General features: G+C 74.7%; 100 protein-coding genes, 2 tRNA genes and 2 pseudogenes (1 of these 104 only partly in view). 50 read left to right on the top strand and 54 right to left on the bottom strand.

Annotation, left to right across the window (positions count from 1 at the left end; translation table 11 throughout):
• On the top strand, positions 1-1,094 hold the 3' portion of the coding sequence (locus ACWCYY_RS28805) for a hypothetical protein (protein WP_449797693.1). The gene continues 685 nt to the left of window position 1, outside the view; the window shows 1,094 of its 1,779 coding nt (coding positions 686-1,779); its start codon lies beyond the left edge, outside the window; its stop codon occupies positions 1,092-1,094.
• Between the two features lie 138 nt (positions 1,095-1,232).
• Positions 1,233-1,907, top strand: coding sequence for a hypothetical protein (locus tag ACWCYY_RS28800; RefSeq protein WP_380150077.1), 675 nt, complete (start codon positions 1,233-1,235; stop codon positions 1,905-1,907).
• A 45-nt stretch (positions 1,908-1,952) separates the two neighbouring features.
• Here ACWCYY_RS28800 and ACWCYY_RS28795 read toward each other — a convergent pair whose 3' ends face one another.
• From ACWCYY_RS28795 to ACWCYY_RS28780, 4 genes are all read right to left on the bottom strand, one after another.
• The gene (locus ACWCYY_RS28795; protein ID WP_449797692.1) at positions 1,953-5,231 is read right to left on the bottom strand and encodes an error-prone DNA polymerase; all 3,279 of its coding nucleotides are present in this window, start codon (positions 5,229-5,231) and stop codon (positions 1,953-1,955) included.
• Positions 5,232-5,270: 39 nt separating this feature from the next.
• The gene (locus ACWCYY_RS28790) at positions 5,271-6,845 is read right to left on the bottom strand and encodes a DNA polymerase Y family protein (RefSeq protein ID WP_449797691.1); all 1,575 of its coding nucleotides are present in this window, start codon (positions 6,843-6,845) and stop codon (positions 5,271-5,273) included.
• Between the two features lies 1 nt (position 6,846).
• Complete coding sequence (locus ACWCYY_RS28785; protein WP_449797690.1) at positions 6,847-7,587, bottom strand: hypothetical protein; 741 nt, start codon at positions 7,585-7,587, stop codon at positions 6,847-6,849.
• Positions 7,588-7,730: 143 nt separating this feature from the next.
• Positions 7,731-8,354, bottom strand: coding sequence for a LysE/ArgO family amino acid transporter (locus ACWCYY_RS28780; RefSeq protein ID WP_380150081.1), 624 nt, complete (start codon positions 8,352-8,354; stop codon positions 7,731-7,733).
• 69 nt (positions 8,355-8,423) lie between these two features.
• Between ACWCYY_RS28780 and ACWCYY_RS28775 the strand changes: the two genes are divergently transcribed.
• The gene (locus tag ACWCYY_RS28775; RefSeq protein WP_380150082.1) at positions 8,424-9,320 is read left to right on the top strand and encodes a LysR family transcriptional regulator ArgP; all 897 of its coding nucleotides are present in this window, start codon (positions 8,424-8,426) and stop codon (positions 9,318-9,320) included.
• A gap of 33 nt (positions 9,321-9,353) precedes the next feature.
• Here ACWCYY_RS28775 and ACWCYY_RS28770 read toward each other — a convergent pair whose 3' ends face one another.
• Complete coding sequence (locus ACWCYY_RS28770) at positions 9,354-10,280, bottom strand: AraC family transcriptional regulator (protein ID WP_449797689.1); 927 nt, start codon at positions 10,278-10,280, stop codon at positions 9,354-9,356.
• Positions 10,281-10,405: 125 nt separating this feature from the next.
• Between ACWCYY_RS28770 and ACWCYY_RS28765 the strand changes: the two genes are divergently transcribed.
• Positions 10,406-10,906 carry an anthrone oxygenase family protein gene (locus ACWCYY_RS28765; RefSeq protein WP_449797688.1) on the top strand — a complete coding sequence of 167 codons (501 nt, stop codon included), beginning with the start codon at positions 10,406-10,408 and terminating at the stop codon, positions 10,904-10,906.
• Between the two features lie 31 nt (positions 10,907-10,937).
• On the opposite strand, the gene ACWCYY_RS28760 is transcribed toward ACWCYY_RS28765, so the two are convergent.
• The 5 genes from ACWCYY_RS28760 to ACWCYY_RS28740 form a co-directional block, all read right to left on the bottom strand.
• Positions 10,938-11,354: an SSI family serine proteinase inhibitor gene (locus ACWCYY_RS28760; protein WP_380150085.1), complete on the bottom strand. Its 417-nt coding sequence runs from the start codon at positions 11,352-11,354 to the stop codon at positions 10,938-10,940.
• Between the two features lie 153 nt (positions 11,355-11,507).
• Positions 11,508-11,951 carry a hypothetical protein gene (locus ACWCYY_RS28755; RefSeq protein ID WP_449797687.1) on the bottom strand — a complete coding sequence of 148 codons (444 nt, stop codon included), beginning with the start codon at positions 11,949-11,951 and terminating at the stop codon, positions 11,508-11,510.
• Between the two features lie 64 nt (positions 11,952-12,015).
• Positions 12,016-12,813, bottom strand: a complete 798-nt coding sequence (locus tag ACWCYY_RS28750) for a TIGR03084 family metal-binding protein (RefSeq protein WP_449797686.1) — start codon at positions 12,811-12,813, stop codon at positions 12,016-12,018.
• 234 nt (positions 12,814-13,047) lie between these two features.
• Positions 13,048-14,598 (bottom strand): AMP-binding protein, encoded by a 1,551-nt coding sequence (locus ACWCYY_RS28745; RefSeq protein WP_449797685.1) that lies wholly within the window; start codon positions 14,596-14,598, stop codon positions 13,048-13,050.
• A 112-nt stretch (positions 14,599-14,710) separates the two neighbouring features.
• Complete coding sequence (locus ACWCYY_RS28740) at positions 14,711-15,139, bottom strand: ester cyclase (protein ID WP_449797684.1); 429 nt, start codon at positions 15,137-15,139, stop codon at positions 14,711-14,713.
• Between the two features lie 185 nt (positions 15,140-15,324).
• On the opposite strand from ACWCYY_RS28740, the gene ACWCYY_RS28735 reads away from it, so the two are divergent.
• The 3 genes from ACWCYY_RS28735 to ACWCYY_RS28725 all read left to right on the top strand — a co-directional run bounded on the left by ACWCYY_RS28735 (position 15,325) and on the right by ACWCYY_RS28725 (position 18,468).
• Positions 15,325-16,743, top strand: coding sequence for an FAD-binding oxidoreductase (locus ACWCYY_RS28735; protein WP_449797683.1), 1,419 nt, complete (start codon positions 15,325-15,327; stop codon positions 16,741-16,743).
• Between the two features lie 11 nt (positions 16,744-16,754).
• On the top strand, positions 16,755-17,915 hold the full coding sequence (locus ACWCYY_RS28730; RefSeq protein WP_345289021.1) for an ADP-ribosylglycohydrolase family protein: 1,161 nt from the start codon (positions 16,755-16,757) through the stop codon (positions 17,913-17,915).
• 163 nt (positions 17,916-18,078) lie between these two features.
• Complete coding sequence (locus ACWCYY_RS28725) at positions 18,079-18,468, top strand: hypothetical protein (protein WP_345289020.1); 390 nt, start codon at positions 18,079-18,081, stop codon at positions 18,466-18,468.
• An 89-nt stretch (positions 18,469-18,557) separates the two neighbouring features.
• Here ACWCYY_RS28725 and ACWCYY_RS28720 read toward each other — a convergent pair whose 3' ends face one another.
• Positions 18,558-19,058 carry a VOC family protein gene (locus tag ACWCYY_RS28720; protein ID WP_345289019.1) on the bottom strand — a complete coding sequence of 167 codons (501 nt, stop codon included), beginning with the start codon at positions 19,056-19,058 and terminating at the stop codon, positions 18,558-18,560.
• Positions 19,059-19,155: 97 nt separating this feature from the next.
• On the opposite strand from ACWCYY_RS28720, the gene ACWCYY_RS28715 reads away from it, so the two are divergent.
• Positions 19,156-19,620 (top strand): MarR family winged helix-turn-helix transcriptional regulator, encoded by a 465-nt coding sequence (locus ACWCYY_RS28715; protein WP_345289018.1) that lies wholly within the window; start codon positions 19,156-19,158, stop codon positions 19,618-19,620.
• Between the two features lie 52 nt (positions 19,621-19,672).
• Positions 19,673-20,374 (top strand): hypothetical protein, encoded by a 702-nt coding sequence (locus ACWCYY_RS28710; protein ID WP_449797682.1) that lies wholly within the window; start codon positions 19,673-19,675, stop codon positions 20,372-20,374.
• A 196-nt stretch (positions 20,375-20,570) separates the two neighbouring features.
• On the opposite strand, the gene ACWCYY_RS28705 is transcribed toward ACWCYY_RS28710, so the two are convergent.
• Positions 20,571-21,659 carry a WD40/YVTN/BNR-like repeat-containing protein gene (locus tag ACWCYY_RS28705; protein WP_449797681.1) on the bottom strand — a complete coding sequence of 363 codons (1,089 nt, stop codon included), beginning with the start codon at positions 21,657-21,659 and terminating at the stop codon, positions 20,571-20,573.
• 138 nt (positions 21,660-21,797) lie between these two features.
• Here ACWCYY_RS28705 and ACWCYY_RS28700 point away from each other — a divergent pair, with 138 nt between their 5' ends.
• Positions 21,798-22,559: a pirin family protein gene (locus ACWCYY_RS28700; protein ID WP_449797680.1), complete on the top strand. Its 762-nt coding sequence runs from the start codon at positions 21,798-21,800 to the stop codon at positions 22,557-22,559.
• A 101-nt stretch (positions 22,560-22,660) separates the two neighbouring features.
• Here the strand turns inward: ACWCYY_RS28700 and ACWCYY_RS28695 are convergent, their stop codons facing one another.
• A complete protein-coding gene (locus ACWCYY_RS28695) occupies positions 22,661-24,097 on the bottom strand; it encodes a dihydrolipoyl dehydrogenase family protein (RefSeq protein ID WP_449797679.1) in 1,437 nt (478 codons plus the stop codon).
• A 142-nt stretch (positions 24,098-24,239) separates the two neighbouring features.
• On the opposite strand from ACWCYY_RS28695, the gene ACWCYY_RS28690 reads away from it, so the two are divergent.
• The 3 genes from ACWCYY_RS28690 (at position 24,240) to ACWCYY_RS28680 (ending at position 29,174) form a co-directional block, all read left to right on the top strand.
• Entirely contained in the window at positions 24,240-25,538 is a 1,299-nt protein-coding gene (locus tag ACWCYY_RS28690; protein WP_449797678.1) for a M48 family metallopeptidase, read from the top strand.
• Positions 25,539-25,644: 106 nt separating this feature from the next.
• On the top strand, positions 25,645-27,435 hold the full coding sequence (locus tag ACWCYY_RS28685) for an ABC transporter transmembrane domain-containing protein (protein ID WP_449797677.1): 1,791 nt from the start codon (positions 25,645-25,647) through the stop codon (positions 27,433-27,435).
• Positions 27,432-29,174: an ABC transporter ATP-binding protein gene (locus tag ACWCYY_RS28680; protein WP_345289011.1), complete on the top strand. Its 1,743-nt coding sequence runs from the start codon at positions 27,432-27,434 to the stop codon at positions 29,172-29,174. Before ACWCYY_RS28685 ends, ACWCYY_RS28680 begins: the two co-directional genes overlap by 4 nt.
• A gap of 60 nt (positions 29,175-29,234) precedes the next feature.
• Here ACWCYY_RS28680 and ACWCYY_RS28675 read toward each other — a convergent pair whose 3' ends face one another.
• From ACWCYY_RS28675 to ACWCYY_RS28665, 3 genes are all read right to left on the bottom strand, one after another.
• Positions 29,235-30,311 (bottom strand): hypothetical protein, encoded by a 1,077-nt coding sequence (locus tag ACWCYY_RS28675; protein WP_345289010.1) that lies wholly within the window; start codon positions 30,309-30,311, stop codon positions 29,235-29,237.
• Positions 30,308-31,234 carry an ABC transporter ATP-binding protein gene (locus tag ACWCYY_RS28670; protein ID WP_345289009.1) on the bottom strand — a complete coding sequence of 309 codons (927 nt, stop codon included), beginning with the start codon at positions 31,232-31,234 and terminating at the stop codon, positions 30,308-30,310. Before ACWCYY_RS28670 ends, ACWCYY_RS28675 begins: the two co-directional genes overlap by 4 nt.
• Before the next feature lie 72 nt (positions 31,235-31,306).
• A complete protein-coding gene (locus ACWCYY_RS28665) occupies positions 31,307-31,723 on the bottom strand; it encodes a GntR family transcriptional regulator (RefSeq protein WP_345289008.1) in 417 nt (138 codons plus the stop codon).
• 135 nt (positions 31,724-31,858) lie between these two features.
• Here ACWCYY_RS28665 and ACWCYY_RS28660 point away from each other — a divergent pair, with 135 nt between their 5' ends.
• Positions 31,859-33,307, top strand: coding sequence for a DUF2079 domain-containing protein (locus ACWCYY_RS28660; protein WP_449797676.1), 1,449 nt, complete (start codon positions 31,859-31,861; stop codon positions 33,305-33,307).
• Here the strand turns inward: ACWCYY_RS28660 and ACWCYY_RS28655 are convergent.
• The gene (locus tag ACWCYY_RS28655) at positions 33,285-34,781 is read right to left on the bottom strand and encodes an APC family permease (protein ID WP_449797675.1); all 1,497 of its coding nucleotides are present in this window, start codon (positions 34,779-34,781) and stop codon (positions 33,285-33,287) included. The two genes, ACWCYY_RS28660 and ACWCYY_RS28655, sit on opposite strands and share 23 nt — an antisense overlap.
• A 130-nt stretch (positions 34,782-34,911) precedes the next feature.
• Here ACWCYY_RS28655 and ACWCYY_RS28650 point away from each other — a divergent pair, with 130 nt between their 5' ends.
• Positions 34,912-35,529, top strand: coding sequence for a TetR/AcrR family transcriptional regulator C-terminal domain-containing protein (locus ACWCYY_RS28650; RefSeq protein ID WP_345289005.1), 618 nt, complete (start codon positions 34,912-34,914; stop codon positions 35,527-35,529).
• A 160-nt stretch (positions 35,530-35,689) separates the two neighbouring features.
• On the opposite strand, the pseudogene ACWCYY_RS28645 reads toward ACWCYY_RS28650, so the two are convergent.
• The 3 genes and pseudogenes from ACWCYY_RS28645 to ACWCYY_RS28635 form a co-directional block, all read right to left on the bottom strand.
• A pseudogene (locus tag ACWCYY_RS28645) lies at positions 35,690-36,082 on the bottom strand (thioredoxin family protein); the annotation flags it as partial.
• Between the two features lie 71 nt (positions 36,083-36,153).
• Positions 36,154-36,807: a hypothetical protein gene (locus tag ACWCYY_RS28640; protein WP_449797674.1), complete on the bottom strand. Its 654-nt coding sequence runs from the start codon at positions 36,805-36,807 to the stop codon at positions 36,154-36,156.
• A gap of 21 nt (positions 36,808-36,828) precedes the next feature.
• Positions 36,829-37,449, bottom strand: a complete 621-nt coding sequence (locus ACWCYY_RS28635) for a hypothetical protein (RefSeq protein ID WP_449797673.1) — start codon at positions 37,447-37,449, stop codon at positions 36,829-36,831.
• A gap of 356 nt (positions 37,450-37,805) precedes the next feature.
• On the opposite strand from ACWCYY_RS28635, the gene ACWCYY_RS28630 reads away from it, so the two are divergent.
• The 3 genes from ACWCYY_RS28630 to ACWCYY_RS28620 all read left to right on the top strand — a co-directional run bounded on the left by ACWCYY_RS28630 (position 37,806) and on the right by ACWCYY_RS28620 (position 42,285).
• Positions 37,806-39,263: a DUF4331 domain-containing protein gene (locus tag ACWCYY_RS28630; protein WP_449797672.1), complete on the top strand. Its 1,458-nt coding sequence runs from the start codon at positions 37,806-37,808 to the stop codon at positions 39,261-39,263.
• A complete protein-coding gene (locus ACWCYY_RS28625; protein ID WP_380150090.1) occupies positions 39,260-40,543 on the top strand; it encodes a tetratricopeptide repeat protein in 1,284 nt (427 codons plus the stop codon). The genes ACWCYY_RS28630 and ACWCYY_RS28625 overlap by 4 nt, the downstream gene beginning before the upstream one ends.
• Before the next feature lie 107 nt (positions 40,544-40,650).
• Positions 40,651-42,285 carry a nickel transporter gene (locus tag ACWCYY_RS28620; RefSeq protein ID WP_449797671.1) on the top strand — a complete coding sequence of 545 codons (1,635 nt, stop codon included), beginning with the start codon at positions 40,651-40,653 and terminating at the stop codon, positions 42,283-42,285.
• A gap of 15 nt (positions 42,286-42,300) precedes the next feature.
• Here the strand turns inward: ACWCYY_RS28620 and ACWCYY_RS28615 are convergent, their stop codons facing one another.
• From ACWCYY_RS28615 to ACWCYY_RS28605, 3 genes are all read right to left on the bottom strand, one after another.
• Positions 42,301-43,260: a DUF1990 family protein gene (locus ACWCYY_RS28615; protein ID WP_449797721.1), complete on the bottom strand. Its 960-nt coding sequence runs from the start codon at positions 43,258-43,260 to the stop codon at positions 42,301-42,303.
• A 136-nt stretch (positions 43,261-43,396) separates the two neighbouring features.
• Positions 43,397-44,221, bottom strand: a complete 825-nt coding sequence (locus ACWCYY_RS28610) for a YndJ family protein (protein ID WP_345288997.1) — start codon at positions 44,219-44,221, stop codon at positions 43,397-43,399.
• A 164-nt stretch (positions 44,222-44,385) separates the two neighbouring features.
• A complete protein-coding gene (locus ACWCYY_RS28605; protein WP_449797670.1) occupies positions 44,386-45,597 on the bottom strand; it encodes an NAD(P)/FAD-dependent oxidoreductase in 1,212 nt (403 codons plus the stop codon).
• Between the two features lie 147 nt (positions 45,598-45,744).
• On the opposite strand from ACWCYY_RS28605, the gene ACWCYY_RS28600 reads away from it, so the two are divergent.
• A complete protein-coding gene (locus tag ACWCYY_RS28600; protein WP_345288995.1) occupies positions 45,745-46,515 on the top strand; it encodes a VOC family protein in 771 nt (256 codons plus the stop codon).
• A gap of 45 nt (positions 46,516-46,560) precedes the next feature.
• Positions 46,561-47,910, top strand: coding sequence for a Fic family protein (locus ACWCYY_RS28595; RefSeq protein WP_449797669.1), 1,350 nt, complete (start codon positions 46,561-46,563; stop codon positions 47,908-47,910).
• Between the two features lie 22 nt (positions 47,911-47,932).
• Here ACWCYY_RS28595 and ACWCYY_RS28590 read toward each other — a convergent pair whose 3' ends face one another.
• Positions 47,933-48,700: an alpha/beta fold hydrolase gene (locus tag ACWCYY_RS28590; RefSeq protein ID WP_449797668.1), complete on the bottom strand. Its 768-nt coding sequence runs from the start codon at positions 48,698-48,700 to the stop codon at positions 47,933-47,935.
• 109 nt (positions 48,701-48,809) lie between these two features.
• Between ACWCYY_RS28590 and ACWCYY_RS28585 the strand changes: the two genes are divergently transcribed.
• Positions 48,810-49,349 carry a PadR family transcriptional regulator gene (locus ACWCYY_RS28585; protein ID WP_449797667.1) on the top strand — a complete coding sequence of 180 codons (540 nt, stop codon included), beginning with the start codon at positions 48,810-48,812 and terminating at the stop codon, positions 49,347-49,349.
• Here the strand turns inward: ACWCYY_RS28585 and ACWCYY_RS28580 are convergent.
• The 3 genes from ACWCYY_RS28580 to ACWCYY_RS28570 form a co-directional block, all read right to left on the bottom strand.
• Positions 49,346-49,804, bottom strand: a complete 459-nt coding sequence (locus ACWCYY_RS28580) for a TIGR03618 family F420-dependent PPOX class oxidoreductase (RefSeq protein WP_449797666.1) — start codon at positions 49,802-49,804, stop codon at positions 49,346-49,348. The genes ACWCYY_RS28585 and ACWCYY_RS28580 overlap by 4 nt on opposite strands.
• Before the next feature lie 55 nt (positions 49,805-49,859).
• The gene (locus ACWCYY_RS28575) at positions 49,860-50,675 is read right to left on the bottom strand and encodes a hypothetical protein (RefSeq protein WP_345288989.1); all 816 of its coding nucleotides are present in this window, start codon (positions 50,673-50,675) and stop codon (positions 49,860-49,862) included.
• A gap of 73 nt (positions 50,676-50,748) precedes the next feature.
• Complete coding sequence (locus ACWCYY_RS28570) at positions 50,749-51,372, bottom strand: TetR/AcrR family transcriptional regulator (RefSeq protein ID WP_380150092.1); 624 nt, start codon at positions 51,370-51,372, stop codon at positions 50,749-50,751.
• A 129-nt stretch (positions 51,373-51,501) separates the two neighbouring features.
• On the opposite strand from ACWCYY_RS28570, the gene ACWCYY_RS28565 reads away from it, so the two are divergent.
• From ACWCYY_RS28565 to ACWCYY_RS28550, 4 genes are all read left to right on the top strand, one after another.
• Positions 51,502-52,257: an SDR family oxidoreductase gene (locus tag ACWCYY_RS28565; protein ID WP_380150093.1), complete on the top strand. Its 756-nt coding sequence runs from the start codon at positions 51,502-51,504 to the stop codon at positions 52,255-52,257.
• On the top strand, positions 52,254-53,018 hold the full coding sequence (locus ACWCYY_RS28560) for an SDR family oxidoreductase (protein ID WP_449797665.1): 765 nt from the start codon (positions 52,254-52,256) through the stop codon (positions 53,016-53,018). Before ACWCYY_RS28565 ends, ACWCYY_RS28560 begins: the two co-directional genes overlap by 4 nt.
• A gap of 5 nt (positions 53,019-53,023) precedes the next feature.
• A complete protein-coding gene (locus ACWCYY_RS28555) occupies positions 53,024-53,989 on the top strand; it encodes an NADPH:quinone oxidoreductase family protein (RefSeq protein ID WP_449797720.1) in 966 nt (321 codons plus the stop codon).
• 76 nt (positions 53,990-54,065) lie between these two features.
• Entirely contained in the window at positions 54,066-55,355 is a 1,290-nt protein-coding gene (locus ACWCYY_RS28550; protein ID WP_449797664.1) for a phytase, read from the top strand.
• 7 nt (positions 55,356-55,362) lie between these two features.
• On the opposite strand, the gene ACWCYY_RS28545 is transcribed toward ACWCYY_RS28550, so the two are convergent.
• The 10 genes from ACWCYY_RS28545 to ACWCYY_RS28500 form a co-directional block, all read right to left on the bottom strand.
• Complete coding sequence (locus tag ACWCYY_RS28545) at positions 55,363-56,433, bottom strand: acyl-CoA dehydrogenase family protein (protein ID WP_449797663.1); 1,071 nt, start codon at positions 56,431-56,433, stop codon at positions 55,363-55,365.
• The gene (locus ACWCYY_RS28540; protein ID WP_345284431.1) at positions 56,430-57,599 is read right to left on the bottom strand and encodes an acyl-CoA dehydrogenase family protein; all 1,170 of its coding nucleotides are present in this window, start codon (positions 57,597-57,599) and stop codon (positions 56,430-56,432) included. The genes ACWCYY_RS28545 and ACWCYY_RS28540 overlap by 4 nt, the downstream gene beginning before the upstream one ends.
• Positions 57,600-57,601: 2 nt before the next feature.
• Positions 57,602-58,819 (bottom strand): acyl-CoA dehydrogenase family protein, encoded by a 1,218-nt coding sequence (locus ACWCYY_RS28535; RefSeq protein WP_449797662.1) that lies wholly within the window; start codon positions 58,817-58,819, stop codon positions 57,602-57,604.
• Positions 58,820-58,821: 2 nt separating this feature from the next.
• Entirely contained in the window at positions 58,822-59,850 is a 1,029-nt protein-coding gene (locus tag ACWCYY_RS28530) for a phosphotransferase family protein (RefSeq protein WP_449797661.1), read from the bottom strand.
• An 88-nt stretch (positions 59,851-59,938) separates the two neighbouring features.
• Entirely contained in the window at positions 59,939-60,325 is a 387-nt protein-coding gene (locus ACWCYY_RS28525; RefSeq protein ID WP_345284425.1) for a DoxX family protein, read from the bottom strand.
• Positions 60,326-60,489: 164 nt separating this feature from the next.
• Positions 60,490-61,947: a catalase gene (locus ACWCYY_RS28520; protein WP_345284423.1), complete on the bottom strand. Its 1,458-nt coding sequence runs from the start codon at positions 61,945-61,947 to the stop codon at positions 60,490-60,492.
• A 105-nt stretch (positions 61,948-62,052) separates the two neighbouring features.
• Positions 62,053-62,280 carry a hypothetical protein gene (locus tag ACWCYY_RS28515; protein ID WP_345284421.1) on the bottom strand — a complete coding sequence of 76 codons (228 nt, stop codon included), beginning with the start codon at positions 62,278-62,280 and terminating at the stop codon, positions 62,053-62,055.
• Positions 62,281-62,298: 18 nt separating this feature from the next.
• On the bottom strand, positions 62,299-62,823 hold the full coding sequence (locus ACWCYY_RS28510; RefSeq protein WP_449797660.1) for a DoxX family protein: 525 nt from the start codon (positions 62,821-62,823) through the stop codon (positions 62,299-62,301).
• A 125-nt stretch (positions 62,824-62,948) separates the two neighbouring features.
• Positions 62,949-63,920, bottom strand: a complete 972-nt coding sequence (gene ligD, locus ACWCYY_RS28505; RefSeq protein ID WP_449797659.1) for a non-homologous end-joining DNA ligase — start codon at positions 63,918-63,920, stop codon at positions 62,949-62,951.
• A 53-nt stretch (positions 63,921-63,973) separates the two neighbouring features.
• Positions 63,974-64,696 carry an SDR family oxidoreductase gene (locus ACWCYY_RS28500; protein WP_449797658.1) on the bottom strand — a complete coding sequence of 241 codons (723 nt, stop codon included), beginning with the start codon at positions 64,694-64,696 and terminating at the stop codon, positions 63,974-63,976.
• 104 nt (positions 64,697-64,800) lie between these two features.
• Here ACWCYY_RS28500 and ACWCYY_RS28495 point away from each other — a divergent pair, with 104 nt between their 5' ends.
• Positions 64,801-65,712: a LysR family transcriptional regulator gene (locus tag ACWCYY_RS28495; RefSeq protein WP_449797657.1), complete on the top strand. Its 912-nt coding sequence runs from the start codon at positions 64,801-64,803 to the stop codon at positions 65,710-65,712.
• Between the two features lie 10 nt (positions 65,713-65,722).
• Positions 65,723-66,691: a non-homologous end joining protein Ku gene (gene ku, locus ACWCYY_RS28490; RefSeq protein ID WP_449797656.1), complete on the top strand. Its 969-nt coding sequence runs from the start codon at positions 65,723-65,725 to the stop codon at positions 66,689-66,691.
• A gap of 7 nt (positions 66,692-66,698) precedes the next feature.
• Here the strand turns inward: ku and ACWCYY_RS28485 are convergent, their stop codons facing one another.
• A complete protein-coding gene (locus ACWCYY_RS28485) occupies positions 66,699-68,093 on the bottom strand; it encodes an aldehyde dehydrogenase family protein (protein ID WP_449797655.1) in 1,395 nt (464 codons plus the stop codon).
• A 37-nt stretch (positions 68,094-68,130) separates the two neighbouring features.
• Positions 68,131-68,442, bottom strand: coding sequence for a DUF6158 family protein (locus tag ACWCYY_RS28480; protein WP_380150099.1), 312 nt, complete (start codon positions 68,440-68,442; stop codon positions 68,131-68,133).
• A gap of 130 nt (positions 68,443-68,572) precedes the next feature.
• Between ACWCYY_RS28480 and ACWCYY_RS28475 the strand changes: the two genes are divergently transcribed.
• From ACWCYY_RS28475 to ACWCYY_RS28465, 3 genes are all read left to right on the top strand, one after another.
• On the top strand, positions 68,573-69,589 hold the full coding sequence (locus tag ACWCYY_RS28475) for a PHP domain-containing protein (protein WP_380150100.1): 1,017 nt from the start codon (positions 68,573-68,575) through the stop codon (positions 69,587-69,589).
• Complete coding sequence (gene ligD / locus ACWCYY_RS28470) at positions 69,582-70,475, top strand: non-homologous end-joining DNA ligase (RefSeq protein WP_449797654.1); 894 nt, start codon at positions 69,582-69,584, stop codon at positions 70,473-70,475. The genes ACWCYY_RS28475 and ligD (ACWCYY_RS28470) overlap by 8 nt, the downstream gene beginning before the upstream one ends.
• 95 nt (positions 70,476-70,570) lie before the next feature.
• Positions 70,571-71,251, top strand: coding sequence for a YoaK family protein (locus ACWCYY_RS28465; RefSeq protein ID WP_449797653.1), 681 nt, complete (start codon positions 70,571-70,573; stop codon positions 71,249-71,251).
• Here the strand turns inward: ACWCYY_RS28465 and ACWCYY_RS28460 are convergent.
• From ACWCYY_RS28460 to ACWCYY_RS28450, 3 genes are all read right to left on the bottom strand, one after another.
• Positions 71,230-71,829: a vitamin K epoxide reductase family protein gene (locus tag ACWCYY_RS28460; RefSeq protein WP_380150103.1), complete on the bottom strand. Its 600-nt coding sequence runs from the start codon at positions 71,827-71,829 to the stop codon at positions 71,230-71,232. The two genes, ACWCYY_RS28465 and ACWCYY_RS28460, sit on opposite strands and share 22 nt — an antisense overlap.
• Entirely contained in the window at positions 71,826-72,623 is a 798-nt protein-coding gene (locus ACWCYY_RS28455; protein WP_380150104.1) for a DsbA family protein, read from the bottom strand. Before ACWCYY_RS28455 ends, ACWCYY_RS28460 begins: the two co-directional genes overlap by 4 nt.
• A gap of 114 nt (positions 72,624-72,737) precedes the next feature.
• A complete protein-coding gene (locus ACWCYY_RS28450; RefSeq protein WP_380150105.1) occupies positions 72,738-73,385 on the bottom strand; it encodes a hypothetical protein in 648 nt (215 codons plus the stop codon).
• 133 nt (positions 73,386-73,518) lie between these two features.
• Between ACWCYY_RS28450 and ACWCYY_RS28445 the strand changes: the two genes are divergently transcribed.
• Together ACWCYY_RS28445 and ACWCYY_RS28440 are read left to right on the top strand one after the other, a co-directional pair.
• A complete protein-coding gene (locus tag ACWCYY_RS28445) occupies positions 73,519-74,511 on the top strand; it encodes an adenosine deaminase (protein WP_449797652.1) in 993 nt (330 codons plus the stop codon).
• 90 nt (positions 74,512-74,601) lie between these two features.
• Positions 74,602-74,672, top strand: a tRNA-Cys gene (locus ACWCYY_RS28440).
• Positions 74,673-74,743: 71 nt separating this feature from the next.
• Here the strand turns inward: ACWCYY_RS28440 and ACWCYY_RS28435 are convergent.
• The gene (locus ACWCYY_RS28435) at positions 74,744-74,983 is read right to left on the bottom strand and encodes a hypothetical protein (protein ID WP_345283174.1); all 240 of its coding nucleotides are present in this window, start codon (positions 74,981-74,983) and stop codon (positions 74,744-74,746) included.
• Positions 74,984-75,528: 545 nt separating this feature from the next.
• On the opposite strand from ACWCYY_RS28435, the gene fusA reads away from it, so the two are divergent.
• The gene (gene fusA, locus ACWCYY_RS28430; RefSeq protein ID WP_449797651.1) at positions 75,529-77,589 is read left to right on the top strand and encodes an elongation factor G; all 2,061 of its coding nucleotides are present in this window, start codon (positions 75,529-75,531) and stop codon (positions 77,587-77,589) included.
• A 165-nt stretch (positions 77,590-77,754) separates the two neighbouring features.
• Here the strand turns inward: fusA and ACWCYY_RS28425 are convergent, their stop codons facing one another.
• From ACWCYY_RS28425 to ACWCYY_RS28405, 5 genes are all read right to left on the bottom strand, one after another.
• Positions 77,755-79,434 (bottom strand): carboxylesterase family protein, encoded by a 1,680-nt coding sequence (locus tag ACWCYY_RS28425; protein ID WP_449797650.1) that lies wholly within the window; start codon positions 79,432-79,434, stop codon positions 77,755-77,757.
• 138 nt (positions 79,435-79,572) lie between these two features.
• A complete protein-coding gene (locus ACWCYY_RS28420) occupies positions 79,573-80,382 on the bottom strand; it encodes a DUF4389 domain-containing protein (RefSeq protein WP_449797649.1) in 810 nt (269 codons plus the stop codon).
• A gap of 138 nt (positions 80,383-80,520) precedes the next feature.
• On the bottom strand, positions 80,521-81,024 hold the full coding sequence (locus ACWCYY_RS28415) for a methylated-DNA--[protein]-cysteine S-methyltransferase (RefSeq protein ID WP_449797648.1): 504 nt from the start codon (positions 81,022-81,024) through the stop codon (positions 80,521-80,523).
• A gap of 85 nt (positions 81,025-81,109) precedes the next feature.
• Positions 81,110-81,691, bottom strand: coding sequence for a histidine kinase (locus ACWCYY_RS28410; RefSeq protein WP_449797647.1), 582 nt, complete (start codon positions 81,689-81,691; stop codon positions 81,110-81,112).
• An 81-nt stretch (positions 81,692-81,772) separates the two neighbouring features.
• Complete coding sequence (locus ACWCYY_RS28405; protein ID WP_449797646.1) at positions 81,773-82,264, bottom strand: hypothetical protein; 492 nt, start codon at positions 82,262-82,264, stop codon at positions 81,773-81,775.
• 211 nt (positions 82,265-82,475) lie between these two features.
• Between ACWCYY_RS28405 and ACWCYY_RS28400 the strand changes: the two genes are divergently transcribed.
• A complete protein-coding gene (locus ACWCYY_RS28400; protein WP_449797645.1) occupies positions 82,476-83,549 on the top strand; it encodes a PP2C family protein-serine/threonine phosphatase in 1,074 nt (357 codons plus the stop codon).
• A 120-nt stretch (positions 83,550-83,669) separates the two neighbouring features.
• Positions 83,670-84,953, top strand: a complete 1,284-nt coding sequence (locus ACWCYY_RS28395) for a glycosyltransferase family 39 protein (RefSeq protein ID WP_449797644.1) — start codon at positions 83,670-83,672, stop codon at positions 84,951-84,953.
• A gap of 46 nt (positions 84,954-84,999) precedes the next feature.
• On the opposite strand, the gene ACWCYY_RS28390 is transcribed toward ACWCYY_RS28395, so the two are convergent.
• Complete coding sequence (locus ACWCYY_RS28390; protein ID WP_449797643.1) at positions 85,000-86,610, bottom strand: CehA/McbA family metallohydrolase; 1,611 nt, start codon at positions 86,608-86,610, stop codon at positions 85,000-85,002.
• Positions 86,611-86,787: 177 nt separating this feature from the next.
• Here ACWCYY_RS28390 and ACWCYY_RS28385 point away from each other — a divergent pair, with 177 nt between their 5' ends.
• A complete protein-coding gene (locus ACWCYY_RS28385; protein ID WP_449797642.1) occupies positions 86,788-88,044 on the top strand; it encodes an SLC13 family permease in 1,257 nt (418 codons plus the stop codon).
• Between the two features lie 104 nt (positions 88,045-88,148).
• Here the strand turns inward: ACWCYY_RS28385 and ACWCYY_RS28380 are convergent, their stop codons facing one another.
• On the bottom strand, positions 88,149-88,805 hold the full coding sequence (locus tag ACWCYY_RS28380; protein ID WP_449797641.1) for a dienelactone hydrolase family protein: 657 nt from the start codon (positions 88,803-88,805) through the stop codon (positions 88,149-88,151).
• Positions 88,806-89,193: 388 nt separating this feature from the next.
• On the opposite strand from ACWCYY_RS28380, the gene ACWCYY_RS28375 reads away from it, so the two are divergent.
• Positions 89,194-90,915, top strand: coding sequence for a serine/threonine-protein kinase (locus tag ACWCYY_RS28375; protein WP_449797640.1), 1,722 nt, complete (start codon positions 89,194-89,196; stop codon positions 90,913-90,915).
• A 34-nt stretch (positions 90,916-90,949) separates the two neighbouring features.
• On the top strand, positions 90,950-91,933 hold the full coding sequence (locus ACWCYY_RS28370) for a hypothetical protein (RefSeq protein ID WP_449797639.1): 984 nt from the start codon (positions 90,950-90,952) through the stop codon (positions 91,931-91,933).
• A gap of 227 nt (positions 91,934-92,160) precedes the next feature.
• Here ACWCYY_RS28370 and ACWCYY_RS28365 read toward each other — a convergent pair whose 3' ends face one another.
• Positions 92,161-92,892, bottom strand: coding sequence for a WXG100-like domain-containing protein (locus ACWCYY_RS28365; RefSeq protein ID WP_449797638.1), 732 nt, complete (start codon positions 92,890-92,892; stop codon positions 92,161-92,163).
• 402 nt (positions 92,893-93,294) lie between these two features.
• On the opposite strand from ACWCYY_RS28365, the gene ACWCYY_RS28360 reads away from it, so the two are divergent.
• From ACWCYY_RS28360 to ACWCYY_RS28315, 10 genes are all read left to right on the top strand, one after another.
• Positions 93,295-95,199 (top strand): BTAD domain-containing putative transcriptional regulator, encoded by a 1,905-nt coding sequence (locus tag ACWCYY_RS28360; protein ID WP_449797637.1) that lies wholly within the window; start codon positions 93,295-93,297, stop codon positions 95,197-95,199.
• Positions 95,200-95,311: 112 nt separating this feature from the next.
• Complete coding sequence (locus ACWCYY_RS28355; protein ID WP_345283202.1) at positions 95,312-95,443, top strand: hypothetical protein; 132 nt, start codon at positions 95,312-95,314, stop codon at positions 95,441-95,443.
• A gap of 104 nt (positions 95,444-95,547) precedes the next feature.
• Entirely contained in the window at positions 95,548-96,765 is a 1,218-nt protein-coding gene (locus ACWCYY_RS28350; protein ID WP_449797636.1) for a glycosyltransferase, read from the top strand.
• 58 nt (positions 96,766-96,823) lie between these two features.
• Positions 96,824-97,774: a DUF6895 family protein gene (locus ACWCYY_RS28345; protein WP_449797635.1), complete on the top strand. Its 951-nt coding sequence runs from the start codon at positions 96,824-96,826 to the stop codon at positions 97,772-97,774.
• On the top strand, positions 97,771-98,955 hold the full coding sequence (locus ACWCYY_RS28340; protein ID WP_449797634.1) for a radical SAM protein: 1,185 nt from the start codon (positions 97,771-97,773) through the stop codon (positions 98,953-98,955). The genes ACWCYY_RS28345 and ACWCYY_RS28340 overlap by 4 nt, the downstream gene beginning before the upstream one ends.
• Positions 98,956-98,957: 2 nt before the next feature.
• Positions 98,958-99,965 carry a DUF6895 family protein gene (locus ACWCYY_RS28335; protein WP_380150110.1) on the top strand — a complete coding sequence of 336 codons (1,008 nt, stop codon included), beginning with the start codon at positions 98,958-98,960 and terminating at the stop codon, positions 99,963-99,965.
• Entirely contained in the window at positions 99,962-101,461 is a 1,500-nt protein-coding gene (locus ACWCYY_RS28330; RefSeq protein WP_449797633.1) for an MFS transporter, read from the top strand. The genes ACWCYY_RS28335 and ACWCYY_RS28330 overlap by 4 nt, the downstream gene beginning before the upstream one ends.
• Entirely contained in the window at positions 101,458-104,535 is a 3,078-nt protein-coding gene (locus tag ACWCYY_RS28325; protein ID WP_449797632.1) for an AAA family ATPase, read from the top strand. Before ACWCYY_RS28330 ends, ACWCYY_RS28325 begins: the two co-directional genes overlap by 4 nt.
• Positions 104,536-104,617: 82 nt before the next feature.
• Complete coding sequence (locus ACWCYY_RS28320; protein ID WP_345280809.1) at positions 104,618-105,520, top strand: S8 family serine peptidase; 903 nt, start codon at positions 104,618-104,620, stop codon at positions 105,518-105,520.
• Positions 105,492-106,103: a GAF domain-containing protein gene (locus ACWCYY_RS28315; protein ID WP_345280807.1), complete on the top strand. Its 612-nt coding sequence runs from the start codon at positions 105,492-105,494 to the stop codon at positions 106,101-106,103. Before ACWCYY_RS28320 ends, ACWCYY_RS28315 begins: the two co-directional genes overlap by 29 nt.
• 24 nt (positions 106,104-106,127) lie before the next feature.
• Here ACWCYY_RS28315 and ACWCYY_RS28310 read toward each other — a convergent pair whose 3' ends face one another.
• From ACWCYY_RS28310 to ACWCYY_RS28300, 3 genes are all read right to left on the bottom strand, one after another.
• Positions 106,128-108,770 carry a hypothetical protein gene (locus ACWCYY_RS28310; RefSeq protein ID WP_449797631.1) on the bottom strand — a complete coding sequence of 881 codons (2,643 nt, stop codon included), beginning with the start codon at positions 108,768-108,770 and terminating at the stop codon, positions 106,128-106,130.
• The gene (locus ACWCYY_RS28305) at positions 108,767-110,317 is read right to left on the bottom strand and encodes a hypothetical protein (protein ID WP_345280803.1); all 1,551 of its coding nucleotides are present in this window, start codon (positions 110,315-110,317) and stop codon (positions 108,767-108,769) included. The genes ACWCYY_RS28310 and ACWCYY_RS28305 overlap by 4 nt, the downstream gene beginning before the upstream one ends.
• Positions 110,318-110,556: 239 nt before the next feature.
• Positions 110,557-110,644, bottom strand: a tRNA-Leu gene (locus tag ACWCYY_RS28300).
• A gap of 162 nt (positions 110,645-110,806) precedes the next feature.
• Here ACWCYY_RS28300 and ACWCYY_RS28295 point away from each other — a divergent pair.
• Positions 110,807-111,499 carry an HdeD family acid-resistance protein gene (locus ACWCYY_RS28295; RefSeq protein ID WP_345280801.1) on the top strand — a complete coding sequence of 231 codons (693 nt, stop codon included), beginning with the start codon at positions 110,807-110,809 and terminating at the stop codon, positions 111,497-111,499.
• 229 nt (positions 111,500-111,728) lie between these two features.
• Positions 111,729-112,178: pseudogene (locus tag ACWCYY_RS28290) on the top strand (ATP-binding protein); the annotation flags it as partial.
• Positions 112,179-112,470 lie beyond the last annotated feature (292 nt).

Here is a 112,470-nt window from a genome sequence, read left to right as displayed (position 1 = left end):
CGCCCGTCCCGGTGCCCAAGCGCGGCAGCACGTACACGCTGATCGCCGGGACCAGCCTCAACGGCCAGCCGCAGCAAGGGTACTTCCTCACCACCACGGTCCACGCGCTGGTCCCGGAGTTCGAGAGCGGCACGCGCACCCCGTGGATCGAGGGCGGCAAGGACCGGGGCCGGACCGTCTTCACGGCGGACGGCATCCGGGTCGACGACCGCTCCGGCGGCCGGGGGACGGTGTCGGCCGGGACGGTCGAGGCGCGGGACGTGCGCACCGGGACGGTCAAGGGGCTCACGACCGAATCGGGGTGGATCCGCTTCCCGGACTCCGGGATCGAGGTCCTGCACGGCCCGGGGGAGGACCGGGGCGTGGTGACCGCCGAGCAGATCTCGGTGGACGGCGTCGACACCCGGTGGGTCGGTGACCGCACGGCCGGCCATGGCTGGACCAGCTTCCCCGACACCGGGATCAACGTCCACCGCGACGGCGGCCAGGAGTCGGGCGTCCTCAGCGGGGACCGGGTCGAGGTGAACGGGGTCGACACCAAGTGGGTCGGCGACCGCACGGCCGGCCACGGCTGGGTCGACTTCCCGGGCGCCGGGATCAACGTCCGCAAGGACGGCGGCCAGGAGTGGGGCGTGGTCGCCGCCGACAAGGCCGACCTCAACGGGGTCAACACCAAGTGGGTGCAGGGCCGCGACAAGGCGGACGGCTGGATCGAGTTCCCCCGCTCCGGGATCAACGTCCGGCGGGACGGCGGGCAGGACTGGGGCACGGTCTCGGCGGGCGTGGCCGACCTCAACGAGCTGAAGACCGACGGCGCCGCGGTGAAGGGCCTGCTCACCGTCGGCGGCGGCATGAAGCTCAGCCACGAGGGCGAGCGGCTGTTCACGACCCTCCCCGACCGGATCCTCTTCCACGGCATCAACGAGTTCAAGCAGTGGGTCACCTTCGAACGCGGCATCGGCGCCAACTCGGGCAAGGGCGGCCTCTCGCTCACCAAGGAGTACGGCGTCCTGATCCGCGGCTGCGACGTCCAACTCCAGCAGGGCCGGCTCTCCGTCTCCACCGGCGAACCGCCCCAGGTCCGCTTCCTCTGACGCTTCCGCTGACGGTGGGCCTTCCGGTGAGGCCGCGTCGGCCGGGGTGCGCGGGCTGCGGCTTTCGCCGTTCGGAGGTCGGCGGCAGGCCGGACAAGCCATAGTGGTGGCAGGGGAGTTGACGGAGGGGGAGTTCTCATGGTGGATCAGGCGTACGTGCAGGCCGGGGACGTGACCGAACCGGCGATCGCGACGCTGCGGGACCGGCTCTCGCAGGCGATCGACGACACGGTGGCGGCCACGGCCCTCGACCGTGCCAAGGTGTGGCTGCAGATGCCGGTCGACTCCACGTTCTTCAACGGGATGCTGGACAGCCTCTGCGGCGAGCGCGCCAAGGACCTGGGCGAGCGCCTGAGCCCGGGCATCGGGGGGCTGTACAACCCCGCCGACCTGGCGGTGGCGCCGGACATCGCGGCGAAGTGGGAGGCGATCGGCGGCATCCTGCACGCCGACCGCGCGGTGACCCTCAAGGGTCCGACCTGGCACGTGGGCGGGGCCAAGAGCGGGTTCCTCACCAAGGACCGCTCCGGGTTCCACGTGATCGTGCTGCTGGCCACCGGGCAGGAGCCGGGCGGCCGCCGCTTCGTCCTGGCGCTCGACCCGGACGTCAGCGCCACGGTGGAGACCCAGAAGGCCTGGATCCCCTGGGCCGTCGGCGGCACCGTCGGGAGGGTGTCGGTGTACTCGGACGCGAAGTGCACCCAGGTCCTCAAGGCCATGGTCCTCGGCGGCTCGCCGGACGGCTTCGGCCCGTTGGTCCGCAAGTACTACGTCAACCCGGCGGAGGCCTTCCCCCCGGTCAAGCACGCCTGACCGCGGCCGGTCGGTCGGCCGGCCGCAGCGGGCCCCGGCCCTCGTTCAGCGGAAGTCGCGGCTGCGCAGGCCGGTGACGGAGAGGACGAGGGGGGTGAGGCGGGTGGCGACGAGGTTGATCGCGCCGTCGCGGCGTTCGGCGGTGCCGTGGACGAGGAGGCCGGCGCAGCCGAGGGCGACCCGGCGTTGCTGTTCCCAGACGTGGGGTTGGACGACGACGTTGACCAGGCCGGTCTCGTCCTCGAGGGAGACGAAGAGGACTCCGCCGGCGGTGGGAGGGCGTTGGCGGTGGGTGACCAGGCCGCCGACGCTCACCAGGGTGCCGTGGGCGGCGTCCTCCTTGAAGGCGGTGGCGGTGAGGGCGCCGCAGCGGTCCAGGTGGGGGCGGGCGTGCTGGACGGGGTGGGTGGTGGCGGAGGCGCCGGTGGCCCAGAGGTCGGCGATGGTCTCCTCGATCGCGGTCATCTCCGGGACCCCGGACGGGGCGGTGAGGGCGGGGGTGGTGCCGGGGAGCATGTCGTCGGTGGTGCGGGCCAGCAGCCCGGCGGACCAGAGGGCCTGACGGCGGGTCGCCCCGAGGCCGGCGAAGGCGCCGGCGGTGGCGAGGGTTTCGAGGGCGGGGGTGGGCAGGGCGGTGCGGCGGGCGAAGTCCTCCAGGCCGGTGTAGGGCTGCCCGGCGGTGATGGCGGCGGCCTGCTCCTCGCCGAGGCCCCGGACGGAGGCGAGGCCGAGCCGGATGGCGGGGCGTTCGGAGCCGGGGACGGGTTCCAGGGTGGGGCCGGGGTGGGAGTGGTTGACGTCGGCGGGCAGCACGGTGACGCCGTGCCGGCGGGCGTCGGCGATCAGGCTGAGCGGGGAGTAGAAGCCCATCGGCTGGTTGGCCAGCAGGGCGCAGGTGAAGGCCTCGGGGAACTTGAGCTTGAGCCAGGCGCTGGCGTAGACGAGCAGGGCGAATGACGCGGCGTGGGACTCGGGGAAGCCGTAGCCGGAGAAGGCGTCGATCTTGGTGTACACGTCCTCGGCCACCTCGCGCGGGATGTCGTTCGCGGCCATCCCGGTGAGCAGGCGCTCGCGGAGTTCGGCGACCCGTTGGTGGGAGCGTTTGGAGCCCATCGCCTGGCGCAGCAGGTCGGCCTCGGCGGGGGTGAACCCGGCGCAGTCGATGGCCAGTTGCATCATCTGCTCCTGGAACAGCGGGACGCCCAGGGTCTTGGTGAGGGCCCGCTCCATCAGGGGGTGCGGGATGGTGGCGGGCTCGTGGCCGTTGCGGCGGCGGATGTAGGGGTGGACCGAGCCGCCCTGGATCGGGCCCGGGCGGATCAGGGCGACCTGGACGACCAGGTCGTAGAACTTCGACGGGCGCATCCTCGGCAGGGCGCCGGCCTGGGCGCGGGACTCGACCTGGAAGACGCCGACGGTGTCGGCACGGGTGAGCATCTCGTAGACGGCCTCGTCGTCCGGCGGGATGGTGGACAGGTCGTAGCGCAGGCCGTGGTGACGCTCGATCAGGTCGCAGGCGTCGTGCAGGGCGGAGAGCATGCCGAGGCCGAGCAGGTCGATCTTCACCAGCCCGGCCTCCGCGCAGCCGTCCTTGTCCCACTGGAGCACGGAGCGGCCGGGCATGGTGGCCCACTCGGTGGGGCAGGTCTCGGCGATCGGGGCGTGGGTGAGGACCATGCCGCCGGAGTGGATGCCGAGGTGGCGGGGCAGGCCGCGCAGCCCGGCGGCCAACTCCCGGACGTCGTCCGGCACTCCGGAGTCGGCCGGGGGCATCTCGTACCAGCCGGTCGCACCGGCGAAGCGGTCGAGGTCGCCGGTGGCGTAGCCGAGGGCGCGGGCGGCGTCGCGGACGGCCAGGCGGGGCTGGTAGCTGATCACGTTGGCGACCTGGGCGGCGTGGTCGCGGCCGTAGGTGTCGTAGACGTACTGGATGACCTCCTCGCGGCGGCGGTGCTCGATGTCCAGGTCGATGTCGGGCGGACCGTCCCGCTCGGGGGAGAGGAAGCGCTCGAAGAGCAGGCCGTAGTGGATCGGGTCCACGCTGGTGATCCCCAGGGCGTAGCAGACGGCGGAGTTGGCGGCCGAGCCCCGGCCCTGGCACCAGATGTCGGCCCGGTGGGCGAAGGCCACGATGTCGTGGACGATCAGGAAGTACCCGGCGAGCTCCAACTCCTCGATCACGTCCAGCTCGTGGGCGACCTGCCGGTGGGCCTCGGCGTTGTCGGGGGCGAAGCGGCGGGCGGTGGCTTCGAGGGTGAGGCGGCGCAGCCAGCTGATCTCGGTCCGGCCGTCCGGGACGGGGAAGCTGGGCATCTGCGGCTGGAGGTCCTTGAAGTCGAAGGCGAGTTCGCGGGCGAGCTCCACGGTGGTCCGCTGGACGCCGGGCCAGGGGGCCAGGCGGTGGGCCATCTCGGCGGGGGAGCGCAGGTGGGCGGTGCCGGCCGCCGCCAGGTAGGCCTCGGCCTCGGCCAGCGAGCGGCCCTGGCGCAGGGCGGCCAGGGCCTGGGCGAGCCGGCCCTGGGAGGGGGAGGCGTGGTGGGCGGCGGTGGTGGCCACCAGGGTCAGGCCGGTGCGGGCGGCGAGTTCGGCGAGGGCGTCGTTGCGTTCGTCGTCGCCGGGCAGGTGGTGGTCGGTCAGCTCGACGAAGACGTTCGCGGGGCCGAACCGCTCGGCGAGGAGGCGGAGTTCGCGTTCGGCGGCGTCCGTGCCCTCGGTCTCCAGGGCGCGGCGGACGGCGCCCTTGCGGCAGCCGGTCAGCACCGCCCAGTGGCCCTCGTGCGCCTCCGTCAGGTGCGTGCGGTCGTACCGGGGGCGGCGTTTGGCGCCACCGGCCAGGTGGGCGTCGCCGATCACCTTGGCGAGGCGGCGGTAGCCCTCCACGCCCCGGGCCAGGACCAGCAGGTGCTCGCCGTCCTGGTCGGCGACGCCGGTCGGGGGGAGCGCGGCGTCCAGGGTCAGCTCCGCCCCGAAGACGGTGGCGAGGCCGGTGCGGCGGGCCTCGACGGCGAAGGCGGGCGCGGCGTAGAGGCCGTCGTGGTCGGTGACCGCGAGCGCCTCGATGCCCAACCTGGCCGCCTCGTCGACCAGTTCGGCCGGGTCGCTGGCGCCGTCGAGGAAGCTGTAGGTGGTGTGGACGTGCAGCTCGGCCCAGCCCGCGTCGGCGGGGGCGGTCGTGGTCGTCGCGGCCGGCTCGGGCGGTCGCACCGGTTCGGTGCCGGCCCCGGTCCCGGGGAAGGGGACGACCGTGCGGTCCTGAGGGAGAGAGCCCCGCATGGCGCGCTCCAGGTCGCGCCAGGGAGTCTTCGGGTGGTTGGTGAAGCCCATGAGCTGTGTCCGGTCGTACGGGGGAGAGGTGATCGGGGGTCAGGCGTCGTAGTCGCCTTCGAGGCGCCAGCGGCCGCCGGTGACGGCGAGCAGTAAGGCCCGTCCGTCGGCGAGGGTGACCTGCATCCGGGCGGTGCGCCGGGCCTCGTCCGGCGTCCACCAGCGCTCCTGCTCCGGCCACGGCCCCGCCCAGCCGGTCACCTCCACCGCACCGGTGCGCAGCACCAGGCGGGCCGGGGCACTGCGGGCCTCGGCCCGGGCGGTCACCTCGACCTCCCGCCCCTCGGCGTCCAGCAGCCTGATCGGCACCGGGGCGGGCGGCACCTCGGTCGGCGAGGGTGCGGGCAGCCGGCCCGGCCAGGGGCCGTCCGCGCGGCGCTCCTGGTGGGCGTCGCCCCAGGGGGTGCGCACCACCCGGTCGGCGGGGGCGCGGCCGCCGCTCAGCTCGACGGTGACCGGTGCGGTGTGGCCGAGGATCGCCTGCACCCGGGCCACCGCCCGCTCGATCCGCTCGGTGGCCTCCTGGTCCCCGTCGGCCAGCGACAGCTGACGGCCCGGATCGCGCACCAGGCCGTCCGGGACCAGCCGCAGCGCCACCACTCCGCCGGACGCCTCGGCGAACACCTGCCGCTGCTGCCACGCCTGCAACTGCCACCGGACCCGCTCGGCCACCGCACCGACGGACAGCAGGCCCTCGTGCCGCCAGGCCCGGGACGCACCCGTCCCGTCGGCGCACTCGACCTCGATCTCGACCCGCCCGCAGGCCAGCCCCGCACCGGCCAGCCCGGCGTGCAGGCGCTCGGCCAGCGACCGGGCCGCGAACACCAAGGGCTCCACCACCGTGAACGGCTGCTCGAAGCGCTGCTCCACCGTCAGCTCCACCCCGGGCGGGCGGGCCACCACCGGCCGGGCCTCCAGGCCCCAGGCCAGCCGGTGCGCGGCCAGGCCGGCGCGGCCGAAGCGGTCCGCGACGCCACCGGCCGACAGGGCGGCGAACTGACCGATCGTCAGGATGCCGAGCCGCCCCAGCAGATCGGCCAGCTTCGGCTCCGCCAGCTCCGAGGCCGGGATCCCCGCCAGGAACCGGGCGCTCTCCCCGTCCGGCACGACCCGTCCGGCCCGGGCCGCCAGCTGCGCCGCGAACAGGCCGTCGGCGATCCCGATCCGGCACTCGTGGCCGACCGCCTCGACCGCGTCGACCACCTTCTCCGCCAGGGTCTCCTCGCCGCCGTGGTACCGGGCCGCACCGGCGGCCGGCAGCGCCAGCAGCCCGGGGCGGACCACCTCCAGCCGGGCGGCCAGCACGGCCACCGCGTCCGCCACCGGCTCGAACAGCGCGGCCTCCGCGTCGGCCCGCCGCTCGTGCACCGCCAGGCCGGCCACCAACGACCGGGCGGAGCGCACCTTCTGACCCTGTCGCACACCGCCGCGCCGGGCGGCGGCGGAGGCGGCCAGCACCCGGCCGCGCTCGGTCACGACGACCAGCAGGTCCGGCCCCGGCTCCGCACCGAGGACGGCGACGACCGGCCAGTCCGGCACCCAGACGGCCAACACCCGTGGGGGAGCGGCCTCGTGGAGGGGGGTCGGTGCTTCCGCTGCGGCCTTCCGGGGCATCTCAGACCACCGCCAGCGGGCCGTGCGCCGTGCCGGGCACCGTGCCGGGGGGTGTGCCGGGCGTGCGGTGGTGGGCGGTGGACTGGTGGGCGGCGCCGGGGTGGGCGGTACCGGAGTCGCCGGGGCGGACGGTCCGGATCGAGCCCTCGCGGTCCGGTAGCCAGAGTTGGTGCTGCCGTTCGCGCGCCGCGGCCCCGCGGCCACTGGCCTCCACCACCAGGCGGCGGGCCCGCAGACGGCCGCGGCCCTGGCCGACGCCCTCCCAGGAGCGGGCGGCCACCCGCAGCCGGACCCGGGCACCCGGCCACTCGCCGGACACCACCAGCGCGCAGCCACCGCGCCTGGCCACCGTGGTCAGCTGCTCCGCGACCCGGGGCTGCACCCGGCCGGACGGGCGCAGCAGCAGCACGCCGACGCCGTCGGCCAGCGCCGTCGCGACCCGGGCCCACTGGTCGCCGGCCTCTCCGACCACCACCAGGCGCGACAGGTCGACGCCGAGCTCGGCCGCCGCGAGCAGGCCGAGGCCCTCGATGCCGACCGCCGCGCACCAGGTGCCGGCGGTCGAGGCGGCGGCCGCCAGTGCCAGCAGCAGCGCGGTGCCGCCGCCGGTCACCGAGACCACCGCGCCGGGGCGCAGGCCGCGCTCCGGCAGCAGGCCCTCGAGCGCGGGCAGCACCGGGACCAGCTGCCCCGGACGGGACAGCTGGAGCCGGGGTGCCAGAGCGGCCAGGGATGCCTCCACAGCACCCACTGTCGAACAAACGAACGAAAAAGGGAAGCCGGGGTTCGACTTTCCCCGAATCGGTCACCCGTTCGATATGGTGCTATCACTGCAGGTCATGGAGGTGGCCTGATCGCCGTGGTGGATCGCCGTTGTTGATAGGCCTACGCCCCGGCGACCAGCATCCCGCCCATCGCCAGCATGGTCGCCGCGACCAGCCCGTCCAGCACTCGCCAGGCCTTCGGCCGGGACAGGGCGCCGCTCAGCAGGCGGGCGCCGAAGCCCAGGCCGGCGAACCAGCACAGGCTGGCCAGCGCCGCGCCGGTGCCGAAGGCCCAGCGCAGGTCGCCCCGGTCGGAGGCGAGCGAACCCAGCAGGAGGACGGTGTCGAGGTACACGTGCGGGTTCAGCCAGGTCAGTGCCAGGCAGGTCAGGACCGCGCGCCGGACGGACCTCGCGTCCGGTCCCCCGCCGGTGAGAGCGGCCGTCGGATCGGGGCGCAGTACCCGCCGGGCGGCCAGGAGGCCGTAGCAGAGCAGGAACGCCCCGCCCACCAGGCCCACCGCGCTCAGTGCTGCGGGCCAGGCCGCGACCACCGTGCCCACCCCCGTCACGCCGAGCGCGATCAGCACCGCGTCCGAGACGGCGCAGATGGCGACCACCGCGAGGACGGCCTGTCGACGGGCGCCTTGGCGCAGGACGAAGGCGTTCTGGGCTCCGATGGCCACGATGAGGGAGAGCCCGGTGCCGAAGCCGGCGGCTGCGGCGGTGATGGTGCTGGCGTTCATGGCTTCGACCGTATGGATCACGTAAGGATGAGTACAGCTAAAGATTCTTAGGTAACCTCAGCCGTGCTTATGAACGAGCTTCCCCTGGACCAGGTCCGGACCCTGCTCGCGGTGGTCGACGAGGGCACCTTCGACGCCGCGGCCGCCGTCCTGCACGTGACCCCCTCCGCCGTCAGCCAGCGCGTCAAGGCCCTGGAGCAGCGCACCGGGCGGGTCCTGCTCCTGCGCACCAAGCCGGTGCGGCTCACCGAGTCCGGCGAGGTGCTGGTCCGGTTCGCCCGCCAGGTGGCCCGCCTGGAGCGGGACGCCCGGGCCGACCTGGGCCTGGCGGCCGAGCAGGGGCCGGCCCGGGTCCCGATCGCGGTCAACGCCGACTCCCTCGCGACCTGGTTCCTGCCCGCGCTCACCAGGGTGCCGCAGGACCCGCCGATCTGCTTCGAGCTCCACCGGGAGGACGAGTCCCACACCACCGCCCTGCTGCGGGAGGGCCAGGTGATGGCCGCCGTCACCTCCTCGCCCGATCCGGTGGCCGGCTGCACCGTGCGGCGGCTCGGGCTGGCCCGCTACCTGGCCGTTGCCGCACCGGAGTTCACGGCCCGTCACCTCACCGGGGACCTGGCCGAGGACCTGCGCGAAGCCCCGACCGTGGTCTTCGACCGGCGCGACGAGCTCCAGGACGAGTTCGTCCGCTCCCTCACCGGGGGCCGGTCGGGCGCCGGGCGGACCCGCCACCTGGTGCCCGCCTCGGACGGGTTCCGGGACGCGGTGGCCGCCGGCTTCGGCTGGGGGCTGGTGCCCGAGTCGCAGGCCGAGCCGCTGCTGCGGGCCGGGCGGCTGGTGGAGCTGGCGCCCGCCCGGCCCATGGACGTTCCCCTGTACTGGCAGCAGTGGAAGCTGGATTCGCCCGCCCTGTCCACGGTCGCCGAGGTCGTCGTGAGGGCCGCTGCCGAGGCCCTGTTGGCCTGATCCACCTGCCGGCGGCAGGCCGGGCAGCAGGATTCAGGCCGTGCGGTGTTCGGTGGGGCTGATGCCGTGGACGCGCTTGAAGGCCGTGCTCAGGGCGAAGGGGGTGGAGTAGCCGACCTGGTGGGCGACGGCGGCGAGGGTGGTGGCGGGGTCGTGGAGGAGGTCGGCGGCCAGGGCGAGGCGGCGGGTGGTGAGGTAGGCCATCGGGGGTTCGCCGACCAGGTCGGTGAAGCGCCGGGCCAGGGCGGCGCGGGAGACGCCGACGGTGGTGGCCAGCTCGGCGACCGTCCAGGGGCGGGCCAGGTCGGAGTGGAGCAGGCGGAGGGCCCGGCCGACCACGGGGTCGGTGTGGGCGCGGTACCAGGGCGGGGCGTCCGAGTCGGGGCGGTCGAACCAGGCGCGCAGGGTGGTGATCAGCAGGAGGTCCAGCAGCCGGTCCAGGACGGCGTCCTGCCCGGGGCGGTCCAGGCCGATCTCCTCGCCGAGCAGGGCGGTCAGGGGTGAGTCCAGGGGGAGGGAGAGCAGCGGCGGGAGGGCGTCGAGCAGGCTGCGGCTGACCTCGCCGCGCAGCTGGTACGTGCCGCAGATCAGGACGGTGGGCCCGTCCGGGGCGTCGCCCCAGGTACGGACGCCCTGGTCGAGCTCGGCGCAGAGCGGCTCGCCGTCGAGGGTGGTGGAGGTCTGGTCGGGGTGGACCACCACGGTGGGCGCGGTGTCGGGGGAGTCGGCGACGGTGTACGGGGCCGGGCCGCGCGTCACCGCCACGTCGCCGGGGGCGAGTCGGACGGGGGCACCGCTCCCCGGGTCGGGGACCACCCAGGCGGTGCCGGTGATCGGGATCAGCAGGGTGAGCGGGGCCCGGTCCTCGATCCGGATCGACCAGGGCGGGGTGAACACGGAGCGGAGGAAGAAGGCGCCCCGGGCCCGGGGGCCGGCGAGCAGACCGGCGAGTGCGTCCATGGGCGCCGAGTGTAGACGCGTGCGTATGGACGGGAGTCGGACGACCATGGTGCCGGAGGGGCGGAGGCGGTTGACTGGTCATCAGAAAGACACGGTGGAACGCGAGATGTAGGGGGAAACGGAAGATGGCTTGGTTCAGAACCGCGGTGCTGCTGGCGGCTACGGTGACGATGGGGCTGAGTGCGGGGCTGTTCTTCTCCTACACCGTCTCGGTCATGCCGGGGCTGGCGAAGGCGGACGACCGGACCTTCGTGGAGACCATGCAGCGGATCAACGTGGCCATTCTGAACGGGTGGTTCATGACGGTCTTCATGGGGGCGTTGGTGCTGGCGCTGGCGGTGGTGGCGCTGCACCTGGGGGCCGGCCACCGGGGTCCGCTGCCCTGGCTGGTGGCGGCGGCGGTGCTGTACACCGTGCTGGTGGTGGTCACGGGCGCGGTCAACGTGCCGCTCAACGACCAGCTGGCGGCGGCCGGTTCGCTCGACCACATCCCGGACCTGGCCGCGGTACGGGAGAAGTTCGAGACGACCTGGGTGACGTGGAACACCGTGCGGACGGTGGCGGGCACGGCCGGGTTCGGCTGCCTGGTGACCGCGCTGGTGCTGGGCGGGCGCAGCGCGGGCTGAGTCTGCGGGGCGGGGCGGCGCGGGGGAGGGGTCAGAAGACGGGGGAGGTCGCGGCGCGCAGCTGGCAACGGTTGCCGAAGGTCCGCGACCACTTGACCGGGGACCCCTCCCAGACGCCTTCGGCGGTAGCGGCGACGGGGGAGTAGAGGGCCGTGCAGAGCGTGCCGACGGCTCCGCGCAGCCGGTCCGGATCGCCGCCCGCCGCCGCCAGTGCCGTGCAGGCGGCGTCGGGGGCGGGGTGGGTGCCGCTGGGGCTGGCGGAGCAGTCGAGCGTGGTGCGGTCCTCGGGGGTGGAGGAGACGGTGTCGCCCTCACTGACCGTCAGGACCAGGGTGGAGTTGGCCGGTTGCGGGGCGAGGGGGCGGGCTTCGGCGGGGATGACGGCCGGTGCGGAGCAGCAGGCGGCGGCCAGGGCGAGGGCGACGGGGAGCAGGCGGGGAGGGGTCATGGCGACCAGCCTGGCCACGGGCGCCCGGACGCGCCAAACCACTGTCCCCCACAGGGGTGAGGTCCGACTCGTTCGGGCGACCGGGGGTGCAGCGTGGGGCCTGACGCGTTCGGTTGACCCGGGGACCGCGCGGGGCTGCTGGGTGACGGGTTGTCAGCCGGCTCGGGACGGCGGGTCGGTGATGGCGGTGATCCGCAGGTCGGGGAGGTGGACGGTGAAGACGACCTCGCGGGAGCCGCCCTCGTACCAGGTCTCGGTGAGGGAGATCGTGCGGGATCCGGGCCGGCCGGCTGTCGGCGGGGCCTCGTGCAGGGACCAGCTGCGCGGGATGTTCCGCTCCCGGAAGACCGGGTCGGCTCCGCCGTGGGTGGCGGACCAGGTCTCCAACTCCGCGTTCAGCGGCGGGGAGAGCGTCCTGGCGCGGATCTCGTCCGGGTACTCCTCGATCTCGCCGAGGGCGGCGAGGCGGTACTCGGCGAAGAAGGAGTCCACCTCGCCGAGCGGCGTCCGGGGCGCGGACGCCGCCGTGGCGGGCGGGGTGGCGGCGAGCGGGAGGAGGAGGGCGGTGGCGGCGGCGAGTGCGAAGTATTTCCTCATGGCAAAGACTTCACCATGAATTGGTAAAACATGAAATCGCTCGCCGGAGTGAATTGACGGCCGGTCAGTTCTGCTGCGGTGCGGGCCGACCGGCCCCCGGGGTCCCGGCGAAGGCCTGGGCGATCGGCAGCCAGGCCTCGGCCACCGGCCCCGCCACCCGCAGGGCGAGCTCGTCGCGGTGGCGTCGTTGGGTGACCAGCAGACAGAAGTCCAGGGCCGGTCCGCGCACCGAGTCGGCGGCCTCGGCCGGGCCCCAGGTCCACGGTTCGCCGGAGGGCGCGGTCAGCTCCACCCGGACCGGTGCCTCCGGGGCGGGCAGGCCGTGCAGGACGAACGCGAAGCCCATGGTCCGCACCCCGAGGTGGGCCACGTGCCGCAGCCGGGCGGTCGGTTCCCGGACCACGCCGAGGGCGTCGGCCACGTCCTGGCCGTGTGCCCAGGTCTCCATCAGCCGGGCGGTGGCCATCGTGGGTGCCTTCATCGGCGGCCCGAACCAAGGGAGTTGACGCCCCGAGGCGGCGGCCTCCGCGAGCGCCTCGGCCAGCTCGGCCCGGCCGGCCCGCCAGCGGGCCAGCAGCTCGGCGGGCTCCTCGCCGACGCCTTCGGCCGCCCCGGCCTCCACCGGGTCGTCGCCGGTGGCCAGCAGGTCGGTGAAGCGGGCCTGGAACTCCTCGGCCCCCTCCCGGCAGGCCAGCAGCGACCACCGGTCGGTCCAGGCGAGGTGGGAGATCTGGTGCGCGACGGTCCACCCCTCGGCGGGGGTCGGGGTCGCGAAACCGGCGGCGTCCAGCGGGGCGACGAGGGCGTCCAGCGACTCGGTCTCGTCACGCAGGTCGTCCAACAGGGCGGTGGCATCGGCCACGGGATGGCTCCTCAACGACGGTCGGGGACGGAGGGGTTGGGCATGGCGGGGAGGGGGGATCGGCACGGCGGGTGAGGCGTACGCGCGAGGTGCACGAGGTCAGGCGTACGGGGTGAGGCGTACGGGGTGGGGACACAGGGGTTGGTGGGGCGGCGGCGCCGAGCCGTGCGCCCCGGCCGAGTCGGGAGGTGTCGGGAGCCGGGGCGTCGGTGGTGGGGCGTCCGCCGCCGGGGGTCAGTTGACCTGGCGGTCGCGGCCCTCCCAGTAGGGCTCGCGGAGCTTGAACTTCTGCAGCTTGCCGGTCGTGGTCCGGGCCAGTTCGGAGCGGAACTCCACCGAGGTCGGCGCCTTGTAGCCGGCCAGGCGCTCCTTGCAGTGGGCGATCAGCTCGGCGGACAGCTCCTCGTCCGGGGTGGCGGCGGACACGCCGTCCCGGCGGACCACCAGTGCCTTGACGGTCTCGCCCCACTTGGCGTCCGGCACGCCGATCACCGCGACCTCGGCCACCACCGGGTGGGCGTAGAGGCAGTCCTCCACCTCGATCGAGGAGACGTTCTCGCCGCCCGTGATGATGACGTCCTTCTTCCGGTCGGAGACGGTCAGGTACCCGTCCGTCAGAGTGCCGCCGTCGCCGCTGTGGAACCAGCCGTCCCGGATCGCCTCCGCCGTCTCGGCGGGCTGGTTCCAGTAGCCGGTCATCACGGTGTTGGAGCGGATCAGCACCTCGCCCTCCTCGTCCACCCGCAGCTCGGTGCCGATCGAGGCCGACCCCTGCCGCACCAGCCGTTCGGCCCGCTCCAGCGGCGGGAGCCCGTCCCACTCGGCCCGGCCGCGGTTGACGGTGGCGATCGGGGAGGTCTCGGTCAGGCCGTAGATCTGCATGAACTCCCAGCCGAGCTCCTCCTCCACCCGCTGCACCACGGAGGTGGGCGGCGGCGCCCCGGCGACGATCATCCGCACCCGGTCCCGGCCGGGCACCGGCCCGTCCCACTCGGCGGCGGCCGCCAGCACCGAGGCCACCACGGCGGGGGCGCCGCAGAGGAAGGTGACGCCGTGCCGGTCGATCCGGCGCAGGATCTCGGCGCCGTCCACCTTGCGCAGCACGACGTGCTGCGCGCCGAGGCCGGTGAGGGCGAACGGCATGCCCCAGCCGTTGGCGTGGAACATCGGCAGGGTGTGCAGGTAGACGTCGCGGTCACTGGCGCCGAAGTGCAGGCCCATCAGCACCGCGTTCAGCCAGAGGTTGCGGTGGGTGAGCTGAACGCCCTTGGGGCGGGCGGTGGTTCCGCTGGTGAAGTTGATCGTCGCGGTGTCCGACTCGGCGATCTCGTACCGCACCGGCTCGCGGTCGAAGTCGTACAGCTGGGCGTCGCTCTCCGCGCCCAGCACGAAGCGGTGCTTCACCGGGACGCCGGTCAGCGCCTCGTCCAGCTCGGGGTCGACCAACAGGGCACTGGCGCCGCTGTGTTCGACGATGTAGGCGACCTCCTCGGCCCGCAGCCGGAAGTTCACCGGGACCAGGATGCGGCCGTGGCCGCTCACCCCGTAGAGCGAGGTCATCAACCGGGCGGAGTTGTGGGAGACGATCGCCACCCGCTCGCCCGGCCCGATGCCCAGCCGGTCCAGCCCGGCCGCCTGGGCGCGGGCCAGCTCGGCCACCCGTCGGTACGTCAGGTCGCCCCAGGACTCGGCGGGTTGGAGGGGTTCGTCGACGATCCCGATCCGGTCGCCGTAGACCGTCTCGGCCCGCCGGAGGAAGTCCATCACGGTGAGTGGAGTCTGCATGGGGCACACTCTGCCGCGCGGGCCGCCGCACCGACAGGGGGCGTACCCCTTCCGGCCCACCGGCACCAGGGGGCCGCCCCGTCACTCCTGCCCGTACCGGGGGACGGACCCGTCACTCCTCGGGCACCAGCCCCAGCTGGCTCATGAACTCGAACTGGTCGAAGTAGAGCCGGTACTCGACGATCCGGCCGTCCCGCACGGTGGCCAGGTCGCAGCCGCGGATCCTGATCTCCCGCTGGGTGGGCGGCAGTTTCGAGCCGTCGGGCATCGTCAGCGGCCCGGTGTTACGGCCGGTGTAGTAGCCCTCGTCGATCGCGGTGTCACCGGCCTCGTACGTGGCGGTCGCTTCGAAGCGGGCGTCCGGGACCGACTCCGTCATGTCCCCGAAGTAGTCCACCAGGGCCTTGCGCCCCCGCAGTTCGGGCTGGTCCGGGGTCGACGCGACCACGTCCTCGGCGAGGCACTCGCCGAGCGCCTCCAGGTCGGGCGTACCGGTCACCGCGGCGGTCAGGCGGTCCATGAGCTCGCGAGCCTCGCCCATGGCGACCACCTCCTCGGTCAAGAGGGGAAGTGCCTCCCATTCTCCTCCCGGGACGGCCCCGGGTCGCGCCCCCGCGCGGTCCCCCGGTCGCGGTCCCGGGACGGCCGCCCCCGCTCCCGGGACGCCCCCCGGGGCCGGTGCCAGACTGGGAGGGCGGGGGCCGGACGGCGGCGAGGGAAGAGCCGATGGACACCAGCACGCAGGTGGACGTCAGGGAGCTGCGGCGCGGGTTCCGCGGCCGGCTGGTGCGGCCCGGGGATCCGGAGTACGAGGAGGGCCGCCGGATCTGGAACGGCTCGATCGACCGCCGCCCGGCCCTGATCGCCTACTGCGCCGACCCGGCGGACGTGGCCGCCGCGGTCCGCTGGGCCGCCGCCCGGCACGCCGACGGCGACGGCCTGCCGGTGGCGGTCCGCAGCGGCGGGCACAGCTTCTCCGGCCAGTCGCTCTGCGAGGGCGGCATCGTGATCGACCTCTCCGGGCTGCGCCGGATCACCGTGGACGAGCAGGCCGGTACCGTCCGCGCCCAGGCCGGGGCGCTGCTCGGAGAGCTGGACGCGGCCACCCAGCGGGTGGGGATGGCCGTCCCGTCCGGGATCGTCACCCACACCGGCCTGGCGGGGCTCACCCTCGGCGGCGGGATCGGCTGGCTGATGCGCAAGTACGGCCTGACGGTCGATCAGCTGCTCGGCGCCGAGCTGGTCACCGCCGGCGGCGAGCGGGTCCGGGCCGACGCCCGGGAGAACCCGGAGCTGTACTGGGGGCTGCGCGGGGGCGGAGGCAACTTCGGGGTGGTCACCGAGTTCGAGTACCGGATGCACCCGGTCGGGCCGGCCGTGCTGGCCGGGCCGCTGTTCTGGCCGGTGGCCGACTCGGCGCGGCTGCTGCGCTTCTACCGGGAGTGGATCGAGGAGGCCCCGGACGAGCTGACCACCGCCGTGGTGCACCGCACCGCGCCGCCGCTGCCCGGCGTACCGGCCGAGCTGGTCGGGCGGTTGGCCGTGGTGGTGATGTGCTGCTGGGCCGGTGACCCGGAGCGGGGCGAGAAGGTGCTGGGCCCGCTGCGCCGCTTCGGCCCGCCGGCCGCCGACCTGTGCCGCCCCAAGCCCTACCTGGAGCACCAGGCCTCGCTGGACCCGTCCTTCCCGGCCGGGCGCTGGTACTACTTCAAGTCCTGCGACGTGGCCCGGCTCTCCGACGAGGTGATCGAGGTGACGGCCGAGCACGCGGCGCGGATCGCCTCCCCGCTCACCAGCTTCCCGATCTTCCAACTCGGCGGCGCCATCGCCCGGGTGGGCGAGGACGAGACCGCCTTCAGCGGCCGCGGCGCCGGGCACACCTTCAACATCAACGCCACCTGCGCCGGCCCCGAGGGCTTCGAGGAGGAGCGGGCGTGGTCCCGCGGCCTGTGGCGGGCGCTCGCCCCGCACCACACCGGCGTGTACGTCAACTTCCTGATGGAGGAGGGCGAGCAGCGCGTCCGGCAGGCCTACGGCGAGGCGAAGTACCGGCGGTTGCGGGAGCTCAAGCGCGCCTGGGACCCGGGTAACCTGTTCCGGCTCAACCAGAACATCAGACCGGATCCGCCGGACACACCAGACTGAGGAGCCATCAGGTGCCGCACGCCTCCTGGGCCGAACTGACCGCGTACCGTTCCCGGCTGCGGGGCTGCCTGCTCGGCGGAGCGATCGGCGACGCGCTGGGCAACCCGGTGGAGTTCCGCTCCCTCGCGGAGATCCGGGCCTCGTACGGACCGGCCGGGATCACCGGCCCGGTGGCCGACCACGAGGGCGTGGTCGGGCGGATCACCGACGACACCCAGATGACGCTCTTCAGCGCCGAGGGCCGGTTGAACGGCTACCGCCGGGCCCGGGACCGCGGCATCACCGGCGCCGAGGGCGAACTGGTGCTGGACGCCTACCTCCGCTGGCTGGACACCCAGCAGCTCCCGGCCCCGCCCCCGGCCGAGGGGCTGCGGCACCGGAGCGGCGAACTGCGGCTGGAGCCCTGGCTCTACGCCCGCCGCGCCCCCGGCAACGCCTGCCTCTCCGGCCTGCGCAGCCCACAGGCCCCGCACCCGTACGCGAAGCTCACCGGCGCGCCCGGTCCGGTCAACCCGGACTCCAAGGGGTGCGGCACCGTGATGCGCTCGGCGCCGTTCGGCTTCACCCTGCAGGGCGCCGAGCACTCCTTCCAACTGGCCGCCAACTGTGCCCAGATCACCCACGGGCACCCCACCGGCTACTACGCGGCCGGGGCCTTCGCGGCGATCATCAGCCACCTGGTGGACGGGGAGTCGCCGCTGGGCGCGGTGCTGCGGACCCTGGAGCTGCTGCGGCGCCACCCCGGGCACGAGGAGACCTCCACCGCGCTGCGGCGGGCGGTCGACCTGGCGGAGGAGGGCGAGGCGAGCGCGGAGCAGCTGGAGCGGCTCGGCCAGGGCTGGGTGGCGGAGGAGGCGCTGGCCATCGGCGTCTACGCGGTGCTGGCCCGGACCCGCCCGCAGACCTACAGCTACGGCCACGGCCCCACCGTCTGCGACCCCTCCCCGGCCCGCACCCCGATCGAGGCCGCCCTCCTGCTCTCCGTCAACCACTCCGGCGACAGCGACTCCACCGGCTCCATCGCCGGCAACCTGCTCGGCGCCCACCACGGCGACGTCCGCCTGCCCCTCCACTGGCTGAAGCGGATCGAGGGCCGCGCGGTGATCGCCCAACTGGCCGACGACTTCGCCGCCGAGGTGCGTCCGGGCGAGGACCGCCCTTGGGAGCACTGAGCCCCGGCGCCGTGACGGCGGGCGGGTGGGGGAGCTCCGGCGCACTCGTGGGGGTGGAAGCGGAGGTGATCGCTCCGCCGGGCGGGTGACGGGGGCTCATGGGGCGGGCGGGGGGTGCCGATTCAGGTGGAGTCCCGTACCGACCTCGGAGGACTTCATCATCATGCGTACGACTCTTGCCAAGATCACCGCTGCCGCCGCCCTCTGCGGCTGTGCCCTCGTCATGGGCGCGGGCGTGGCCTCGGCCCACGACCACTGCCGCCACTCGCACGGTTCGCTGGCCGTCGGCGGCAACGCCGTGACCGTGGGCGACGGGTCCGCGCTGGCCGTCGGCGGTGACGTCGACGCCGCCGGTGACGCGGGCGCGGTCGGCGGCGACGCCACGGGCGGCGGCGAGGCCGGCGCGGTGGGCGGCGACGCCAAGGGCGGCGAGTTCGCGGGCGCCGTGGGCGGCGACGCCTGGGCGGAGGGCCCGGCCGCCGCGATCGGCGGCGACGCCGAGTCGCTCTGCGAGGACGCGTTCGCGGTCGGCGGCGACGCGCTGGGCTACTGAGCCCGGGCGCGTAGGGCCTCAGCACGGGCAGGGGCCCGGCCGGTGATCCGGCCGGGCCCCTGCGGCGCGTCACGGGCGCGGACGGTCCGTCAGGTGGCGGAGCCGGCCGCCGCGCCGGTCTTCAGGTCGGCGCCCCAGCGGGCCAGCTCGGCGTGCAGGTCGAGGGAGCGCATGCCGGCCCCGTCCTCGGCGGAGGGCCACTCCTCGCGCGGCACCCGCCACATCACCTCGAACTCGATGCCGTCCGGGTCCTTGGCGTAGAAGGACTTGGAGACCCCGTGGTCGGTGGCGCCGACGATCGAGCCGGTGGCGCTCAGCCTGGTGGCGATCTCCGCGAGCTCGCCGAGGGTGCCGACCTCCCAGGCCAGGTGGTACAGCCCGACGCTGCCCCGGCCGGGGGAGGGGGCCTGCTCACCGACGGCGAAGAGGCCGAGGTCGTGGTCGTTGAGGGTGTCCTCGGCGCTCAGGAAGGCGGCGCGGCCGGGGATCTCGACGTCGACCTTGAAGCCGAAGGCGTTGGTGTAGAAGGCGACCGAACGGGCCACGTCGCGGACGTAGAGGACGGCGTGGTTCAGGCGACGGACTGGCATGGCTGGCTCCTGCTCCGAGAATCTGGTTCAAATTTGAACCTGACATACGTCACGGTACACCTTGGTTCGAATTTGAACAACCGGTAGAATCGGCGGCATGGACGAGCCCAGATGGTTGGACGACGAGGAACAGGTGGCTTGGCGGGCGTTCGTGGTCGCCAGCAACCTGATCGAGCGCCGCCTGGAGCAGCAGCTCAAGGAGAGCGCGGGCCTGTCCCACACCCAGTACGAGATCCTCAGCCAGCTCTCCGAGGCCCCCGGCCGCTCGCTCCGGATGACCGACCTGGCCGACCGCCTGGTCACCTCCAAGAGCGGCCTCACCTACCAGATCACCCAGCTGGAGAAGGCCGGCCTGGTCGGCCGCCGCTCCTGCTCCAGCGACGTGCGCGGCGTCTTCGCCGAGCTCACCGAGTACGGCTGGCAGGTCCTGCGCGAGGTCGCCCCCGGCCACGTCGCCACCGTCCGCGAGGTGCTGATCGACGTCCTCACCCGGGAGCAGCTGGCCGTGCTGGCCGAGGGCCTGGGCACCGTCAGCGGACGCCTGCGCTCGGCCGATCGCTGACCCCCTGTCATACTCCCCCCGGCACGGGACGTCTCCAGGGGGGAGTGGCACGGTGTTGATGTGGTGGGTGCGCGGGCTCGGGCTGGCGGTGTACGCGTTGGTGCTCGCGGGGGCGGTCCTGGCGGTCGGGACGCCGGAGGGTCCGCCGGCGGCCGTCGGGGTGGCTCCGGCGGTGCTGGTGCTGCTCTGGCTGCGGCTGGCGGTGCTCCGGCGGTGGCGGGCCGAGAGCCGCGGCGACGCCCCGGCCCGGCGGCCGGTCCGGCTGACCAAGGGGCCCTCGTTCGACGAACTGACGGCCCGCCACCTGTCCCGGGCCCGGCGGCCCGTCCGACTGCACCCGGACGGGCCCGAGCTGGTGGACTTCGACCGCCCGGCCTGGGTCTGGCTGCGCTCGGTGGCGGTCTGGCTGCTGCTGGTGCCCGTCGGGGCGGCGCTGGCCGGGACGGACGCCACGGCGGTGGTCCGGTCGGACCAGGGGTGGACGCTGACGGACCGTGACCTGACCGCGGCCGGTGCCGGGCTCTTCCTGGTGCTCGCCGCGCTGCTGCCCGCGGCCCTGCCGGGCGGCGCGGACGGCCTGCACCGGGTCGCCTGGTCGACCGGGGCGCAGACGGTGCACACGCTGGTGGTCACGGTGGCGGTGCTGCTCGTCGCGGTGGGCGGAGCCGCCTCGGCGGTGGTGGTCTGCGCCGGGCTGCTCCTGCTCCACCTCGGGCTGGACGTCCGTGCCGCGCTGGTCCGTTCGGCGCGCTGATCCTCGCGGCGCGGGGCCCGGCGGTGCCGGCCGGTGGTTGCGGATGCCGGGTGGCAGGGCGTGCCTCGCTTCTCGACGGGGATGCGGAACCGGTCCGCCCGGGTCGTTCCGGTGCCGGTCCAGGTGGTCATCCGTGCGGGCCGGAGGGTCCGCGCGGAGGCGAGCCTGACGGGCCGTCACCCTCGCGGGCGCGAGCTCAGGGCAGCGTGACGGCGCGTACGCAGAGGACGTCCGGGAGGTGCTGGGCCAGCAGGCTCCAGCTCTCGCCCTCGTCGGCCGAGCCGTAGACCTCGCCGTTGCGGTTGCCGAAGTAGACGCCGGCGGGGGAGGCGTCGTCGGTGCACAGCGCGTCGCGCAGGACCACGCCGTAGTGGTCCTCGCCGGGGAGGCCGGTGGCCAGCGGCTGCCAGGTGGCGCCGGCGTCGGTGGTGCGGAAGACGCGGCAGCGGCGGTCCACCGGGAGGCGGGCGTAGTCGGCGTCGAGCGGGAAGAGGTAGGCGGTGCCGCCGTGGTGGGGGTGGGCGGCCAGGCCGAAGCCGAAGGTGGCGGGGAGGTCGGTGCCGATGTCCTGCCAGTGGCCGCCCGCGTCGTCGCTGCGGTAGACCCCGCCGTGGTTCTGCAGGTAGAGGCGGTCCGGGTCGGCCGGGTCGACGGCGACCTTGTGCACGCACTGGCCGAACTCGGGGTACTCGTCCGGCAGGAAGGTGGCCCGGATGCCGGTGTTGGAGGGCTGCCAGCTCTTGCCGCCGTCGGTGGTGCGGTAGACGCCGCCGGTGGAGACCGCGACGGTGACCGCGTCCGGGCTCCGACGGTCCGTCAGGATCGTGTGCAGGCCCTGGCCGCCGAAGCCGGCCGCCCACTCGGCGCGCTGCGGGTGGGCCCAGAGGTTCTCGTCCAGGGCGAAGCTCTCGCCGCCGTCGGTGGAGCGGAACAGCGCGGCCGGCTGGGTGCCCGCGTACACCACGCCGGGCGCCTCCGGGCCCGCCGGGTGGAGCTGCCAGACCCGCTCCAGCGAGGTGCCGGTGTGCTCGGGGAAGCGGACGGCGGGGGTGGTGGGCTCCTGCCAGGTGGCGCCGAGGTCGTCGGACCACCAGACGGACGGGCCCCAGTGGCTGCTGTCGGCGCCGGCCAGGATGCGCGGGCGCTCCGGGCGGCGGTCCACGGCCACCGAGTAGATCGCGTTCATGGGGAAGTGCGGGCCGGTGAAGTCCCACGTGCGGCGGTCGCGGCTGCGGCCCAGGAAGAGGCCCTTCTGCGTTCCGACGGCCAGCAGTGACTCGGTCATGGCGTACCACCTGGGGGAGAGGTCGTTGGCGGCGCCAGTCTGCTCCGGGCGGGGGGTGGTCGCACGTCAGCGCGCCGGGAATCGGGGAGGGTGGTCGATGGTTTATGATTCAACAAGTACCTGAGAGGAGCCGTACCGATGGCCACCACCACCGACGTCCGCCGCGCGGCCGACCGCTTCCACACCGAGGCGCGCTGGCTCGACTCCCGCCACTCCTTCTCCTTCTCCCGGCACTGGGACCCGGCCAACACCCACTTCGGTCTGCTGCTGGTCTCCAACGACGACGTGGTGGCCCCCGGCACCGGCTTCGACACCCACCCGCACCGGGACATGGAGATCGTCACCTGGGTGCTGGAGGGCGGCCTGGTGCACCAGGACTCCGAGGGGCACAACGGCGTCATCTACCCGGGCCTGGCCCAGCGGATGAGCGCGGGCGCCGGGATCCTGCACAGCGAGAAGAACGACTCCTGGACGCTCACCGGGCAGCCCGAGCACCAGGACCCGGTCCGCTTCGTCCAGATGTGGGTCATCCCGGACACCGCCGGGATCGCCCCCGGCTACGAGCAGCTGGACATCAACGACCAGCTGGCGCAGGGTGGTTGGACCGTCCTCGCGTCCGGGATGGGCAAGCACGCCGGGCAGCGCGCGATCGGCATCCGGCAGAAGCACGCCGCGCTGCACGTGGCCCGGCTGCGCCCGGCGGAGACCGTGGACACGGCGACCGCGCCGTTCGTCCACCTCTTCGTCGCCAAGGGCGAGGTCGCCCTGGAGGGCACCGGCCTGCTGCACGAGGGCGACGCCGCCCGGATCGCCGCCGCCGAGGGGCAGCGGATCACCGCCGGGGCGGCGGGCGCCGAGGTGCTGATGTGGGAGATGGACGCGGCGGTCAGCTTCTCCTGACGGGGGCCCGGGGGAGGCATGCGAAGCAGTCGGCATTGGTGGGTATGCGAAGGAACTGCCGCCGGGGGAGTGACAGGTCGTCAAATGGACTGGTAGGAAGGTCAGTCCGCGCTGTCGCGGAGCGCCTCCAGTAGCCGCAGCCAGACCTCGCTGACCGTCGGGTACGCCGGGACGGCGTGCCAGAGCCGGGCCACCGGCACCTCGCCGACCACCGCGACGGTGGCAGAGTGCAGCAGCTCCGCCACCCCGGGACCGACGAAGGTCGCGCCGACCAGCACGCCGCGGTCCAGGTCCACCACCAGCCGGGCCCGCCCCCGGTAGTCGTCCACGTAGAGCGAGGCGCCCGCGACGTGGCCCAGCTCGTGGTCGACCGCCCGGACCCGCAGCCCGGCCCGCTCCGCCTCGGCCAGGCTCAGGCCGACCGCCGCCGCCTCCGGCTCGGTGAAGACCACCTGCGGTGCCCCGGCGGTGTCCGCGCTGGCCGCGTGCGCGCCCCAGCGGGCGGTGTCCAGCGGCTCGCCGGCCGCCCGGGCGGCGATGGCCGCGCCGGTGATCCGGGCCTGGTACTTGCCCTGGTGGGTCAGCAGGGCCCGGTGGTTGACGTCCCCGGCCGCGTACAGCCAGCCCCCCGGCACTCCCTCGACCAGGCAGGTGTCGTCCACCGGCAGCCAGCGGCCCGGCTCCAGGCCGACGCTGGCCAGCCCGAGGTCGTCGGTGCGCGGCACCCGGCCGGTGGCGTACAGCACCTCGTCCGCCGCCACCGAGGAGCCGTCGGCCAGCGAGAGCGTCACCTCCCCGCCCTGCCGGGCCAGGCGCACCACCTCGGCACCGAGCCGGACGTCCACCCCGGCGGCCCGCAGGCCGTCCGCCACCAGCTCACCGGCGAACGGCTCCATCCGGTCCAGCAGTGTCCCGCCGCGCACCAGCAGGGTGACCCGGGAGCCGAGCGCCCGCCAGGCGGTGGCCATCTCCACCGCGACCACCCCGCCGCCGACCACCGCCAGCCGGCCCGGCACCTTGGCCGAGCTGGTCGCGTCCCGGCTGGTCCACGGATGGGCCTCGGCCAGCCCCGGCACCGGCGGCAGCGCGGCCCGCGAGCCGGTGCACACCGCCACCGCGTGACGGGCCGTCAGCACCCGTACCCCGTCCGGCGTCTCCACCTCCACCCGCCGCTCCCCGGCCAGCCGGCCGTGGCCCCGGACCAGGTCGATCCCGGTGTCGTGCAGCCAGGTCACCTGGCTGTCGTCGTGCCAGTGCCAGGTGAACTCGTCCCGCCGGGCCAGCACCGCCGCCGCGTCCAGCTCCCCGGTCACCGCCTCCCGCGCACCCGGCAGTGCCCGGGCGTGGGCCAGCGCGTGGGCCGGGCGCAGCAGCGCCTTGCTCGGCATGCAGGCCCAGTAGGAGCACTCGCCGCCGATCAGCTGACTCTCCACCAGCACCGTGCTCAGCCCCGCCGCCCTGGTCCGGTCGGCGAGGTTCTCCCCGGTCGGACCGCCCCCGAGGACCACCACGTCGTACTGCTCCGCCTCGCCGCTCATCCCTGCCCCGCTCTCTCCGTCGGCCCTCCGTACGGGCCCATCCTGCGGGGGGCCGGGCGGCCGGGCCAGCGCCGACGCCGGTGTGTCGCCGAGCGGGAAACCAGGGGCGGGCGCGGTGGGGGCTCTGGCATCATCTCCGTCCGTGCCGATAGCCACCACGTGCCCGAACTGCACGACCGAGCTCCCCGCCGACGACCGCTTCCCGGTCTGGTGCCACGCCTGCGAGTGGAACCTGGTGCCGCCCCGGCCGAAGCCCGACGGCTCGGCGAAGGAGCGTCGCAAGGCCGCCCGGAACCGGGCCCGGGAGGAGCGCCGCGAGCAGGTGGCGCGGCGGCGGGCGGAGCGGCTGTACCACGCGCTGGAGCGCGGTGACGGCCCGGGCGCCGACCGCAACTGGCTGATCGCCGCGGCCTTGGCGGGGGTGGTGCACCTGGTGACGGTCACCGTGGTCCTCGGCTCGCTCTGGCTGGTGGTGACCGGGACCCTGCCCATGCGGCTGGTGGGCTGCCTGGGCCTGCTGATCGGATTCCTGCTGCGCCCGAGGTTCGGCCGGATCAGGACGGACGACTCCTTCCTCACCCGCGCCCAGGCCCCGCAGCTGTACGCCCTGGCCGACCGGGTCGCCACGGCCGTCGGCGGCCGGCCGGTGGACCGCATCAGGGTCACCGGCAGCTTCAACGCCTCCTTCGGCCGGTTCGGCCTGCGCCGCCGCGGCGTGCTGGAGATCGGACTGCCGCTCTGGGCGGTGCTGTCCGCGCCGGAGCGGGTCGCCCTGCTCGGCCACGAGCTCGGCCACGACGTGAACGGGGACCACCGGCGCGGACTCTGGCTGCACTCGGCGGTGGCGGCCGTGCGCGAGTGGCACCTGCTGACCCTGGACGACGAGACGCCCGCGGAGGACGGCCTGGTCAACCTGGTCCAGGCCCTGCTGCTGGTGCCGAGGCTGCTGCTGCAGGTCCTGACGGAGCGTCTGCTGTTCCTGCTGGACCGGCTGACCAGCCGCTCCGGCCAGGGCGCCGAGTACCGGGCGGACCTGCTGGCCGCCACCGTCGCCTCGCCCGCCGCGGCCCGCGGGATGCTCGCCGCGCTGCTGCTCGAACCCACCGCCGAGGCCGCGGTGGTCCGTATCCGCAGCCGGTCGCGCCTGCGGACCTCCCGGCCCGGCCGGGACGGCGGCGAGGCGGTGGCCGAGCTCTGGACCGAGCTGGCCGGCCTGGCGGGCGGACTCACCCCGCGCGAGCGGGAGCGCCGACTGCGGCTGGGCGCCCACGAGTTCGCCGCGGTGGACTCGACCCACCCGCCGACCCACCTGCGGATCGCCCTGCTGGACCGCCCGGTCGAGCCGCGGCCGGTGGCCTTCGGCCGGATCGAGCAGGAGAAGGTGGAGGCCGAGCTCGCCCCGGCCCGCGCCCGGGTGGGCGAGCGGCTGCTGGACGGCTGAGCGGCGCGTCCGGTCCGGACGGTCCCGTCCCGCCGCAGGTCAGGCGTTGTGCTTTCGGTACGAAATTCGCGGGCCCGGCGGCCGGGTCGCTGGCTAGGGTGCCGTGGTGACGGTCAAGAGAACTGGTCCGGGGGAACCGGACGTGCGGGGTGCCGGGCGGTACCTCTGGTGGCTGGCGGCCAGCCAGCCGGGGCGAGTCGCGCTCGGCGCGGTGCTCAGTGCGGTGTGGCTGGGCGCGCTGACGATGATGCCCTACATCCTCTCCCGGGCCGTGGACGACGGCCTCAAGGCCGACGACTACCCGGCACTGGCCGGGTGGGCGGTGGCCTTCCTGGTCATCGGCGCGGTGAACGCGGTGATCGGGGCGTACCGCCACCGCACCATGACCAAGGTCCGGATGGACGCCACCTTCCGCACCACCCGCGTGGTGGTCCGTCAGGCCGTCCGGCTCGGTGGCGAGCTGCCCCGGCAGACCGCCACCGGCGAGGTGGTGACCATCGGCGTCTCCGACGTGCAGCGGATGAGCCAGACCCTCACCTTCAGCGGACCGGGCTTCGGCGCCGTGGTGGCCTACCTGCTGGTCGCGGGCCAGCTGCTGCGGATCTCGCCGGTGCTCGCCGCGCTGGTGCTGCTCGGCGTCCCCGCGCTGGCCGGGCTGATCGGTCCGATGCTCGCCCGGGTCCAGCGGGCCGAGGCCGGGTACCGGGAGCAGCAGGGCGAGGTGGCGGCCCGGTTCGAGGACCTGAGCGACGGCCTGCGGGTGCTCAACGGGCTCGGCGGCAAGGAGGAGTTCGCCGCCCGGTACGCCCGGGAGTCGCGCAAGCTGATGGCCGACGGCTTCAAGGTCGGCAGGGTGGCCAGCTGGATCGAGGCGCTCGGCAGCGGACTGCCGCTGCTCTTCCTCGGCGCGGTGACCTGGGTCGCCGCCCGGATGGCGGCCCAGGGCTCCATCACGATCGGCGAGCTGGTCGCCGTCTACGGCTACACGGCGGCCCTCACCGTGCCGGTCTACTTCCTGATCGAGGGCGGCCGCGACCTCACCCGCGGTCTGGTCGCGGCCGAGCGGACGGTCGGCTTCCTCCGGCTGGAGCCCCGCCCGGCCGGCCCGGCCGCCGCGGCCACCCCGGCCCCCGCCGGCCCCGCCCCGCTCCGGGACGGGCTCTCCGGCGTCGAACTCGTCCCCGGCGGGCTCACGGTGCTCGCCGCCCGGCGGCCCGCCGAGGCGCTGGAGGTGGCGGACCGGCTGGCGCTGTTCGCCGACCCCGGTGCGGAGGGCGGCCGTTGGGACGGCCGCCCGCTGGAGGAGTACGCGCTGCGCGAGGTGCGCGGCCGGATCGTGCTGGCGGAGAACGAGGCGGCGCTGTTCGCCGGGCCGCTGCGCGAGGTGCTCGGCGGGCGGCGGGAGCGGGCCGACCAGGAGCTGCTCGCCGCCCTGGAGGCGGCCTCGGCGCTGGACGTCCTGCGCGGGCTGCCCGGCGGCCTGGCCGCCCCGATCCGGACGGAGGGCCGTAACCTCTCCGGCGGCCAGCGTCAACGGCTGCGCCTGGCACGGGCGTTGCTCGCCGATCCGGAGGTGCTGATCGCGGTCGAGCCCAGCTCCGCCGTGGACACCCACACCGAGGCGGCGATGGCGGCCGGCCTGCGGGCCTTCCGGGCCGGGCGGACCACGCTGGTGGTCTCCACCTCGCCGCTGCTGCTCGACCTCGCCGACACCGTGCTGTACCTGGCCGACGGCCGGGTCGCCGCCGCCGGCACCCACCGCGAACTGCTGCGCCGGGCCCCGGAGTACCGGGCCCTGGTCTCCCGCGACGAGGAGGAGCCGCCCGCGGGCACCCGCGTCCCGCTGCCGACGGCCCGTACGTCCTCGCCCACCACCACCGAGGAGGCCGCCCGATGAGCACCGAACGAGCCCTTCCCGTGGCCACGCCCCGGGAGACCCGCCGGGCCGCCGCCGCGCTGCTGCGCCAGGACGGCCGGGCGCTCGGCGGCGTGACCGCGCTGAACGGCCTGGCCGCCCTGGCCGGCCTGGCCGGGCCCTGGCTGCTCGGCCTGATCGTCGACGCGGTGGTGAAGGGCCACGGCGCCGCCGCCGTGGACCGGCTGGCACTCGCCGTGGTGGTCTGCGGCGTGCTGCAGCTCCTGCTGACCCGTCAGGCGGTGCACCAGGGCTACCGGGTGGCCGAGCGGGCCGCCGCCCGGCTGCGCGAGCGCCTGGTCGAGCGGGTGCTGGCGCTGCCGCCGACCGTGGTGGAGCGGGTCGGCACCGGCGATCTGACGACCCGTGGCACCACCGACGTGGCCACCGTCGGCACCACCCTCAAGGACAGCGTCCCGGAGATGGCGGTGGGGGTCTTCCAGGGGCTGTTCATCCTGGTCGCGATCTTCCTGGTCGACCCGCTGCTCGGGGCGTGCAGCGTGCTCGCCCTCTCCGGCCTGTGGTTCGTCGCCCGCTGGTACCTGGCCCGGGCCCGGGACGCCTACCTGGCCGAGGGCGCCGCCAACTCGGAGGTCGCCGACGTGCTCGGCACCACCGCCGCCGGGGCCCGGACGGTCGAGGCGCTCGGCCTCCAGGAGCGCCGCACCGCCGCCATGGAGACCGCGATCGAGGTCTCCCGCACGGCCCGGCTGCGCACCCTGCTGCTGCGCAGCTTCCTCTTCCCGCTGGTCGACACCTCCTACGTGGCGCCGGTGACGGTGGTGCTGCTGGTCGGCGGCGCGCTGCACGCCAACGGTTCGGTGGAGCTCAGCGCGGTGGTGACCTGCACGCTCTACCTGCGGCGGCTGGTCGACCCGCTGGACACCGTGATGCTCCGGCTGGAGCAGCTGCAGAGCAGTGCCGCCTCCTTCGCCCGGGTGGAGGGCGTCGGCGCGGTGCCCGCCGAGGACGCGGGGACGGCCGGCACGGCCCGCCCGGCCGACCAGCGGATCGAGGTGAGCGCCGTCCGCTACGCCTACGAGGGCGGCCAGGACGTGCTGCACGGGGTCGACCTGACGGTCCGTCCGGGGGAGCGGCTGGCGGTGGTCGGCCCCTCCGGCTCGGGCAAGACCACGCTGAGCCGGCTGCTGGCCGGGATGGACCGGCCGAGCGGCGGCTCGGTGCTGGTCGGCGGCGTGCCGGTGGCCGACCTGGACCCGGAGCTGCTGCGCCGCGAGGTGGTGCTGGTCACCCAGGAGCACCACGTCTTCCTCGGCACGCTGCGGGACAACCTGCGGATCGCCGCGCCCGCCGCCGAGGACGGCGAGCTGGCCGAGGCGCTGGCGGCGGTCGGCTGGACGCACGGGCTGCCGGACGGCCTGGACACCGAGCTCGGCCCGACCGGTCACCGGCTCGACGGTGCCCAGGCCCAGCAGTTGGCGCTCGCCCGGGTGGTGCTGGCGGATCCGCACACCGTGATCCTGGACGAGGCCACCGCCCTGCTCGACCCGACGGCGGCCCGGGCCACCGAGCGGGCGCTGGCCGCGGTGCTCAAGGGCCGCACCGTGATCGCGGTGGCGCACCGGCTGCACACCGCGCACGACGCCGACCGGGTGGCCGTGATGGCGGACGGGCGGCTGACCGAGCTGGGCAGCCACGAGGAGCTGGTCGCCCGCGACGGGGCGTACGCGGCGCTCTGGCGCTCCTGGCAGCAGAAGTGAGACGACGTCAGGGGGCCGGGGCCCGAAGGTGCCCCGGCCCCCTGACGTTCCGCGCCGCGCTCAGTGCATCCGGCGCACCCGGAGGAAGCAGAGGCCGAGCAGCAGTGCGGTGACGGCCAGGCAGATCCCGGTCTGGGTCCAGAGCATCGGCCACTCGTGGGCCGGCGGGTGGAACAGCACGAAGGCCCGGTCGACGGTGGCCACGTGGGGCTCGCAGCCGGAGTCCTGGCAGAGCAGGCTGCCGTCCGGCAGGGCGTAGGGCGGCCAGTTGCCCTGGCCGGCGATGGTGATCCCGTCCGAGGTGCGGTAGCCGGTCGCCAGGATCTCGGAGTTCAGCGGGGACTCGGCGGGGAAGCCGTACCCGGTGACCAGGTCCCGGATGTCGGCGTTCTGCGGCATCAGCGCGAGCCGCACCGGAGCCTCCACCTCGACGGCGGGGGTGAACACGTCGCGCAGGTCGTCCACGGCCAGCCGCAGGCCGGCGGTGAGCACGGCGGTGACCGCCATCGCCGCCACCACCCGGCGCACCAGCAGGCCGGCCGTGACGCCGACCGCCAGCCCGACCAGGCAGAAGGCGATCGTGGACGGGCCCTCGGTGGAGCGGGCCATCCAGCCGAACCAGTGGTAGTACCCGGGCACCCCGAAGCGGCCCTCGACCACCGTCCTCCACCAGCTGGCGACACCCGCCAGCACGGCCGATCCGACCAGTGTCAGGGCGAACGGGGCGGCCAGCCGCCCGGCCAGCCAGCGGGAGCGGGAGACCGACTGGGTCCAGGCCAGTCGGTGGGTGCCGGACTCGAACTCGCGGGCCAGCAGCGGCGCCCCGGCGAACAGCCCGAGGGCGAACGGGAGCAGGAACAGCACCCAGCCGGTGCCGGAGACGGCCGGCGGCCACCACTCCGGGATGGCGCGCCGCAGGTCGGAGACGTCCGAGCACTCCGGTGGGTAGTAGACGTCGTTGCAGTTCCGGAGCCCGTTGGAGTCGATCCAGGCGCTGATCCGCCAGCCGAACAGGAGTACCCAGGTGCTGAAGGCGAGCAGGATGCCGCCGGCGGCCAGCAGGGTGGTCCGCTCCTGACGCAGGCTCAGCCAGGCGGTGCCGCGCAGCGAGGGACGGGGGAGGACGGCGGTGCTCAACGGACCGTCACCTCCTCGCGGACGGTCGGCGCGGCGGTGCCGGGGGCGCGCAGGTGGGCCAGCAGGAGTTCCTCCAGGGTGGGCTCGCCCAGGTCCCAGTCCGGGTCGACCGGGCCGGTGGGGCGGATCATCGCGGTGGCCTGACGGCCCGTCCGGCGGAGTTCGACGAGGTGGTGGGGGGCGAGGGCGGGCGGAGTGCCCTCGCCCTCGTGGGCGCCGACCACCTTGCGGTGGGCGGCGAGCAGCTCGTCCACCTCCCCGGCCAGCCGGACGCTGCCGTCGCGCAGCAGCAGCACGTGGTCGCAGACGCCGTCCAGTTCGGCCAGCACGTGCGAGGAGATCAGCACGGTGGTGCCGTGCTCGACGGCCTGGGCCAGCAGCAGGCCGGTCAGCTCGTGCCGGGCCACCGGGTCGACGTCGGCCAGGGGTTCGTCCAGCAGCAGCAGGTCGGGCCGCTTGCCGAGGGCCAGGGCCAGGGCGACCCGGGTGCGCTGGCCGCCGGAGAGCGAGCCGACCCGGGTGTTGGGTGCCAAGTCGCCCTGCTCCAGGACCAGTTCGGCGGCCTTCTGGTCCCAGGAGGGGTTGAGCTCGCGCCCCATCCGGAGGGTGTCGGCGACGGACAGCCGCGGGTAGAGCGGTCTGTCCTGGGCCAGCAGGGCGAACCGGCGGCGGCCCTCCGCCGTGCCCGGTGCGTGGCCGAAGACCTCGACGGTGCCGGTGGTGGGGGCGAGCAGTCCGGCGGCCAGCGCCATCAGGGTGGACTTGCCGGCGCCGTTCGGGCCGACCAGGGCGCTGATCCGGCCGGCCGGGAGGGTCAGCTCGCAGTCCCGAAGGGCCCAGCCGCGGCGGTATCTCAGCCCGAGTCCGCTTGTCCTCAACGCCGGTATTTCCTGCGGGAGTTGGACTTCGCTGGGGTGGTTCACCCGGGCTCCTCGGCCGTGCTGGCGCGTGCGCTGGTGGTCGGTGGGGGCGGTGGTCGGTGGGGATCTGTTCGGTCAGCTGCCGGTCGGCGCGGCGGGGCCGGGGTCGGGGCCGGCGAAGCCGGTGTCCAGTGCGGTGGTGACGACGGCCTCGACGTCCTCCCGGTCCAGCCCGGCCTCCCGGGCCCGGCGCACCCAGTCGGCCAGCTCCTCGTGCAGTGCGGAGGCGGCGACCGTCTCGGGCTTGGCCAGCGAGCGCCGGACGAAGGTGCCGACCCCTCGCCGGCTGTCGACCAGACCCTCCCGCTCCAGCTCGCGGTAGGCCTTGAGCACGGTGTTGGGGTTGATCGCCGTCGCCTCCACCACCTCGCGGGCGGTGGGGAGTTGGTCACCGGGGCGGAGCACGCCCAGTCTCAGGGCGCGCTTGGTCTGCTCCACGATCTGGAGATACGGGGAGAGACCGCTGTGCCGGTCGATGAGGTACTCGACCACGTGCTGACCTTCATTCCACTAGTTATCTAGGGAAATCCTGCCCAGTCGTGGGGGCAGGCGTCAAGTGCCGCTCTTGACAGGCCTGGACGCGCCGTGATCACCATTCCACTAGTTAACTAGTGGAATGGTGATCAGATGAACCTCACCCTGCTGGAGCGCCGGTCCGGCCGGACCGCGCCCCCGAAGCCCGAGGGGCGGCGCCGTACGGTGCCCGGCCCGAACGCGGTGGCGCTCGCCGTCACCTGCCTGTTCGCCGTGGTGTACGCGCTGCTCTCGATCACCCGGCACCGCCGGATGCTCAGCTCGGCCTTCGACCTGGGGATCTTCGAGCAGGCGGTGAGCGCCTACGCTCAGGGCCGGGCGCCGCTGGTCGAGCTCAAGGGCCCCGGCTACAACCTGCTGGGCGACCACTTCCACCCGGTGCTGGCCGCGCTGGCGCCCGCCTACCGGCTGGCCCCCGGCCCGATCACCCTGCTGCTGGCCCAGGCGGTGCTGATGGCGCTGGCCTGCCTGCCGCTCACCCGCTGGGCGTGCCGGGCGGCCGGCCGCCGGGCCGGCCTGCTGATCGGTCTGGCCTTCGGGAGTTCGTGGGGCATGGTCTCGGCGGTGGCCTTCGACTTCCACGAAATCGCCTTCGCGGTACCGCTGTTGGCCTTCACGGTCGAGGCGCTGGCGGCCCGGCGGTGGCGAGCGGCGGTGCTCTGGGCGCTGCCGCTGGTGCTGGTCAAGGAGGACCTCGGGCTGACCGTCGGCGCGGTCGGGGGCTACCTGCTGTGGCGCGGGGACCGCCGCGCCGTGCGCCGGGGCGGTCTGGCCCTGTTGGTGCTCGGCCCGGCGGCCACCGTGCTGGAGACGCTGGTGCTGCTGCCGATGGCCAACACGAACGGCGTCTTCGACTACTGGAACCAGGTGCCCGGAGCCGAGGGCTCGACCGGCCTCTCGCCGTTCCTGCTGTTCTGGCCGCCAGTGAAGTGGCTGCTGCTCTTCATGCTGGCCGCCCCGGTCGCCTTCGTCGCGGTGCGCTCGCCGCTGGTGCTGCTGGCCGCGCCCACCCTGGGCTGGCGGCTGCTGGGGGCCAACGAGCACTACTGGGAACCCTCGTACCACTACAGCGCGGTGCTGATGCCGGTGCTGTTCGGCGCCTTGGTCCACCGCCTCGGGCAGGCCGGCGGGTGGCGGCGGGGCCGGGCGCGGCGGTTGGTGCTGGGCTGGGTGGCCGCGTTCGCCGTGGTCGGGGCGGTGGTCTACCCGCTGCGCGATCTGGTCCTGCCCGGCGGCTGGACGCCGAACGCGCACGTCCGGACCGCGCACCGGCTGCTGGCCCAGGTGCCGGACGGCGCGACGGTGGCGGCCAGCAACCGGTTGAGCCCGCTGCTGGTCTCCCGGGCCACCGTCAGTCTGGCCTGCCAGGGCGGCCCGGAGGCGGCCGACCCGCCCCGGTGGGTCGTGATCGACCGCACCGACCCGACGGTGCAGAGCCCCTGCCCCGAGGCCCGCACCCTGGAGCGGCTGGCGGCGTACCGGGCCGCCGGCTACCTGACGGTGGCCGAGGAGGACGGCGTCATCGTGCTGTGGAGGCCGTGAGTTCGCCCTCGGCGGCGGTGAGTTGAACGCTCATCAGGCGCTGCGGCCGGCGCACCAGCAGGTAGCCGACCCCGGCCAGGGTGACCAGGCCGACGCCGAGCAGGGCGGCCCAGACCTGGTACCAGGGGGCGCCGGCCGGGGCCAGCACCGTGCGGGGCCAGCAGATGTTGACCACCTCGAAGCCGGTCCACAGCACCGCCAGCAGGTTGACCGGGGTGCCCCAGCGGCCGAGCGAGAAGGCCCCGGCCGGGCGCCAGGTGCCGCGCAGGCGGGCGGTGAGGGCGGTCAGGCAGAGCAGGAAGAACGGCAGGAAGGTGGCTGCGGTGCCGAAGGTGATCAGGCTGCCGATCGCGGTGGACTCCAGGCCGAGCGGCAGCGCGGCGGCGCTCACCAGGGTGGCCGCGACCAGGCCGCCGATCGGGGCCTGGTGGCGGTTCACCGTGCGGATCCGCCGGGAGAACGGGAAGACCCCGTCCCGGGCCAGCGAGTACAGGCCGCGGGCGGCTCCGCCCTGGGAGGCCATCAGGCAGGCGGCGAAGCTGACCAGCACCACCAGCACGAAGGGCTTGGCGGCCCAGCCGCCGAAGCCGGTCACCACGGCGGTGGTGACCGGGTCGAGGTCCTCGCCCCGTACCACCCGGGCCGGGTCGGGGTGGGCGAGCGCCACCGAGACGGCGTTCAGGATCACCACGGCGCCCACGCTCAGCAGGGCCCAGCGCATCGCGCGCGGAACCTGGCGGGCCGCGTCCTTGGTCTCCTCGGCGGTGGAGACGCAGGCGTCGAAGCCGATGAAGGCCCAGCCGCCGACCGCCACCACGGCCAGCAGGCCGGCGAGGCCGCCGGTGCCGGTGGTCACCGAGGCGCCGAGGTCGTCGGTCAGCAGGGCGAAGCCGTGCTCGCGGAAGAACAGCAGCAGGGCCAGCCCGACCAGCACCGAGGCCACCGTCTCGGCCGCGATCCCGGCGCTGACGAACCAGCGCAGCAGGTTGATCCCGTAGGCGTTGACCAGCAGGCAGGCCACGGTGAACGCGGCCGCGGTGAGCACGAGTTGGGGAGGGGTGGGCACCGCGTCGAAGAGCGCGAAGAACCAGGGCGCGGCCAGGTAGGCCACGGTGGTGTTGGCGAACATCACCGCGAACTGCCAGAGCCAGCCGCTCAGCCAGGCGAAGCCGGGCGAGGCCAGCCGGCGGGCCCACTGGTAGGCCCCGCCGGCCAGCGGCCACTGCGAGGCCAGCTCGGAGTAGACGCCCACCACCAGCAGCTGCCCGATCAGGCAGACCGGCAGGGCCCAGACCCAGGCCCCGCCGCGCAGGCTCATGCCCACCTGGGCCACCGCGTACAGGCCCACCACCGGGGAGACCACGGCGAAGCCCATCGCCACGTTGCCCAGCATGCCCAGGCTGCGGCGCAGCTCCTGGCGGTAGCCGAGCGCGGCCAGCCTCTCGCTGTCCGTGCCGGGGATGTCATCGGTCATCGGGAACCGCCTCGCCCTCGTAAAACTAACTTTGTTAGTCCGTGACCGTAGCCGCCCGCCGCGAGGGAGGGAAGGGGTGAGACCAGGCTGTAACGTGGCCGGTCGGACGAGGTGGAAGGGCGGGGCGGGCGTGGGCCGACCGAACAGGGCGCTGCTGAGCCGGGAGGCCATCGCGGCCGCCGCGCTGGCGGTGGTGGACGAGGGCGGGGCGGACGGCCTCACCATGCGGGCGCTGGCCGAGCGGCTCGGCGTCAAGGCGGCCTCGCTCTACAACCACGTCGCGGGGAAGGACGAACTGGTCGACGGACTGGCCGAGTTGGTCAACGCCGAGATCGACCTCGGGCCGCTCGCCGGGCCGGACTGGAAGGCCGGGGTGGCCGAGTACGCCCGCGGCTACCGGGCGGCCTTCCTGCGCCACCCGCACACCATCGCCCTGCTGGCCCGGCGCAGGGTCGGCGCCGAGCGCCAACTCCTCGGCTACGAGAGCCTGCTGTCCTGCCTGGGCCGGGCCGGCTTCGAGCCCGCCGACGCCGCCGAGGCGGCCGCCGCACTGGACTACCTGGTGCTCGGCTCCGCACTGGAGACCTTCACGGCCGGCTTCGCCCGCCCGGTGGAGGACTACCGGCCCGGCTACCCGTCACTGGCCGAGGCGCTCACCGCCTCGGCGGCCCGGGGGAGCGGACTGGACGACCGGGGCTTCGAGCTCGCGCTGCGGCTGCTGCTGGACGGCCTGGCCGCCCGGCTCTGAGGCGCCGCTCAGGGCCCCGGGCCCGGGTGCGGCCGAGGGCGTGGGCCCCGGACATGACGGTGGGCGGGCCCGGTCTCGTCCCCGGGCCCGCCCATGCTCCCGCCCACCGGTCACGACCGGTGCGCCCTCCGGCCCCGCGGGCGGGGCCGGAAGCCTGGTGTCAGGCCTGCGCGGCGGCCTGCTCGGCCGCGATCTTGGCGCGGACCTCGTCCATGTCCAGCTCGCGGGCCTTGCCGATCAGCTCCTCGAAGGCCTGCTCGGGCAGGGCGCCGGCCTGGGAGAAGATCATCACGCCTTCGCGGATGATCGCCAGGGTCGGGATCGACCGGATCTCGAACGCGGCCGCGAGCTCCTGCTGCGCCTCGGTGTCCACCTTGGCGAAGACCAGGTCGGAGTGGCGCTCGGCGGCCTTCTCGAAGACCGGCGCGAAGCGCAGGCAGGGGCCGCACCAGCCCGCCCAGAAGTCGATGAAGACGAAGGCCTTCCCGTCCGGGCCCTGTACCACCTCGTCGAAGTTCTCGGTGGTCAGTTCGACGGTGCTCATGTTCTGCTCCTGCCTCTCTCGTGGTCGCGTCCCGCACCGCCCTCAACAGGCCCTCGCCCCGGGCTATTCCGCCGCTCGGTCTACCTGGTCGGCACGTAGTCGAAGCGCGGGGTCAGCACGCCGAACAGCGAGTCCGGCTCCGGTCCGCTGCCGAAGTACGTCGCGGCCAGCCCGGCGGCGTCCTTGGAGAAGTGGAACGGCACCTGCTCCAGCTTGAAGCCGGTCAGGGTCGGGCGGCCGCCCGCGATGACCTCGGCCGGGGTGGTGTAGGCGACCATCACCTCCTCCAGCACCGACTTGCCGTCCGCCAGCACCCCGGCCGAGTAGCCCGGCTGCGGCATCACCCGGATCCAGGTCGGGAGCAGTGCGACCACGTGGCCGCTGCTCTCCTGGGTGAGGGTGATCCCGCCCGGGTAGAAGATCCGGCCCTTCTCGTCCAGGTGGTCCCCGGCGGTGGAGCCGATCGGCATGTCGAAGCCGAAGCCGTCCGGGTCGAGCACGAAGGGCGCGATGGCGCCCAGCTTGACCCCGGCGCCGGTCAGCCACGTCTTGGCGGCCTCGCTCACTCGGAGGTGGGCGCTGCCCCAGGGCGAGATGTACGGGCCGACGGCCCGCAGCTGCGGGGGTTGGCTCCCGGCGTCCTGGTGCACGGGCACCGACGCGCGCGCGGCGGCCGGGACGAGCGGAAGGGCCAGGGCCAGGGCGGCGGTGGCGAGTTTTCGGAAGAGGTTCACTGTCCGGGATCCGATCGGGTGTCAGGGCAGGTAGCGGAAGGTGCCGGAGAGGGTGCCGAAGGCGTCGCCGGCCTCGAAGGAGGTGCCGAGCGCCTCGTTCAGCGTCCCGGCGCCGACCTCGGTGAGGGTCAGCGGCACCCGGGCGGTACGGATCCCGCCCGGGGCCAGGCCCCAGCCCGGGCCGAAGGCGTCCCGCAGGGTGTAGGAACAGAACAGCTGCTCGGTCTCGGACTTGACGCCGTTCACCTCCAGGTAGGAGGAGAGGCCCCGGGTCGGCGCGAACCGCAGGTAGAACTCGTCCATGGTCCAACTGCCCCCGGACCGAGGGGAGCTGAGGTTCACTCCGCCCGGGTAGTAGACCCGGCCGAACTCCTCCAGGTCGATGTAGTCGCCGGAGGTCCAGCCGATGTCGCTCTTGATGCCGCTGTCCCCGGGCAGCGCGTGCACGGGGGCGATCGGGGTGATCGCCACCTCCTGCTCGGCCAGGGCGGCCTTGAACCCCGGTGCCCACTCGACCTGGGCCTCGCCCCAGGGCGAGACGTACGGGCCGGACGGCATCCCGGCGGCCCGGGCGGCTCCGGGAGCGACCGTCCAGCACATCAGAACGGCGAAGAGCACGGAGAGGAGTTGACGTACTTTCATATCGGATCCCCAGTCATGGGACGGCCCAACTCGCTTGCGGCGGCGGGCGGATGGCACCGCACGGCGGAACGGACCCGCACGGCGGATCGGCTCCGGACGCTACCCCGGCCCGGCCGGTCCGTCCGCATGCGGATGACTCTCCCGGGTGCGGTCCGGTCCGGAAATTGATCCGGCCGGGGGAATCGCGTGACTCTTTCGGGGGGCGACGGCTGCGTGAAGATCCACGGGGCGCCTAGGTTGGCCGTGGCCGCCGGACGGGACCCGTCCACGGTCGCCCTTCACGCGCCCAACGGCGGCTGAAGCCAGGCTGGTTGGGCTCGCCCCCGTTTCCCGTACCCGGACCCCTGGGAGCCACTGTGCCCGGACCTGACGGTCCCCGCCCCGGTCGGCGGACCTTCCTCGGCGCCGCCGCCGCCACGTTGACCGCGGCCGCACTCGGCGGTCCGCTGCTCGGCCGCAGCCTGGCGGGCGGGCACGTCGACGCGCCCGCCGTGACGGCCGACCCGCAGGCCAACGTCACCGACGTGTTCGCCTTCACCAGCCCGGACGACCACTCGACGGTCACCATCGCCGTCGACGTCCAGCCGGCCCAGCTGCCCGGGTCGTCCCTGCTCAACCACCCCTTCGCCACCCGGGCCCGGTACGAGGTGCACGTGGACCGGACCGGCGACGGCCGCCCGGACCTGACCTACCGGTGGACCTTCCGGAACGAGGACCGCCGGCTCCTCGGCAGCGGGCCGATCGCGCTCTCCCCGGTGCGCTCGCTCACCGACTCCTCGCTGCTCTTCCGCCAGCGCTACACGCTGGAACGGATCCGCCCCGGCCGCCCCGCCGAGGTGCTGCTCTCCGACGCGATCGCGGCGCCCACCCACACCGGCCTGGCGCTGATGCCCGACTACCGGGCACTGCGTACCGAGGCCACCCGCGCACTGCCGGGCGGCGGCCGGACGCTGGCCGGCCAGATCGCCGAGCCGTTCATCGCGGACACCCGGGTCTTCGGACTGTTCGTGCTGGGCACGGTGGGGCCGGTCCCCGGCGCCCTGCCCGCCGCCGGGCCGCTCTCCGCGCTCAACGTCGGCTCGCTGATCCTCCAGCTGCCCAAGCGCGAACTCGCCCTGAACGGCGACCCGGTGCGCAATCCGGTGATCGGCGTCTGGGCCACCGTCTCCCGGGAGGGGGCCGACCTCTCCCGCGACCTGCGCACCCAGGCGGCGAGCTACCGGCAGATCGGCCGGCTCGGCATGCCGCACGTCTGCTTCGCGCTCTGGGGCAGTGCCGCCTTCAACGCCGCTCCCGGCGGGCCGGAGGACCGCTTCAACACCCGTCCGGCCGAACTCGACCACCAGGACGCCGAGTTCGTCGCCGCCACGCTCGACCCGGCACCGCCCCGGCGGATCGAGGCGGCCCAGGGCTTCGCCGCCCCGGCCACCCCGCGCGAGGACATCAGGGCGCTCTTCCTCAGCGGCATCGGCGCGGCCAACGGCTCCCGCTTCGGCTTCGACCTCAACACCCACGCCCTGAACGCCGACGCCGACCCGGCCGCGATCACCCACGCCGAGGAGCTCCGGCTCAACCTCACCACCCCGGCCAGCGCCGAACCGCACCCCTACGGCGTGCTCGCCGGCGACCGCCAGGGCTACCCCAACGGCCGCCGGTTCAACGACGTCATCGACGTCCCGCTGCTGCGGATGCTGGAGGGCGAGCCCTCCGAGCGCTCCGCCGCCCACCTGCTGCCGCCGCCGAGCTTCGACGTCCAGCCCGCACCGGCCTCGGACGTCTTCCCGTACGTCAACCTCCCGCACGCGGGCCCGTGACGGGCCGTCAGTGGCTGGGCGGCGGGCTGCTCGTCCTGGCCTGCGCGGCGGGGCTGGTGGCGTTCTCGCCCGAGCGCGCGGTCCGGCCGATCGGTGTGGTCGGCCCGGTGGCGGTGCCCGTACCGCCGCCGCCCGACCGCCTGGCCGCCGCCCGGGAGGACGCCAGGCGGCGCCCCGAGGACGCGGCGGCCTGGGCCGAGGTCGGGCTCGCGGCCGTGGAGCAGGCCCGGACCTCCCTGGACGCCGGCGGGCTCGACCTGGCCGAACGGGCCCTGGCCCGATCGCTGGAGCTGAAGCCGGAGGCCAACTACGCCGCCGTGGTCGGCTCCGGCGCACTCGCCAACGCCCGGCACGAGTTCGGTGCCGCCCGGGAGCACGGGCTGCGGGCCACCGCGATGGCACCCGAGCGGGCGGCCGCGTACGCGGTGCTGGCCGACGCGGAGCTCGAACTCGGCGACTACCCGGCCGCCACCGCCGCCACCCAGCGCCTGCTGGACCTGGCCCCGACCGCCGCCGCCCTGGTCCGGGCCGCCCAGGACCTGCAGGCGCACGGCCGCCGGGCCGAGGCGCAGCTCGCGCTGGAACGGGCCCTGGAGGCGGCCGGGCCGGCCGGGGAACGGGCCTTCTGCGCCCGTCGGCTGGGTGATCTCGCCTGGGAGGACGGCCGGTTGACGGAGGCGGACGGCCGCTACCGGGAGGCCCTGGCCGCCCGCACCGATGACGCGGCCGCCGCCTTCGGGCTGGCCAGGACCGCTGCCGCCCAGGGGCGGACGGAGGAGGCGGCGCGGCGGCTGGCCGAACTGACCGCGCGGACACCGCTCCCGCAGTTCCTGCTGGAGCAGGCCGAACTCGCCCTCGCCACCGGCCACCGGGCCGACGCCGAAGGCCCGTTGGCCGCCCTCGCGGCGGAGGCCCGGCTGGCGGTCGGTCCGGCGGACCTGCACCTGGCGCGCTACCTGGCCGACCACGGTGACGCCGGCGAGGCCGTGCGGCAGCTCACCGAGGAGTGGGAACGGCGCCGCAGCGCCCCCGTCGCGGCCGAGCTGGCCTGGGCGCTGCACCGGACCGGGGACGACCGCGGTGCCCTCCAACACGCCCGGTCCGCAGCCGAGTCGGGGGACGAGCCGGTGCTCGCGGCCTACCACCGGGGCGTGATCGAACTCGCCCTCGGCCTGCCGGAGGGCAAGGAGACCCTGCGCACCGCGCTGGAGCGCAACCCGCGGTTCTCCGCCTACCACGCGGACCTGGCCCGCCGCCTGCTCGCCGAGGGGGAGCGATGAACGGAGTCAACGGCCTTGCGGGGCACAGTACTCGGGATCGCCGTAGCCGGGCGGCCGGGCTGATCCTGACGGTACTGCTGCCGGGGGTGGTGCTCCCGGGAACGGCGGTGGCGCACCCGCTGGGCAACTTCAGCGTCAACCGCTACGACGGCCTGCGACTGCGGCCCGACCGGATCCAGGACAGCCTGGTGCTCGACACCGCCGAGATCCCCACCGCCCAGGACCGGACCGCCGCCGACCGGGACCACGACGGTGCGGTGGACGCGGCCGAGGCGGCCGACCGCGCCGGGCAGCGGTGCGCCGAACTCGCGGGCGCGGTCCGGGCGGACATCGGCGGGCGCGAGGCGTCCTGGCGGGTGGAGGCGAGCAGCCTGGCGTACGGGCCGGGCGCCGCCGGTCTGCCGACCGCGCGGCTGAGCTGCGAACTCTCGGCCGACGCCGACCTCACCCGCCCGGTCCGGGTGACCTTCCACTCCGGGGCGGACGGCGCCCGCCCGGGCTGGAAGGAGATCACGGCGGTCGGCGAGGGCGTCGAACTCCGCGAGGGCAGCGTGCCCCGGCGGAGCGCCACCGACGGCCTGCGCAGCTACCCGGCCGACTCCGTCGAGCAGCCGCTGTCGGTGGTTGCCGTCGAGCTCGCGGCCGACGGTGCGTCAGCCGCACTGCCGCCGCCGCCGGCGATCGGCGGGTCGGCGGGCGACGGTGCGTCAGGGGATCCGGCCGACGGTGCGTCAGCGGCGCCACCCGCGGACGGGTCGGCGCCCGCGCCCGACGGGGCTCCGGCCGGGCGGCGGTCCGTCCCGGGGGCCCACCGCTCCGCCGAACGGCGGGCCGTCCCGGCCGGGGCCGTCGGCCTGCCACCGCTGGACGGGGTGGAGCGGCACCTTGCCGCCCTCACCACCACCCGCGACCTGACCGTCCCCGTCGGTCTGGCGGCCACCGCCCTCGCCCTGCTGCTGGGCGCCGGGCACGCCGCCCTCCCCGGCCACGCCAAACTCGCGGTCGCCGCCTGTCTGGCCCGCACCTCGGGGCGGCCCCGGCGGGGCGGCCTGCGGTCCGCCCTGGCGGTGGGGGCGACGGTGACGGCCACCCACACGGCGGGGGTGCTGGTGGTCGGCCTGCTGCTGACCGCGTCGACCACCCTGGTGGGCGAGCGTCTGCTGAGCGGCCTCGGACTGGCCGGCGGTGCCCTGGTCACCCTCATCGGTGCCGCCCTGCTGGTCTCGGCCGTCCGCGCGCTGCCCGCCGTCCGCACCCTCAGCCGCGGCCGCTCCGCCCTCGTGGCGGAGAAGGCCGCGGACGCCGGCCGTGACAGCGGGGCGGAGGACGGCCACGGGCATGAGCACGGGCGCGCACCGGACCACCGCGACCACGACGGGCACGGACACGAGCACGGCCACGGCCACCGGATCGGGAGGCTCCGCTTCCCCTCGCTGATCGGTGTCGGCCTGGCGGGCGGGCTGGTGCCCAGCCCCTCCGCCCTGGTGATCCTGCTCGGAGCGGTGGCGCTCGGCCGCACCTCCTTCGGCGTGCTGCTGGTGCTCGGGTACGGCCTCGGCATGGCGGTCGCGCTGGCCGCCGCCGGACTGCTCCTCTCGGGCGGCTCGACCCGGGTCGCCTCGCTCACCGCCCGGTACGTCCCGGCACTCGGCCGGTACTCCCGTCTCGGCGGACTGCTCACCGCCCTGGTGGTGCTGGCCGTCGGCCTCGGCCTGGTGCTGCGCGGCGCCTCCGGTCTGTAGGAGCCCGACGCCGCGTCAGGCGGCCGGGTCCACGCTGCGCCGGACGGCCCGGGCGTAGCGGCGGGCGGCCAGCTGCTGGAGCAGCGGCACCAGCGGTCCGCCGAGACGGGTGTACCAGCGGCCGGGGCGGCTGAAGGCGGTGACGGTCATCCGGACCGCGCCGTCCGGACCGAGCTCGACCACGAAGGACTCCTCGCCGGCCTCCGGATGGCCCGTCAGGGTGCCGTAGGCGAAGCCGATCCGGTCGGGTCCGTCGACCGACCAGAGCACCTCGGCCGGTGCGGTCACCGCGAGCGGCCCGAGCCCGATCCGGCAGACCACCCGCACCCCGGCCTCGGCCGGCGGCGTCCCGGGGGCGACGCCGATCCCCGCGCCCCGGTGCATCCGCCAGCTGGTGACGGTTTCCCCGGCGGCCTCCAGCACGTCCCGGCCGTACCCGATCACCTCCCGGTGGCGCAGGTGGCGGTACCCGGCGGGCAGCCGGTCGGAGGCGGCGAGGGCGCCGACGTCGGGGTAGTTGAAGGCCGGCCGGCGGGTGGCGGCGGTCGCGGCCCGCCGCACCACCCGGCCGCAGCCCCGCACGTACAGGCCCTGGAGCAGTCCGAGCAGCGGTCCGCCGAGGCGGGTGTACCAGCGGTCGGGGCGGCTGAAGGCGGTCACGGTGAGCCGGACGGCCCCGTCCTCGCCCATCTCGACCACGAAGGACTCCTCCCCGCTGGCCGGATGGCCCGTCAGGGTGCCGTAGGCGAAGCCGATGCGGTCGGGTTCGCGGACCGACCAGACCACCTCGGCGGGGGCCGAGACGGTGAGCGGCCCGAACCCGAGGCCGAGCGAGGCCCGCACGCCCGGGTCGGTCCGCTCGGCCTCGGCGTGGACCTTGGTGCCCATCCCGCGGTGCATCCGCCAGCTGGTCACCGTCTCCCCGGCGGCCTCCAGCGTCTCCCGGCCGTACCCGATCAGGACGCGGTGGCGCAGGTGGCGGTAGCCGGCCGGGAGGCGGTCGGGCGTCCGGGTGGCGCCGACCTCGGGGTAGCTGAAGGCGGTGGTGCGGCGGTGGTGCGGCGGTGGTCCGTGCCGTACTGGTCCGTGCCGTGCTGGTCCGTGCGGTGGTTCATCGCGCGAGCTCCTCGAGTCTGCGCCAGGCCAGCAGCGAGCAGAGCGCGAAGCCGAGCGCGTTGCCGAGGCCGTGGGTGGCGGCCATCCAGGTCAGGGTGGGGTGGATCAGTCCGGTGGCCTCGCCGAGCGCCCACCAGAGGGCGAGCAGCATGGTGACCACCAGGACGGCGGCGGAGCCGAGCAGCAGCCGGGCGGTGAGCCGGTCGGGGGCGCGTCGGCTGACGTCCCGCCAGGTGAGCAGGCCGGTCAGCCACATGCCGACGGTCAGCACCACGGCGCCGACCAGCTCGGCCCAGTCCCCGACGAAGTAGCCGCCGAGCACCAGCAGGGTGCCGAGCGGCACGCTCAGCGCCGCGGCCGCCGCAGGGCCGGGGCGGTCGGTGACGGTCCGTCCGACCAGCCCGGCCACCAGGGCGGCGGTGAAGCCGGCGAAGTGGAAGTGCGGCACGGTGAGCGCCAGGATGTCCAGGTCGAAGCCGAAGAGCTCGGTGCCGGAGCGCTCGGCGACCAGCGCGAGGCCGGCCACCGAGGGTGCGGCGAGGGCGGTGAGCGCGGCGAGCTCGGCCGGGGCCAGGGACCGGCGGCGGGCCAGCCGGGCGGGCGCCAGCAGGGCCAGCGCCACGGTGGCGGCGGCGTAGACCGAGGCCAGGGCGGTGGCGGTGGTGCCGCGCGGGAGCCAGAGCGCGACTGCTCCCGGCAGGGCGGCGAAGGGCCAGAGCCGGGCCAGGGCGGCACTGCCGGGGCCGCCGAGCAGGCCGAGGCCCAGGGGTACGACGGCCAGCATGCCGAGCATGACGATGAGGTTGACCAGGGCGGTCACGGCAGCTGCCCCCTCTCATTGAACGTGTTCAAAGCTGCTGCGCGGATGACTCTACGGCAACTCTGAACATGTTCAACAGCCACCCCCTCCCGGAACGAGGGGGTGGCTGCGGGGCCTGGCCGGGGCCCGGTCGGGGCCGGCCCGGGGCCGGGGTCGTGCCGGGGTCAGCGGCCGATCCGGTCCAGCGGGACGGCCGGATCGGCGAGCTGGTCCGGGTCCACCGTGCGGCCGGAGCGGACCAGGTCGCGGATCGGGTCGGTGACGTCCCAGACGTTGACGTTCATCCCGGCGAGCACCCGCCCGCCGGAGAGCCAGAAGGCGATGAACTCGCGCGAGCGCCGCTCGCCCCGGAAGACCACCCGGTCGAAGCCGCCCGGCTCCACGTAGCCGGTGTACTCCATGCCCAGGTCGTACTGGTCGGTGAAGAAGTACGGCACCCGGTCGTGCACCGCCTCCTGCCCGAGCATCGCCCGGGCGGCCACCCTCGGCTGGTGCAGCGCGTTGGCCCAGTGCTCGACCCGGACCGGCCGGTCGAAGAGCGGGTGGTAGGCGTTGGCCACGTCCCCCGCCGCGAACACGTCCGGCGCCGAGGTGGTCAGCTGCTGGTCGGTGCGGATCCCGTTGTCCACGTGCAGCCCCGCCGCCTCGGCCAGCCCGGTGTTCGGGACGATGCCGATGCCGACCACCACCGCGTCGGCCGGGACCAGTTCGCCGCCCTCCAGCCGCACGCCCTCGTCGGTCACCTCCGTCACCCGGACGCCGAAGCGCAGGTCCACCCCGTGCTCCCGGTGCAGGTCGGCGAAGACCTCGGCCGCCTCCCGGCCCAGCACCCGCAGCAGCGGCAGTTCGGCGGCCTCCAGCACCGTCACCTCCGCCCCCGCCTCCCGGGCGGCCGCGGCGGTCTCCAGGCCGATCCAGCCCGCGCCGATCACCACGATCCGGGCCCTCGGACGGATCGCCGCCCTGATCCGCTCGCTGTCCCCGACCGTCCGCAGGTAGTGCACCTGCTCGCCCTCGGCGCCGGGCACGGTCAGCCGTCGCGGCGAGGAGCCGGTGGTGAGCAGCAGCCGGGTGTACGGGACCAGCCCGCCGTCGTCCAGGCTGACGGTCCGTCCGCCCGGGTCGATCGCGGTCGCCGTCACCCCGAGCCGCAGGTCCACCCCCTGGTCGGCGTACCACTCCGCCGGATGGACGTAGATCTTCTCCCGGGAGGCCTTGCCCATCAGGTAGCCCTTGGACAGCGGCGGCCGCTCGTACGGCCGTTCCGTCTCGCTGCCGATCAGCGTCACCGGGCCGTCGTAGCCCTCCGCCCGCAGGGTCTCCACCGCCTTCGCCCCCGCCAGGCTCGCCCCCACCACGACGTAGCCCATCCGCATCGCCCGCTCCTCTCCTTGTCCGCGCCGCACCCCGCCATCACACCCCGGAGGACTGCCCGCCGCGCGTCGAACCACACGTCCCGTCCGGCGCTGTCGCCCCCCTCCCCCTAGGCTGTGGAGCGCCACGACCGGAAGGAAGGGCTCCGCATGAGCGAGCAGACCACCACCGTGCGCTGCGTCCCGGCCGCCCCCTGCTGGGTCAGCCTGATGGCGCGTGACCTGACGGTGGCCCAGGAGTTCTACGGGCCGCTGCTCGGCTGGTCCTTCGAGGACGGGCGGCACGGCTTCGGCCCGTACGTCCGGGCGGTGGTGGACGGTGTGGAGGTGGCCGGGCTCGGCACCACCGAGGGGGAGTGGCAGCCGCCCGTCGCCTGGACCACCTACTTCGGCACCGAGAGCGCGGACGAGACCGCCGGCCGGATCCGCGAGCGCGGCGGCACCGTCGCGGTCGGCCCGCTCCCCTTCGACGCCGGGCGGATGGCCCTCGCCTCCGACCTGACCGGTGCCGCCTTCGGCCTCTGGGAGGGCGACCTCGGCTGCACCACCTGGGTCCGCTCGCCCGGAGCCCCGGTCTGGATCGAACTGCGCACCGGCGACCCGTTCCAGGCCGCCCTGTTCTACGGCGAGGTCTTCCGCTGGGACGAGCGCGACCCCGCGCGCCTGGAGGTCCGCTACGAGCACGAGCGCGTCGTGCTGCGCGCCGACGGCCGCAGCGTCGCCGCCCTGCGCCGCGGCGAACTGACCGGCTCGCACTGGGAGGTCTACTTCTCCGTCGCCGACACCGACGCCGCCACCACCCGCGCCACCGCCCTCGGCGGCAGCGTGGTCGACGCCCCCGCCGACAGCCCGTACGGCCGCACCGCCCGGCTGCGCGACAGCGAGGGCGGCCTGTTCTCCGTCATCACCCCGGCGGCCTGAGGAAATCCGCTTGAGCCGGGGCGCGGTCCGGGCGAGGCTGGGCCGGTGATCCTCGAACTCTCCCCGTACCGGCTGACCTGGGACGAGGTCGACCCCGCCCGCCGGCCCTTCGACCGCGCGACCGCGGCCGAGGTGGTGCGCGGGCTCGGCCCGGCCGGACAGGTGCCGTGGATGCCGGACGCCCCGGGTGGGCCCGAGCACCGGGCACTGGTCCGCGAGCGCGGGGACTCCTGGGGTGACGCGATGTCACACGCGCTCGCCCGGCACTACGGCGACTGGGCGCTGGGCTGGCGCTGGGCCCGGGCCGAGGGGGACGTCGACGGCGGACCGGTCGGGAGCTGGTGCTGTCCGCCGCACTCGATCGGCACCCCGGAGCAGACCCTCGCGAAGGTCACGGAGGCCCTGTGCGAGTGGCGGGACTGGCTGGAGGAGCTGGCGGCGCACTTCGACGCGTACCCACTGGAGCTCGCCGAGGTGGAGGACCGGCGGGACCTCTGGGAGGACGCCTCCCGGCGGCTGATCGCGCGCGTCGCCGACCGCACCGGGGCGGACAGCGCGTGGTACGGCCACTGCCAGGTGGTGCTGGGCTGGTTCCTCGCCCGTTGGGGCGTGGCCTCCGGAACGGCGGTGCGACTGGTGAACGAGGCCGTCGGCGGCCGCTTCCACAGCTGGACCGCCCCGGAGTCCGAGGAGGCGGCCGAGGTCGCGGAGCGGCTGGCGGGCGCGCTCACGCCCGGTCTCGCCCGGCGGACCCCCGAGCCCGGGCGGGACCACCTCCGGGACTGGCTGACGGTCCGTGAGGAGGTGCCCTGGGACGAGGTCGGAGACCTGGGCCCCGGCTCCGTGGTGCCGTCGCGGGACGGTGCGGCGGAGGACGTCCGCGCCTTCGACCTGGCGATCGACCGGGCGCGCGGGGAGGGGATGCTGGCCGCCCTGGAGCAGGTCAGGGCCGACGCCGCGCGCGGGGCGGTGCTCGACTTCGAGCTGCTGAGCGGGTGGCAGCGGCACGTGCTGGGCGTCGAGCGGCCGCCGCCGTTCCGCACCCTTGCGGCCTTCGCCAAGGACGGCCGCGAGCGGTACGGCATCGGGCCGGACACCCGCGCGCGGCTGGACGCCTGCCTGGCCGGGAGCGCCGCCGGCGGGTTGCCGTTGGCCGCCAGGGCCGCGCGGGCCTACCTGGACGTCGCCTTCTTCCACCCGTTCGACGACGGCAACGCCCGGGCGGGCTTCCTGGCCCTGCTCTTCGTCCTCGCCCGGGAGGGGTCCGGCATCGACGCCGTCGGCGCGCTCCGCCGGGTCTCGTACCGGGCGGACTCGCCGCAGGACGCGGTGGAGTGCGCCCGGAGCGTGGCGAACGCCCTCTACTGGACCCGGGAGGCCGCAGCCGGCAGCTGACCGGCGGCTACCCGACCCCGCGTCAACTCCGGTTCAGGGCTTCGGAGACGGCGAGGGCGAAGCCCTCGGGATTGTCGAACATGATGGTGTGGCCGCAGTCCGGGACGGCCCGGACGGTGGTGCCGGTGGCGGTCAGTTCCGCCGCGCCGGCCGGGGCGCCGTCGGCCTCGGGGTGGAGGTAGGTGCGGGGGACGGTCAGGGCGGCCAGCTGTTCGCGCAGGGGCGGGGTGGTGCCCCGGGCGCGGTGGACGGCGGTGCGGTGCAGGGCGACGGGGCCGGCCAGGCGCATGGTGGCCCACCAGGTGGGGCCGACCCGTTCGGCGGTCCGGTGCCACCCTTCGGCGAGGAACTCCTCCTCGGTGTACTCGGTGATGCCGGTGGACCCGGGAGCGGGCACGGTCGGTGCCGGGTCCAGGACCGAGTCGACCAGCACCAGCTTCGAGACCAGGCGGGGGTGACGGGCCGCCAGCAGGACGGCGACCGCCCCGCCCAGGCTGTGCGCGATCACCTCGGCACCCTCCACCCCGGCGGCGGTGAGGGCGGTGGCCACCGCGTCGGCGTGCGACTCCAGGGTGTACGGGAAGTCGGCGGGCCGGTCGCTGATGCCGAAGCCGAGCAGGTCCAGCAGCAGGGACCGACGGCCCGTCAGCAGCGGGTGGGCGGCGGCCGCGGCGGAGTAGACGGGCGAGCTGGCGCCCAGGCCGTGCAGGTGGAGCCGGGCCGGCTCGGCGCCGGGCAGCTCGATCCAGCGGATCAGGTCGCCGTTCGGGGTCACGGGGGCTTGGCGCATGGCGGGGCTCCTGACGCGGGTGCGGTGAGCGGACGGCCCAGACCATACATCGGTGCCGAGGTATCACGGAAGCGATATATCCGGGCGCGCGGCATGGCAGCATGGGCGCATGCTGAAGCTCGCCATCCTCGGGTTCCTGTGCGACCGGCCGCTGCACGGCTACGAGCTGCGCCGCCACCTGGCCGCGCTCACCGGGCACGTCCGGCCGATCAGCGACGGCACCCTCTATCCGGCGATCAAGCGACTGGAGGCCGACGGCCTGCTGCGCCGCGAGACCGAACCGGGTGCGGCGGCCGCGCCCCGGCACACCCTCCACCTCACGCCGGCCGGGCAGCGCGCACTGCGCGAACTGCTGAGCGAGCCGGAGGAGTTGGACATCAGCGACGAGAACCGCTGGTTCACCGTGCTGGCCTTCCTGCGCCACCTGGAGAGCCCGGCCGAGCAGGCGGCGGTGCTCCGCCGCCGGCTCGCCTTCCTCGGCGAGCCGGCCAGCTTCTTCTACGAGGGCGCCCGCCCCCTCCGGGCGGAGGAGCTCACCGACCCGTTCCGGGCCGGCCTGCTGCGGATCGCCCGCGCCACCACCGAGGCCGAACTCGCCTGGCTGGAAGCGACGTTGAAGGACCTGGAGGCAGCGGACGACGAGGCCTAGACGTCCAGCGCGGTGCCGTAGAGACGGTTCACCTTCAGGCGGATGACCAGGCGGCGCTCGGCGACCAGCTCGGCCAGGAAGGCCTCCTCGTCCTCCGGGCCGGGGCGGGCGGCCGCCGGGATCATGGCGAGCAGCTCGCGGCCGACCGCGTCGCCCGGCTCGGTGGAGACCTCGGAGACCTCGGCCTCGCCCTCGGCCACCGCGAAGGACCAGACGTCGCCGCCCGTCACGTGCACGGCGGCTTGGGGGTTCGAGCGCAGGTGGGCGACCTTGACCCGGTCGGCGGTGGTGGAGAAGCGGATGATCCGGGCCTGCGGGTCCCAGCTGTAGACCATGGTGGTCAGGTGCGGGTGGCCGCTGCGCTTCACGGTGGAGAGGGTGCCGAACTGCTGCCGGGAGAGCAGCTCGGAGAGGGCGTCGTCGGACAGGGTGCGGGGCTTCGGCTTCTCGGTCATGCCGTGGCCAACCGAGCTGACGGTCCGACAATTTCCTCTGGTGGAAGAAAGATCGTCAGGCGTCCGCGCGGTGGGAGCCGGCCGGGCGGAAGAGGCGGTGCATGGCCTCGGGGAGCTGGTCGGCGGCGGTGACCGGGCGGTGGAACTCGAAGCGGGCGTCGAGGATGCGGGCACCGTCGATCATCCGGACCCGGAGGCCGAAGCGGTCCAGGGCGACCGGGCGGACGTCGAGGCCGACCGGGTGCCCGGTCCAGCCGGCCGGGCCGGCGGGGTGGTCGAGGGCCAGCGCGCCGAGCCGGGCGAGGTGGTCGGGGTGGGCGGCGGCCAGGTGCTGGAGCATGGCGGCCTCGTCGGCGGCGAGCGGGTCCGGTGCGGCCGCGCCGAGCCCGTCGAGCGGGACGCAGCACTCCGATCCCCAGAGGTCCTCGACCGAGAGGTGGTCGGGGGCGAGCCGGAGCAGGGCGTACCGGACTCCGGTGGGGCGCTGCGGGAAGAGGCCGTCGAGCACCTCGGGCGCGGCGGCGGTGAGCACGTCCAGGTGCCCGTGCGCGGTGGCGCGGCCGCGGATGCGGTGCGGCATCGCGACCGGTGCCACGTCCACCGCCTCGACCACGGCCGGGAGTTCGTCGCCCCGGGCGACCGAGGCGATCCGGCAGAGCGGGGAGTCCTGTTCGACCAGGAGGGCGAGCGAGCCGTCCGCCAGCACCGCGCAGCGGGCGGCGGGCGGGATGCCGGGGCGCTGGGCCAGGTCCATGCCGGGCACGTCGACGATCACCGAGGAGGCGAACTCCAGCAGGGTGCGGGCGCGTTCGGCCGGGGTGGGCGCGGTGGCGGGGCTTCCGGAGCTGGGCAGGGCAGGGCTGGCGGGCATCCGTCCTCCTGGGCAGGTAAGGCGAGCCTAACCTAAGTCGAGGGAGGGTGGAAGGAGCGGCTCCGGCGGGACGTCAGATCGCGGCCCCGAGCATCCGCAGCACCAGCACCCCGTACCGCCGGCCCAGCTCCTCCGGGGTCTCGCTGCTCCGCTCGGTGTACCAGCGCGAGACGTCGATGCCGAGCGAGGTCACCGCGCGGGCCGCCGTCCGCACATCCGGCACCTGGAAGGAACCTTCCGCCACCCCGGCCTCGATGATCCGCCGCACCGTCTCCTCGATCTGCCGCCGCAGCGCGGCGACCACCTCGAACTCCTCCTCCGGCAGCGCGTGCAGCTCGTGGTTGACGATCCGTCCGACCGTGTGGCCCCGGGCGTGCCAGCGAGTGAAGTCCTCGACCAGCTGCCGCATCTGCTCCACCGGGCCGCTGCCCTCGGCGGCCGCCCGCTCGACCAGGTCCAGGGTGGCCTGGTGGCCGGTGCGGCTGATCTCGGAGAGCAGTGCCGACTTGGAGGGGTAGTGGATGTAGAGGGCCGCCGGGCTCATCCCGGCGGCGGTGGCGATGTCCCGGGTGGTGGTGGCGTGGTAGCCGCGCCGGGCGAAGGACTCGACCGCCGCGAGCAGCAGCCGGCGGGCGGCCTCGGTCCGCTCGCCCGTACTGCCGGTGGGCCAGAGTTCGGCGGTCGCGTGGTCGTTCATGGTGGCCATCCTCGCAGACGGGTGCGGTCCGCCCCGGGGTCGGAGTGGTTGACAGTGTGACCCGTCGCCAACATGCTAAGCAAGCGCTTAGTCACTCCTGCGCGTCGCACCAGTGGAGAGGAATCGGCCATGGCGCCGTCGTTCAAGGACCGGGTGGCCGTGGTCACCGGAGCCAGCCGGGGCATCGGCCTCGGCATCGCCCGCGAGCTGGTCGAGCGCGGGGCCCGGGTCTGCATCACCGCCCGCAACCCCGAGCCGCTGGCCGAGGCGGTCCGCGAGCTGGGCGGCCCCGACCACGCGATCGCCGTGGCCGGCAAGTCCGACGACCCGGCCCACCAGGCCGAGGTGGTGGCCCGCACGACGGAGCAGTTCGGCCGCCTCGACCACCTGGTCAACAACACCGGCATCAACCCGGTGTTCGGCTCCCTGCTGGACGTCGACCAGGCCGCCGCCGCCAAGATCCTCGGCGTCAACGTGCTCGCCCCGCTGGCCTGGATCCGCCTCGCCCGCGACGCCTGGATGGGCGAGCACGGCGGCTCGGTGGTCAACGTGGCCTCCATCGCCGGCATCCGCGCCTCGCTCGGCATCGGCATGTACGGGGTCTCGAAGGCTGCCCTGATGCGCGTCACCACCGAGCTCGGCGCCGAACTCGGCCCGTCGATCCGGGTCAACGCCGTCGCGCCCGCCGTGGTCAAGACCCGCTTCGCCGAGGCCCTGTACGAGGGCCGCGAGGAGCAGGTGGCCGCGGCCTACCCGATGAAGCGGCTCGGCGTCCCGCAGGACGTGGCCGGCGCGGTCGCCTTCCTGCTCTCCGAGGACGCCGCCTGGATCACCGGCCAGACCCTGGTGGTGGACGGCGGCATCACCCTGGGCGGCGGCCTGTGACCCGCAGGCTGGGCGTGGTGGTCACCGGCGCCGGGCACGGCATCGGGGCCGCCATGGCCGAGGCCTTCGCGGCGGCGGGCGGGGCCCGCGTGGTGGTCAACGACCTCGACGCGGAGGCCGCTTCGGCCGTCGCCGAGCGGATCGGGGGCGTCGCGGTGCCGGGCGACGCGTCCCGCCCCGAGGAGCTGATCGCGGCCGCCCGCAAGGAGCTCGGCCACATCGACGTGTACTGCGCCAACGCGGGCGTCGCCCCGGTGGGCGGCGCCGACGCCGGGCCCGCCGCCTGGGAGAGCGCCTGGCAGGTCAACGTGCTGGCGCACGTCCGGGCCGCCGAACTCCTGCTCCCCGACTGGCTGGAGCGCGGCGCGGGCCGTTTCGTCGCCACCGTCTCCGCGGCCGGGCTGCTCACCAGCCTCGGTTCCGCCCCGTACTCCGTCAGCAAGCACGGCGCGCTGGCCTTCGCCGAGTGGCTCTCCGCCACCTACCGCCACCGGGGCGTGCGGGTGCACGCGGTCTGCCCGCAGGGCGTGCGGACCAGGATGCTGGAGGAGACCGGACGGGCCGGTCAACTGCTGCTGGCGGAGGAGGCGTTGGAGCCCTCCGTGGTCGCCGAGGAGGTGATGCGGGGGATCGCCGAGGAGCGGTTCCTGATCCTTCCGCACCCCGAGGTGGCCCGGTACTACCTGGCCAGGGCCGGGGACACCGACCGCTGGCTGGGCACGATGAACCGGATGCAGCAACGGCTGGAGGACGAGGCGTGAGCACGATGCGGGCGTGGCAGGTCGGGGAGCTGGGCGAGCCGGGGGCGGTGATGCGGCCGGCCGAGGTACCCCGACCCGAGGCGGGGGACGGGCAGGTGCTGGTCCGGGTGCGGGCCGCCGCGGTCAACTTCCCGGACGCGCTGATGGTCCGGGGCCACTACCAGGTGCGGCCGCCGCTGCCGTTCACCCCGGGGGTGGAGCTGTGCGGCGAGGTGGTCGGAGGCGCGCGGGCCGGGGAGCGGGTGATCGGCACCCCGCTGCTGCCCGCCGGGGCCTTCGCCGAGTACGCCCTGATGGACGCCCGGGGCGCCTTCGCGGCCCCGCCGGCGCTGGACGACGCGGAGGCCGCCGCGCTGCACATCGCCTACCAGACGGCCTGGTTCGCGCTGCACCGGCGGGCCGGGCTGCGGGCCGGCGAGACGCTGCTGGTGCACGCCGCGGCCGGAGGCGTCGGCAGCGCCGCCGTCCAGCTCGGCAAGGCGGCGGGCGCCACCGTGATCGCGGTCGTCGGCGGCCCCGAGAAGGCAGCCGTGGCACGGGAGTTGGGCGCCGACCTGGTGATCGACCGGCGCACCGAGGACTTCACCGCCGCGGTCAAGCAGGCCACCGCCGGCCGGGGCGCGGACGTGGTCTTCGACCCGGTCGGCGGCGACGCCTACACCGGCTCCACCCGCTGCATCGCCTTCGAGGGCCGCATCGTCGTCATCGGCTTCGCCAGCGGCACCATCCCCACCGCCGCCCTCAACCACGCCCTGGTCAAGAACTACTCGGTGCTCGGCCTCCACTGGGGCCTCTACGCCACCCACGACCCCGCCGCCGTCCACGCGGCCCACACCGAACTCACCGCCCTCGCCGCCAAGTCCGTCATCCGCCCCCTGGTCAGCGAACGCCTGCCGCTCGACGCGGCGGCCGACGCCGTCCAACGCGTCGCCGACGGCACCACCACCGGCCGGATCGCGATCCTGCCGTAGGGGTGCACGAGAGCTTCACCGGGACGTCGGCCGCCGCTCGCCCGCCGGCCGCCCGGGGGCGCAAGGGTGGCGGCCCATGACCACTCGTCAGGCCGTGCGGGCCGCCTCCCTCGTGCTCGGTACCCTCCTCGCCGTCTCCGTCCCGTTCCCCGCCGGGGCCGCCTCGCGGCTGCCGGAGGTGCATCCGAGGGCGGAGACGGCTCCGTTGTTCGACGACAAGGCGGGTGGGAAGGCCAACGCCGACGACCCGGCGATCTGGCGCAACGACGCCGATCCGGGGCGGAGCCTGGTGATCGCCACGGCGAAGCAGGGCGGGCTGCGGGTCTACGACCTGGAGGCGCGGCAGGTGCAGGCGCTGGCGGCGCCGGCCGGGCCGGGGGAGGAGGACGCGCCGGGGCGGTTCAACAACGTGGACCTGCTGAAGGGCGTCCGGATCGGCGGCGCCAAGGCCGACCTGGCCGTGGTGACGGACCGGGGCAACGACCGGTTGCGGGTCTACCGGATCGACCCGGACCGGCCCGGCGGTCCGCTGACCGACGTGACCGACCCCGGGGTGAGCCCGGTGTTCTCGGCGGACCAGGCGCAGATCAACGAGCAGGCCACCGCCTACGGCCTGGCCACCTGGACGGACCGACGCACCGGCCGCAGCTACGCGATCGCCAGCCAGCGGCACCGCACCCGCCTCGCCTTGCTGGAGCTCACCGCCACCCCGGCCGACACGGTGACCTACCGTCAGGTCCGCACCGTCGACCTCCCCGCCTCCTTCCGCCTCCCCGACGGCGGCACCTGGGCCCCGTGCGCCGAGCCCGGCGAACTCCCGCAGGTGGAGGGCATGGTGGTCGATCCGGAGAGCGGCACCCTGTACGCGGGGCAGGAGGACGTCGGGATCTGGCGCATCCCCGCCGACCTCTCCGGGCGGCCGGAACTGATGGACCGGGTCCGCGAGTACGGCGTGCCCGCCACCTACGACCCGGAGACCGAGGAGTGCGTCCCGGGTGCCGACCCGGGCTACGGCGGCAAGCACCTGACCGCCGACGTGGAGGGCCTGACCATCCTCGACCGGGGCCACGGCGGGGGCTACCTCCTCGCCTCCAGCCAGGGCGACGACACCTTCGTCGCCTACGACCGCGAGCGCGAGGAGCACAACGAGTTCGAGGGGGCCTTCCGGATCACCGCCGCGTCCGCCACCCTCGACGGCTCCGAGGTCTGCGACGGCGCGGCCGTGCTCAACGCCCCGCTCGGCCGCCGCTACCCGCACGGCCTGATGGTCGTCCAGGACGGCCAGGAGACCCCGGGCGACGGCGACCGCGAGGCCACCGGCTTCAAGTACGTCGACCTGCGCGACGTGCTGCGCGCGATCGACTGACGCACGGCTACGGTGCGGTGAGGCCGACCAGGTCCGCCAAGGTGCCCCGGTGGAACCCCGGGGTGCCGAGGGCGAGTTGGTCGGCCTTGGCACGCTTGAGGTAGAGGTGGGCCGGGTGCTCCCAGGTCATCCCGATGCCGCCGTGCAGCTGCACGCACTCCTCGGCGGCCCGGACGGCCAGCGCCCCGCAGTGCGACTGGGCGAGGGCCACCGCCACCGCCGTGTCCGGGCTGCCGGTGGCCAGGGCGTCCGCCGCGTACCGGGCGGCGGCCCGGCCCTGGACGATCTCCAGCCAGAGGTCGGCGAGGCGGTGCTTGAGCGCCTGGAAGGAGCCGACCGGCCGGCCGAACTGGTGACGCTCCTTCAGGTAGGCCACGGTGGTGGCCAGGCACCACTCGGCGATGCCGAGCTGCTCGGACGCCAGCAGGCCCGCCCCGGTCAGCAGGGCGGCGGCGGCCGGCTCCTGGCCGTCCGCCACCTTCCGGGCCGCCGCTCCGCTCAGCTCCACGTCGGCCAGTGGCCGGGTGAGGTCGAGCGAGGTCCGGGGGAGCACGGTGGCCTCGGCGCGGTCCACGGCCCAGAGCGCGCCGCCGGCCGGCACCAGCAGGACGTCGGCGGTCAGGGCGTCCGCCACCGAGGTGATCCGGCCCGAGAGCCGCTCCCCGGCGGCGAGTTGCGGCAGCGGGGCCCCGGGTGGGGTGGAGAACGGCACCGCGAGGGCGGCGGTCCGCTCCCCGGTGGCCAGCTGCGGCAGCAGCTCCCGGTCGTCGGCCGCCAGCAGCGCCGTCACCGCCAGCGCCGAGCTGCCGAAGTACGGCACCGGTGCCACCGATCGGCCCAACTCCTCCAGCACCACCGCTACTTCGCGCACCGAGGCGCCGGCGCCGCCGAGCACCTCGGGTGCCTGGAGCCCGGCCACCCCGAGGCCGTCGGCCAGGCCGCGCCAGAGCCGCGGGTCGTAGGGCTCGGTGGTCTCGACGCGGCCGAGCACAGCGGCGGGCGGGCAGTGGTCGGTCAGGAAGTCCCGGACGGCGGAGCGGAGTTCCTCCTCCACCTCGGAGTAGAGCAGATCGCTCATCGGCGCAGGTCCTTCCACGGCAGGTCCTTGTCGGTACGCGGCTCCGAGGGCAGGCCGAGCACCCGCTCGGCGATCACGTTGCGCAGGATCTCGGAGGAGCCGCCCTCGATCGAGTTCCCCTTGGCCCGCAGGTAGCGGTACCCGGCGTCACGGCCGGTGAAGTCGACCACCTCCGGGCGGGTCATCGCCCAGTCCTGGTAGACGAGCCCGTCCTCGCCGAGCAACTCCAGCTCCAGGCCGCTGAGTTCCTGGGCCAGCCGGGCGAAGGCCAGCTTCATCGCCGCGCCCTCCGGGCCGGGCTGCCCGGCCGCCAGCTGCTGGCGCAGCCGCTCACCGGTCAGCCGCAGCAGCTCCGCGTCCGCCCAGCCCTTGAGCAGCCGCTGGTGCAGTTCGTGGGTGCGCAGCCCGGGCCGCTCGCGCCAGGCCCCGGCCACGACGCCGATCATCCCGCCCTCGCGCGGGGTGGCCTGGCCGCCGATCGCCACCCGCTCGTTGTTGAGGGTGGTCTGGGCGATCCGCCAGCCCTCGCCCACCGCGCCGATCCGGTGTGCGTCGGGGATCCGCACCCCGGTCAGGAACACCTCGTTGAACTCGGCTTCCCCGGTGATCTGGCGCAGCGGCCGGACCTCCACCCCGGGGTCGGTCATGTCGCAGACGAAATAGGTGATCCCCTGGTGCTTGGGCAGGTCCGGGTCGGTGCGGGCGAGCAGGATGGCCCAGCGCGCGGCGTGCGCGATCGAGGTCCACACCTTCTGGCCGTCCACCACCCAGTGGTCGCCCTCGCGCACCGCCCGGGTGGCGAGCGAGGCGAGGTCGGAGCCGGCCCCGGGCTCGCTGAACAGCTGGCACCAGACCTCCTCGCCGGTCCAGAGCGGGCGCAGGAAGCGCCGCTTCTGCTCCTCGGTGCCGTGCCGCAGGACGGTCGGGGCGGCCATCCCGAGGCCGATGCCGATCCGGCGCGGATCGTTGTCCGGGGCTCCGGCGGCGGCCAACTCCTCGTCCACCGCCGCCTGTCCGGAGCGCGGCGCGCCGAGGCCGCCGAGCCCGGGCGGGAAGTGCACCCAGGCGAGGCCGGCGTCGAAGCGGGCCCGCAGGAAGGCGGTCCGTCCGGTTCCGGCGGGGTCGTGGGCGGCGAGGAACTCCCTCGTCCGTGCGCGCAGGTCCATGGTCAGCCCTCCTGGTGGCGCCGCAGCTCCCGGCGGGCCAGTGACCGCCGGTGCACCTCGTCCGGACCGTCGGCCAGCCGCAAGGTGCGGTTCCCCGCCCAGAGCTGGGCCAGCGGGGTGTCCTGGCTCACCCCGGCCGCGCCGTGCGCCTGGACGGCCTTGTCGAGCACCCACTCCGTCATGGCCGGGACGGCGATCTTGATGGCCTGGATCTCGGTGTGCGCGCCCCGGTTCCCGACGGTGTCCATCAGCCAGGCCGTCTTGAGCACCAGCAGGCGGGCCTGCTCGATCCGTACCCGGGACTCGGCGATCCACTCCTGGACCACCCCCTGGGCGGCCAGCGGCTTGCCGAAGGCGACGCGTTCGCTCACCCGTCGGCACATCAACTCCAGGGCCCGCTCGGCGATCCCGATCGCCCGCATGCAGTGGTGGATCCGTCCGGGGCCGAGCCGGGCCTGGGCGATGGCGAAGCCGGCGCCCTCCTCGCCGATCAGGTTGGCGGCCGGGACGCGGACGTCCTCGAACAGGATCTCGGCGTGCCCGCCGTGGTCCTCGTCCCGGTAGCCGAAGACCGTCATGCCCCGGCGGACCGTCACCCCGGGGGTGTCGCGCGGCACCAGGATCATGCTCTGCTGGCGGTGCGGGTCGGCCGTCGGATCGGTCTTGCCCATCACGATGAGGACCTTGCAGTCCGGGTTCATCGCCCCGGTGATGTACCACTTGCGGCCGTTGACCACGTACTCGTCGCCGCGGCGCTCGATGCTGGTGGTGATGTTGGTGGCGTCCGAGGAGGCCACCTCCGGCTCGGTCATCGCGAAGGCCGAGCGGATCTCGGCGTTCAGCAGCGGCTCCAGCCACTGCTTGCGCTGGGCCTCGTCGCCGAACTGGGCGAGCAGCTCCATGTTCCCGGTGTCCGGCGCGGCGCAGTTGAGCGCGGCGGGGGCCAGCAGGATCGAACGGCCCGTCAGCTCGGCCAGCGGGGCGTACTGGAGGTTGGTCAGCCCGGCGCCGTGCTCGCCCGGCAGGAAGAGGTTCCACAGACCGCGCGCCCGGGCCTCCTGCCGGAGCTCACGGATCACCGCCGGGACGGTCCACTCCGTCCGTTCCGGGTCGGCGAGTTGGGCGGCCAGCACCGGCTCCGCCGGGTACACCGCCTCGTCCAGGAAGGCGGTGAGCTGCCCGCGCAGCTGCTCGGTCCGGTCGTCGTAGGCGAAGTCCACGGTCAGTTCTCCTTGAGTGCGGTCAGGCCGAACTGCACGAACAGCGGCACCAGTTCGCCCACCCGGTCGAAGCCGGAGCCGACCGTGCGGCCCTGGGCGTGCCGGAAGTGGATGCCCTCCAGGACGACGGCGAGCTTGAACGAGGCGAAGCCGACGTACCAGCCGAGCGTCGAGACGTCCCGCCCCGATCCCTCGGCGTAGCGGCCGACGAGCTCCGCGGCGGCGGGGAAGCCGGGGGCCAGTGCGGCGCCGGGCAGGATGCCGTCGTACCGGCGGGCCAGCTCGGTGTACATCACCAGCAGGCCGAGGTCGGTGAGCGGGTCGCCGAGGGTGGACATCTCCCAGTCCAGCACGGCGGTGATCCGGTCGTCCGGGCCGACCAACACGTTGTCGAGGCGGTAGTCGCCGTGGACCAGCGCCGGGGCGGGGGAGCCGGGGAGGGTGTCGGTCAGACCGGCCCGCAGCTCGGCGATGCCCGGCACCTCGCGGCTCCGCGAGCTCTCCAACTGCCTTTCCCAGCGCCGCAGCTGACGTTCCAGGAAGCCCTCCGGCCGCCCGAAGTCCGCCAGGCCGACGGCCGCCGGGTCGACGGCGTGCAGGGCGACCAGGGTGTCGGCCAGGTGCAGCCCGAGCGCGTGCACCCGCTGCTCGCCGAGCGCCGCCAGCGCGTCGGCGTCCCGGTGCGGCGTCCCGGCCACGTGCTCCATCAGGTACCAGGGCGCCCCCAGCACCTCCGGGTCCTCCACCAGCAGCAGCGTCTCCGGCACCGGCACGGCGGTCGGTGCCAGCGCCGTCATCACCCGGTACTCCCGGCCCATGTCGTGGGCCGTCGCCAGCACGTGCCCGAGCGGCGGCCGCCGCAGCACCCAGGTCGAACTGCCGTCCCCCACGCGGTAGGTGAGGTTCGACCGACCGCCCTCGATCAGCTCCGCCCACAGCGGCCCGGCCACCAGCCCGGGCCGTTCGGCATCGAGGTGGGTCCGCAGCCGGGCGAGGTCCAGGCCGGGCGGATCGGGGAAGTCATCGCTCATGGGGCAGTCCTCACGGGTGGGTGACTAAGCGCTTGCTTAGCATTGCCGTGAGGTCTGCCCCTGTCAACGCCCCGCACGGGGCCCGGGCTCAGCCGGTGAAGGCCGCCGGGCCGAAGCGGCCCCAGGCCACGAAGGCGGCCAGCGCCAGGTAGGCCAGGTCCACGCCCACCAGCTTGATCTCCCCGCGCCGGTACCGGACCACCGCCGCGCCGGCCATCAGCAGCACCAGCCCGAGCGCGGCCAGCGGCGCCAGGACGGGTGCGACGCCCACCGCGGCGGGCAGCACCAGCCCGATCCCGGCCAGCGCCTCCAGGGCGCCGATCGCCTTCACCCCGCCCGCGCTGAAGTCCCCGACCCACTGCGAGCTGGGCCCGAACGCGGCGATCCGCGCCTTCGGCAGGACCAGCTTGAGGCCCCCGCCCGCGAGGTAGGCGACCGCGAGGAAGCCGGCGACGATCCACAGGGCGATGTTCATGGGGTGCTCCTCCGGGGCAGTGGCGGCGCTGTTCGCCGTTCCACCCCTGGGACGAGAGAGCCGCCCCCCCTGTGACACCGCCCGACGTGACCCCGGTCACACCGGCCCGCACGACGGCCGCCCCGGGAGGGCTCCCGGGGCGGCCGTGGGGCGGAGGGCGGGCGCTATCCGCCGTTGACCTTGGTGGCGATGCGGTCGCCGAGGTCCTTGTCGACGTTGCGCCAGTAGTCGAGGGCGCGGGCCAGGACCGGGGCGGAGACGCCGTTCAGGAGGTGGCCGCTGACGTTGGAGACCAGGCGGTCGCGGGCGGCGTCGTCGAGGACGGTGCGGACCAGGGTGCCGGCCTGGCCCCAGTCGTCGTCCTCGCGGTGCAGGGGGTAGGCCTCGCGGACCATCCGGCCGGCCACGTCCCAGCCGAGCGGGGAGCCCCAGAGTTCGGGCTGGGCCGCCGGGCCGCCGTAGGAGTTGGGGGCGTAGGGGACCTCGGCCCGGGAGGCCTCGAAGCGCATCGGGCCGTCCTTGGCGTAGGAGTGCACCGGCACGTGCGGCCGGTTGGGCGGCAGCTGCGCGTAGTTGGGGCCGATCCGGTACCGGTGGGTGTCCGGGTAGGAGAAGATCCGGCCGAGCAGCATCTTGTCCGGCGAGACGCCGATGCCGGGCACCAGGTTCGAGGGCTCGAAGGCGGCCTGCTCGATGTGCACGTGGTAGTTGTCGGGGTTGCGGTTGAGCGTCATCCGGCCGACCTCGATCAGCGGGTAGTCGCCGTGCGGCCAGACCTTGGTGAGGTCGAAGGGGTTGAACCGGTAGTCCCAGGCGTCCTCGAAGGGCATCACCTGGACGTGCAGCGTCCAGCTCGGGTGGTTGCCGTTCTTGACCGCGTCGTAGAGGTCGCGGATGTGGGCGTCCGGGTCCTGCCCGGCCAGCGCGTCCGCGTCCGACTGGGTGAGGAAGTCGATGCCCTGGTCGGTCTTGAAGTGGTACTTGACCCAGAAGCGCTCGCCGCCCGCGTTGACCCACTGGTAGGTGTGCGAGCCGTAGCCGTTCATCTGGCGCCAGGTCTTCGGGATGCCGCGGTCGCCCATCAGCCAGGTGACCTGGTGGGCGGTCTCGGGGTTGAGGGTCCAGAAGTCCCACTGCATGTCGTTGTCGCGCAGGTGGGTGTCGGGGCGGCGCTTCTGCGAGCGGATGAAGTCCTGGAACTTGATCGGGTCCCGGACGAAGAAGACCGGGGTGTTGTTGCCGACCAGGTCGTAGTTGCCCTGCTCGGTGTAGAACTTCACCGCGAAGCCGCGCGGGTCGCGCCAGCTGTCGGGGGTGCCGAGCTCGCCGGCCACCGTGGAGAAGCGGATCAGCAGCTCGGTCTTCTTGCCGGGCTGGAAGAGGTCCGCCTTGGTGAACTGGCTGACGTCGTTGGTGACTTGGAAGAAGCCGTAGGCCCCGCCGCCCTTGGCGTGCACCACCCGCTCGGGCACCCGTTCCCGGTTGAACTGGGCCATCTTCTCGATCAGGTAGTGGTCGTGCAGCAGGATCGGGCCCACCGGCCCGGCGGTCAGCGAATCCGAGTCGCTCTCGACCGGGACACCGGCGTTGTTGGTGGTGTACGGGACGTGTGCTTCGGACATGGGGTAGGGCCTCCTAGCGGTACGCGCGTACCTCTCGGCCGGCGGTCGGCCCGCGACGGCCGATACCCACTCGAACACCGACCGCGCCGTCCCACAACCGCAGCGCTACTCCTCGGGGGCCCACACCGCGCGTCCGCCGCCGAGCCACTCGACCAGCTCGGGGTCGTCCAGGTCCGGGTCGTCCACCCCGGCCCGGCGGATGAACTCCGCCACGTCGGCCTCGCCGGTGGCCTTGCCCACCAGGCGCCCGTAGATCTCCACCCGCCGGTAGGGGCGGGCTCCCTTGGTGGGGGCCCGCACCACCACCGGGGGGTGGAAGATGTCACGGCTCATGGTTCCAGTGTCGCGCGGTCAGTCGCGGACCAGCAGGACGACGCCGGCCGTGATCACGGCCAGGGCCAGTGCGGCGAGGCCGTACACCAGGCGGTGGCGGTTCAGGACGGGCACGAAGGAGTCGGCCGAGTAGCGGCCGGGGCCGGTCAGGGTGAGCGCGGTGAAGGCGGCGAGCAGCATGATCACGTACTCGGGGCCGTCGGGTGAGAAGAAGGAGCCCGTCCAGGTGACGGCGAGGGCGTTGAGCATGGTGCCGACCACGGCGGCGCCGGCCAGCGGGGTGAGCAGGCCGAGGGCCACGCCGAGGCCGCCGAGGGTCTCGGTCAGGGCGGCGACCACGGCCATCGCGTCGGGGGCGGGGTAGCCGACGGAGGCGAAGAACTGGGAGGTGGCGTCGAGGCCGCTGCCGCCGAACCAGCCGAACAGCTTCTGCAGGCCGTGGCCGGCCATGGTCAGGCCGAGGCCGAGGCGCAGCACGAGCAGGCCGAGGTCGTAGGCGGGCAGGGTGGCGCCGCCGGGGGGCGTGGGGGAGGTGGTCGTCATGACGGCAGGTCTCCGGTCTCGGGCGGCCTGGGCAAGGGGAAGCGCGGTTCGAATTTGAACCACTTGGGTGACCGTACCTGACATTTCCAATTTGAACAACGAGCGCGGACTTGCCTGATGAACTGTCAAGTCCCTTGGCCCTCGCGGAAGGACTCGCGGACCACCTCGTGCGCCTCCTTGTCCTCCCGCAGCCCGAGGAAGCGCGGGTGGCGCAGCCTTCCCTCCCTGGTCCAGCCGGTGAAGGCGCACTGGGCGACCAGGACCGGCTCCACCCAGTGCGGCCTCCGCTCCGGCACCGGGCCGTCGAACGGCGAGCCGGGCCGGACCAGGTCGTCCAGCCGGGCCCGCAGTCCGTGCAGCACGGCGGTGGAGAAGCCGGTGCCGACCTTGCCCGCGTACCGCAGCGGCCCGCCGCCCTCCGTCAGGTGGGTGCCGAGCAGCAGGGCACCGAAGCCCGCCCGGGAGCCGGCCGGGTCGGTGAAGCCGCCGATCACCAGCTCCTGGCCGGCGGTGCACTTGAGCTTCAGCCAGTCCGAGGAGCGGCGCTGCTGGTAGGCGCCGTCCGCGCGCTTGGCGATCAGGCCCTCCCAGCCCCGGGCGCAGGCCTCGGCCAGCGGCACCGGTCCGTCCGCCACCCGGTGCTCGGTGTAGCGCAGCGGGCCCTCGTACCGGAGGGCCCGGGCGAGGACCTGCTTGCGCTCGGAGAGCGGCAGGCGGGTGGTGTCGTACTGCTCCAGCTGGAGCAGGTCGAAGAGGTGGTACGTGACCGCCACGCCGGTGGCCAGGGCGCGGCGCGGATCGCGCAGCTGCATGCGCTGCTGGAGCCGTTCGAAGCTGGTCGCGCCGTGCTCGTCGAAGGCGACGATCTCGCCGTCCAGCACGAAGCGCTGCACCGGCTGCGCGGCCAGGGCCTCGGTCAACTCGGGGAATCCGGGCGCCAGTTGCTTGCCCGTGCGGGACTCCAGCCGGACGGTCGGGCCGTCCCGGTAGGCCAGCGCCCGGATGCCGTCGAGCTTGCGCTCCAGCAGCCAGCCCGGGCCGAACTCCCGGCGCTCGCTGGAGCTCGCCAGCATCGGCGAGAAGCGGAGCAGTGTCACCCCTCCAGGGTGGCACCGGGAGGGGGACCGGGCCCGGGGTCCGCGGCGGGGGCTCAGGCCAGGCGGCCGCCGCCGTCGACGTGCAGGACGGTGCCGGTGACGTACGGGTTCCCGATCGCGTACAGCACCGCCCGGACCAGGTCGGCGGGGGCGCCGACCCGGCGGGCCGGGTTCTTCGCGGCCACGCCGGCCAGGAAGGCGTCCTTGCGCTCGGCCAGGCCGTCCCAGGCGCCGGAGTCGACGATGCCCGGGGAGACGGCGTTGACCCGGACGGGTGCCAGCTCCACCGCGAGGGCCTCGACCAGGAAGGCCAGGGCGCCGTTGGTGGTGGCCATCACCACCCGCTCGGGGGCGGGGCGCCAGGCGGCCACGCCGGAGAAGAAGGTGAACGAGCCGCCGGGCCCGGCCTGCCCGGCCAGGTGCTTGGCGAGCAGCAGCGGACCGAACACCTTGGCGGCGAACGCCCGCTGCACGTCGGCCAGTTCGAGGTCCCGCACCGGCCCGTTGGCCGGCATGGCCGCGGTCGAGACCAGGTGGTCGAAGCGGCCCGTGCGCGCGGCCAGCGCGGCGATCGAGGCCTCGTCGGCCAGGTCGACCGGCTGCACCAGGGCCGGGCCGGGCAGCTCGGCGGCGGTGGCCGCCAGCCGGGCCTCGTCCGGCCCGGCCAGCACCAGCTCGGCCCCGGCCGCCGAGGCCGTCCGGGCCAGCTCGCGGCCGATGCCCGAGCCCGCGCCGATCACGACCAGGCGGCGGCCGTCGAGGATGTCGTCGCTCATCTGTCTGCTCCTCCAGGGGGAAGTGGATCTCTCTCGACGAGCCTCCGTCGGCCGGGTACCCCCTGTCCAAGACATGCTTCCTCCGCCGGCCATAAACTCCGTGCATGGCTACGCTCCGTCAGTACGAGTATCTGGTCACCGTGGTGGAGACCGGCTCCTTCACCCGGGCGGCCGAGCTGCTGCACGTCTCCCAGCCGGCCCTCTCGCACCAGGTGCGGGCGCTGGAGCGGGAGTGCGGCGGGCCGCTGCTGGAGCGGCTGCCGCGCTCGGTGCGGCTCACCCCGATGGGCCGCGAGGTGGAGCCGCACGCCCGGGCCGCGCTGGCCGGAGCGGAGCGGGCCAGGGCCGCCGCCCGCCGGGCCGCCGGGCTGGACGGCGGGGAGCTCCAGCTGGCCGTGGTGTACTCCGTCGCGCTCGGCGTGCTGCCGCCGGTGCTGCGGGCCTGGCGGGCCCGCCACCCGCAGGTGCGGGTGCGGCTGCGCGAGTACCCGCACGCCGAGGCGCTGGCCGCCGCGATGAGCGAAGGCCGGGCGGATCTGGCGGTCGGGCCCCGTCCCGCTGAATGGGCGGGCCCGGTACGGGAGTTGGGGCAGGAGGAGTTCGTCGTGGTGCTGGCCGGGGACGACCCGGCCGAGGCGCCCGGCGGGCGGATCGCGCTGGCCTCGCTGGCGGGGCGGGAGTGGGTGCACTACGCGCCCGGCAACGGCCTCGCCGAGGTGCTCGACGCGGCCTGCGCGGCGGCCGGATTCCGCCCGGAGGCGGGCGTGCGGACTGAGCAGACCGCCGCCGCCCCGCTGCTGGCCGCCGCCGGGCTGGGCCCGGCCCTGGTGCCGGGGAACCTGCTGCGGCCCGGCTTCGCCGCCCGGGTGCTGCGCCCCGACCCGCCGGTCCGCCGGACCCTGGCCGGCTACACCCGCCCCGGGCCGGACCGGATCACCGCCGCCTTCCTGGACGTGCTGGCCGGGCACGCCAGGGTGGGCGAACCTGGAGGGCAGGGGGACGCAGGCGTCGGCTGAGGAGGCCCGGATGGCCAGGGCGATGTGGTCGGGGACGTTGAGCTTCGGGCTGGTCACCGTGCCGGTGGCGCTGTACTCGGCCACCGAGGACCACAGCGTGCGGTTCCGCCAGCTCCAGCGCGGGACCTCCGACCGGGTGCGCAACCAGCGGGTCAACGAGCGCACCGGCGAGGAGGTGCCCTACGCCGACGTGGTGAAGGGCTTCGAGCTCGCCGAGGGCGAGTACGTGGTGGTGGAGCCGCAGGAGCTGGAGGAGATCTCCCCCGGACGGTCGAAGACCATCGAGATCCTCGGCTTCGTGGAGCTGGAGCAGGTCGAGCCGATCCTCTTCGACAAGACCTACTACCTGGGCCCGAAGGGCAAGGAGTACACCAAGGTCTACGCCCTGCTCAGGGAGGCGCTCAGCCGCACCGGCAAGGCCGGCATCGCCAAGTTCGCCATGCGCGGCCGCGAGTACCTGACGGCGGTGCACGTCGAGGGCGACACCCTCACCCTGCACACCATGCACTTCGCCGACGAGGTCCGGGATCCGCACAGCGAGGTGGACAACCTGCCGGAGGCCGACGTCACGCTCCAGGAGCGGGAGTTGAAGGCGGCCGAGCAGCTGATCGGGATGCTCGCGATGGACTGGAACCCGGAGGACTACCGGGACGACTACGAGGACCGGGTGCGCGAACTGGTGGAGGCCAAGGTCGAGGGCCGCGAGATGGTCCGCTCCGAGGAGCCGGCCGTGGCCACCAACGTGGTGGACCTGATGGAGGTGCTCAACCGCTCGATGGCGGCGGTGGGCAAGACCCCAGCGCCGGTGCGGCCCGAGGCTCCGGCGAAGGAGGACCTCACCGCCATGACGAAGGCGCAACTCTACGAGCGCGCGACCGAGTTGGACATCAAGGGTCGCTCATCGATGACCAGGGACGAGCTGCTGAAGGCGGTCACCAAGGCCGTGAAGCCGAAGCGCCGCCTCAAGGCGGTCTCCTGAGCAGCGGTCAGGGGTTCCCCAGCCAGACGGTGGTGACGTTGCAGAACTCCCGGATGCCGTGGCCCGCCAACTCCCGTCCGTAGCCGGAGTTCTTGACCCCGCCGAAGGGCAGGGCCGGGTGCGAGGCGGTCATCCCGTTGAAGAACAGCCCGCCGGCCACCAGCTCCCGCAGGCAGTACTCGCGCTCCTCGGGGTCCATGGTCCAGATGTTCGAACTCAGGCCGTACGGCGTGGCGTTGGCCAGCTCCACGGCCTCCGAGAGGTCGTGCACCCGGTAGAGGGTGGCGACCGGGCCGAAGGTCTCGGCGGTGTGGACCAGCATCTCGGGGGAGACCTCGGTGAGCACGGTCGGCGGGTAGTACCAGCCCCGCTCCGGGACGCCGGCCCGGTCGCCTCCGGTGTCGGCGGTGGCGCCGTGCCGCAGCGCGTCCGCCACCAGGGCGGCCAGGTCGTCGCGGCCCTGACGGGTCGCCAGCGGGCCGAGGTCGGTGTCGGCGTCCATCGGGTCGCCGACCTTCAGCCCGCGCATCGCCTGGGTGAAGGCGGCGGCGAAGCGCGGGTAGACCTCCTCGTGCACGATGAACCGCTTGGCGGCGATGCAGGACTGGCCGTTGTTCTGGATCCGGGCCTTCACGGCGGTGGCCACCGCGGCATCGACGTCGGCGCTGGGCAGCACCAGGAACGGGTCGCTGCCGCCGAGCTCCAGCACGGTCTTCTTCAGCGCGTCCCCGGCCGCCGCGCCGACCGCCCGTCCGGCGCCCTCGCTGCCCGTCAGCGTCACCGCCGCCACCCGGGGGTCGCGGATCACCTGCTCGACCTGGTCCGAGCCGATCAGCAGGGCCTGGAAGACCCCGGGCGCCGCGCCGGCCCGGCGGAACAGGTCGGCCAGGGTGAGGGCGGTGCGCGGCACGTTGGAGGCGTGCTTGAGCAGTGCGACGTTCCCGGCCATCAGGGCCGGGGCCAGGAAGCGGACCACCTGCCAGAGCGGGAAGTTCCACGGCATCACCGCGAGCACCACCCCGAACGGGCGGTAGCGGACGTACGCGAAGGCGGCCCCGGAGTCCGCCACGTCCTCGTCGGCGGGGCGCTCGTCGGCGATCAGCGCCGCGCCGTGGTCGGCGTACCAGCGCAGTGCCTTGGCGCACTTGGCGGCCTCGGCGCGGGCCTGGGCGAGCGGCTTGCCCATCTCGGTGGTGACGGTGACCGCGATCCGGTCGCGTTCGGCGTCCAACAGCTCGGCGGCCCGGCGCAGCAGGCCGGAGCGCTCCTCGAAGCCGGTGGCCCGCTGGAGCACCGCCGCCTCGGCGGCCCGGCCGAGGGCCAGTTCGAGCGCGTCCCGGCCCAGCGGCTCGAAGGTCTCCAGGGTCTCGCCGGTGGCCGGGTTCACGGTCGCGATCACCATCGTGCACCTCCGTGGGGCGTCAGGGGGATCAGGGGGCTCAGGCCGGGTGGTCGGCGATCCGCTCGGCGGCCTCCCGGGCGCGGGCGCCGCTGCGGGTGCGGCCGGGGGCCACGTGGCGGTACGGGAAGCGGCGGACGTACTCGGCCTCCAGCTGGCCGCAGCGGAGCGTGTGGCGGCTGAGCGCCTCCTCGGAGCCGTACAGGAAGGTCTCGTGGCGGGTGCGGTGCAGCTGCTGGAGCTCGCGCAGCAGCAGGCCGGTCTCCAGCTCCGCGGCCGGGACGCCGAGCGGGCGGGGTTCCCGGGCGGCGTGGGGGTGGTGGGCGTCGGGGCGGGTGTCGGGGTGCAGCATGGACGGCCTCCTCGGCGTTCGGCCCCCCTGGGTACCGACTGCCCCCGTCCCACACCGGGAAACCGGGCAAGTGGGTGCAGAAGGTGCAGAACCAGTTTCCCCGCCAGCCCCGGAGGGCACCAGCAGCCACATGGATCCCGTGCAGGCACTGGAGCGGATCGCCTACCTGCTGGAGGTCGAGCAGGGCGAGGCCTACCGGGTGCGCGCCTTCCGCCAGGCCGCCGAGGCGGCCCGGGCCTTCCTCGCGCAGACCCCCGACCCGGCCGCGCTGGCCGCGAAGGGGAGCGGGCTGCCCGGCATCGGGACCACCAGTGCCCGGGTGATCGCCGAGGCGGCGGCCGGGCGGACGCCGACCTACCTCGACGGGCTGGAGCGCCGGGTGACGCCGCCCCGGGCGGCGGACGGGGCGGCCGCCGATCTGGCCGCCGCGCTGCGCGGGGACTGCCACCTGCACTCCGACTGGTCCGACGGCACCGTGCCGATCGAGCGGATGGCCCGGGCCGCGATCGAGCTCGGCCACCAGTGGGCGGTGCTCACCGACCACTCGCCGCGGCTCACCGTCGCGCACGGCCTGAGCGCCGAGCGGCTGCGCCAACAGCTGGACGTGGTGGCCGGGTTGAACGAGACGCTGGCGCCGTTCCGGCTGCTCACCGGCATCGAGTGCGACATCCTCGACGACGGTTCACTGGACCAGGAGGACGAACTCCTGGACCGGCTGGACGTGGTGGTCGGCTCCGTGCACTCCAAGCTGCGGATGGACCCGCTGCCGATGACCCGCCGTCTGCTGGCCGCCGTGCGCAACCCCCGGATGGACGTGCTCGGCCACTGCACCGGGAGGCTGGTCGGGTCCAGGACCCGGCCGGAGTCCCGCTTCGACGCCGAGAAGGTCTTCGCCGCCTGCGCCGAGAGCGGCACCGCCGTCGAGATCAACTGCCGCCCCGAGCGCCGGGATCCGCCGTCGCGGCTGATCGCGCTCGCGGTCGAGGCCGGGTGCCTCTTCTCGATCGACACCGACGCGCACGCCCCCGGCCAGCTCGCCTGGCAGCCCTACGGCTGCGACCGGGCGGCCGCCGCCGGGATCACCGCCGAACGGGTCGTCACCACCTGGACGGAGCGTCAACTCCTCGACTGGGCGCGGGATGAGTGAGCAGCCCGAGGTGGTGCACACCGAAGTCGACGGGCGGCGGCTGCGGTTGACCCACCTGGAGAAGGTGCTCTACCCGGCGGTCGGGTGGACCAAGGCCGAGGCGGTGCACTACTACGCCTCGGTGGCGCCGAGGGCGCTGCCGCACCTGGCCGGGCGGCCGGCCTCCTTCCTGCGCTTCCCCGAGGGCGTCACCGGGCAGCGGTTCTGGGCCAAGCGGGTGCCCGGCGGGGCACCGGACTGGCTCACCACGCTGGACGTCGAGCACCGGGAGGGGACGTTCCGTCAGGTGGTGGTGGCCGACCTGCCGACGCTGGTCTGGGCGGCCAACCTCGGGGCGCTGGAGCTGCACGTCCCGCAGTGGCGGGGCGCCCCCGAGCAGCACGACCGGCTGGTGATCGACCTGGACCCCGGGCCGGGGACCACGGTGGTGGAGTGCTGCGCCGTCGCGCTGGCGGCCCGTCGGCTGCTCGCCGCCGACGGGCTGACGGCCTTTCCGAAGACCTCCGGGGCCAAGGGACTGCACCTGCTGGTGCCGCTGCACCCCGTGCCCGAACGGGCCGCCACCGACTACGCCCGGCGGCTGGCCGGGCAGTTGCGGGCGGCGGCGCCGGGGCTGATCGTCGACCGGATGGAGAAGTCGCTGCGCCGCGGCCGGATCTTCGTCGACTGGTCCCAGAACACCAGTGCCAAGACCACCGTCGCCCCCTACTCCCTCCGGGCCGGCGAGCGTCCTCTGGTCTCCACCCCCGTCCCCTGGACCGCCGTGGAGTCCTGCCGCCACCCCACTGAGCTCGAGTTCACCCCCGAGCAGGTCCTCGCCCTCCCCGAGGACCCGATGGCCGCCCTCACCGCCCCTCGCCACCTGGGCCGACTGCCCGGTGCGTAGCGCGGCTTGTGTGAGGGGACGAACGCGCGTCGGTCGGCGGGTGGGGCGGGGCCGGCTGGTGGACTGAGGGGATGTCAGAGCGACGGGCGACGTGGATGTTTCCGGAGGGGCACGCGAAGGCGCGGCTCGGGCCGGTGCTGTTGGTGCTGACCTTCGCCGGGGGGCTGGTGGACGCGGTGAGCTTCCTGGACCTCGGGAAGGTGTTCGTGGCCAACATGACCGGGAACGTGGCCTTCCTCGGGCTGGCGCTGGCCGGGGTGTCGGAGCTGTCCGCGCCCGCCTCGGGGACGGCGCTGGCCGGCTTCCTGGTGGGGGCGGCGGTGGCGGGCCGGTGGGGCGGGGAGCGGCTGGCGCTGGTGGTGTGGGTGCAGGCGGGGCTGGTGGCGGTGTCGCTGGGCGGGCTGTGGCTGGACGGCGGGCGGTACGCGGTGCTGGTGCCGCTGGCCCTCGGGATGGGACTGCAGAACGGCGTGGTGCACAAGCTCGCCGTGCCGGACCTGGCGACCACGGTGGTGACCAGGACGCTGGCCGGGCTGGCCGCCGACGGCGCCGGGGCGGCGGCCCGGCGGCGGGTGCTGAGCGTGGTCGCGCTCTTCCTCGGCGCGCTGGCCGGCGGCCTGCTGCACCTGTGGGTCGACCCGCGCTCGGCACTGGGCGGAGTGCTGGTGCTGCTGGTGGGAGTGGCCGCCTGGGAGACGGCCGCGCCCCGGCGGACCAGGAGGTCGGCCGGGGCGGCGGGCGGGACGACAGCGCGTCAGAGCAGGGTGGACCAGTAGTACCAGAACCTGTCGAGGATCAGCAGGGCGATCACCGCGTACCAGAGGGCCGGGACGGCCCAGTGGTAGCGGGCGGCCTCGCGGACCACCGGCTTCAGGGGCTTCGGGACGGGGATCACGCCGCTGCGCAGGTTGTGCAGGGTGGTGTACCAGAACAGCGGGATCATCGCGGCCCAGACCACCATGCAGTACGGGCAGAGCGCGCCGATGGAGTAGAGCGTCTGCGTCATCAGCCAGGTGACGAAGCCGATCCCGAACAGCACCCCGGCCTGGAGCCCGAGCCAGAACCAGCGCCGGTAGGCCGCGCCGGCCAGGATGCCCGCGCCGACGGCGGTGACCACCGCGAAGGCGGCCAGGCCGATCAGGGAGTTGGGGAAGCCGAAGACCGAGGCCTGGTCACTGGTCATCACCGAGCCGCAGCTGATGATCGGGTTGATCGAGCAGCTGGGGACGTAGGACGGGTCCTGGAGGATCTTGATCTTGTCCAGGGTCAGTACCGCGGAGGCGGCCAGCCCGAGCAGTCCGGTGACGACGAACAGCCAGGCGAGTTTCCGGCCCGCCGCGACCGGGGCCGTCACTTGGCCGCCGTGGTCTGCTCGACCAGGGCCTTGAAGGCGTCGCCGGTGATCACCTTGTTGTCCGGGAAGACGTTCAGCTGCTTGCCGTCCAGCAGCACCGAGGGGGTGCCCGAGACGCCGGAGTCGTCGAAGGCCTTGGAGACCTTGGCGACCCACGGCAGGTAGGTGCCCTCGTTGACCGCCTTCACGAAGGCGTCGGTCTTCAGGCCGGGCACCTTGTCGGCCAGGTTGAGCATCGCCTCGGCGGAGCCGAAGCCGTCCTTGCTCTCGTCGGGCTGGTTGGCGTAGAGCACGTCGTGGAAGGCCTTGAACTTGTCCACGCCCTCGTTCAGGGCGGCGGCCGTCGCGTTGAGCGCGGTCTTGGAGCCCTTGCCGCCGAGGTTGCGGTCCAGGAACGTGGCGAAGTGGTACTCGATCTTGTAGGTGCCGTCGTCGGCCAGCTGCTGGATGGTCTTCCCGGCGCTGGTCTCCAGCTTCTCGCAGATCGGGCAGCGGAAGTCCTCGTAGACCGCGAGGGTGTGCGGGGCGTCGGCCTTGCCGTAGGTCACCACGGTGCCGTCGCCGGTCGCGTTGGCGGGGACCACCAGCGGGCCGCTCGCGGCGGAGGTGTCGGAGGAGCCGCCGGTGGAGGCGACGGCGGCGGCGATGCCGCCGACCAGGGCGAGCACGAGGGCGGTGGAGACGCCGACCACGACGCGGCGGCGGGTCTTCGCGGCCTTCTGCTCGCGGGCGTGCTGCTCGCGCATGCGGGCGGTGGCGGACTGGTTCTGCTTCTTCTGCTGGTTGCTGCTCATGGCGGTGCGTCGGTTCCTGTCGCTGCGGAGGTCCTGGGGCGGGCGCGCCGGTCGTGCGGAAGGGCGCGCGGGGCGAGGGCCTGCGGGTGACGGGACGTCAGGGGTGACGGGTGGTCAGCAGGCCTGGGCGCACGCCGGGGGGCCGCGGCGCAGCGTGGGCCTCAGCAGGACGTCCTCGGCCGGGATCCGTTCGCGGGTCGAGGAGGGGATGGGCAGCCGGAGCACCGGGCGGGCCGGGAGCGGCGTCACCAGGCGGAGGAACCGCCAGGCGCCGGCGAGCAGTTCGCCGAGGGTGCGGCCGGCGGCGGCCTGGCCGCGCAGGGCGGACTCGCCGAGGCGCAGCGCCCAGGCGGCCAGCACGGCCACCAGCAGGTGGCCCGCGAGCACCGGGATGCCGGCCAGCGGGGCGGGGGTGGAGCCGGGGTCGAGCAGGAACTCGCCGATCGAACCGCCGGAGCAGACCAGCGGCTTGAGGCCGCCGAGCGGCGGTGCGCCGGGGCCGGTGCAGGCCTGCTGTCCGAGGTCGAAGACGGCGCCGACGGCCAGCTGGGTGGGGAGCAGCACCGCGAGGATGCGCGCGAAGCTGCGGTTGGAGCCGATGAAGGCGTGGCCCACGGCGTAGACGGCGGCCGCGGCCACCGCGACGGTGGTCAGCGGCAGGGCCCGGCCGGTCAACAGGACCTGGCCGAGGGCGGCGAGGGGCACCACGAGTGCGGTGAACACCGCGGCCCGCGTCGCCCTGGTCGCCTGACTGCCCTTCATGACGATCGAGTCTGCCATGCGGCGGGGGCCTCGCGGGGCGTCTGTGAGTGGCTTCACGGTTGTTCGCTGCGTATAAGGACGGGCGGCGCTGACCTGCGGGAAGGTGCCCGGCCGGGCCGCGTAGGATGGCTCGATGCCGATTCCCAAAGCCGAACTGCACCTGCACGTCGAGGGCACCCTGGAGCCCGAGCTGGCCTTCCGGCTGGCCGAGCGGAACGGGGTCGAGCTCCCCTTCGGCGGGGTCGAGGAGCTGCGGGCCGCCTACCGCTTCGACGACCTCCAGTCCTTCCTGGACCTCTACTACCGGCTGATGGACGTCCTGCGCACCGAGCGGGACTTCACCGAGCTGGCCGAGGCCTACCTGGAGCGGGCCGCCGCGCAGGGCGTGCGGCACGCGGAGATCTTCTTCGACCCGCAGGCGCACACCGCCCGGGGCGTGGACATCGGCACGGTGATCAGGGGGCTCGGCGCGGCGCTGGACCGCAGCGAGGGCCGGTACGGGATCACCACCCGGCTGATCCTCTGCTTCCTGCGCGACGAGAGCGCCGAGTCGGCGCTGGCCACGCTGGCCGCGGCCGAGCCGTACCTGGACCGGATCACCGCCGTCGGCCTGGACTCGGCCGAGGTGGGGCACCCGCCGGTGAAGTTCGTCGAGGTCTACCGCCGGGCCCGCGAGCTGGGCCTGCGGGCGGTCGCGCACGCGGGCGAGGAGGGCCCGGCCTCGTACGTGTGGGAGGCGCTGGACCTGTTGCGGGTGGAGCGGATCGACCACGGGCTGCGCTGCCTGGAGGACGAGGAGCTGGTGGAGCGGCTGGTGCGGGAGCGGATCCCGCTGACGGTCTGTCCGTTCTCCAACGTCCGGCTGCGCTGCGTGGACACGCTGGCCGACCATCCGCTGCGGCGGATGCTGGACGCCGGGCTGGTCGCCACCGTGAACTCGGACGACCCGGCCTACTTCGGCGGCTACGTGGACGAGAACCTGATCGCGACGGCGCAGGCGCTCGGTCTGACGGTGGACCAGCAGTACCTGCTGGCGCGCAACTCCTTCGAGGCGAGCTTCCTGGACGAGGAGACCAGGGGCCGCTACCTCGCCGAGCTGGAGGCCCACCGGAGCGCCTCGCGGTAGCGCTTGGGCCGAGCGGGTGAAGGCCGCGCGCGGCGCGGGTGTCGCGCCCTCGGCGGTGCGGCGGGCCGGTCTACTGTGGGCGCATCGCCCGGTGGAGTGGCCGAGTGGCGAGGCGACGGCCCGCAAGGCCGTTCACAGGGGTTCGAATCCTTTCTCCACCTCGGACGCGTGATGGTGGGCCGCCGGCCGTGCGGCCCACCATCGGTGCGTCCGGGCTCAGTGCGGGACCACCTCAGTACAGGACCACGGAGAGCCGGGCCGGGCCGGTCGGGGTGGTGGTGTCGCAGAAGTAGTTGACCGCGCGGTGGCTGTCCACGTACGCCTGGCCGGCCGCGTGGCAGGAGGCGGCGGTCGGGTAGACGCCGACGTAGGTGTAGCTGAACGCCTGTGCGGCCGGAGCGGTGAGCAGGGCGGTGCCGGTGGTCAGGAGGCCGGCCACGGCGACGGTGGAGAGTGCCTTGCGGAGCGACATGAGTGGGTTTCCCTTCCTCGGGTGAGCGCCGGGGTCCTCGTCCCTGCGCTTCGTCGAGGAGCCTCCTCCGAATGTGAAGACGGAGCAATGGTAGAGACCAATTCCGACCGGAAGTATGCGGTGGTTCGGTGAAGGTGCAGGTCGCGGGGGTGCCTGACGGGAAGACGATCATTTTCCGGACAGTTCTTGCACTGTCCGGCACCTGACAGACCGTCAGCAAGGGTCCTCGGTTAAATCCGGTGCGCCGGGCCGGACGCGCTCGCTAGGCTCGCCGCACTGACCGCGCGTCAGCCCGCTCCGCGCGGGCGGCGCCAGACCGCACACGAGGGGAGCCACGGCCATGCGCGAGCACAGCGCCGTCCACGCTCCCCGGGGCCGGTCCACGGTGATCCTGGTGTCTCGCGCCGTCCGGTGCCGGCTGCGCGCCCCGCACCGCAGGCCCGGGACGACCCCGGCCCTCCCGCACGCCCGCTGAGGCCTGCGGCCGGCCGCGTCCGGGTGAATCGCGCCGTCCTGTCCGGGAACTCCCCGAAAGGCCAACGGCCGTGCGAACCGAGCGACTTCACCACACCGAGCATGACCTCACCACCGTCCGCAACCTGGGCATCCTGGCCCACGTGGACGCCGGGAAGACCACCGTCACCGAACGCGTCCTGTACGCCACCGGCACCACCCACCGGCGCGGCGAGGTCCACGACGGCACCACCGTCACCGACTTCGACCCGCAGGAGCGCGACCGGGGCATCACCATCTTCGCCGCCGCCGTCACCTGCACCTGGGCCGGCCACCGGATCAACCTGATCGACACCCCGGGCCACGTCGACTTCGCCGACGAGGTGGAGCGCTCGCTGCGCGTGCTGGACGGTGCCGTCGCCGTCTTCGACGCGGTGGCGGGAGTCGAGCCGCAGAGCGAGGCGGTCTGGCGGCAGGCCGACCGGCACGGCGTGCCCAGGATCGCCTTCGTCAACAAACTCGACCGCACCGGCGCCGACTTCGACGCCGCGGTGGCCTCCATCCGGGACCGCCTGCACACCGTCCCGCTGCCGGTGCAGCTGCCGATCGGCCGCGAGGGCGGCTTCGCCGGCGTGGTGGACCTGCTGCGGATGACGGCGCTGCTCTGGGCCGACGGGGCAGAGACCGCCGCGCAGGTCGAGATCCCGGCGGAGCTGCGCGCGGAGGCGGAGCTGCGCCGACGTCAACTGGACGAGCGGGTGGCCGAGTTGCACCCCGGAGCGTTCGAGGAGTACTGCGTGGCAGGGGAGTTGGGCGTCGAGATGCTCACGGCCGCACTGCGCGACCTCACCCGTGAGGGCGCCGCCGTGGTGGTGCTCGGCGGCTCGGCCTACAGGAACCGGGGCGTGGAGCCCCTGTTGGACGCGGTGGTGGCCTACCTGCCCTCGCCGCTGGACGTCCCGCCGGTGCGCGGCACCGTCGACGGCCCGGACGGCCACGGCACGGCCGTCCGGCCGCCCGATCCGGCGGCGCCGTTCGCCGGGCTGGTCTTCAAGGTGCAGGCGGCGCCGACCGGTCGGCTCAGCTATCTGCGGATCTACTCCGGCACCCTCAGGAAGGGGGACACCGTGCTCGACACCACCACCGGCCGCACCGAACGGGCCGCCCGCATCCTGCGGGTCCGCGCCGACCGGCACACCGACACCGCCGAGGCGGTGGCCGGGGACATCGTGGCGCTGATCGGCCCGAAGGCGGCCCGCCCCGGTGCCACCCTGGCCGCCCCGTCGGCCCCGCTGGTGCTCGAACCCCCGCGCACCGCCGAGCCGGTGGTCTCGGTGGCGGTCGAGGCGCGGCTCGGCGCCGACACCGACCGGCTGGCGGCCGCGCTGGCCAGGCTCACCGAGGAGGACCCGTCCCTGACGGCGCGCACCGACCCGGAGACCGGGCAGACGGTGCTCTCCGGCATGGGCGAGCTCCACCTCGAGGTCGCGGTGGAGACGCTCCGCCGGGTGCACACCCTGGACGTCACCGCAGGGCGGCCCCAGGTCGCGTACCGGGAGACGGTCGGACGGGGCGTCAGCGGCCAGGTGCACCGGCACGTCAAACAGGACGGCGGATCGGGGCAGTTCGCGCAGGTGGTCCTGGACGTCGAACCGCTGCCGGCGGGGGAGGGGCCGGGCTTCGAGTTCCGCTCCACCGTCACCGGAGGGCGGGTGCCGGCCGAGTACGTCCGGGCGGTGGAGGCCGGCTGCCGGGACGCCCTGCTGGACGGACCGCTCGGCGGCCACCCCGTCACCGGTCTGCGGGTCACCCTGACCGACGGGGCGACCCATGTGAAGGACTCCTCCGAGCCCGCCTTCCGCACCGCCGGGCGGAACGGGCTGCGGGAGGCCCTGCGGGCCTGCGCGATGGTCCTGCTGGAGCCGGTCGCCGAGGTCACCGTCACGGTGCCCGAGGAGGCCGTCGGCACGGTGATCGGCGACCTGTCCGCCCGGCGCGGCCGGGTCACCGGCTCCACCGCGCGGGCCGGGACGGCGGTGGTCACGGCCGCCGTGCCGCTGGTCGAACTCTTCGGCTACGCGACGCGGTTGCGCAGCCGGACGCAGGGCCGCGGCTCCTTCACCGCACGCCCCGACGGCTACGCACCGGCCTGAGCGGGGGCAGGGGCGCGAGGAACTGCGCGCTGCGGGAGTCACTGACTCGACTGCCGGGTACGGAGAATCACTTGCAAGTGAGCATCCGCACCCGGCAGATGGTCGGCTTCTTCCGCTTCGCGCAGTTCCTCGCGCCCCTGGGGCAGCCACCTTCGCCCCGCTGCGTCAGGCCGGGCGGGGCACCCAGCCGGCCTCGTCCCAGGCGCGGAGCTGGGCGGCCTTGGGCGTGGGGGCGAGGGTGGCCACGGCCGGGCCGCCGAGCAGCAGGGTGCTCGGGGTGTCCGGGCGGAAGGCGGGCCAGGTGAGGGAGTTCGGGCTGCCCGGGTGGCCGTGGCGGGCGAAGGAGGCGATCAGGTCGATGAAGGTGTCCGAGACCCGGCGCTCCAGCGGGCCGTCGCCGAACTCCGGTGCGTTGGCCGGCGTGGCGAAGGTGCCGAACAGGAACGGCGAGGTCGCCTCGTGCGGGGTGCCGAACCACGGCGCCCGCACCGGGTGGGTGAACTCCAGCCGGTGGTGCGGGCGTTCGGAGCGCTGGGCACGGCGCTCGGCGAGACGGACGATCAGGTAGCGGAACAGGCCGTCGCCGTGGATCTCGGTGAAGAGCGACAGCGGGTCGGCGGCCCGGCCCTCCACCGTGGCGGCGGCGCGGTAGGCGGTGACCAGCTGCTCGGCCAGGCCGGCGGGCGGTCGGGCCGCACCGCGGAGCAGGTACCGCCGGACGGTGTCCAGCAGTTCGGCATCGGTGGTGGGCGTCGGCACCGGGGTCGGGGAGCCGGGGCCGGTGAAGAAGGAGCCCTCGGTGGCGGCGTTCACCGAGAGCACCGGCAGCCCCGGGTCCGGGAGCTGGTGGTCGTAGCCGCGCATCCAGCGGCCGTCCACCACCGGCCCCCGGTACTCCCGGCCGCTGGCCAGCGCCCGGGAGTCTGCCGGACCGGCGAACAGGCCGTCCCAGGCGTCCCGCAGGGCCGCGGCAGGCACCTCTCGCAGCCCGGGAACGGTGGTGCCCAGCTCGGCGGCCACCGTCTCGAAGGCGGTCCGGGAGTCCTCGGGGGTGAGCGCCAGGGCCGGGGCCCAGACGTGCGCGGCGCTGATCGGCACGATCCGGCGCAGCAGCGGCCGGACCTCCGGCAGCAGGGCGAGCTGCCAGGCGGAGGACCCTCCGGCGGAGGTCCCGACCAGGGTGATGTTGCCCGGATCGCCGCCGAACGCACGGGCGTTGGCCGCCACCCAGCGCAGCAGGGCGGCCTGGTCCTGGAGGCCCCAGTTGGCGAACGACCCGGTGCGCGGGTCGTCGAGCCGCTCGTGCAGGCCGAAGCCGAAGACGCCCAGGCGGTAGTTGAAGGTCACCACCACCAGATCGCCGCGCTCGGCCAGCCGCGCCCCGTCGTAGGTCGGCAGGCTGCCGGCCCCCAACTTCCAGCCGCCGCCGTGCACGTAGACCAGCACCGGGCGGGCGCCGGTGACCCCGGGGGTCCAGACGTTGGCGTACAGCGAGTCCTCGCTGCTGCCCGGCAGCACGGTCTGGAAGGAGGGCGCCGAGAAGGCGGTCGCCTCCCGCACGCCGTCCCAGGGCTGCGGCGGGCGGGGCGAGGCGAACCGCAGCGGCCCGACCGGGGGTTGCGCGTAGGGGACGCCGCGGAAGACCGCCACGGCGCCGGCCGCCGCGCCGCGCACCCAGCCGGCGGTGGTGCGGGCCAGCGGGACCGCAGTCGCGGTGGCCAGCTCCTCCTCGGACTCGGCGGCCGCGGGCTGCGAGGTCACCGTCGCGACGGCCGTCGTGGCGGCGGCGGTGGCGAGGGCGCCGGCGGACAGGAAGGTGCGGCGGGACGGGCCGGGCGATCGCATCACGGGCTCCTCGGGCGACACGGTGACCCGGCCGAGTCTGCGACGCCTCCGGCGGGAGCTCCATCGGCACCGGGGCACTCCGTCACATCCCGCGGGCCGCCCCGTCCACGAGGCGGCCCCGGGGGAGAGCGCGAGGGCTCACGGCACCGCCGGGGCGGTGACGCCCGCGTGCCGCGCGTACCCGTCGTCGCCGTCGCTGTCGGAGTTGACGCTGGTGGTGATCGAGGAGGCGCCGTAGGCGACGATGCCCAGGATGATGAAGACCACCAGCAGGGCCCGGCCCGAACTGCCCATCACCAGCGGGCGGGTGGCCGAGACCGGGCCGCTCCCGGGCACCGTGTCGAGGGCGTCCTCGCCGAACAGGCCCTTCGGGTAGGCGGAGCTGAGCATCAGGAAGTAGGCCTGGTAGCGGAACCGGTAGCGGGTGATGGCCGCGGTGGCCTCGAAGAGCGGCCGCGGCATCCGGCCGAGGACCAGCACCACCAGCCAGCTGATGAAGCCGACCGCCCACCAGCCGCTCATCAGCACGCCCTGGATGATCGCGGCCGGGATCACCAGGACGATGCGGAAGAAGACCGCCAGCCGGTTCAGCTCACCGGGCCGCACCTCCGTCCGGACGGGGTGCTCCGGCGCGTCGAAGCGGAACGGCGGGTAGGAGTCCACCAGCAGCATCAGGTACGACTCCAGCCGGACGCCGTACGCCACGTACCCGGAGAGGAAGCCCGCCGCGAACTCCGGCAGCCGGCCGGTGAACAGGGCGCCGAACCAGCCCAGCACGGCGACCACGAAGGCCACGATCGACAGCAGCCAGAACACGATGAACTGCGGGATCAGCAGCAGCATCCGGAAGAACACGGTGAGCCGGCTCTGCCGCCCGGGCTCCGGCACGTCCATCGCGGGCAGCCACTCCCGGCCGCCCGCGGGCAGTGTCGCGGATGCGTCCCACATGCTGTCTCCCTGAGGCCTCGTCAGCTTCCCCCTACTCCGAACATCGCAGGAGCGGAGGCAGCCCGCCCGCCGGACTGGCCCGAACGGGATCGGCGGGGCCGGGTGGGTGGGGCCGGGCGGGGCCGGACCCGGTGGGCCTCAGGAGTGCCCGGCCTCCAGGTCCAGCAGCTGCCGCTTGCGGTCGAGCCCGCCCGCGTAGCCGGTGAGCGAGCCGTCCGCGCCCACCACCCGGTGGCAGGGGCGGACCACCAGCAGCGGGTTGGCGCCGATGGCCGCGCCGAGCGCGCGGACGGCGGCCCGGGGGAGGCCGGCCTGATCGGCCAGCGCGCCGTAGCTGGTGGTGGAGCCGTACGGCAGCCGCTCCAGCGCGGCCCAGACCCGGCGCTGGAACTCGGTGCCCCGGGAGGTGAACTCCAGGTCGAAGCCGTCCGACCCGCCCGCGAAGTACGCCCGCAGCTGGCTCGCCACCTCCCGGAAGGCGGCGGCGTCCTCGACCCAGTCGGGCCGGACCACGACCGCGTTCCGCTGGCCGGTCATCGAGACCGAGGCGAGCGCCAGACCGCCCCTCGCGGTGGCGGAGTCCTCGCCGACCAGCAGCAGCGGGCCGCAGGGGCTGTCGAGGGTGGTGTAACGGGTGGTCACGTTCTCTCCCGGGGACGGGTCCTTGCCTACGCTCCCCACTCTGCCCGGGGCGGACCCGCCCGACCGGCGGAAATGCGACATCGCGTCAGGAGCCGGTGCCGCCGCGGAAGAGGTGGCGCAGGCGCTCGGCGAACTCCTCGTTCTCCTGCCGGCGGTGCTCCTGGTGCTCGGCCTTCACCGCCTCCTCGGCCCTGTGCTGGGCCATCCGGACCTCGGCCTCGACCTCCTCGGAGGGGATCCGGGCCACCTCGCCGCCCAGCCGGGCGGCGATCTCGTCGGCGGCGGCGGGATCGGTCTCCTTGACCGAGGCGACCAGCAGGTTGCCGCCGTCGTCGACCAGGGCGCTGATCACCGTCAGGCCCTCCAACGCGTCCTGCGCGTCCTTGCTCTCGGAGGCCGAGCCCAGCACCGCCCCGGCGCCCAGCCCGAGGGCCAGCCCGACCGGGCCGCCGAGCAGGCCGAGCAGCGCCCCGACGGCGCTGAACGCCATGGTCCGGCGCCCGGTGTCCGGCGTGAAGCTGTCGGCGATGTCGAGGTACCCCTCGGCGGAGCGCTGGAGGATCGCGGCCCCGGCCACCCCCGGCAGGCGGGTGACGTCGTGGAAGGCCTCGAAGGTGTGGGTCGGGTCCTTGAAGGTGTAGAAGAGGACGTTGTCGTCACCGGACATGTTCTGACTGCCCCTCACGGCTGGACGCGGGTCACCCCGTTACCGCTCCGACGCTAGCCGGGCCGCGCCCGCCGCGCCCCCTCAGGGAGCGGGCGGCTGCACCGGACGGCCCTGACGGGCGCTCACCACCATGGCGTAGGTGCCGCCGACGGCGGAGACCAGCCCGGCGAAGGCGGTGATCAGCTCGGCCACGGAGGGGCCGTCGTCCGGGGCGGCCGTGGCGGAGGCGGGGGCGGGCAGCACCACGAAGACCGTGGTGGCCGGTGCCGGCGTGACGGGTGCGGCCGTCGGTGTGGTCGGCCCGCTCGTGACCGCCGACGTCGTGACCGCCGACGTCGTGGGCGGCTGGGTGGACGGCGGCTGGGTGAGCGGCGGCTGCGTCGCGGGAGTCGCCGGCAGGGCGGTCTGCGGTACGCCGCTGGTGCTGGGGCCGGGGACGGCGCCCGAGGGCCCGCCCGAGCCGCCCGGCAGCAGGCCGAGCACCCCGACCGCCAGCGCGGCCAGCCCGGCCGCGAGCAGCAGCGCTCCTACGGTCATCAGGCCCCGCCCCGACGGCTTGCTGATGCTGCGCATGGTCGTCCCCCGTCCCCCGTGCCCCTCGGCGGTCCCCCGACCCCCGGCGGCGCGCCGGGCAAGGCCGGTGGTCTGTCTATCCCATGAGGGAGCGTCAGGTCCACCGCGATCCCGCGCCCCGGGCGGCGTCACACGGCTGCCCCCTCGGCGGTCGCGGATCCGCCGCCGGGTCGGGAGAGTGGAGGGAGCGGTCGAGGAGAGGAGCGCAGCCGTGGTCACCCGTCAGGGCCTGTCCAACCGCGCCCTCGCGCTCTGGCTGCTCGGCGTCACGGCCCTGGTGCTGTACCTGGGCGAGTTCACCGGCACCTCGATCCGGATGGTCGGCCTGCTGGCCTTCCTCCCCGCCCTGGCCGCCGCCTTCTGCACCGTCCCGCAGACCGCCTTCACCGCCTGCTGGACCCTGGCCACCGTGGCCGCGGTGCTGTTCGGGTACAACCCGCGCGAGCTCGGCGACTCGCTCCTGATGATCGGACTCACCGCCGCGATCGGCGGCCTGTCGGTGACCGGCAGCTGGTACCGGATCCGCCGCGAGGAGGAGCTGCTGCGGCTGCGCTCCACCGCCACCGCCATGCAGCAGCGCATCCTGCGCCCGCTCCCGCAGCGCACCGCCGACCTGCTGGCCGAGGGGGTCTACGAGCCCGTCCAGGAGGACAAGCTGGTCGGCGGGGACATCTACGACGTGGCCGCCTCCGCGCACGGCACCCGGGTGCTGATCGGCGACGTCCAGGGCAAGGGTCTGGCCGCGATCGGGGTGGCCTTCGCGGTGATCGGCGCCTTCCGGGAGGCCGCGCACCGGGAGCCGACGCTGGCGGGGGTGGCCGAGGCGCTGGAGGCGGCGGTGGTGCGGCACAACGCCTACGCGGCCGAGCTCGGCGAGAGCGAGCGCTTCGCCACCGCCCTGGTGCTCGGCTTCGACGGCACCGACACCGCCGAGGTGGTCGGCTGCGGGCACGAGGCGCCGTACCTGCTGCGGCCCGAGCGCGCGCCGCTGGCCGTCCCGCTGGCGGAACCGGGGCTGCCGCTCGGCCTCGGCGAGCTGGCGGACGGGCCGCGTCCGGTGGGCCGCTTCGGCTTCCCGCCCGACGCCACCCTGGTGCTCTGCACCGACGGCCTCACCGAGGCCCGCTCCGCCGACGGCACCTTCTTCCCGCTGGCCGAACGGCTGGCCGCGGCCCGTGGCCTGCAGCCGGGCCGGCTCGCCGACCACCTGCTGGCCCAGGCCCAGGCGTACACGGCGGGCCGCCAGCAGGACGACATCGCGATCCTGACGATCCGTCGGCCCTGACGCCCCGTCCGGTCCGCGCGGTCACCGGTCTGGACCAGCTGCTGATGGCGTACGCTCACGCTTCAGCGCTGCCATCGAGGGGGTGGTGGGCACCCGTACGAGCAGTCAGGAGACAGCACCGTGAGCGCGATCTCGGACACGGACCTCGACGAGCACCCGGAGCGGGCCGGGACGCCGCCGGAGGGCGCACGGCAGGAGCCGCCGCCCGGGGAGTCGCCGACCGCCTGGATCCGTCGCGCCGCCCACGAGTACGGTCCGGCCCTGGCCGTCTACGGCACGGTGAAGCTGACCGGCTTCACGGTCTTCATGTGGCTGCTCGGCTGGTCCGGCGACTACCTCGCGAACAACCCCCGGTTCGGCGGCGGCGCCAAGCCCTGGGACGTGGTGGGCGGCTGGGACGGCTGGTGGTACCAGCAGATCGCCGTCAACGGCTACCACCCCGCCCCGATCAAGGTGATCGGCCCGCCGCCGTTCGAGTTCGAGCAGAACTCGGTGGCCTTCTTCCCGCTCTACCCCGGCGCCATGAAGCTGGTCTCCGCCGTCACCGGCCTCGGCCCGTACGGGGCCGGCATGGTGGTCTCGATCCTCGCCTCCTTCGCCGCGGCCGCCGGGATCTACGCCCTGACGGCCCGTCTGTTCGACCGCCGCACCGGCGTCATCGCCGCCGCCGTCTGGGGGTTCTTCCCCGGCTCCGGCGTCGAGTGGGCGGTCTACTCCGACTCGCTGTTCGTCGCGCTCGCCGCCTGGTCCTGCTACCTGATCGTGGAGCGCCGCTGGCTGGCCGCCGGGGTCACCGTCTTCGTCGCCGGGCTCAACCGGCCGACCGCCGCCGCCCTGGTCGCCGCGCTCGGGGTGGCCGCGCTGATCGCCCTCTACCAGCGTCGGGACGGCTGGCTCGGGCCGGTCAGCGCCCTGGTCATCGCCCCGCTCGGCTTCGTCGGCTACCTGGCCTGGGTGAACTGGCGGATGGGTGACTGGGGCGGCTACTTCAAGCTCCAGAAGGGCGCCTGGCTGCACTTCTTCGACTACGGCGACCACACCTTCACGGTGCTGAAGACGCTCCTCCTCGGCAAGGGCGTCTACGCCTTCACCTATCCGACCGAGGACATGATCGCGCTCTTCCTGGTGCTCCTGCTGCCGCCGTTGCTCTTCCTGCTCGTCCGGCTCAAGGTCCCGGTCTTCCTGCTCGTCTACACCGCGGTCACCATCGTCCTGGTGCTCGGCAGCTCCCAGATCTTCGGCAACACCTCCCGCTACCTGCTGCCGGTCTTCCCGCTCTTCCTGCCGATCGCGGTGGCGCTGCGCCGCCTCTCCCTCCCGGCCCTCGGGGCCCTGGTGGGATGGGCGGCGATCGCCTCCGGCTGGTACGCGGGCTACGTCCTCTTCGAGCTGGGCATCCCGTAGACCGGCCGGCTCACCGGCCGGCTCACCGGTCGGCTCACCGGCCGGGTCAGTGGCCGAGGAGGACCGGGTTGGTGAGGGCGGCCATCGGGCCCCAGGGCAGATCGGGGCCCATGGCGTTGCCCCGGCCCGGGGAGCCGTCGGGCCTGGGGTGGCGGACCTCGGCGCGGACGTAGGCGGCGAGCGAGGCGGTGGTGCGCCAGACGAGGACGCCCGTGCCGCTCGTGGGGAGGGCCTCCTGGCGGAGCTGGCCCTCGTCGGTGATCAGGCGCAGGGTGCCGTTCGGGACGCCCGAGACGGATAGCCGGACGTCCACCGGGGCGTCCGGGGCGACCGCCAGGCGCTCGCCGATGCCGGCCGTGCGGCCCGCGCCGACGGCCGTCAGGTCGAGCTGCACGGCGGTGGAGCCGGCGATCCAGCTGCGGCCCGCCCGGAGCCCGGCCAGCACGTGGTCCCGGGTCAGGTCCTCGGCGAGCACCACGGTGTGCGGGGCGCCGATCGGCTGCGGCGCGCTGTGGGCGTCGCTGTTGCCGATCGCCGGGAGCCAGCGGCCGCCGCCCCGGGCAGCCCGGACCAGTTGGGCGTCCCAGGTGTCGAGCGCGGACTCGTCGTCGTAGGTCCAGGGCCCGTTCCAGACCTCGACCGCGTCGGCCTCCTCGTAGCCGAACTTCCAGGCACAGGCCACGTAGGGGCAGTACGGGTGGGCGGGCACCACCAGGCCGCCGCCGCGCCGCACCTCGCGGGCGAACCGCGGGTGCACCCCGTCCCGGGCCCGGTAGCGCCAGTCCACCCTCCCCCAGCCTCCGGCCGGGGGTGCCCCCTCGCCCGGGCGGGTGCCGAGGGCCAGCCAGTGGCCGTTGCGGGTGGTCACCTCCTCGCCCGGGACCACCAGTAGGTCGGGGCCGGCCAGTGGGCCCCAACTGCCGTGCGAGGACGAGGTGTTGTGGTCGGTGGAGACGATGAAGTCCAGCCCCGCCGCGCGGGCCCCGGCGGCCACCTCCTCGGGGGTGCGGCGCCCGTCCGAGTGCACGGTGTGCAGGTGGCAGTCGCCCCGGTACCAGGCCCGGCCGCGCCCGGCCGCCCGCTCCGGCGGGTAGGAGGGCACGTACGCCGGGCCGGCCGGGCCGAACCGGAAGGTCACCTCCACCCGGTACTCCAGCCCCTGCGGCGCCACCTGGTACGGGCCGAGCACCACGTGCCAGCGGCCCGGGCGGACCGGGCCCGGCAGGTAGCCCGGGGTGGCCTGCGCCCGGCTGATCGCGAACTCGGTGCGGAAGCCGCCGGACCAGCCCCGGAAACCCGGGCCGCCCAGCTCGGTGCCGCGCTCGTCGAAGATCCCGATGTCGCAGGAGTTGCCCGGGGTGCCGGGCGGCACCGCCGGGCGGTCGTAGGAGTAACGGACCGCCAGCTCGCGCACGCCCGGCGGGACCTCCACCGGCAGGTGCACGAAGTCGGGCGCGCCGGTCTCCAGACGGCCCGTCAGGACCACCGTCCGCTCGCTGCCGTCGGCGGGCACCCCGCCTGAGGGGGACTGTTCGCCGTCCGCCGCCGCGGCCGGTGCGGCGCCCGCGGCCGCGACGGTGAACCCGACCGCCGCCGCCCCGGCCAGCAGGCCGCGCCGTCCGATCCCGTCCGTGCCCGGTTCCCTGTGCTCGTCCATCCGTCCGTCCTCCCGTCGGTGGCTCCAGTGCCGCGCGGGCTCCTTCCCCCGCCCGGTGAACCGGCGGTGATACGGGCCCCTCGGACCGCGGGCGGGTCGGTGGCGGGCGGGTACGGCGGGCGTGGTTCGATGGGCGGTCGCTGTCCGAACGAACCACCGAACTGCTGGGACGTCCCCGTGAACCACACCGCCGCGACACTGCTCTCCGTCGCGCTGCTGCTCATCGTCCTGGTCTGCGCCGTGGTCCGACCGCGCGGCTGGCCGGAGGCGGTGGCCGCGGTCCCCGCCGCGGCGCTGCTGGTGGTCACCGGCGTGGTGCCCTGGCACACCGCGGCGGCCGAGCTGGAGCGGCTCGGCCCGGTCACCGCCTTCCTGGCCGCCGTCCTGGTGCTCGCCCAACTCTGCGACGGGGAGGGCCTGTTCCGCGCCTGCGGGGCCTGGATGGCGCGGACCGCCGGGACGCCCGGGCGGCTGCTGGCCCAGGTCTTCCTGCTCTGCTCGGTGGTCACCGCCGTGCTCAGCCTGGACGCCACCGTGGTGCTGCTCACCCCCGTGGTCTTCGCCACCGCCACCCGCCTCGGGGTCCGGGCCCGGCCCCACTCGTACGCCGCCGCCCACCTCTCCAACACCGCCTCGCTGCTGCTGCCCGTCTCCAACCTCACCAACCTGCTGGTCTTCACCGCCAGCGGCCTGGCCTTCACCCGCTTCGCCGCCCTGATGGCGCTGCCCTGGGTGGTCGCCATCGCCGCCGAGTACGTCGTCCTGCGGTGGTTCTTCGCCGCCGACCTGACCGCCTCGGCCCGCCCGCAGCACGACGCGGAGCCGGCCGAGCGGCCGGTCTTCGCCCTGGTGGTGCTGGCCGCCACCCTGGGCGGCTTCGTGCTGGCCTCCGCGCTCGGCGCCGAACCGGTCTGGGCGGCCGCCGCCGGGGCGCTGGTGCTGGCCGTCCGGGCGCTGCGCCGCCGCACCGTGACGCCGGGCGGGCTGGTGCGGGCCGCCAACATCCCCTTCCTGGCCTTCGTGCTCGCCCTCGGCGTGGTGGTCAAGGCCGTGGTCGACCACGGCCTGGCCGACGCGCTCGGCCACCTCACCCCGGCCGGGGACTCGCTGGGCGCGCTCTTCGCGCTCGCGGCCCTGGCCGCCGTCCTGGCCAACGTGATCAACAACCTGCCCGCCGTGCTGGTGCTCCTCCCGCTGGCCCTGCCGTCCGGCCCGGGCGCGGTGCTGGCCGTCCTGCTCGGGGTGAACATCGGGCCGAACCTCAGCTACGCGGGCTCGCTGGCCACCCTGCTCTGGCGGCGGATCGTGCAGGAGCGGGGCGGGGAGCTGGTGCGGCTGGGGGAGTTCACCCGGCTCTCGCTGCTGACCGTGCCGCTCGCGCTGGGGCTCGCGGTGCCCGCGCTCTGGCTCTCGCTGCGTCTGATCGGGGTCTGATCCGGGTCCGAACCGGGCCTGATCGGGGTCTGGTCGGGTTCTGAACGGGGTCTGACGGTACGTCGGGCGGCCGGGACGGGGGCTGCCCGCGGCGCGGGCGTGGGTCAGAACACGCCGGTCCCGTTCACCTCGCGGAACCAGGCGGCGGTCAGCGCCGCCACCTGCTCCAGCGACCCCAGCTCCTCGAACAGGTGCCCGGCCCCCGGGACCACCGCGATCCGGTGCGGCGCGGTGATCCGGGCGGCGGCCTCGCGGTTGAGCGCGAGCACCGTCCCGTCCCGGCCGCCGACGATCATCAGCACCGGTGCCCGCACCTGTTCGAGCGCTGCCCCGGCCAAGTCCGGCCGCCCGCCCCGGCTGACCACCGCGCGCACCCGTTCCGGCCGCTGCGCGGCCGCCTGCAGGGCGGCCGCCGCGCCGGTGCTGGCACCGAACAGGCCGACCGCGAGCCGGGCGGTGGCCGGGTGCTCGCCCAGCCAGTCCACGGCGGTCACCAGGCGGCGGCCCAGCATCGGGACGTCGAAGCGGTAGGCGGCGGAGAGCGCGTCGGCCCGCTCCTCCTGACGGGTCAACAGGTCCAGCAGAAGGGTGCCGAGGCCGTGGTCCTGGAGGGTCCGCGCGATGGCGCGGTTGCGCGGGCTGTGCCGCGAGCTGCCGCTGCCGTGGGCGAACAGGACCACCGTCGCCGCCGTGCGGGGCACCACGAGGTCACCGGCCAGGGTGGCCGGGCCGACCGGCAGCTCCACCCGCTGGGTGAGCATCGCCTCGCCTCCCGTTCGTCCCCCGCTCGTCCCCCCGCTCGGTCTCGCGCCTGTCTCCCGCGTCGGTTCCGCCCCCCGCGTCCGTGTCCTGCTGCGCGACTGCCCGGGAGCGTTGTCCCGAAACGTGCGCGTCGTCGCGCTCCGAGGGGTGCGGGGGCTCGCCGGGGGCGTACACGAGTACGACGGAGCGTGACCACGAAGCATCCGCCCCGCAGACGGCCGAGAGCCCCCTCAGGACGACAATCGGTACACGGAGCAGTGCAGTTGTGTCCTATCATCCTCCCGGCCCGGAACCGGGTCGCGTCGAACCGCGTCACTCTCGGTGGCCACGGAACGGCACAGCCCCGGCGGCCACGGGCCGGGCGGACGGACACCCCTGGGGGACGAGATGGGCGAGACGCGCTGGGAACTGCCGGAGTACGAGCACCTGCGCGAACTCGGCGCGGGCGCGGCCGGCCGGGTGGTGCTGGCCAGGCACCGGGCCACCGGCACGCCGGTGGCGGTCAAGTACCTCACCGGCAGCGCCGCCGACCACCAGGGCTTCCGCGCCGAGGCCGAACTGCTCGGCGCCCTGCGCTCCCCGCACGTCGCCCAGCTCTACGAGTACGTCGAGGGCCCGCAGGGCGCCGCGATCGTGATGGAGCTGATCGACGGCATCTCGCTGCGCGAGCTCATCAAGGCCGAGGGCGCCACCGGCCCCGAGGCCGCCCTCACCGTCCTCAAGGGCTCGCTGCTCGGCCTGGCCGCCGCCCACGCGGCCGGCGTGGTGCACCGCGACTACAAGCCCGCCAACGTGCTGGTCGCGGCCGACGGATCGTCCAAGCTGGTCGACTTCGGCATCGCCCTGCGCGACGGCAGCACCGGCACGGTGGCCGGAACCCCCGCCTACATGGCCCCCGAGCAGTGGGCCGGCAAGCCCGCCGCCCCCACCACCGACGTCTACGCCGCCACCGCGACCTTCTTCGAGTGCCTCACCGGCGCCAAGCCCTACGCCGGCACCACCCTGATGGAACTGGCCGTCCAGCACACCGAGGCCGACATCCCGGCCGAGCAGGCCCCCGAGGCGCTGCGCCCGCTGATCCTGGCCGGCCTCGCCAAGACCCCCGGGGACCGGCCCGACGGCGCCGCGCTGCTGGTCGAGCAGTTGGAGGAGGTGGCCGGCGCCGCCTACGGGCCCGACTGGGAGCAGCGCGGGCGGCACCGCCTCGCCGCGCTGGTCGCGCTGCTGCCGTTCCTACTGCCCTCGGCGGGCGGCGAGGTCGGCGGCACCTCCTTCGCCACCACCACGCTCGGGCCCACGGGCGGGGGCGGTGCCGGCGGTGCAGGCGGTTCCGGTGGTGCCGGCGGGGCGGTGCCGCGGACCGTGCGGCGGATACGGGTCGTCGGTGCGGCGGCGGGCGCGCTGCTGGTCGCCACGGCCGTGGCGGGCGTCGCGGTCGCGGGCGTCTCCGACCCCGCCAACGCGGGCACCGTTGCCGAACCCAAGATCACCACCACCCTCGGCGCACCGGGCCCCGGGGCCCCCTCCGCGGACCCGGCCGCCTCGGCGGACCCGTCCGCCTCCGACTCCCCGTCGCCTTCGGCCTCTCCCTCGCCCTCGGCGAGCGAGTCCTCCGCCGTCCCGAGCGGCACGGCCACCACCCCCGGTGCCACCCTCGCACCCCCGCCCACCAAGGCCCCGCCCACCACCAAGGCCCCGGCCTCCCCGGTCCTCACCACGGCCCCGACCACGCCGCCGACCAGTGCCCCGAGCTCCCCGTCGGCGCCCGCCACCCCGACCGTCACCCCGCCCGCGCCCCCGCTCCGGGTGGTCGCCATCAACGGGACGGCCTCCTGCAGCACCACGCAGATGACGGTCTCGGGCACCGTGCAGACCGACGGTGCGGCGGACGGCACCCTCACCCTGAGCTGGACGAGCAGCGCCTCCCGCCTCCCCGTCACGCACACGGTGGCGCTCCCGAAGGGGCAGAGGACGGTGAAGTTCAGCGACTCGATGCCCTTCGGCACCGCCTTCTCCCGTACGGTCCGGCTGAACACCACCCCGGCGGCGGCGAGCGGCCAGGGCAGCACGTTCACCAAGGACACCATCACCTGCAACCCGCCCCGCTGAGACCGCTGAGACCGCTGAGAGCAGGACGACCGGCATGACCACCCCGCCCACCTCCGCCCCCGAGCCCGACCCCACCGTCCGCCTCGGCAAGCAGGACACGCCCCTGCCCCTCGGCCCCGTCCGCCCCGCCGAGGACGGCACCGTCCGACTCCGGCAGTCCGCCGACGAGTTGCCCGACGAGACGGTCCGCCTGGCACCGGACGCGGCCGAGGCCACCGTCAAGCTCTCTCCGGCGGCCGCGCCCGACGCGACCGTGAAGCTGACTCCGGCCGCGGCTCCGGACACGACCGTGAAGCTCGGGCAGGGCGCCGTTTCCGATGCCACGGTCAAGCTCTCCCCGGCCGCCGTCCCCGACGCCGAGGCCACCGTCAAGCTCCCGCCGGGCGGTGTCGTGCTCGACGCCACCACCGAGATGACCGCGACGGCCCTGACGGAACGCCTGGACCGGACCCCTCCGCCGTCCGCCGTCCCCGGTCCCGTGCCGGTCCCCGCTCCCGAGGCCACCGCTCCCGAGGCCACCGTGCCGGACGGCGGGCTGCGCCGCTTCGGTCCGGGCGTCCCGCCGCAGGCCGCCGCCGTCTGGCACGGCGCCGCTCAGCAGGAGCCCGCGCCCCGTCCGCGCCGTCGCGGCCGCTGGGCCCTCTTCCTGCTGATCCTCCTGCTGGTCCTCGCCCTGCTCGGCTGGTTCGCCTGGCAGCGCTACGGCCGCCCGGTGGCCGTCAACTCGGTCTCCGTGCAGACCGGTTCGGCCGACCTAGCCTGCGACGGGACCCAGACCATCACCGCCGCCCTGGAGACGGCCGGCGGGGCCGGCGACGTCTCCTACCGCTGGCTGCGCAGTGACGGCACCGACTCCGGTCCGCTCACCCAGAGCGTCCAGCCCGGTCACCACACCACCCAGCTCACGCTCCGCTGGTCCTTCCACGGCCGGGGCACCCTCGACGCCACCGCCACCCTCCAGGTCGACGCCCCGACCGCTCACACCTCCGCCGTCTCCTTCCGGTACACCTGCCCCTGACGCACCGTCGGGCCCCCTCCTCGGAGGGGGCACCGCAGGCAGCCCCGCTGCCAGCGCGGCGACCTCCCGCCGATGGGCCTGCTCGGTCTCCACGAACCGGCGGGCGACCGTCCTGGTGCCCTCGCCCGTCTGCCGGTACAGGTCCGCCACGGAGTGGCCGGCCTCCCGCCCCAACCGCCGGCCGATCCTGCGGGCGGCCTCCTCCAGGGCCTGCACGATCCGATCGCTCATCGGAACGACACCCCCGCTGCCGTCGACTCGAATTCCCGTGCACGGGAGGTCACTTGGTCGGCGTGCTCCTGGAGCAGCTCGGCGTGCCGCACCAGCTCTCCCGGGACCACCCGGAAGCCGCCGACCGCCTCGCCGTCACCATCCGCGGCCGGGGCCGCCGCTCCCCGGGCCCCGGGGAAGACCAGGCCGGTCAACACGCCTTCCACCACCCGCTCCAAGGGCTCCACCGCCTGTGTCAGGAGCTCGGCGACGATCCGCTCCTCCAGCTCCCGCAGGATCCCGTCGACCACCCGCCGGGTCGCCTCCACCAGCGCCGCCTCGGCTGCCGCCGCCGCGCCGAAGGTCGCCGCGGTCGCCGCCGTGGCGGCAGCGAACTCAACGGCTGCGAACGTGAGTTGGGCGATCACCGCCACCTTCGCGGCCACCACCGCATCGGCCGCCACCTCGATCGTGGTCGCCACCACGCCGCAGACCCCCACCAGTTCGTCCACGTGCTCGACGGTCATGCCGCGCCAGCGCGACGCCAGCACCCGGTAGGAGTCCGCCTCGTAGTGCTCCGCCATCCCCCGGACGGTCGCCGTCGCGGCCTGATGGCTCCCGTCGAGGCCGGACGCGAACTCCCGCACCCGCCCAGCGAACTCCCGCACCCGGTCCTCGTCCACCTCCGGCCAGCGGAACCCGAGGAGGTTCATCACCCAGACCAGCTTGCCGGGCAGCTCGATGGCCAAACTTCCTCCGGTGTGACGTGCAGTCAGTGGTCCATCACTCTCGGTGCATCATAGTCGCTCCCGTCGGATCCCGGCCGCCGCGCCGGTCGCGGTGGGGGTGCGGTGGGGGGCGCGGTGGCGGTCCGCACCTGACCATCCGTCAGATCCGGTCCTGAAAGGGCGAGGACGGCACTGATCACCTCTTGTCGCGATGGCTGCTTGGCGCGAGCATGGGCGGGCGGTCATGTGGTTCGCGTAGGGATTCCGTCGAGGCACGGTGGAGAACGGAGTCCCGCGATCCGCGTGCCGCGGTACGGACGTGACGACAACGGTGGAGGGGAACATGGTCTTTGACGCCCTGGTGGCGCTCCGGCGGGCGGGGAATCCGGTCGGTCCGCGTTCCACCGGCCTCGAGCCGGCCTGATGGCCCTCGGTCTGGGCATCCTCGGTCCCTTGCGGGTGCTGGTGGACGGCCGCCCGGTCGATCCGGGGCCGCGCAAGCAGCAGATCATGCTGGCCGCGCTGCTGTGCCACGCCAACGCGCGGGTCTCCGCCGACGAACTGGCCGAGGCGCTGTGGGGCGACGCGCCGCCCCGGACGGCGCGCAAGAACCTCCAGGTGTACGTGTGTGCGCTGCGCAGGCTGCTGGGTGCGGACTCCGAGACCCGGATCGACCACCAGAGCGGCGGGTACGTGCTGCACACGGTGGCCGAGGAGTTCGACGTGCTCGGCTTCGAGCAGCGGGCGTGGACGGGTGCGCCGGCCGCCGCCCTGGAGCTGTGGCGGGGGCCGGTGCTGGACGGGCTCCGGGACGTGCCGCTGATCGACACCGTGGCGCAGCGGCTGGACCAGCGGGTGCTGGTGGTCTTCGAGGACTGGGTGGAGGCGACGCTGGCCGCCGGTGACGGTGCGTCGGCGGTCGCGCGGGTCTCCGAGATCGCGCAGCGGCACCCGTTCAGGGAGCGGCTGCGGATGCTCCAGATGAACGCGCTGGGCCAGGCCGGGCGGCGCTCCGAGGCACTGGCGGTCTACGAGGAGCTGCGTCAGGCGCTGGCCCACGAACTGGGACTGCCGCCCAGCCCGGCGCTGGAGCGGTGCTACCGCTCGCTGCTGGAGGCCCAGGCCGCCGAGCGGCAGCGGCCGGTGGCGGCCCGTCAGGAACGGGGAGCCGGGCCGAACCTGCTGCCCTCCGATCCGCTGGCCTTCACCGGCCGGGCCGCCGCCCGGGAGCTGGCCGAGGTCCTGCTCGGCGGCGAGGGCCGGCTGGCCGTGGTGAGCGGCCCGCTCGGCGCGGGCAAGACCGCGCTCGCCGCGCACGTGGCGCACCGGCTCGGCGAGCACTTCCCGGACGGCAGGCTGTTCGTCCGGCTGCGCGGCGAGGACGGGCGGGCGCGGCCGGTGGAGGACGTGCTGCGCCAACTGCTGGCGGCCGTCGCCCCCGCCCGGGCGGCGGCGGCCGATCCGCGCTGGGAGTGGCAGCTGTGGCTGACGGGGCGCCGGGCGCTGCTGGTGGTCGACGACGCCCGGTGCGAGAGCGAGGTCCGGCCGCTGCTGCCGGAGGCGGGGGAGAGCTCGGTACTGGTGACGGCGCGCCCCGGGCTGATCGGTCTGGACGGTGCGCACCGGCTCTGGCTGGCCGCCTTCGAGCCGGCCGAGGCGGTCGAGTTCCTGGGCCGGGTGGTCGGCGCGGGGCGGGTCGAGGCGGACCGCGAGTCGGCGGGGCGGATCGTCCGTGCCGCCGGTCTGCTGCCGCTCGGGGTCCGCCTGGTGGCCGACCGGCTGGCCTTCCTCCGCCACGTCACGCTGGGGGAGTACGCCGCGCGGTTGGCGGGCGACCGGGGGTTGCTGGACGAGCTGTGCGGGGCGGACCCGGCGGTCCGGGCCCGGTTGGCGGAGTCTGTCCGGCACCTGCCCGAGGACGGGTACCGGACGGTGCTGGGCCTGGGCCTGGGCGTGGAGCGGGTGTTCACCCCGGAGCAGGCCGCCGCCGTGCTCGGGAGCGACCAGCGGACGGCGGTGCGCGCGCTGGAACGGCTGCTGGAGGACGGCCTGCTGACGGTGGCCCACCCGGAGGAGGGCGAGGGGCTCCCCGAGCGGTGGACCCACGGCGTGCGCTACGAGATGCCCGCGCTGCTCCACGCCTACGCGCGCGAGACGGCCGGGCGGACGGCGGGGCGGCCGCCGGGGCAGGGAACGGTGCAGGGAACGGGACAGGCGGCCGGGCGGGTGGCGGGCGCCCAGGGGTCCGGCCATCGGGTGACCGACCGTCAGGACACCGCCGGCACGACCGTGGACCTGACATTGTTCGCGCCCGCGCCGAGCCGCTGACCAGCCGTCATACCGCTGTCGAACCGGCGACCAGTCGTCGCCATACCGGGGATCCCTAGCTTTTCTCCCGGGGCGGTCGTCACCAGACGGCGCCACGACAGAGGAGGACACCATGTCGCAGAACATCAACCCGGAGCAGCACGACGCCGAGAACGAGGACGTCGACGTCGTCGCGCACGGTCAGGACGCGGAGGCCGTGTCCGAGGACATCTGTGTCATCAACAACAAGCACGACCTGGCCTGAGTAGTCGAGCCGTGCCGACCGGGCCGGCCATCCGGGAGACGGCGCTCGTCGCCGCACTCCGGACGGCCCGCTCGGCGGCCGGCCGCCCCTGACCGGGAGATGCCGTGAACATCCTGCTCTGCCCGCTCAGTGACGGCGGCTACCTCTACCCGGCGATCGCCGCCGGACGGGAACTGGCCCGCCGGGGCCACCGGGTCAGCCTGCTGGGCCGGTCCACCGCGGCGCCGTTCGCGGCCGAGGCGGGACTGCCGTTCGCGGCGGCGGAGGAGTTCGGCGGTCGGCAGGCGTTCTCGGCGGCCCGGTGGGGCACCACCGGGGCCGCGCAGTACCGGGCGACCGTACGGGCCGCCCGGCAGGCCCGGGCCGACCTGCTGGTCACCTCCGTGCTGTGCAACGGCGCCCTGCTCGCGGCCGAGGCACTGGACCTCCCGGTGGTGGTCATCGGCCTCTCGGTCCACCTGTGGACCTACCGCAGCGGTGGCGCGGACGAGCCGCAGTGGGGCCGGACCAGGCAGAACCGGACCGAGGAGTGCCTGGAGCTGTACGCGGCGGTCCGGGACGAGGCCGGACTGGCCGGACGGGCGCCCCGGTGGCCGGAGAACCCCCTGCACGGTGACGCCCTGCTGCTTCGCGGCATCCCCGAACTGGAGTACCCCGGCGCCGAGTTGCCCGAGCGGACGCACCAGGTCGGCCCGCTGGACTGGGAGCCGGCCGCCGACCGGGCCGAACTCGCCGAGCTCACCGCCACCTTGGACCGGTGCGGCAAACCGGTGGTCTACGTCCACCTGGGCCGCTTCTTCGGCGGCGGCAGCCCGTGGCCCCGGCTGAACACCACCTTCACCGGCGGGAACTTCCAGGCGGTGGTGGAACAGGGACGGTCGACCGACCCGCGGCCCGCCCCCGGGGCGGACATCCAGCTGGTCCGCAGGCCGTGGCTGGGGCCGATGCTCGACCGGGCCGGGCTGGTGCTGACCAACGGCACCTCCGCCCCGGTGCTGGCCGCCCTGCAGCGCGGCCTCCCGCTCGGAGTCTCACCCAACGGCTCCGAGCAGCCGGTGCTCGCCGCCGCCTGCATCCGGGCCGGCGCCGCCGTGCACGTCCCGAACACCCCGGAGCCCGACCAGCGGACCCGGCTCGACGCGGCCTGGCAGGACGACCGGCTGCGCGAGAACGCCCGCCGCCTCGGCCGCCGGCTCGCCGCAACGGCCGGCACGGCCCGCGCGGCCGACCTCGTCGAGCTGGTGCCCGTCCGACCGTTCGCGCCGAGGCCGGCCCGCCCGGCCCGCCCGGCCCGCACCGCACGCACCGAACACCCGGCCTGATCCGACGCGAACCGTCGGGCGGGCCCTGGCCCAGCAGAGCGCAACCCCAGGGAGAACCATGATGACGCGATCGGTCGGACCGGACACCGCGACGGTGCGGCGGCTGTCGGCGGGCGTGCTGCGGTGGGTCCGGCTGCACGCCGAGTTCCTCGACTCCCCGTCGGGACGGGCCGAACTGCCGGTGGCCCCGCGGGTGAAGGCCCTGTTGCAGCTCGCCCTGCTGCGCCGCTCCTGGGAGCGGGCCACCCCGGCCGACCCCGGTCTGGACGAGGTGACCGCCGTCCTCGGCCGGGTCTGGCGCGACCCCGACCACCTCCGGCTGCTCGCCCTCGACCCGAGCTACGCCGGCGGCTTCCAGCTGATGTACGGCGCGCTCGCACCCGCCGGCGTCGTCCACGACTCCTACCGCCAGGTGCTGGCCGGGCTCACGGCCGGTGGCGCCCTGGCGCCCGGTCGACGGTCGCCCTTCGGGCAGCTGGAGACCAGGTACTACGCCGATCTCCTCGGGCTCGCCCACCGGTTCGGCGGCTACCCGGAGCTGTACCGCGCGAGCCTGCTGGCCCGCCACGGCGAGGGGCAGCCGGTGACCGACCTGGAGGTGTGCGACGTGACCCACACGATCTTCCACCTGACCGACTTCGGCGGGCACGCCCCGGAGTTGACGGACGCCGAGCTGGCGCACGCCCGCGACCGGGTGGAGCGGCTGACCGGACTCACCGTGGAGCGCCAGGAGTGGGAGCTCGGCGCGAAGCTGGTGCTGGCGCAGCACTGCCTCGGCCTCGACCCGCTGCACACCCCCTCGGGCGCGGCCGCACTGCGGATGCTGGTCGAGGTCCAGACCCCGGGCGGCGCGATCCCCGGACGGTCCGCCGGCGACCGGGCGGCCCGGGCCGAGACCACCGTCGAGTTCTTCCGGAAGTCCTACCAGGCCACGGTGGTCGCGGCGTTGGCCACCGTGACCGTGCTGCACAGCCGGGTCGGCGAGCCGGTCCTGGGCGGTGCCCGATGACCCGGACCCCGAGCGACGGCGCACGCATCCTCCAGGGCGAGCGGACCTGGTGGTTCCTCGGTCCCGGCGGCGGCCTGGCCCGGCTGCGCGACACCCAACTGACCGCCGAGGGCGGCCTGAAGGCGGCCACCGAGAACCGGCTGCGCGAGCTGGGGATGTACACCACCACCCTGCCGCGCGCCTACGAGCTGACGGTGCTCACCAGCACGAACTGCAACCTGGGCTGCGGCTACTGCTTCCAGAACACCGCCCAGGACCTGACCGGCGGAGCCCGTCCGCCCCGGATCGCCCGGACCCGGCTCACCTCGCGGACCATCACCGACATCCTCGACTTCACCCGGCGTCAGATGGCCGCCGCCGAGCTGGAGAAGATGAACATCCTGCTGTTCGGCGGCGAGCCGCTGCTCAACCCGCGCGGCTGCCTGGAACTGCTGGAGCGGGCGGCGGACCACGGGCTCGGCCACGCCCGGATGATCTCCAACGCCACGCTGCTCAAGCCGAGGCTGGCCGCCCAGCTCGCCGAGCGCGGGCTGCGCAGCGTGCAGATCACCTTCGACGGCGACCGCCCCGACCACGACCGGATCCGGATCGGGCGCGCGGACGGCAGCGGCACCTTCGACACCATCGTGCGCAACGTGGTCCGGGCCTCGGAGGTCTCCGAACTCCGCTGGCAGCTGCGGGTCAACGTCTCCCAGGAGACCTACCTGGGCGTCGACGCGCTGATCGACCGCCTGGCCGACACGCTCGACCCGGCCCGCTGCAGCCTCTACTTCGCCCAGGTCGGCGATGTCGGCATCGGCTACGGCAACGACCTGCTGCACACCGGGGAGCTGTCCGCCCGCTTCTCCGGCTGGCAGCGGAGGGCCCTGGAGCTCGGCTTCGCCGTCGCCCGCCCGCGGGCCTACCGCCCCTGCGTCACCTGCGGCTACGGAGACGGCCGCTACGGCGCGGTGGTCAGCGCGGACGGCACGCTGGCCAGTTGCTGGGAGACGGCGGGGAAGGACGAGTGGGAGGTCGGCTCCGTCACCGCCGGCTACCTGCCGAGCGAGGTCACCCGGGAGCGCTGGGTCGGCTGCGAGGACCTGTACCGGCACGACGAGGACCAGCGGACCCTGGCCGCCTTCCGCGACTCGGTGGACGCGGCACTGCTCGACTACCTGGACCTGACAGGACGTCTGTGACCATGGCCACCGACACCGTCGCTCCGCTCCGGGCCGCCGCGCGGGCCGAACTCCGGTCCGCGCTGCGGGGACTGGGTGACGGCGCGCTCGGCTGGCTGGAGCGGCACCTCGCCTGGTTCGATCCGTTCTCGCCCGAGGCCCGCGCCTCGGCACACGGAAGGTCGGCGCACGGCAGGGCCAAGGCGGCCCTGGAGCTGGCGCTGCTCCGGCACTGCTGGGCCCGGACGGCCGCCGAGGGCGACGGCCGACTGGGCCGGGTGACCGAGCACGTCCGCACCCTCTGGCGGCAGCCCGAGGTCCGCGGGCTGGTCACCGCCGTTCCGGCCCACGCGACCTACTACGGCCTGGTCCACGCCGCGCTGGACCCGGACGGTCCGCCGGCCGGAACGGTGCTGGACCGGGCCGCCGTTGACGGCCTGTCACCGTACGCCCGGCTGGAGCTGCGCTACTACGCCGACCAGGCGCGGGCCCGCCACACCATCGAGCCGTACGCCGCACTGGTCGAACGGATCGAGCTGGTCACGCTGCCCGCGGCCGTGCGGGAGCGGGCGGTGCCGGACGGCGAGCCGCCGGTCTCCGTCCCGGACGCGTACGGCATCACGCACTCCAGCTACTACCTGACCGACTTCGGCCGGACCGCCCCACCGCTCTCCGCCGAGCGGCTGGCGGACGCGCGGGACCTGGTCCGGACGGTGCTGGAGCACTGCGTGCGGCGGAGCTGGTGGGACCTGGCGGCCGAACTGATGATGGCCCAGGTCTGCCTGGGGGAGCGGCCGTTGGACACCCCGTGGGGCAGGGCCGCCCTCGACCTCCTGGTCCGGGCCCAGCGGCCGGACGGCGCGATCCCCGGACGCTCGGCCAACACCGCGGCGGCGCCGTCCGCCCCGGCGGACGAGTTCTTCGCGGCGGCGTACCACACCACCCTGGTCACCGCCCTGATGGTGCTGCTGGTCTCCTCGGCGGACGCCCCGGCGGTCGGTCCGGCGGTCGGTGCGGGAGCCGCCTCGTGAGCCGTCGCCGTCGATGGGTGCTGATCAGCCCCGAGTACACCCGGCTCTGGTTCGGCCAGGCGCTCTCCACCGTCGGGGACGCGGTGTTCTCCACCTCCCTGGTGCTCTGGGTGGCCACCGACCTGGCGGCGGGCCGCCCCTGGGCGCCGCAGGCGGTCAGCGGCGTGGTGCTGGCGACCAGCCTCTCCGTGCTGGTCGTCGGCCCGCTGGCGGGTGTCTTCGTCGACCGCTGGGATCGGCGGCGCACCATGCTCGGCACCGAGGTGCTGCGCGGCGGTCTGGCCGGCGTGCTCACCGCCGTCTCCTTCCTCCCGGCGGACGCCCTCCCGATCGGACTCTGGCTCGGCCTGATCTACCTGACGGTCGCGTCGCTCAACGCCGTCGGCCAGTTCTTCACCCCGGCCCGGATGTCCGTCATCGCCGACATGGTCACCGGGGAGGGCGACCGGGCCCGTGCGGCCGGAATCGCCCAGGCGACCGCCACCACCGCCTGGATCATCGGGCCGCCGCTGGCCGCGCCGCTGCTGTTCACCGTCGGCATCCAGTGGGCGCTGCTCTTCAACGCGCTGTCCTACGTGGTGTCCTGGTTCGCCGTCCGCTCGGTGCGCCCGGACCCCTCGACGGAACCCGCGCGGACCCGGCCGAAGGTCGAACGGCCGAGCCTTGTCCGGGACTTCGTGGACGGCCTGCAGTTCTACAGCGGCAACCGGTTCCTGGTCGCGCTGCTGCTGATGTCCGTGATCGGCCAGATCGGCGCGGGCGCGCTGAGCGCCCTGAACGTCTTCTTCGTCACCGACAACCTGCACGTCTCCGCCCAGCTGTACGGCTACCTCGGCACGGCGACCGGGATCGGCGGCATCCTCGGCGCGCTGGCCTCCGGCCGCGTGGTCGAGCGGATCGGGGCACGGCGCGCCGCCTGGGCCGCGCTGCTGGTGAGCGGCATCCTGCTGGTGGTGTACTCGCGGCAGAGCGCGTTCCTGCCCGCCATGGCCCTGCTCTTCGTTGTCGCGCTCCCGCTCACCGTGCTGAACAGCGCGCTCTCGCCGCTCCTGCTGGACGCCGCCCCGGCGGAGTTCCGGGCCCGGGTGATGGCGGTGTTCTACCCCGCCACGCGGCTCGCGTCGATGATCGGCGCGGTGCTCGCCGGCTGGATCGCCGGCACCGGACTGGACGGCTTCCGGGCCACGCTGCTCGGGATGCGGTTCGGGCCGATCGACACCGTCCTGGTGGCTGCCGGGATCGTGATCGTGCTCGCCGGGGTCTACGCCCGGAGCGCACTTCCCGTCCTGGACAGGGGAGATGGCGCCACGGCAGGTCCGAGCCCCGACCGGCCGCCCGAGGCCGCCGATGCCGTCGAGCCAACTGAGGCCGTCGAGGTCGCCGAGACCGCCGGGGTCGCCGAGACCGTCCAGGCCGTGGGTGCGGTCGAGGTCGGGGCGGAGGCCGAACCCCGGGCCGGGTCCGGGCGGAGGCCCGCTCCGGAGGGCAGGCCGTGACCTGCACCGGCTGCGGGTGGAGCGTCGCCGACGCGGACCGCTTCTGCGCCGGGTGCGGCCGGCCGCTGACCGCCGGCCCGCAGCGCGAGACGCGTCGCAAGGTCTCCGCGCTCTTCCTCGACGTGGTGGACTCCACCGTCATGGCCGAACGGCTCGACCCGGAGCCGCTGCGCCGGGTGATGGACCGTTGGTTCGCCGGCTGCGTCGACGCCGTCGCCGAACACGGCGGTGCGGTCGAGAAGTTCATCGGCGATGCCGTCCTCGCCGTCTTCGGTGCCACCGAGGCCCACGAGGACGACGCGCTGCGGGCGGTGCGGGCCGGGGTCGGGGCGCTGACCGCCCTGGCCGAACTCACCGCCGAGCTCCGCGCCGAGTACCAGGTGGCACCGGAGGCGCGGGCCGGAGTCTGCACCGGTGACGTCGTGGTGCTCACCCGGGCTGGTGAGGACTTCCGCGTCATCGGTGACGCGGTCAACACCGCCGCCCGTCTCCAGACCGCCGCCCGTCCCGGCGAGGTGCTGGTCTGCGCCGACACCGCCGTGATGGTGCGCGGGCAGGTCGGCCTCGCGCCGGTCGCACCGCTCAGCTTGAAGGGCAAGGCGCGGCCGGTCCCCGCCTGGCGGGTCGGCGGTCCCGGGCCGACTGCCGGACCGTCCGCGCCGAGCGTCCCCTTCATCGGGCGGGAGGGCGAACTCTCGGTGCTGGAAGACGGTCTGCGGACGGCCCGGCAGCGGCGCCGGGTGCAGCTCGTCACCGTGGTCGGGGCACCGGGCATCGGCAAGTCCCGGCTGGTGCGGGAGTTCCTGGCCGGGCTCCCGGCGGACGAGGTGGCGGTACTCACCGGCCGCTGCTCCGCCTACGGAAGGGGCATCACCTTCCGGCCGCTCGCCGAGATGGTCGGCGCACTGCCCGGTGGCCTGCCGGCGCTGGCGCGGGCCGGGGCGCCTGACGGTCCGTCGGAGGCGCGGCGCGCGGCGCAGGTGCTCGACCTGGTGGAGAAGGGCGGTTGCACCGGCCTGGTCGGTGTCGAGGACATCACCTGGGCGACCGGCCGGCTGCTCGAAGTGCTCGGCCGCAGCCGCGCGGTGGTGATGCTCTGGGACGACCTGCACCGGTCCGAGCCGAGCCTGCTGGACCTCATCGAGGAGCTGGCGGTCCGGCTGCGGGACACCCCGGTCCTGCTGCTCTGCCTGGCCCGCCCCTCACTGCTGGAGCGCCGGGCCGGCTGGGGCGGAGGCCGGGCGGACACCACCGTCCTCGAACTCGGTCCGATGACGGAGAGTCAGACCACCGAACTCCTCGGCCACCTGGCGCTCCGCGAGGAGGTCCAGGCGCACCAGCTGCCGGTGGACTCCGGCCGGGTCGCCACGCTGTGCGACGGCAACCCGCTCTTCGCCGAGCAGCTGATGGACGTGCTCGCCGAGGGCGCCCCGGGTGCCCGGGTCCCGGTCGGCATCCAGGCCCTGCTGGGCGCCCGGCTCGACCAACTGTCGGAGAACGAACGGCGGTCGGTGGAGCTGGCGGCGGTCATCGGCCGTGAGTTCGGCCGTGCTCCGCTGGTGCTGATGGCCGAGGCGGAGGCCCTCACGGCCCCCGCCCTGGACGAGGCGACCGCCCGGCTGGTCCGGCGGCGGATCCTGGAGCGGGGCCCGGGCGGCAGCCTGCGCTTCGCCCAGGAGCTGATGCGCGACACCGCCTACGAGTTCACCCCCAAGGCGCGCCGCGAGCGTCGGCACGAGCTGCTGGCCCAGTGGTTCGCCGAGCAGCCGGAACCGGACCCGCTGGTGGTCGCGCACCACGTCGAGGCCGCCCACCGGCTGCGCCGGCAACTGCGGCCGGGCGACACCGCTCTGCCGGTGCTGGCGAGCGCGGCGGCGGACACCCTGACCGGCCAGGGCAGGCACGCCCTGGCCCGCCGGGACCTGCCGGCCGCCGTCCAACTCCTCTCACGTGCCCGCGACTTGCTCTCCACCGGCGACCACCGCCACACCGCGCTCGCGCTACGCCTGTGCGATGCCGGGATCGCGCTCCGGGACGCGGAGCTGTGCAGCACGGCCCTGGCCCGCGCCGCGGCCGCCGGGCCGGACGACCCGGCGGCCGCGGCCGTCCTGGCGATCCAGCGCGGGATCGTCGAGCTCCGGCTCGGCCTCGCCCCGAGCTCTGCGGCGGAGCCGGCCCTCGACCCCGGGGACCACCTCGGCTGGTGCCGCCTGCACCAACTCCGCTGCCACCGGCACCTGCTGGCAGAGCGCACCGGCGCTGCCGAGGCCGAGCTGCGGCTCGCGCTGGAGCGCGCCCGGGCGATGGCGGACGACGACGAGGAGGACCGACTGCTGGGCGCCGTCGGCGAGTTGGCGCGGCGTTCGCCCACCGCGGTGGCGGCCGGGCTCGCCCTCTGCGCGGAGCTGGGCGAGCGGTTCGCGGACGGCTGGGCCCTGCTCGTCCCGGTCCTGCTGACCAGGGCCCACCTGACGGCACTAGGCGGGGACCTCGACGCCGCCCGCCGCATCCTGGGCGACCTGCTGATCTCGGCCCGCGAGAACCGCTCCGACCCGGGCGACGCGGCGGTGCTCGCGGCCGCCGGGTACGTCGAATCCCTGGCCGGGGCGCACCCGGTGGCCGAGGCCCGGTACCGGCAGAGCCTGGCCGCGCGGTACGCCGGTCCGCACGCCCCCGACGTCCGGGACGCCGAAGTGGCCCTCGCCCGGGCGCTGTTCGACCAGGGGCGGATCGCCGAGGCGGCGGCCTCCCTCCCGGAGGACGGAGCCGCCCCGCTCCGGGCCCTGATCGGCGCGGCCGCGCTGCGCGGCCGGATCGCCTCGGCGCTCGGCCGGCACGAGGAGGCGCTCGCCGCCGCCGACGCCGCGCGGGCCCTGGCCACCGGGGCGGACGACCCCTGCCTGGTCGGCGGAGTGCTCTTCGACCTGGCCGTCGTGCGGCGGGCGGCGGGCCAGGCGCAGCCCGCCCGGGACGCGGGTACGGCGGCCGTACGGGCCTTCGAGGCGAAGGGCGCCGTGCTGCCGGCCGACCGCGTCCGCGCGTGGCTGGGCGCCCTCGGAGGTCCGGATGTCTGAAGCCCTGCCGTCACCGCCTTGGCGCAGGCCGCCGCGCGACCAGTTCCCCGGCGTGCCCGCCTGGAGCATGCCCGTCACGACGGTGCCTCAGGAACCCTTCGACGTCAGCCCGTCGGGCCCCACCCCCGTCACCCGGGACTGGGCCTGGGGCGGCGCGGACGGCTCCGGCGTCCGGGTCTGCGTGCTCGACAGCGGAGTCGAGGCCGACCACCCTCTGATCGGCGGCCTCGACCGCGCCATGGACGTACGCCCGGACGGGTCGGGAGCGCTCACCGTCCACGCCGCCGACCCCGGCGAGCCCGGCGACACCGCCGGTCACGGCACCGCCTGCGCCAGCATCATCCGCGCCCTCGCCCCCGGCGCGGCGATCACCTCGGTCCGGGTCCTCGCCAACGGCCCGCACGGCGGGGGTGCGCACGGCAGCGGCGCGGCGCTGCTCACCGGTCTGAGCTGGGCCATCGACGAGGGCTACGACGTCATCAACACGAGCCTGTCGACCACCAAGCCCGAGTTCCGGGACGCGCTGCGCGACCTCGCGGACCGCGCCTACTTCCGACGCAGCGTCATCGTCGCGGCCGCCCACAACATGCCGGTGCGCAGCTACCCCTGGCTGTTCCCCTCGGTCATCTCGGTGGCGAGCCACGACGGTCCGGACCCGAGGTCGTTCTACTACAACCCCGCCCCGCCGGTGGAGTTCTACGCGAGGGGCGTCCGGGTCCCGGTGGCCGGGCTGGGCGGCGGGCGCCTGCTCTCCACCGGCAACAGCTTCGCCACCCCGCACATCGCCGGCATCTGTGCGCTCATCCTCGGCAAGCACCCCGCGCTGACGCCGTTCCAGCTCAAATCCGTGCTGTACCTGACCGCCGAGAACGTGACCGCCATGTCCGCCGACGCCGACACCGCCGCCCGCGCCGACGCTCGCGCGGCCGCCCACACCGATGCCGAAGGGGGCCACCGTGCCGACCGAACCGCCCCGGACCGCTGACCTCCCGCAGCGCCGACTCCTCCAGTCCATCGTCGAGGTGGCCCGCAGCGTCTTCGGCGCCGCCGCCACCTCCGTGATGCTGATCGACCCGGACAACGGCGACCTGGTCTTCGAAGCCGTCGCCGGCGAGGGCGAGCACCACCTCGTGGGCACCCGCCTCCCCGGCGGCACCGGCATCGCCGGCTGGGCCGTCCTCTCCGGCCAACCCGTCGTCGTCGACGAGGTCACCGAGAGCCCCCTGTTCGCCCGCGCAGCAGCCGAGTCGACCGGCTACGTCCCCCGCACCATCATGGCCGCCCCCCTGATCTGCGACGGCGACCGCGTCGGCGTCCTCTCCGTCCTGGACCGCGACACCCACCCCCGCTGCGACCTCGGCGACCTCGGCTCCCTCGGCCTCCTGGCGACCGAGATGGCGACCGTCCTCGAACTCCTCACCCACCTCCGCACCCGCGACACCTTCGACCACCCCCTCCTCCAGCGCCTCGCCGAGCGCCTCCCCACGGCCTCCGACCACGTGAGCGCGACGGTCACCAAGCTCCTCCTGATGGCCGACGACCTGCTGGCCGCCGACGACCGCCCCTGACCGGTCCGCTCCACCTGCCCGTCGTCAGGTGGAGTAGAGCGACGTGATGACCTCGCCGTATCCGAGACCCAGGTCGGCCAGCATCTCGGCGAGTCGGGGCGGGGCTCCGTTCGCGCGCGGGGCGGGCCGTCCGACCAGCCCGGGGACGGCGGAGAGGTCTCCGCCCGAGAACCGCGAAGCGGGAGTGGCCGGTCGGGCCACCCGGTAGGTCCGCCAGCTGGCGACCTGCTGGGTGAGCATGACCAGGTCGGGGCTCCGCCAGGCGATGAAGGTCCAGCGGGAGCCGTTGCGGGCCCGGACGAGCAGTGGCTCATCCGGGTCGGTGTGCTCGCCCAGCCGGGTGACGGCCCTCGCGGCGATCGGGGTGGCGTTGGAGAACGGGCCGGCGATCTCCCAGATCCGGTCGCGGAGTTCGACCTCCCAGCCGGAGGCCTCGAACTCCGCCCGGACCGCCGCGTGGGGATCGGTGTCCCGGGCGAGGGAGAGGAGACCCTCCAGGTCCCAGCGGTCGACCACCCGTGCGCGGGCGCGCTTCGAGGGCAGCAGCAGGTCCTCGGCCAGCTCGGGGTCGGCGTCCGCGACCAGCGTCCGCGCGTGCGTCCACGCGCGGGCCGCGGTGATGTCGCGGCCGCGGTCGCCGGTGAGGGTGGCGTCCTGGCAGATCAGCGCCATGAGGACCGCGGTCACGGCGCGGAGGCGCTCCTCGGCCTGTGCGGGTGGGGAGTCCGTCTCCTGACGGGCACTCAGGGCGACGAGCAGGTCGGTGAGCCGTTGGCGCCAGCTCTCGTCGTCATCGTCCCAGATGCCCGCGGCGAGCAGTTGGACGCAGAGGCTCGCCACGACGAGCCGGGCGGCGAGCGGCGCGGACGTGACGCCGTCCGACCCGTCCGAGGCACTGGAGACCGCGTCGATCCATCGTCCGGCCCAACGGCGGTAGCGTCCGCGGAGGTCGGTCGGGATGTCCGGTACGAGGTCGGGGTCCTCGGTTGTGGCGGACAGCGTGCCCTCGTCGGTCGTCCGATCGAGGTCGGCGTCCTCCTCGGTGTCCCCGGCCGCCGAGACGGTCCAGGAGAGTCGGCCGGGCGCGGCGGGGAGCCGGGTGAGCAGCGGGCCGTAGGCGAGTGACGTCGGCCAGTGGCCCAGCGCCTCCTGGCACTGGCTCTGGTAGCTCTCCCACTGGTCCGAGCTGCTTGTGGTGGCGACGTCCTGGCGGCTGACGGTCGCCGCGGCGGGAGAGCCGGCCGGCCTGCCGATCTGGCGGAGCCGGTTGAGGTCCTGCTCGAACCGGCGGGCGGCCAGCTCGTCCTCGAACAGGCTGCCGGCGGTGTACTCGTGGGTGACCCTCGGGCCGGACCGTGACTCGCTGGGCCGTGCGCAGCGCACCAGGTTGTTGGCGAAGACCGCGGCCGACTCGACGAGTTCGCCGTCCGAGCCGCGGTAGGAGGCCCGCACCGCCGCCCCGGGTGCCTCCGGGACGGCGAAGGAGAAACAGGTCTCCCCGGGCGGGACGTGGCCGACCGGCTGCCAGGAGGCCGGGGAGCCGTCGGGTGAGGTGCTGATCTCGACCGTGACGGCCTGTGGTTGACCGAGCGTCACGTGCAGCCCCGCGCCGTCCACCTTGGCACCGAGGAGCACCAGGGAGTGGCGGCGGGCGAGGACGGGGCGGATGGTGCCGCGGCCGCGGAGGGCGTCGACCGGAGCGGGCCTGCCCTCCTCGGGCAGGAGCGGGCCGGTGGCGGAGCTCAGGGTCGCGAGCTCGCAGTTCCCGCCCGCCGAGGTGGCGGTGGTCAGGGCGCTGCGGGTGAGATTGGGGCTGCCGGTCAGGGCGTGCCAGTGCGGTCCGGTGCGCCACTCGATCAACTTCCCGTGACGGAGCCTGGATTCCTCCAGGAGCCGTAGCTCGGCCTGCTGGCCGTCGAGGGCACGGTGGAGGGCGTCGCCGTCGTAACTGGACCAGCGTTGCTGGACGGCGACGGTGACCCGGGCGGGGGAGAAGTGATCGAGCAGGCGGCGGACGGCGGTGCCGGACGGGTCGAAGAACGGCGCGTACAGGTGGAGTTCGTCGACCGGCCCGGGCGGAAGCTGGTCGAGGATGGCCTGGTCCAGGTTGTGCAGGAGTCGGAGATCCGAGGCGGCGGCGGGCGTGAGGCCGGCCATCCGCTCGGCGGTCAGCCGGAGTTGGGCGGCCATGGTGCGATCGAGCCAGACGTGTCGGGGGAGCCCTTGCAGCCAGTCGGCCAGCTCCCCGAGGACGGGGTGCGCGGGGGTGTGTGCCGACTTCACGACCGTCCACAGCTCGTCGTTGGCTCCCCAGCCGGAGAGGGTCGGATTGCCGGAGCCCACGGCGATCCAGGTCTCCTCCTCCCCGCTCAGCAGCGCGAGCTTGGGGTGGAACGCGCCGCTGCAGGAGGCCAGGCCGTTGAGGTAGCTGCGGCCGGCCAGCCGTACGTCGACCGGGTCGTACAGGCCCTGCGCCGCGTCGCCGATGACGGTGATGCGGGCGTCGAGCGCGCGGGCACGCGGGACGGCGGTCTTCTCGAGGAACGGGAGGTCGACGGTGAAGCCGAGCAGGAGCAGCTCGTGCAGCTCGGCCTGGTCGATCCGCTCGCTCCACTCGCGCAGCAGCGACAGCGGCGAGGCGAAGGTCCATCGGGTGTCGGTGCTCACTGCCGGACCTCCAGAACGGTGCTGCCCTTCGGGGTGATGTGCCAACTGCCGTCCTCATCCCGCTCGAAGAGCCCCAGTTGGATGCCGAACGAGCCCAACTGCCGCAGACGGGTGCCGATTTCCGCGTCCCCTTCGTCGCCCGTCTTGTAGTAGCGCTCGTTGCGCTGGTGGAGGCGGGAGAAGGTCCGTACGGTCCCGGTGCTGCTGTCGATCTTCAGCTTGGACAGTGCCACCCGGCGGGACTGCGCCAGCATGTCGTCCGCCAGCTGGGCGGCGAGGTCGCGGACGGGGCGGTCCCAGTGGTCCTGCAGCCGGGCGAGCACCCAGGTCGGATCGAGGAACTCCCCACCGCGGCGGCGGTGCCCCAGGAAGATCGACCGCACCTCGTCCGACAACCGGCCCGGCTCGCCGCGTTGGGCACCCACCAGCAGCAGCTTCAGGTTGGTGACCGGATCGCGGGGGTCGGCGTCCTGCAGCAGCGCACGTTCGGCGGGGGCCGGGTGTCCGTGGGCGTCCCACGGGTCGGGCAGGTCCTGGACGAAGGCCCGTACGGAGCGGTCCTGGGGTACCTGGTCGGCCAGCCAGGCCCGCAGTTCCTCACGGGAGCGGTCCGCTTCGCCGTGCTCGCTGCCGATGCCGGAGACCAGCCCGGCCCAGAGCCGGCGCCAGGCGTTGACCGAGTAGTTCCGCAGCAGGACACCGCGCCACCCGGCCGCCTGCGGGACGGTGAGCAGGACCTGATCGTCCGTCAGCGCCGGACCGAAGGCGACCGCCGATCCGACCAGGTACTCGACGGACCAGGGCTCCGTCGGCCCGTGCAGGGCGATCGCGCGGGCGATGACCCGTAGCGAGGCCCGGCGGGTACGGTCGGCCGGCTCCCAGTCGTCCGGGTCGTGGGCACCGGACCGGGTCGCGGTCATCAAGTCGGTGAGCCAGCCGGTCTCGGGCTGTTCGGGATGCTGGAGTGCCGCCGGCCGGGCGGACTCCAGCTGGTCGGGGGTGATCGAGTCGTGCTCCGCCAAGTCCATTACCGGAGCGAACAGTTGCCGGACCACGGGAGGACACGGCCGGGCGCCGGGGCGGAGCGCGCCCTTCACCAGCCGGGCGGTGCCGAGCACCGCGCTCGGTCCTCCGTACTGTGCCCAGAAGCCCCACTCCCGCGGCGAGTAGGTCTTCTGCAGCTGCTTCTGGGCAGCGGCCCGGGCGAGTTCCAGGCCACCGTCGGAGCAGAACGAGCGGACCCGGTCGACGCCGTGGGCGGGGCCGGGCGGGGTCTCCGCCGGGGTGTCCAGCGACAGTGCGGCCAGGATCACCTCGGCACGTCGCACCAGACGCCGCGAGCCCTGGGAGTCGAGGTCGTGGTGTTCGGCGTGGGCGGCGAGCGCGGCGTAGAGGGCGTAGTAGCGCGTGTAGCGGGTGACGCTCGACAGGCCGGGTGCCAGACGCTCGACCGCCCGCATGACCGGCCCTTCGACCGACAGCGGCAGGCGGCCACCACTCGAGTCGAGCCCGTTGACCGCCCAGTCCGGACCGAGCACCTGAGTCATGGACCGTCCCTTCCGTAGACACCGTCACCCTAATGACCCGTCAGGTGGCACATCGTGGTGGGTGCTCCCCGCGCGTTCCCGGGCGAGGGCGGACGGACCTGTGGTGACGCGGGCCGCGCAAGCGTTCGCCCGGGCGGAGAGGCCCACCCGGGCACGCGAGCCCGGCGGCACCGAAACGCGAAAGTGCCGGTCGAGATCAATCTCGACCGGCACTTTCGCGAGCCCCGAGGGGCTACTGCTGGTGTCCGAGGGGGGACTTGAACCCCCACGCCCGATAAAGGGCACTAGCACCTCAAGCTAGCGCGTCTGCCATTCCGCCACCCGGACTAGGTGTCTGTCTCGGCGGTGTGTTCCCCGCTCCGACACAGAGAACATTACCAGGCTCCGAGGGTGGTTCTCGACCACGTTTGCGCCGGTCACAGGGTGCGCGGGGGTATATGGGGGCACATCATCACAGAACGGACAGGTTGGCGGCTGGAGGTGGCTGTGGTGGGTGCGGTCGGCGGGCGGAACGAGGGCCGGGGCGGGGACGGGGAGGCGGCGGAGCGGGGGTTGGCGCGGGGGTTCGGGGCGTTGGTGGTGCTGGGGGTGGTGCTGATCGGGGCGGCGGTGTTCGGGCTGCTCTACACGGCGTTCGCGACGCTGACGGGCGTGCTGCTGTTCGGGTGGCTGCTGCTGATCGGCGGGGCGGCCGGGCTCGCGCACGCGGTGTTGGCGCGGAACGCGAACTACTTCTGGCTGGGGGCCTCGGTCGCGGCGCTGAACATCGCGGCGGGCGCGGTGATGATCGTCCGGCCGGACGCGGCGGCGGAGGGGCTGACGCTGTTCGCGGCGCTGCTGTTCCTGAGCGCGGGGACCTTCCGGCTGGTCGGTGGGCTGGCGGTGCGGGGGCCGCAGTTCGGGTGGACGCTGCTGCTCGGGGTGCTGGACGTGATCATCGGCCTGCTGGCGCTGGCGCAGTGGCCGAGCGATTCGCTGTACACGCTGGGCCTGCTGTTCTCGCTCTCGCTGCTCTTCGACGGCCTGGGGCTGGTGAGCATCGGGGTGGGGGCCCGCCGCGTGATCGGGATGCTGGGGGACGCACGGCGGGAGGTGCAGCCCGAGCCGCTGCCCGAGGCGGAGGCTGAGACATCGGCGGAGACTGAGGCGGCGGTGGATGTGGAGAAGCCGTCCAGTCCGTGAATGTTCCGTCGGCTGCCGGGCGGATTCGGAGCGGGAAGCGTCAGGAGGGGAGGAGAAACGGTCGGGACACGCCACGGCACGTCAAGTTGTAGTCGCTGAGCCGGTGCTGACTGCCGTTCTCCTAGCCTCGGTGGTCCAGTGCGAAGGGCGGCTAGACGTGGAGCAGACCAGAAGACCGGCCGAGCCCGTGACGAGGACGAGACCGGTGGCGCCGGTCGGGGCGGTGCGCGTGGCGCACGGCACGCACGGCCGGCGCGAGGAGGGCGGCCCCGGTGAGGGGGTCTGGCGGTTCTCGGCGGTGGCGCACGAGGCCTCGGTGCCGCAGACCAGGCACGCGGTGCGGGACCGGCTGTTGGCGCAGGGGATGGCGGGTGAGGCGTACCAGGAGCTGATCGACGACGTGCTGCTGATCGTCTCGGAGCTGGTGGGCAACGCGGTCACGCACGCCGCGGTGCTCTCGCCCCACCTGACCACCGAGCTGGCGATCGAGGGCGGCTGGGTGCGGGTCTCGGTGGAGGACGGGCACCCGTACCGGCCGAAGGCCCTGGAGAGCGACATCGGGCAGCTGGGCGGGCGCGGGCTGCTGCTGGTGAAGAGCGTGACCCTGCAGGCGGGCGGGGTCTGCGACGTGGAGCGGACGGGGGAGGGCGGCAAGGTGATCTGGGCCTCGCTGCCGCTGCCGGAGGTGTTCGCGGAGCCGGACGAGGCGGCCGGGCTGCCCGAGGCCGTGCTGCCGGGTGTGCTGCGGCCGGGCGTCGGGCACCAGGCGGTGCGCCCGGCCGCCGCCGTGCCGGGCCCGGTGCGGCCCGAGGTCTGACAGGGCCCGAGGTCTGACCGCCCAGGGACAGCGCGAGCGGCGGAAGGGCGCCGGACGAGCACGAGGGGGCGCCGGGCCGGGGGGGGGGGGGGGCCCGCCCCCCCCCCCCCCGGGGGGGGGGGGGGGGGCGGGGGCAGCGGGGGCCCCGCCGCAC

The organism is Kitasatospora sp. NPDC001664 (genome assembly GCF_053596675.1).
This window is presented reverse-complemented; position numbering and strand designations above follow the sequence as displayed.

What these genes read in the sequence shown, in the direction of transcription:
- ACWCYY_RS28800 (WP_380150077.1), top strand. Translation starts at nt 1,233, where the DNA reads ATGGTGGATCAGGCGTACGTGCAGGCCGGGGACGTGACCGAACCGGCG.
- ACWCYY_RS28795 (WP_449797692.1), bottom strand. Translation starts at nt 5,231, where the DNA reads ATGGGCTTCACCAACCACCCGAAGACTCCCTGGCGCGACCTGGAGCGC.
- ACWCYY_RS28790 (WP_449797691.1), bottom strand. Translation starts at nt 6,845, where the DNA reads ATGCCCCGGAAGGCCGCAGCGGAAGCACCGACCCCCCTCCACGAGGCC.
- ACWCYY_RS28780 (WP_380150081.1), bottom strand. Translation starts at nt 8,354, where the DNA reads ATGAACGCCAGCACCATCACCGCCGCAGCCGCCGGCTTCGGCACCGGG.
- ACWCYY_RS28775 (WP_380150082.1), top strand. Translation starts at nt 8,424, where the DNA reads ATGAACGAGCTTCCCCTGGACCAGGTCCGGACCCTGCTCGCGGTGGTC.
- ACWCYY_RS28770 (WP_449797689.1), bottom strand. Translation starts at nt 10,280, where the DNA reads ATGGACGCACTCGCCGGTCTGCTCGCCGGCCCCCGGGCCCGGGGCGCC.
- ACWCYY_RS28765 (WP_449797688.1), top strand. Translation starts at nt 10,406, where the DNA reads ATGGCTTGGTTCAGAACCGCGGTGCTGCTGGCGGCTACGGTGACGATG.
- ACWCYY_RS28760 (WP_380150085.1), bottom strand. Translation starts at nt 11,354, where the DNA reads ATGACCCCTCCCCGCCTGCTCCCCGTCGCCCTCGCCCTGGCCGCCGCC.
- ACWCYY_RS28755 (WP_449797687.1), bottom strand. Translation starts at nt 11,951, where the DNA reads ATGAGGAAATACTTCGCACTCGCCGCCGCCACCGCCCTCCTCCTCCCG.
- ACWCYY_RS28745 (WP_449797685.1), bottom strand. Translation starts at nt 14,598, where the DNA reads ATGCAGACTCCACTCACCGTGATGGACTTCCTCCGGCGGGCCGAGACG.
- ACWCYY_RS28740 (WP_449797684.1), bottom strand. Translation starts at nt 15,139, where the DNA reads ATGGGCGAGGCTCGCGAGCTCATGGACCGCCTGACCGCCGCGGTGACC.
- ACWCYY_RS28735 (WP_449797683.1), top strand. Translation starts at nt 15,325, where the DNA reads ATGGACACCAGCACGCAGGTGGACGTCAGGGAGCTGCGGCGCGGGTTC.
- ACWCYY_RS28725 (WP_345289020.1), top strand. Translation starts at nt 18,079, where the DNA reads ATGCGTACGACTCTTGCCAAGATCACCGCTGCCGCCGCCCTCTGCGGC.
- ACWCYY_RS28720 (WP_345289019.1), bottom strand. Translation starts at nt 19,058, where the DNA reads ATGCCAGTCCGTCGCCTGAACCACGCCGTCCTCTACGTCCGCGACGTG.
- ACWCYY_RS28715 (WP_345289018.1), top strand. Translation starts at nt 19,156, where the DNA reads ATGGACGAGCCCAGATGGTTGGACGACGAGGAACAGGTGGCTTGGCGG.
- ACWCYY_RS28705 (WP_449797681.1), bottom strand. Translation starts at nt 21,659, where the DNA reads ATGACCGAGTCACTGCTGGCCGTCGGAACGCAGAAGGGCCTCTTCCTG.
- ACWCYY_RS28700 (WP_449797680.1), top strand. Translation starts at nt 21,798, where the DNA reads ATGGCCACCACCACCGACGTCCGCCGCGCGGCCGACCGCTTCCACACC.
- ACWCYY_RS28695 (WP_449797679.1), bottom strand. Translation starts at nt 24,097, where the DNA reads ATGAGCGGCGAGGCGGAGCAGTACGACGTGGTGGTCCTCGGGGGCGGT.
- ACWCYY_RS28680 (WP_345289011.1), top strand. Translation starts at nt 27,432, where the DNA reads ATGAGCACCGAACGAGCCCTTCCCGTGGCCACGCCCCGGGAGACCCGC.
- ACWCYY_RS28660 (WP_449797676.1), top strand. Translation starts at nt 31,859, where the DNA reads ATGAACCTCACCCTGCTGGAGCGCCGGTCCGGCCGGACCGCGCCCCCG.
- ACWCYY_RS28655 (WP_449797675.1), bottom strand. Translation starts at nt 34,781, where the DNA reads ATGACCGATGACATCCCCGGCACGGACAGCGAGAGGCTGGCCGCGCTC.
- ACWCYY_RS28635 (WP_449797673.1), bottom strand. Translation starts at nt 37,449, where the DNA reads ATGAAAGTACGTCAACTCCTCTCCGTGCTCTTCGCCGTTCTGATGTGC.
- ACWCYY_RS28605 (WP_449797670.1), bottom strand. Translation starts at nt 45,597, where the DNA reads ATGCGGATGGGCTACGTCGTGGTGGGGGCGAGCCTGGCGGGGGCGAAG.
- ACWCYY_RS28600 (WP_345288995.1), top strand. Translation starts at nt 45,745, where the DNA reads ATGAGCGAGCAGACCACCACCGTGCGCTGCGTCCCGGCCGCCCCCTGC.
- ACWCYY_RS28590 (WP_449797668.1), bottom strand. Translation starts at nt 48,700, where the DNA reads ATGCGCCAAGCCCCCGTGACCCCGAACGGCGACCTGATCCGCTGGATC.
- ACWCYY_RS28585 (WP_449797667.1), top strand. Translation starts at nt 48,810, where the DNA reads ATGCTGAAGCTCGCCATCCTCGGGTTCCTGTGCGACCGGCCGCTGCAC.
- ACWCYY_RS28580 (WP_449797666.1), bottom strand. Translation starts at nt 49,804, where the DNA reads ATGACCGAGAAGCCGAAGCCCCGCACCCTGTCCGACGACGCCCTCTCC.
- ACWCYY_RS28575 (WP_345288989.1), bottom strand. Translation starts at nt 50,675, where the DNA reads ATGCCCGCCAGCCCTGCCCTGCCCAGCTCCGGAAGCCCCGCCACCGCG.
- ACWCYY_RS28570 (WP_380150092.1), bottom strand. Translation starts at nt 51,372, where the DNA reads ATGAACGACCACGCGACCGCCGAACTCTGGCCCACCGGCAGTACGGGC.
- ACWCYY_RS28565 (WP_380150093.1), top strand. Translation starts at nt 51,502, where the DNA reads ATGGCGCCGTCGTTCAAGGACCGGGTGGCCGTGGTCACCGGAGCCAGC.
- ACWCYY_RS28555 (WP_449797720.1), top strand. Translation starts at nt 53,024, where the DNA reads ATGCGGGCGTGGCAGGTCGGGGAGCTGGGCGAGCCGGGGGCGGTGATG.
- ACWCYY_RS28550 (WP_449797664.1), top strand. Translation starts at nt 54,066, where the DNA reads ATGACCACTCGTCAGGCCGTGCGGGCCGCCTCCCTCGTGCTCGGTACC.
- ACWCYY_RS28545 (WP_449797663.1), bottom strand. Translation starts at nt 56,433, where the DNA reads ATGAGCGATCTGCTCTACTCCGAGGTGGAGGAGGAACTCCGCTCCGCC.
- ACWCYY_RS28540 (WP_345284431.1), bottom strand. Translation starts at nt 57,599, where the DNA reads ATGGACCTGCGCGCACGGACGAGGGAGTTCCTCGCCGCCCACGACCCC.
- ACWCYY_RS28530 (WP_449797661.1), bottom strand. Translation starts at nt 59,850, where the DNA reads ATGAGCGATGACTTCCCCGATCCGCCCGGCCTGGACCTCGCCCGGCTG.
- ACWCYY_RS28525 (WP_345284425.1), bottom strand. Translation starts at nt 60,325, where the DNA reads ATGAACATCGCCCTGTGGATCGTCGCCGGCTTCCTCGCGGTCGCCTAC.
- ACWCYY_RS28520 (WP_345284423.1), bottom strand. Translation starts at nt 61,947, where the DNA reads ATGTCCGAAGCACACGTCCCGTACACCACCAACAACGCCGGTGTCCCG.
- ACWCYY_RS28515 (WP_345284421.1), bottom strand. Translation starts at nt 62,280, where the DNA reads ATGAGCCGTGACATCTTCCACCCCCCGGTGGTGGTGCGGGCCCCCACC.
- ACWCYY_RS28510 (WP_449797660.1), bottom strand. Translation starts at nt 62,823, where the DNA reads ATGACGACCACCTCCCCCACGCCCCCCGGCGGCGCCACCCTGCCCGCC.
- ACWCYY_RS28500 (WP_449797658.1), bottom strand. Translation starts at nt 64,696, where the DNA reads ATGAGCGACGACATCCTCGACGGCCGCCGCCTGGTCGTGATCGGCGCG.
- ACWCYY_RS28495 (WP_449797657.1), top strand. Translation starts at nt 64,801, where the DNA reads ATGGCTACGCTCCGTCAGTACGAGTATCTGGTCACCGTGGTGGAGACC.
- ku (WP_449797656.1), top strand. Translation starts at nt 65,723, where the DNA reads ATGGCCAGGGCGATGTGGTCGGGGACGTTGAGCTTCGGGCTGGTCACC.
- ACWCYY_RS28485 (WP_449797655.1), bottom strand. Translation starts at nt 68,093, where the DNA reads ATGGTGATCGCGACCGTGAACCCGGCCACCGGCGAGACCCTGGAGACC.
- ACWCYY_RS28480 (WP_380150099.1), bottom strand. Translation starts at nt 68,442, where the DNA reads ATGCTGCACCCCGACACCCGCCCCGACGCCCACCACCCCCACGCCGCC.
- ACWCYY_RS28475 (WP_380150100.1), top strand. Translation starts at nt 68,573, where the DNA reads ATGGATCCCGTGCAGGCACTGGAGCGGATCGCCTACCTGCTGGAGGTC.
- ligD (WP_449797654.1), top strand. Translation starts at nt 69,582, where the DNA reads ATGAGTGAGCAGCCCGAGGTGGTGCACACCGAAGTCGACGGGCGGCGG.
- ACWCYY_RS28465 (WP_449797653.1), top strand. Translation starts at nt 70,571, where the DNA reads ATGTTTCCGGAGGGGCACGCGAAGGCGCGGCTCGGGCCGGTGCTGTTG.
- ACWCYY_RS28455 (WP_380150104.1), bottom strand. Translation starts at nt 72,623, where the DNA reads ATGAGCAGCAACCAGCAGAAGAAGCAGAACCAGTCCGCCACCGCCCGC.
- ACWCYY_RS28450 (WP_380150105.1), bottom strand. Translation starts at nt 73,385, where the DNA reads ATGAAGGGCAGTCAGGCGACCAGGGCGACGCGGGCCGCGGTGTTCACC.
- ACWCYY_RS28445 (WP_449797652.1), top strand. Translation starts at nt 73,519, where the DNA reads ATGCCGATTCCCAAAGCCGAACTGCACCTGCACGTCGAGGGCACCCTG.
- ACWCYY_RS28435 (WP_345283174.1), bottom strand. Translation starts at nt 74,983, where the DNA reads ATGTCGCTCCGCAAGGCACTCTCCACCGTCGCCGTGGCCGGCCTCCTG.
- ACWCYY_RS28425 (WP_449797650.1), bottom strand. Translation starts at nt 79,434, where the DNA reads ATGCGATCGCCCGGCCCGTCCCGCCGCACCTTCCTGTCCGCCGGCGCC.
- ACWCYY_RS28420 (WP_449797649.1), bottom strand. Translation starts at nt 80,382, where the DNA reads ATGTGGGACGCATCCGCGACACTGCCCGCGGGCGGCCGGGAGTGGCTG.
- ACWCYY_RS28410 (WP_449797647.1), bottom strand. Translation starts at nt 81,691, where the DNA reads ATGTCCGGTGACGACAACGTCCTCTTCTACACCTTCAAGGACCCGACC.
- ACWCYY_RS28405 (WP_449797646.1), bottom strand. Translation starts at nt 82,264, where the DNA reads ATGCGCAGCATCAGCAAGCCGTCGGGGCGGGGCCTGATGACCGTAGGA.
- ACWCYY_RS28390 (WP_449797643.1), bottom strand. Translation starts at nt 86,610, where the DNA reads ATGGACGAGCACAGGGAACCGGGCACGGACGGGATCGGACGGCGCGGC.
- ACWCYY_RS28380 (WP_449797641.1), bottom strand. Translation starts at nt 88,805, where the DNA reads ATGCTCACCCAGCGGGTGGAGCTGCCGGTCGGCCCGGCCACCCTGGCC.
- ACWCYY_RS28375 (WP_449797640.1), top strand. Translation starts at nt 89,194, where the DNA reads ATGGGCGAGACGCGCTGGGAACTGCCGGAGTACGAGCACCTGCGCGAA.
- ACWCYY_RS28370 (WP_449797639.1), top strand. Translation starts at nt 90,950, where the DNA reads ATGACCACCCCGCCCACCTCCGCCCCCGAGCCCGACCCCACCGTCCGC.
- ACWCYY_RS28360 (WP_449797637.1), top strand. Translation starts at nt 93,295, where the DNA reads ATGGCCCTCGGTCTGGGCATCCTCGGTCCCTTGCGGGTGCTGGTGGAC.
- ACWCYY_RS28355 (WP_345283202.1), top strand. Translation starts at nt 95,312, where the DNA reads ATGTCGCAGAACATCAACCCGGAGCAGCACGACGCCGAGAACGAGGAC.
- ACWCYY_RS28345 (WP_449797635.1), top strand. Translation starts at nt 96,824, where the DNA reads ATGATGACGCGATCGGTCGGACCGGACACCGCGACGGTGCGGCGGCTG.
- ACWCYY_RS28340 (WP_449797634.1), top strand. Translation starts at nt 97,771, where the DNA reads ATGACCCGGACCCCGAGCGACGGCGCACGCATCCTCCAGGGCGAGCGG.
- ACWCYY_RS28335 (WP_380150110.1), top strand. Translation starts at nt 98,958, where the DNA reads ATGGCCACCGACACCGTCGCTCCGCTCCGGGCCGCCGCGCGGGCCGAA.
- ACWCYY_RS28305 (WP_345280803.1), bottom strand. Translation starts at nt 110,317, where the DNA reads ATGACTCAGGTGCTCGGTCCGGACTGGGCGGTCAACGGGCTCGACTCG.